At 71.8% G+C, this 112,472-nt stretch carries 100 protein-coding genes, 1 tRNA gene and 1 pseudogene (1 of these 102 cut by a window edge); 33 read left to right on the top strand and 69 right to left on the bottom strand.

Going from position 1 to position 112,472, the window contains the following annotated elements; all coding sequences use genetic code 11:
• Positions 1–556: 556 nt before the first annotated feature.
• From proC to ACFYY2_RS28060, 6 genes are all read right to left on the bottom strand, one after another.
• A complete protein-coding gene (gene proC, locus ACFYY2_RS28085) occupies positions 557–1,366 on the bottom strand; it encodes a pyrroline-5-carboxylate reductase (RefSeq protein WP_388748047.1) in 810 nt (269 codons plus the stop codon).
• Positions 1,367–1,437: 71 nt separating this feature from the next.
• Positions 1,438–2,196, bottom strand: a complete 759-nt coding sequence (locus ACFYY2_RS28080) for an ABC transporter permease (protein ID WP_388748044.1) — start codon at positions 2,194–2,196, stop codon at positions 1,438–1,440.
• Positions 2,193–2,975 (bottom strand): ABC transporter ATP-binding protein, encoded by a 783-nt coding sequence (locus tag ACFYY2_RS28075; RefSeq protein WP_388748042.1) that lies wholly within the window; start codon positions 2,973–2,975, stop codon positions 2,193–2,195. Before ACFYY2_RS28075 ends, ACFYY2_RS28080 begins: the two co-directional genes overlap by 4 nt.
• 51 nt (positions 2,976–3,026) lie before the next feature.
• Positions 3,027–3,785: a class I SAM-dependent methyltransferase gene (locus tag ACFYY2_RS28070; RefSeq protein WP_388748040.1), complete on the bottom strand. Its 759-nt coding sequence runs from the start codon at positions 3,783–3,785 to the stop codon at positions 3,027–3,029.
• Between the two features lie 90 nt (positions 3,786–3,875).
• Entirely contained in the window at positions 3,876–4,415 is a 540-nt protein-coding gene (locus ACFYY2_RS28065) for a hypothetical protein (protein WP_388748038.1), read from the bottom strand.
• A gap of 34 nt (positions 4,416–4,449) precedes the next feature.
• The gene (locus ACFYY2_RS28060; protein WP_388748036.1) at positions 4,450–4,764 is read right to left on the bottom strand and encodes an SH3 domain-containing protein; all 315 of its coding nucleotides are present in this window, start codon (positions 4,762–4,764) and stop codon (positions 4,450–4,452) included.
• Positions 4,765–4,889: 125 nt separating this feature from the next.
• Between ACFYY2_RS28060 and ACFYY2_RS28055 the strand changes: the two genes are divergently transcribed.
• A complete protein-coding gene (locus ACFYY2_RS28055; protein WP_388748034.1) occupies positions 4,890–7,043 on the top strand; it encodes a PQQ-binding-like beta-propeller repeat protein in 2,154 nt (717 codons plus the stop codon).
• Positions 7,044–7,077: 34 nt separating this feature from the next.
• Here the strand turns inward: ACFYY2_RS28055 and ilvD are convergent, their stop codons facing one another.
• From ilvD to ACFYY2_RS28035, 4 genes are all read right to left on the bottom strand, one after another.
• Positions 7,078–8,928: a dihydroxy-acid dehydratase gene (gene ilvD / locus ACFYY2_RS28050; RefSeq protein ID WP_388748032.1), complete on the bottom strand. Its 1,851-nt coding sequence runs from the start codon at positions 8,926–8,928 to the stop codon at positions 7,078–7,080.
• Positions 8,929–9,069: 141 nt separating this feature from the next.
• Positions 9,070–9,693 (bottom strand): TetR family transcriptional regulator, encoded by a 624-nt coding sequence (locus tag ACFYY2_RS28045; RefSeq protein ID WP_388748030.1) that lies wholly within the window; start codon positions 9,691–9,693, stop codon positions 9,070–9,072.
• Positions 9,690–10,514: a sugar phosphate isomerase/epimerase family protein gene (locus ACFYY2_RS28040; RefSeq protein ID WP_388748028.1), complete on the bottom strand. Its 825-nt coding sequence runs from the start codon at positions 10,512–10,514 to the stop codon at positions 9,690–9,692. Before ACFYY2_RS28040 ends, ACFYY2_RS28045 begins: the two co-directional genes overlap by 4 nt.
• A gap of 82 nt (positions 10,515–10,596) precedes the next feature.
• The gene (locus ACFYY2_RS28035) at positions 10,597–11,544 is read right to left on the bottom strand and encodes a Ppx/GppA family phosphatase (RefSeq protein ID WP_388748025.1); all 948 of its coding nucleotides are present in this window, start codon (positions 11,542–11,544) and stop codon (positions 10,597–10,599) included.
• Between the two features lie 32 nt (positions 11,545–11,576).
• Between ACFYY2_RS28035 and ACFYY2_RS28030 the strand changes: the two genes are divergently transcribed.
• Positions 11,577–12,419: a hypothetical protein gene (locus tag ACFYY2_RS28030; RefSeq protein WP_388748023.1), complete on the top strand. Its 843-nt coding sequence runs from the start codon at positions 11,577–11,579 to the stop codon at positions 12,417–12,419.
• Positions 12,420–12,581: 162 nt separating this feature from the next.
• On the opposite strand, the gene ACFYY2_RS28025 is transcribed toward ACFYY2_RS28030, so the two are convergent.
• Positions 12,582–14,375, bottom strand: a complete 1,794-nt coding sequence (locus ACFYY2_RS28025) for a hypothetical protein (RefSeq protein ID WP_388748021.1) — start codon at positions 14,373–14,375, stop codon at positions 12,582–12,584.
• Between the two features lie 135 nt (positions 14,376–14,510).
• Here ACFYY2_RS28025 and radA point away from each other — a divergent pair, with 135 nt between their 5' ends.
• Complete coding sequence (gene radA / locus ACFYY2_RS28020; protein ID WP_329038480.1) at positions 14,511–15,923, top strand: DNA repair protein RadA; 1,413 nt, start codon at positions 14,511–14,513, stop codon at positions 15,921–15,923.
• Positions 15,924–16,003: 80 nt separating this feature from the next.
• Entirely contained in the window at positions 16,004–17,128 is a 1,125-nt protein-coding gene (gene disA, locus ACFYY2_RS28015; protein WP_327117380.1) for a DNA integrity scanning diadenylate cyclase DisA, read from the top strand.
• Between the two features lie 165 nt (positions 17,129–17,293).
• Here disA and ACFYY2_RS28010 read toward each other — a convergent pair whose 3' ends face one another.
• The gene (locus ACFYY2_RS28010) at positions 17,294–18,118 is read right to left on the bottom strand and encodes a hypothetical protein (protein ID WP_388748071.1); all 825 of its coding nucleotides are present in this window, start codon (positions 18,116–18,118) and stop codon (positions 17,294–17,296) included.
• 261 nt (positions 18,119–18,379) lie between these two features.
• Here ACFYY2_RS28010 and ACFYY2_RS28005 point away from each other — a divergent pair, with 261 nt between their 5' ends.
• The 5 genes from ACFYY2_RS28005 (at position 18,380) to cseC (ending at position 22,783) form a co-directional block, all read left to right on the top strand.
• Positions 18,380–19,282, top strand: a complete 903-nt coding sequence (locus ACFYY2_RS28005) for an A/G-specific adenine glycosylase (protein WP_327117378.1) — start codon at positions 18,380–18,382, stop codon at positions 19,280–19,282.
• A 180-nt stretch (positions 19,283–19,462) separates the two neighbouring features.
• The gene (locus ACFYY2_RS28000) at positions 19,463–20,047 is read left to right on the top strand and encodes a SigE family RNA polymerase sigma factor (RefSeq protein ID WP_388748018.1); all 585 of its coding nucleotides are present in this window, start codon (positions 19,463–19,465) and stop codon (positions 20,045–20,047) included.
• Positions 20,035–20,739: a hypothetical protein gene (locus ACFYY2_RS27995; RefSeq protein WP_388748016.1), complete on the top strand. Its 705-nt coding sequence runs from the start codon at positions 20,035–20,037 to the stop codon at positions 20,737–20,739. Before ACFYY2_RS28000 ends, ACFYY2_RS27995 begins: the two co-directional genes overlap by 13 nt.
• 11 nt (positions 20,740–20,750) lie before the next feature.
• Positions 20,751–21,458: a two-component system response regulator CseB gene (gene cseB / locus ACFYY2_RS27990; RefSeq protein WP_388748014.1), complete on the top strand. Its 708-nt coding sequence runs from the start codon at positions 20,751–20,753 to the stop codon at positions 21,456–21,458.
• A complete protein-coding gene (gene cseC, locus ACFYY2_RS27985; protein ID WP_388748013.1) occupies positions 21,455–22,783 on the top strand; it encodes a two-component system sensor histidine kinase CseC in 1,329 nt (442 codons plus the stop codon). The genes cseB and cseC overlap by 4 nt, the downstream gene beginning before the upstream one ends.
• A gap of 113 nt (positions 22,784–22,896) precedes the next feature.
• On the opposite strand, the gene ACFYY2_RS27980 is transcribed toward cseC, so the two are convergent.
• A complete protein-coding gene (locus ACFYY2_RS27980) occupies positions 22,897–24,477 on the bottom strand; it encodes an MDR family MFS transporter (protein WP_388748011.1) in 1,581 nt (526 codons plus the stop codon).
• 132 nt (positions 24,478–24,609) lie between these two features.
• Between ACFYY2_RS27980 and ACFYY2_RS27975 the strand changes: the two genes are divergently transcribed.
• Positions 24,610–25,194 carry a TetR/AcrR family transcriptional regulator gene (locus tag ACFYY2_RS27975; protein WP_388748009.1) on the top strand — a complete coding sequence of 195 codons (585 nt, stop codon included), beginning with the start codon at positions 24,610–24,612 and terminating at the stop codon, positions 25,192–25,194.
• Between the two features lie 24 nt (positions 25,195–25,218).
• On the opposite strand, the gene ACFYY2_RS27970 is transcribed toward ACFYY2_RS27975, so the two are convergent.
• The 3 genes from ACFYY2_RS27970 to ACFYY2_RS27960 all read right to left on the bottom strand — a co-directional run bounded on the left by ACFYY2_RS27970 (position 25,219) and on the right by ACFYY2_RS27960 (position 30,658).
• Positions 25,219–25,941 (bottom strand): M23 family metallopeptidase, encoded by a 723-nt coding sequence (locus tag ACFYY2_RS27970; RefSeq protein WP_388748007.1) that lies wholly within the window; start codon positions 25,939–25,941, stop codon positions 25,219–25,221.
• A gap of 571 nt (positions 25,942–26,512) precedes the next feature.
• A complete protein-coding gene (locus tag ACFYY2_RS27965) occupies positions 26,513–27,781 on the bottom strand; it encodes an LAETG motif-containing sortase-dependent surface protein (protein WP_388748005.1) in 1,269 nt (422 codons plus the stop codon).
• 348 nt (positions 27,782–28,129) lie between these two features.
• Entirely contained in the window at positions 28,130–30,658 is a 2,529-nt protein-coding gene (locus ACFYY2_RS27960; protein ID WP_388748003.1) for an ATP-dependent Clp protease ATP-binding subunit, read from the bottom strand.
• A gap of 440 nt (positions 30,659–31,098) precedes the next feature.
• On the opposite strand from ACFYY2_RS27960, the gene ACFYY2_RS27955 reads away from it, so the two are divergent.
• Positions 31,099–31,686 (top strand): SCO3374 family protein, encoded by a 588-nt coding sequence (locus tag ACFYY2_RS27955; RefSeq protein WP_388748001.1) that lies wholly within the window; start codon positions 31,099–31,101, stop codon positions 31,684–31,686.
• Here ACFYY2_RS27955 and ACFYY2_RS27950 read toward each other — a convergent pair.
• The 10 genes from ACFYY2_RS27950 to ACFYY2_RS27905 form a co-directional block, all read right to left on the bottom strand.
• A complete protein-coding gene (locus tag ACFYY2_RS27950) occupies positions 31,665–32,000 on the bottom strand; it encodes an Lsr2 family protein (RefSeq protein WP_307126441.1) in 336 nt (111 codons plus the stop codon). The genes ACFYY2_RS27955 and ACFYY2_RS27950 overlap by 22 nt on opposite strands.
• A gap of 144 nt (positions 32,001–32,144) precedes the next feature.
• Positions 32,145–32,762: an amino-acid N-acetyltransferase gene (locus ACFYY2_RS27945; protein WP_388747999.1), complete on the bottom strand. Its 618-nt coding sequence runs from the start codon at positions 32,760–32,762 to the stop codon at positions 32,145–32,147.
• 9 nt (positions 32,763–32,771) lie between these two features.
• Positions 32,772–33,242, bottom strand: a complete 471-nt coding sequence (locus ACFYY2_RS27940) for a BlaI/MecI/CopY family transcriptional regulator (RefSeq protein ID WP_388747997.1) — start codon at positions 33,240–33,242, stop codon at positions 32,772–32,774.
• Between the two features lie 101 nt (positions 33,243–33,343).
• Positions 33,344–33,523: a hypothetical protein gene (locus tag ACFYY2_RS27935; RefSeq protein WP_388747995.1), complete on the bottom strand. Its 180-nt coding sequence runs from the start codon at positions 33,521–33,523 to the stop codon at positions 33,344–33,346.
• A gap of 68 nt (positions 33,524–33,591) precedes the next feature.
• Positions 33,592–34,179 (bottom strand): hypothetical protein, encoded by a 588-nt coding sequence (locus tag ACFYY2_RS27930; protein WP_388748069.1) that lies wholly within the window; start codon positions 34,177–34,179, stop codon positions 33,592–33,594.
• A 140-nt stretch (positions 34,180–34,319) separates the two neighbouring features.
• Positions 34,320–35,117, bottom strand: coding sequence for a type III pantothenate kinase (locus ACFYY2_RS27925; RefSeq protein ID WP_031091045.1), 798 nt, complete (start codon positions 35,115–35,117; stop codon positions 34,320–34,322).
• Positions 35,117–36,163, bottom strand: coding sequence for a carboxylating nicotinate-nucleotide diphosphorylase (gene nadC, locus ACFYY2_RS27920; RefSeq protein ID WP_388747992.1), 1,047 nt, complete (start codon positions 36,161–36,163; stop codon positions 35,117–35,119). Before nadC ends, ACFYY2_RS27925 begins: the two co-directional genes overlap by 1 nt.
• Before the next feature lie 2 nt (positions 36,164–36,165).
• Positions 36,166–37,944 carry an L-aspartate oxidase gene (locus ACFYY2_RS27915; protein WP_388747990.1) on the bottom strand — a complete coding sequence of 593 codons (1,779 nt, stop codon included), beginning with the start codon at positions 37,942–37,944 and terminating at the stop codon, positions 36,166–36,168.
• Positions 37,941–38,957, bottom strand: a complete 1,017-nt coding sequence (gene panC, locus ACFYY2_RS27910; RefSeq protein WP_388747988.1) for a pantoate--beta-alanine ligase — start codon at positions 38,955–38,957, stop codon at positions 37,941–37,943. The genes ACFYY2_RS27915 and panC overlap by 4 nt, the downstream gene beginning before the upstream one ends.
• Positions 38,954–39,931: a Rossmann-like and DUF2520 domain-containing protein gene (locus ACFYY2_RS27905; RefSeq protein ID WP_388747986.1), complete on the bottom strand. Its 978-nt coding sequence runs from the start codon at positions 39,929–39,931 to the stop codon at positions 38,954–38,956. Before ACFYY2_RS27905 ends, panC begins: the two co-directional genes overlap by 4 nt.
• Positions 39,932–40,099: 168 nt before the next feature.
• Here ACFYY2_RS27905 and ACFYY2_RS27900 point away from each other — a divergent pair, with 168 nt between their 5' ends.
• Positions 40,100–41,305, top strand: a complete 1,206-nt coding sequence (locus tag ACFYY2_RS27900) for a threonine aldolase family protein (RefSeq protein WP_388747984.1) — start codon at positions 40,100–40,102, stop codon at positions 41,303–41,305.
• On the opposite strand, the gene ACFYY2_RS27895 is transcribed toward ACFYY2_RS27900, so the two are convergent.
• The gene (locus ACFYY2_RS27895) at positions 41,296–41,454 is read right to left on the bottom strand and encodes a hypothetical protein (protein WP_388747982.1); all 159 of its coding nucleotides are present in this window, start codon (positions 41,452–41,454) and stop codon (positions 41,296–41,298) included. The two genes, ACFYY2_RS27900 and ACFYY2_RS27895, sit on opposite strands and share 10 nt — an antisense overlap.
• Positions 41,455–41,558: 104 nt before the next feature.
• On the opposite strand from ACFYY2_RS27895, the gene ACFYY2_RS27890 reads away from it, so the two are divergent.
• On the top strand, positions 41,559–42,671 hold the full coding sequence (locus tag ACFYY2_RS27890; protein WP_388748067.1) for a DUF5937 family protein: 1,113 nt from the start codon (positions 41,559–41,561) through the stop codon (positions 42,669–42,671).
• A 9-nt stretch (positions 42,672–42,680) separates the two neighbouring features.
• Here ACFYY2_RS27890 and ACFYY2_RS27885 read toward each other — a convergent pair whose 3' ends face one another.
• Entirely contained in the window at positions 42,681–43,352 is a 672-nt protein-coding gene (locus ACFYY2_RS27885; RefSeq protein WP_327117335.1) for a response regulator transcription factor, read from the bottom strand.
• A 17-nt stretch (positions 43,353–43,369) separates the two neighbouring features.
• On the bottom strand, positions 43,370–44,578 hold the full coding sequence (locus ACFYY2_RS27880) for a sensor histidine kinase (RefSeq protein ID WP_388747980.1): 1,209 nt from the start codon (positions 44,576–44,578) through the stop codon (positions 43,370–43,372).
• A 96-nt stretch (positions 44,579–44,674) separates the two neighbouring features.
• On the opposite strand from ACFYY2_RS27880, the gene ACFYY2_RS27875 reads away from it, so the two are divergent.
• A complete protein-coding gene (locus tag ACFYY2_RS27875; RefSeq protein WP_388747977.1) occupies positions 44,675–45,670 on the top strand; it encodes an SAM-dependent methyltransferase in 996 nt (331 codons plus the stop codon).
• Positions 45,667–46,809 (top strand): NADH-quinone oxidoreductase subunit D, encoded by a 1,143-nt coding sequence (locus tag ACFYY2_RS27870; RefSeq protein ID WP_388747975.1) that lies wholly within the window; start codon positions 45,667–45,669, stop codon positions 46,807–46,809. The genes ACFYY2_RS27875 and ACFYY2_RS27870 overlap by 4 nt, the downstream gene beginning before the upstream one ends.
• A gap of 29 nt (positions 46,810–46,838) precedes the next feature.
• On the opposite strand, the gene ACFYY2_RS27865 is transcribed toward ACFYY2_RS27870, so the two are convergent.
• From ACFYY2_RS27865 to ACFYY2_RS27850, 4 genes are all read right to left on the bottom strand, one after another.
• Positions 46,839–47,867 carry a hypothetical protein gene (locus tag ACFYY2_RS27865; RefSeq protein ID WP_388747973.1) on the bottom strand — a complete coding sequence of 343 codons (1,029 nt, stop codon included), beginning with the start codon at positions 47,865–47,867 and terminating at the stop codon, positions 46,839–46,841.
• 104 nt (positions 47,868–47,971) lie between these two features.
• Positions 47,972–48,952, bottom strand: coding sequence for a glycine betaine ABC transporter substrate-binding protein (locus ACFYY2_RS27860; RefSeq protein ID WP_388747971.1), 981 nt, complete (start codon positions 48,950–48,952; stop codon positions 47,972–47,974).
• Between the two features lie 53 nt (positions 48,953–49,005).
• Positions 49,006–49,680, bottom strand: coding sequence for an ABC transporter permease (locus ACFYY2_RS27855; RefSeq protein WP_388747969.1), 675 nt, complete (start codon positions 49,678–49,680; stop codon positions 49,006–49,008).
• Between the two features lie 3 nt (positions 49,681–49,683).
• Positions 49,684–50,403: an ABC transporter permease gene (locus tag ACFYY2_RS27850; protein ID WP_388747967.1), complete on the bottom strand. Its 720-nt coding sequence runs from the start codon at positions 50,401–50,403 to the stop codon at positions 49,684–49,686.
• A gap of 141 nt (positions 50,404–50,544) precedes the next feature.
• Between ACFYY2_RS27850 and ACFYY2_RS27845 the strand changes: the two genes are divergently transcribed.
• From ACFYY2_RS27845 to ACFYY2_RS27820, 6 genes are all read left to right on the top strand, one after another.
• On the top strand, positions 50,545–51,720 hold the full coding sequence (locus tag ACFYY2_RS27845) for an ABC transporter ATP-binding protein (protein ID WP_388747965.1): 1,176 nt from the start codon (positions 50,545–50,547) through the stop codon (positions 51,718–51,720).
• Between the two features lie 221 nt (positions 51,721–51,941).
• Positions 51,942–52,802 carry a dihydropteroate synthase gene (folP, locus tag ACFYY2_RS27840; protein ID WP_388747963.1) on the top strand — a complete coding sequence of 287 codons (861 nt, stop codon included), beginning with the start codon at positions 51,942–51,944 and terminating at the stop codon, positions 52,800–52,802.
• Positions 52,799–53,281 (top strand): nuclear transport factor 2 family protein, encoded by a 483-nt coding sequence (locus tag ACFYY2_RS27835; RefSeq protein ID WP_388747961.1) that lies wholly within the window; start codon positions 52,799–52,801, stop codon positions 53,279–53,281. Before folP ends, ACFYY2_RS27835 begins: the two co-directional genes overlap by 4 nt.
• 193 nt (positions 53,282–53,474) lie before the next feature.
• A complete protein-coding gene (folB, locus tag ACFYY2_RS27830; RefSeq protein ID WP_327117314.1) occupies positions 53,475–53,834 on the top strand; it encodes a dihydroneopterin aldolase in 360 nt (119 codons plus the stop codon).
• The gene (folK, locus tag ACFYY2_RS27825; protein WP_388747958.1) at positions 53,831–54,442 is read left to right on the top strand and encodes a 2-amino-4-hydroxy-6-hydroxymethyldihydropteridine diphosphokinase; all 612 of its coding nucleotides are present in this window, start codon (positions 53,831–53,833) and stop codon (positions 54,440–54,442) included. The genes folB and folK overlap by 4 nt, the downstream gene beginning before the upstream one ends.
• An 85-nt stretch (positions 54,443–54,527) precedes the next feature.
• Positions 54,528–55,013 carry a DUF3180 domain-containing protein gene (locus ACFYY2_RS27820; RefSeq protein WP_388747956.1) on the top strand — a complete coding sequence of 162 codons (486 nt, stop codon included), beginning with the start codon at positions 54,528–54,530 and terminating at the stop codon, positions 55,011–55,013.
• 24 nt (positions 55,014–55,037) lie between these two features.
• Here ACFYY2_RS27820 and ACFYY2_RS27815 read toward each other — a convergent pair whose 3' ends face one another.
• The 7 genes from ACFYY2_RS27815 to dacB form a co-directional block, all read right to left on the bottom strand.
• Positions 55,038–55,388, bottom strand: coding sequence for a VOC family protein (locus ACFYY2_RS27815; protein WP_388747954.1), 351 nt, complete (start codon positions 55,386–55,388; stop codon positions 55,038–55,040).
• 104 nt (positions 55,389–55,492) lie between these two features.
• On the bottom strand, positions 55,493–56,098 hold the full coding sequence (gene folE, locus ACFYY2_RS27810; protein ID WP_327117307.1) for a GTP cyclohydrolase I FolE: 606 nt from the start codon (positions 56,096–56,098) through the stop codon (positions 55,493–55,495).
• Between the two features lie 183 nt (positions 56,099–56,281).
• Complete coding sequence (gene ftsH, locus ACFYY2_RS27805) at positions 56,282–58,330, bottom strand: ATP-dependent zinc metalloprotease FtsH (protein ID WP_388747952.1); 2,049 nt, start codon at positions 58,328–58,330, stop codon at positions 56,282–56,284.
• 210 nt (positions 58,331–58,540) lie between these two features.
• On the bottom strand, positions 58,541–59,080 hold the full coding sequence (gene hpt / locus ACFYY2_RS27800; RefSeq protein WP_388748065.1) for a hypoxanthine phosphoribosyltransferase: 540 nt from the start codon (positions 59,078–59,080) through the stop codon (positions 58,541–58,543).
• A gap of 97 nt (positions 59,081–59,177) precedes the next feature.
• A complete protein-coding gene (gene tilS, locus ACFYY2_RS27795; RefSeq protein ID WP_388747950.1) occupies positions 59,178–60,251 on the bottom strand; it encodes a tRNA lysidine(34) synthetase TilS in 1,074 nt (357 codons plus the stop codon).
• A gap of 190 nt (positions 60,252–60,441) precedes the next feature.
• On the bottom strand, positions 60,442–61,587 hold the full coding sequence (locus ACFYY2_RS27790) for a zinc-dependent metalloprotease (protein ID WP_388747948.1): 1,146 nt from the start codon (positions 61,585–61,587) through the stop codon (positions 60,442–60,444).
• A 48-nt stretch (positions 61,588–61,635) separates the two neighbouring features.
• Complete coding sequence (gene dacB, locus ACFYY2_RS27785) at positions 61,636–63,120, bottom strand: D-alanyl-D-alanine carboxypeptidase/D-alanyl-D-alanine-endopeptidase (RefSeq protein ID WP_388747946.1); 1,485 nt, start codon at positions 63,118–63,120, stop codon at positions 61,636–61,638.
• An 86-nt stretch (positions 63,121–63,206) separates the two neighbouring features.
• On the opposite strand from dacB, the gene ACFYY2_RS27780 reads away from it, so the two are divergent.
• Positions 63,207–63,701: an inorganic diphosphatase gene (locus ACFYY2_RS27780; RefSeq protein ID WP_003968257.1), complete on the top strand. Its 495-nt coding sequence runs from the start codon at positions 63,207–63,209 to the stop codon at positions 63,699–63,701.
• Between the two features lie 196 nt (positions 63,702–63,897).
• On the top strand, positions 63,898–65,610 hold the full coding sequence (locus ACFYY2_RS27775; RefSeq protein ID WP_388747944.1) for a threonine/serine exporter ThrE family protein: 1,713 nt from the start codon (positions 63,898–63,900) through the stop codon (positions 65,608–65,610).
• Positions 65,611–65,672: 62 nt separating this feature from the next.
• On the opposite strand, the gene ACFYY2_RS27770 is transcribed toward ACFYY2_RS27775, so the two are convergent.
• Positions 65,673–67,052: a VTT domain-containing protein gene (locus ACFYY2_RS27770; protein ID WP_388747942.1), complete on the bottom strand. Its 1,380-nt coding sequence runs from the start codon at positions 67,050–67,052 to the stop codon at positions 65,673–65,675.
• Positions 67,053–67,200: 148 nt separating this feature from the next.
• Between ACFYY2_RS27770 and ACFYY2_RS27765 the strand changes: the two genes are divergently transcribed.
• From ACFYY2_RS27765 to ACFYY2_RS27755, 3 genes and pseudogenes are all read left to right on the top strand, one after another.
• On the top strand, positions 67,201–67,566 hold the full coding sequence (locus tag ACFYY2_RS27765; RefSeq protein ID WP_388747940.1) for a YbjQ family protein: 366 nt from the start codon (positions 67,201–67,203) through the stop codon (positions 67,564–67,566).
• 107 nt (positions 67,567–67,673) lie between these two features.
• Positions 67,674–67,832 (top strand): annotated as a pseudogene (locus tag ACFYY2_RS27760) (NAD(P)H dehydrogenase); the annotation flags it as partial.
• Positions 67,833–67,848: 16 nt separating this feature from the next.
• Positions 67,849–69,270 carry a glutamate decarboxylase gene (locus tag ACFYY2_RS27755; protein WP_388747938.1) on the top strand — a complete coding sequence of 474 codons (1,422 nt, stop codon included), beginning with the start codon at positions 67,849–67,851 and terminating at the stop codon, positions 69,268–69,270.
• 29 nt (positions 69,271–69,299) lie between these two features.
• Here ACFYY2_RS27755 and ACFYY2_RS27750 read toward each other — a convergent pair whose 3' ends face one another.
• The 4 genes from ACFYY2_RS27750 to ACFYY2_RS27735 form a co-directional block, all read right to left on the bottom strand.
• Positions 69,300–69,941 (bottom strand): PadR family transcriptional regulator, encoded by a 642-nt coding sequence (locus ACFYY2_RS27750; protein WP_388747936.1) that lies wholly within the window; start codon positions 69,939–69,941, stop codon positions 69,300–69,302.
• A gap of 17 nt (positions 69,942–69,958) precedes the next feature.
• Positions 69,959–70,513 carry a DinB family protein gene (locus ACFYY2_RS27745; RefSeq protein WP_388747934.1) on the bottom strand — a complete coding sequence of 185 codons (555 nt, stop codon included), beginning with the start codon at positions 70,511–70,513 and terminating at the stop codon, positions 69,959–69,961.
• Positions 70,514–70,597: 84 nt separating this feature from the next.
• Positions 70,598–72,055 (bottom strand): aldehyde dehydrogenase family protein, encoded by a 1,458-nt coding sequence (locus tag ACFYY2_RS27740; protein ID WP_388747932.1) that lies wholly within the window; start codon positions 72,053–72,055, stop codon positions 70,598–70,600.
• A 54-nt stretch (positions 72,056–72,109) separates the two neighbouring features.
• A complete protein-coding gene (locus ACFYY2_RS27735; protein WP_388747930.1) occupies positions 72,110–72,973 on the bottom strand; it encodes a helix-turn-helix domain-containing protein in 864 nt (287 codons plus the stop codon).
• Between the two features lie 359 nt (positions 72,974–73,332).
• On the opposite strand from ACFYY2_RS27735, the gene ACFYY2_RS27730 reads away from it, so the two are divergent.
• Entirely contained in the window at positions 73,333–73,875 is a 543-nt protein-coding gene (locus tag ACFYY2_RS27730) for an ATP-binding protein (RefSeq protein WP_388747928.1), read from the top strand.
• 126 nt (positions 73,876–74,001) lie between these two features.
• On the opposite strand, the gene ACFYY2_RS27725 is transcribed toward ACFYY2_RS27730, so the two are convergent.
• The 4 genes from ACFYY2_RS27725 to ACFYY2_RS27710 all read right to left on the bottom strand — a co-directional run bounded on the left by ACFYY2_RS27725 (position 74,002) and on the right by ACFYY2_RS27710 (position 78,839).
• Positions 74,002–74,244 (bottom strand): DUF397 domain-containing protein, encoded by a 243-nt coding sequence (locus tag ACFYY2_RS27725; protein WP_388747926.1) that lies wholly within the window; start codon positions 74,242–74,244, stop codon positions 74,002–74,004.
• A 333-nt stretch (positions 74,245–74,577) separates the two neighbouring features.
• Positions 74,578–76,653, bottom strand: a complete 2,076-nt coding sequence (locus tag ACFYY2_RS27720) for an FUSC family protein (protein ID WP_388747924.1) — start codon at positions 76,651–76,653, stop codon at positions 74,578–74,580.
• 55 nt (positions 76,654–76,708) lie between these two features.
• The gene (locus tag ACFYY2_RS27715; protein WP_388747922.1) at positions 76,709–77,881 is read right to left on the bottom strand and encodes a DUF2786 domain-containing protein; all 1,173 of its coding nucleotides are present in this window, start codon (positions 77,879–77,881) and stop codon (positions 76,709–76,711) included.
• A gap of 28 nt (positions 77,882–77,909) precedes the next feature.
• Complete coding sequence (locus tag ACFYY2_RS27710) at positions 77,910–78,839, bottom strand: NADP-dependent oxidoreductase (protein WP_388747920.1); 930 nt, start codon at positions 78,837–78,839, stop codon at positions 77,910–77,912.
• Between the two features lie 197 nt (positions 78,840–79,036).
• Here ACFYY2_RS27710 and ACFYY2_RS27705 point away from each other — a divergent pair, with 197 nt between their 5' ends.
• From ACFYY2_RS27705 to ACFYY2_RS27695, 3 genes are all read left to right on the top strand, one after another.
• Positions 79,037–80,743 (top strand): bifunctional 3'-5' exonuclease/DNA polymerase, encoded by a 1,707-nt coding sequence (locus tag ACFYY2_RS27705; protein ID WP_388747918.1) that lies wholly within the window; start codon positions 79,037–79,039, stop codon positions 80,741–80,743.
• A 249-nt stretch (positions 80,744–80,992) separates the two neighbouring features.
• Complete coding sequence (locus ACFYY2_RS27700; protein WP_388747916.1) at positions 80,993–82,048, top strand: DUF2804 domain-containing protein; 1,056 nt, start codon at positions 80,993–80,995, stop codon at positions 82,046–82,048.
• Positions 82,049–82,084: 36 nt separating this feature from the next.
• Entirely contained in the window at positions 82,085–82,765 is a 681-nt protein-coding gene (locus ACFYY2_RS27695; RefSeq protein WP_388747914.1) for a phosphotransferase, read from the top strand.
• A gap of 23 nt (positions 82,766–82,788) precedes the next feature.
• Here ACFYY2_RS27695 and ACFYY2_RS27690 read toward each other — a convergent pair whose 3' ends face one another.
• Together ACFYY2_RS27690 and ACFYY2_RS27685 are read right to left on the bottom strand one after the other, a co-directional pair.
• Positions 82,789–83,433, bottom strand: coding sequence for a LuxR C-terminal-related transcriptional regulator (locus tag ACFYY2_RS27690; RefSeq protein ID WP_388747912.1), 645 nt, complete (start codon positions 83,431–83,433; stop codon positions 82,789–82,791).
• Between the two features lie 7 nt (positions 83,434–83,440).
• Complete coding sequence (locus ACFYY2_RS27685) at positions 83,441–84,730, bottom strand: sensor histidine kinase (RefSeq protein ID WP_388747910.1); 1,290 nt, start codon at positions 84,728–84,730, stop codon at positions 83,441–83,443.
• Between the two features lie 134 nt (positions 84,731–84,864).
• Between ACFYY2_RS27685 and ACFYY2_RS27680 the strand changes: the two genes are divergently transcribed.
• Both ACFYY2_RS27680 and ACFYY2_RS27675 read left to right on the top strand, forming a co-directional pair.
• On the top strand, positions 84,865–85,617 hold the full coding sequence (locus ACFYY2_RS27680; protein ID WP_388747908.1) for an ABC transporter ATP-binding protein: 753 nt from the start codon (positions 84,865–84,867) through the stop codon (positions 85,615–85,617).
• Positions 85,611–88,073 carry an FtsX-like permease family protein gene (locus tag ACFYY2_RS27675; RefSeq protein WP_388747906.1) on the top strand — a complete coding sequence of 821 codons (2,463 nt, stop codon included), beginning with the start codon at positions 85,611–85,613 and terminating at the stop codon, positions 88,071–88,073. The genes ACFYY2_RS27680 and ACFYY2_RS27675 overlap by 7 nt, the downstream gene beginning before the upstream one ends.
• A 131-nt stretch (positions 88,074–88,204) precedes the next feature.
• Here ACFYY2_RS27675 and ACFYY2_RS27670 read toward each other — a convergent pair whose 3' ends face one another.
• From ACFYY2_RS27670 to ACFYY2_RS27615, 12 genes are all read right to left on the bottom strand, one after another.
• Positions 88,205–89,104, bottom strand: a complete 900-nt coding sequence (locus tag ACFYY2_RS27670; RefSeq protein WP_388748062.1) for a sulfurtransferase — start codon at positions 89,102–89,104, stop codon at positions 88,205–88,207.
• 174 nt (positions 89,105–89,278) lie between these two features.
• Positions 89,279–89,352 (bottom strand) — tRNA-Thr (locus ACFYY2_RS27665).
• A 98-nt stretch (positions 89,353–89,450) separates the two neighbouring features.
• Entirely contained in the window at positions 89,451–90,980 is a 1,530-nt protein-coding gene (locus ACFYY2_RS27660; RefSeq protein WP_388747904.1) for an alpha/beta hydrolase, read from the bottom strand.
• A gap of 178 nt (positions 90,981–91,158) precedes the next feature.
• Complete coding sequence (locus ACFYY2_RS27655) at positions 91,159–92,364, bottom strand: DNA polymerase III subunit delta' (RefSeq protein WP_388747902.1); 1,206 nt, start codon at positions 92,362–92,364, stop codon at positions 91,159–91,161.
• A 217-nt stretch (positions 92,365–92,581) separates the two neighbouring features.
• Positions 92,582–95,683, bottom strand: coding sequence for a dTMP kinase (gene tmk / locus ACFYY2_RS27650; protein ID WP_388747900.1), 3,102 nt, complete (start codon positions 95,681–95,683; stop codon positions 92,582–92,584).
• Positions 95,684–95,830: 147 nt separating this feature from the next.
• A complete protein-coding gene (topA, locus tag ACFYY2_RS27645) occupies positions 95,831–98,698 on the bottom strand; it encodes a type I DNA topoisomerase (protein ID WP_388747898.1) in 2,868 nt (955 codons plus the stop codon).
• Between the two features lie 279 nt (positions 98,699–98,977).
• On the bottom strand, positions 98,978–99,175 hold the full coding sequence (locus ACFYY2_RS27640; protein ID WP_388747896.1) for a hypothetical protein: 198 nt from the start codon (positions 99,173–99,175) through the stop codon (positions 98,978–98,980).
• A 452-nt stretch (positions 99,176–99,627) separates the two neighbouring features.
• Entirely contained in the window at positions 99,628–101,151 is a 1,524-nt protein-coding gene (locus ACFYY2_RS27635) for a methyltransferase (RefSeq protein ID WP_388747894.1), read from the bottom strand.
• 298 nt (positions 101,152–101,449) lie between these two features.
• Positions 101,450–102,082, bottom strand: a complete 633-nt coding sequence (locus tag ACFYY2_RS27630) for a small secreted protein (protein WP_388747892.1) — start codon at positions 102,080–102,082, stop codon at positions 101,450–101,452.
• Between the two features lie 281 nt (positions 102,083–102,363).
• Entirely contained in the window at positions 102,364–104,811 is a 2,448-nt protein-coding gene (locus ACFYY2_RS27625; RefSeq protein ID WP_388747890.1) for a sodium-translocating pyrophosphatase, read from the bottom strand.
• 739 nt (positions 104,812–105,550) lie between these two features.
• Complete coding sequence (locus ACFYY2_RS27620) at positions 105,551–106,000, bottom strand: ATP-binding protein (RefSeq protein ID WP_388747888.1); 450 nt, start codon at positions 105,998–106,000, stop codon at positions 105,551–105,553.
• A gap of 205 nt (positions 106,001–106,205) precedes the next feature.
• A complete protein-coding gene (locus tag ACFYY2_RS27615) occupies positions 106,206–106,559 on the bottom strand; it encodes an STAS domain-containing protein (protein WP_003967428.1) in 354 nt (117 codons plus the stop codon).
• Between the two features lie 79 nt (positions 106,560–106,638).
• On the opposite strand from ACFYY2_RS27615, the gene ACFYY2_RS27610 reads away from it, so the two are divergent.
• Positions 106,639–109,155 (top strand): DEAD/DEAH box helicase, encoded by a 2,517-nt coding sequence (locus tag ACFYY2_RS27610; RefSeq protein WP_388747886.1) that lies wholly within the window; start codon positions 106,639–106,641, stop codon positions 109,153–109,155.
• On the opposite strand, the gene ACFYY2_RS27605 is transcribed toward ACFYY2_RS27610, so the two are convergent.
• The 6 genes from ACFYY2_RS27605 to ACFYY2_RS27580 all read right to left on the bottom strand — a co-directional run.
• Complete coding sequence (locus ACFYY2_RS27605) at positions 109,070–109,696, bottom strand: Rv3654c family TadE-like protein (RefSeq protein WP_388747884.1); 627 nt, start codon at positions 109,694–109,696, stop codon at positions 109,070–109,072. The two genes, ACFYY2_RS27610 and ACFYY2_RS27605, sit on opposite strands and share 86 nt — an antisense overlap.
• Positions 109,693–110,130 (bottom strand): TadE family type IV pilus minor pilin, encoded by a 438-nt coding sequence (locus ACFYY2_RS27600; protein ID WP_388747882.1) that lies wholly within the window; start codon positions 110,128–110,130, stop codon positions 109,693–109,695. Before ACFYY2_RS27600 ends, ACFYY2_RS27605 begins: the two co-directional genes overlap by 4 nt.
• Positions 110,117–110,353 (bottom strand): DUF4244 domain-containing protein, encoded by a 237-nt coding sequence (locus tag ACFYY2_RS27595; protein WP_388747880.1) that lies wholly within the window; start codon positions 110,351–110,353, stop codon positions 110,117–110,119. The genes ACFYY2_RS27600 and ACFYY2_RS27595 overlap by 14 nt, the downstream gene beginning before the upstream one ends.
• A gap of 96 nt (positions 110,354–110,449) precedes the next feature.
• On the bottom strand, positions 110,450–111,262 hold the full coding sequence (locus ACFYY2_RS27590) for a type II secretion system F family protein (RefSeq protein ID WP_388747878.1): 813 nt from the start codon (positions 111,260–111,262) through the stop codon (positions 110,450–110,452).
• A complete protein-coding gene (locus ACFYY2_RS27585) occupies positions 111,259–112,104 on the bottom strand; it encodes a type II secretion system F family protein (RefSeq protein ID WP_388747876.1) in 846 nt (281 codons plus the stop codon). Before ACFYY2_RS27585 ends, ACFYY2_RS27590 begins: the two co-directional genes overlap by 4 nt.
• A 23-nt stretch (positions 112,105–112,127) precedes the next feature.
• A protein-coding gene (locus ACFYY2_RS27580) for a TadA family conjugal transfer-associated ATPase (protein WP_388747874.1) crosses the window boundary here: on the bottom strand, positions 112,128–112,472 show its 3' portion. It continues 804 nt past the right edge of the window; only the last 345 of its 1,149 coding nucleotides appear in the window; the start codon falls outside the window, past its right edge — the gene reads right to left on this strand; it ends in the stop codon at positions 112,128–112,130.

Raw genomic sequence — 112,472 nt, 5'->3', positions numbered from 1 at the left:
CCGACTCTATCAGACTCTTTCGTGTCCGATTCCCGGTCGAAGCGGGCTACTGCTTGTTTCGCTTTCCAGTTCTTCGCTTTCGCGTTTCCCTTTCCGGCGAGTCCGACTCTATCAGATCCTTTCGGGCCTGATTCCCAGTCAGCGGGGCTTGTCCTCCGAGCCGTTGGGCCCTTCCGACGAGTGAGACATTAGCGGAATCCCCGGCCCCGACGCTAATCGGGGTTCCTTCGAACGTTGATTCCTCATTTCGCACGCGTGCACGCAAAAACGCCACGACAGATGCCGTTGGTTCTCGGTGGTTACTGCGGAATGGCTGTCCGGGGACCGACCGGAGTCGGCGCTCACGTCGGACAACTCGGAGCACACTACGGATCCGGGACGGGCGTGTCAACCCCGGACTTCACCGTCCCGCGCGCGGACGGCGGGCAGGTAGGACGTCGCCCCGGTGGTCGCCCGGAAGTGGCGGGCGAAAGTCCGCGCGGACGTGTCGGCGGGCCGCCGGTGCCGCCGCGGTGTGCGGTTGTGCCGAATGGGTCAGTGCGGGGGCCCGCACCTCTCAGCCGTTGCCCGTGGCCAGCTCACGACTGCGGTCGCGCGCGGCTTCGAGCGCGGCGATGAGTGCCGCCCGTACCCCGTGGTTCTCCAGTTCCCGGATGGCGCTGATGGTGGTTCCGGCCGGGCTGGTGACCGCCTCGCGCAGCTTCACGGGGTGTTCGCCGCTGTCCCGGAGCATCACCGCGGCGCCGATGGCGGCCTGGACGATCAGGTCGTGGGCCTGGGCGCGGGGCAGCCCGAGGAGGATGCCGGCGTCGGTCATCGCCTCCACGAGGAAGTAGAAGTAGGCGGGGCCCGAGCCGGAGAGGGCGGTGGCCGCGTCCTGCTGGGACTCGGGGACGCGGAGGGTCTTGCCCACGCCGCCGAAGATCGCCTCGGCGTGGCCCAGGTGCTGGGGGGTGGCGTGCCGCCCGGCCGAGATGACGGACATGCCCTCGTCCACCAGGACGGGGGTGTTCGGCATGACGCGTACGACCGGGGTGCCTTCGGCGAGGCTGTCCTCGATGAACGCCGTCGTGATGCCCGCGGCCGCGCTGATGACCAGGCGGTCGGCGGTGAGGTGGGGGGCAAGTTCGCCGAGGAGTGTCCCCATGTCCTGGGGCTTGACCGCGAGGATGAGGATGTCGGCCTTCCCGGCCGCTTCGGCGTTGGTGACGGCCTCGACGCCGTAGCGGGTGCGGAGCTTCTCCGCGCGCTCGGGGCGGCGTGTGGTCACCAGCAGGTCGGCGGCCCGCCAGCCGGCCCGGATCATGCCGCTGAGCAGGGCTTCGCCGATCTTTCCGGTACCGAGGACTGCGACTGTCTGGGCCATGTGATTCATCCTCCGGGAGGCGGTGCGCGGCACGCGGTACGTGTGGTGGCCGCCATCCTCGCACCGGCCCGTCACGCGGTGCGGCGGCGGAGGGTCGCGGCGCCCAGGCAGAGGACGAGCAGGGCGCAGCCCGCCACGATCAGGACGTCGCGGGAGAAGTCGGCCGTGACGTCGGTGTGGCCGAGTACCTGGTTCATCCCGTCGACGGCGTAGGACATCGGCAGTACGCCGGAGAGGGCTTCGAGGGCCGGGTGCATCTGGTCGCGCGGGGTGAACAGCCCGCACAGCAGCAGCTGCGGGAAGATCACGGCCGGCATGAACTGCACGGCCTGGAACTCGGAGGCGGCGAAGGCCGAGACGAACAGGCCGAGCGCGGTTCCCAGGAGCGCGTCGAGCAGGGCGACCAGGAGCAGCAGCCAGGGTGAGCCCACCACGTCGAGGCCGAGGACCCAGACGGACATGGCTGTGGCCAGGAGGGACTGGGCGACGGCGATCGCGCCGAACGCCAGGGCGTATCCGGCGATCAGGTCGGCTTTGCCGAGGGGCAGGGCGAGGAGCCGTTCGAGCGTTCCCGAGGTGCGTTCGCGGAGGGTGGCGATCGAGGTCACCAGGAACATCGTGATCAGCGGGAAGATCCCGAGCAGGGAGGCTCCGATGGAGTCGAAGGTCCGGGGGTTGGCGTCGAAGACGTAGCGCAGCAGGGTGATCATCGCGACGGGGACGATCAGCAGCAGCGCGATGGTGCGGGGGTCGTGGCGGAGCTGTCGCAGGACGCGGGCGGCGGTCGCCAGGGTCCTGGCCGGGGTGAGTACGGGGGCGTCGGTGCTCATCGGGCGGTCTCCTGGCGGGTGGCGGCGGCTTCGTCCACGAGATGGAGGAAGGCCTCTTCGACGGTGGCGGAGCCCGTCGCGGTGCGAAGGGCGTCGGGGGTCTCGTCGGCGAGGATCAGGCCCTCGCGCATCAGCAGCAGCCGGTGGCAGCGCTCGGCCTCGTCCATGACGTGCGAGGAGACGAGGATGGTGGTGCCCCGTTCGGCGGCGAGCGTGTGGAAGAGGTTCCACAGGTCGCGGCGGAGCACGGGGTCGAGCCCGACGGTCGGCTCGTCGAGGACCAGCAGCTCTGGGGTGCCGAGCAGGGCGACGGCGAGGGACACGCGGCTGAGCTGGCCGCCGGAGAGGTTGCCGGCCAGTGCGTCGGCGTGGCCGGTGAGGTCGACGTCGGCGATGGCGCGGGTGACGGCGTCCTCGCGGTCCCCCCGGTGTCTGCGGCCGGGCCGGAGTACGGCCGCGAAGTAGTCGAGGTTCTGCCGGACGGTGAGGTCCGTGTAGACGGACGGGGCCTGGGTGACGTAGCCGACGCGGGGACGCAGGGCCGGGTGTCCGGCGGGCCGGCCGAGGACGTTCAGCGTGCCCGTGGTGTGGGCCTGGGTGCCGACGACGGATCGCATGAGCGTGGACTTGCCGCAGCCGGACGGGCCGAGCAGGCCGGTGATCCTGCCCGGCTCGACGGTGAAGTCGAGGCCGCGCAGGACGGTGCGGTCTCCTCGCACGACGGTGAGGGCACGGGCCTCGACGGCCCCCGCGTTCGCGGCTCCCGAGTAATTCATCATGTGATGAATATGGGGCTCGCCGACGGCCCGCGTCAAGGGCGGGGGTGGCGGTCAGCCGGTCAGCACGGCGAGTTCCACCACATAGCGCTCCTCGACCGTGCCGTCGGAGAAGACGGCGGCGAGGTGCCCACGCTCCTCGTCGAGGAACCGGCGGGTGGACTCGCCGTCGCGCACGAGGAAGGCGGAGTGGGTGGCGAGGTTGGCGAGATGCGTGTCGACCGGCACCGTCCGGGACCAGGGGAGCAGCCGCCGCGCGAAGTCGCCGGACAGGGTCTCGACGTTGCGCGAACCGGAACCTCCCGGCGTGCCGTGGGCGCCGTCGTCGATGCCGAGGTGACGCCCCAGCCGGATGCCCTGCTCGGCGATCCAGCCCACGGACGCGTCGGAGACGTTCCACCAGAGCGCGAGCGATCCCCCGGGGCGCAGGACGCGGAGTGCTTCGGGGAGGGAGTGCGAGGGGTCGGTCCAGTGCCAGGACTGGGCGTAGGTGATCAGATCGGCCGAGGCGGTGGCCAGGGGGAGGCGGTTGCCGTCGCCCCGGACGACCGGGACGGACGGCAGCGACCGGTGCAGTTCCGCCGCCATGCCCGGCCCCGGCTCGACGGCCGTGACGCGGGCGCCGCGTGCGAGCAGCAGCCGGGTGGCGATGCCCGTCCCCGCACCGACGTCGACGGTGCGGGCGCCGGGCAGTGGCCGGCCGGCCAGTTCCTCGACGGCATCCAGGAGCGCGGGCGGGTAGCCGGGACGGTTCGCGGCGTACTGGGCCGCTGCGCTGTCGAACGACAGGGCGCGGGGCGGGGTGGCGGACATGCGTTCATGCTGCGCCCGGACCGGCCGGTGCGGGCGGGGATCGCGAAAGCTTCACCGGCGCCCGGAACGGCCGCCCGGTCCGGGAGGGTGCTACCGGCGCCCGGAGCGCTTGCCCTTGGCGGTCTTGCGGGCAGCGGGGTTGCCGGCGCGGTTCGAGCGGCGCTTCTCGTACTGGGCGAGTGCCGTCTCGTACTCCGTGCGCCGCAGCTTCTCGCCCGGTGCCTCGGTGAACGAGCGGAAGAAGTAGGCGAGGAGCGAGCCGATGAAGCCGATCGACTTGAGCCCGCGCAGCCTGTCGTCCTGGGACGGGTCGGCGGACCGGCTGCCGAATCCCTCCCAGGTCTTGCGGAAGGCGATGGCGCTGCAGACGGCGAACATCAGCACCACCAGCAGGCCGACGAAGCCGCCGACCTCGGCGATCTCCAGCCCCTGGTAGGCGAAGCGGAGGACGAAGCACGAGGCGACGGCCGCCGCGAGCGAGCCGACGGTCACCCCCGCGCGCCGCAGCCCGTAACCGCCGTCGTGGCCGACCCAGGTCGTACCGAAGAAACGGAGGGATTCGGGCTGCGGCCCGGGGGCGCTCCCGTCCCGTGCCGGGGCGCCTGAAGGTGCTTCGTTTTTCTCGCTCACGGGATCGATTGTCCCAGGGCGGACGCGTGTTCCGTCAGTCGCAGCGCGGCGCGATGTAGCCGTCACTGCCCGTGTGGACATAGGCGTCCGACACGAACTCGCCCGAGGCGATGTTGTCCCAGAGGTTCGACGTGCCGTACGGCCCGGACACCCGCTCGCCCGGCTTCTGGCAGTAGACCGGGACGCTCATCCCGTACGGAAGGGTCCGCACGATGCCGTACTGGGTGCCCGGTCCCCTGCGGACGTTGACGCGGTAGCCGGGTGCGATCGGGTAGCGGACGACGTCCGCCGCGAGCGCCGCGGCCTCCGTGCCGCCCCCTGTGGTCTCGGTGTTCTCTCCAACGCCCATGAGGGCCTCCCCCGTCGAGAAACGAACATGACGACGCGCAGGCTAACAAGCCCCCCGCTGCTCGCACGCACCATCGACTAGGCTCCGTGCGTCGCGCATGCGCACGAATTTCACGGGGGTGGGCGATGCCGCCGCTGCGAGGGACCGGATCGGATCCGGAAGCGGAGCATCCTGAGTACGCCGGGCAGTACCGCCTGGAGGCGTGTCTCGGATCAGGCGGCATGGGTGTGGTGCACCTGGCGCGCTCGGCGTCCGGGCTGCAGCTCGCGGTCAAGGTCGTACACCGTCAGCACGCCGCGGATCCCGAGTTCAGGGCTCGTTTCCGGCAGGAGGTCGAGGCGGCGCGGCGGGTCAGCGGCGCGTTCACCGCCCCGGTCGTGGACGCCGATCCGACGGCCGCGCTGCCCTGGATGGCCACCCTGTACGTGCCCGGCCCGACGCTCTCCGCGCAGGTGAAGCGGAACGGCCCGATGAGCCCCGCGGAACTGCGCAGGCTCACTGCCGGGCTCGCCGAGGCGCTCCGCGACATCCACCGGGCCGGTGTCATCCACCGGGACCTCAAGCCGAGCAACGTGCTGCTCCCCGACTCCGGCCCCAAGGTCATCGACTTCGGGATCTCCCGGCCGTACGACAGTGATCTGCGCACCGAGACGGGCAAGCTGATCGGCTCGCCGCCCTACATGGCGCCCGAACAGTTCCAGCGGCCGCGGGAGGTCGGTCCCGCCGCCGACGTGTTCGCGCTCGGCGCGGTGCTCGTCCACGCGGCGACGGGCCGGGGGCCCTTCGACTCGGACAGCCCGTACATCGTGGCGTACCAGGTGGTGCACGACGAAGCGGATCTCGCGGGGGTGCCCGCGGACCTCGCTCCGCTGGTCGGGCGGTGCCTGGCGAAGGACCCGGCGGACCGGCCCACACCGGACGAGATCATGGCGGCGCTGCACCCGCCGTCGTACGAGGCGGCCGCGTTCATCCCGGCCCAGCGACGGCCCGTCGCCCTGGAAACGGCGGCCGCGGACGGGGACGGTCCGGGCGAGGACCCCACGCACGTGCGGTCCGCCGACGGGCTCCCGCCCTCGGCGGGCACGGGGAAGGGCCGACGCACCGGCCTCCTGTCGGCCGCGGCCGCCGTGGCACTCACGCTGGTGGCGGCGGGACTGTGGGCCGCGACGGCGGGGGACGGTTCCACCGCACCCGGGCGGGGCGGTGCCGGGGGCGAGCCCAGCGCCGCCTTCGTGCCGTGGCGTGCGGAGCTCCGCACGGAGACCGGGTCGACCCCGTCGTGTTCACCCGCGGGTTCCGCGCTGTACTGCGTCGCCGCGGGATACGGGACCGCGCGGCTGGACCCCGCGGACGGACGGGTGGTCTGGGAGCACCGGGAGGACTCCGCCGAAGCGCCGGAGCTAGGCGCGGCACCGGGCGGTCCGGTGTACACAGCGTCGCCGGGCGGGCCGCTCAGGGCGTACGCCGCCGAGGACGGGGCCCCGCTCTGGCGGGCGCGGCTGTCCGGATACCAGGACGTCCCCTTCCCGGCGGGCGCCACCCTGCTGATGGTCCGGCGGGACGGCACGGCGGAGGGCCTCGACGCGGCGACCGGCACGTTCCGCTGGCACCACGCGCTGCCCGGACTCGGGCGTCCGTCCTACGCGTTCCACGACACGGCGACAGGACTGGCGTACGCCTTCGAGCAGACGGCGGACGGCACCGCGACGCTCGTCACCGCGATCGGGGCGGACACCGGCCGCACCGTGTGGCGGCACCGGCTGGACGGCATGCTCACCCCGGCCGGTACGTCCGGCGGGGAACTCGTGCTGACCGCGGTGAACAGCGACGCCCAGGTCACCGGGCTGGTGCGCTACGACCCGGAGCGCCGCAGCGCGGCGCGGGTCGCCCTGCCGTTCCGCATGAGCGGGCCCGAGGTCGTGGTGGACGGGGACACCGCCTATCTGCTGGAGCGGGGCGGGACCCTGCTGGCCGTCGGCATCCGGCCCGGCGGCGGCATGGCGGAGCGGTGGCGGCTGGAGACGGCCGTCGGCCTGACCTCCGCCCCGGTGCTCGGCCCCGGTGACCGGCTGTACTTCTCGGCGGCCGACGGGCGGCTCCTGGCCGTGGACACCGTGCGCGGGACGCTGATCGGGCAGACGCGGCCCCGGCTGAGGGAGGGCAGGCTCGGCCTCGCCTCGTCCCTGCCCGCCCCCGTCGTGCTCGGGCGGAGCGTCGTGGCGACCGCCCCGGACGGCTCCGTCTTCGCGGTGGACGCGGACGGCCCCGCCCGCTGGTGAGACCAGGGACGGGGCCGGACGGGAAGCGCGCGGTTCAGCCGAGCCTGGAGACGTCGCGGACGGCGCCACGGTCCGCGCTGGTCGCCATCGCCGCGTAGGCGCGCAGGGCCGCCGACACCTTGCGCTCACGGTTCTTCGGCGCGTACACGCCGTTGAGCGCCTCGCGCCGGGCGGCGAGCTCCGCGTCGGGGACGAGGAGGTCGATCGAACGGTTCGGGATGTCGATCCGGATCCGGTCGCCGTCCTCGACGAGCGCGATGGTGCCGCCGGACGCGGCCTCGGGCGACGCGTGCCCGATGGACAGGCCCGAGGTGCCGCCGGAGAAGCGGCCGTCGGTGACCAGGGCGCAGCTCTTGCCGAGGCCGCGGCCCTTCAGGAAGGACGTCGGGTAGAGCATCTCCTGCATGCCGGGGCCGCCGCGCGGGCCCTCGTAGCGGATGACGACGACATCGCCCTCCTTGATCTCCTTGCGGAGGATCTTGTCGACGGCGTCCTCCTGCGACTCGCAGACGACGGCCGGGCCCTCGAAGGTCCAGATCGACTCGTCGACGCCCGCCGTCTTCACGACACAGCCGTCCACGGCGAGGTTGCCCTTGAGGACCGCGAGACCGCCGTCCTTGGAGTAGGCGTGCTCCAGGTCGCGGATACAGCCGCCGGCCGCGTCGAGGTCGAGGGTGTCCCAGCGCTCGGACTGGGAGAAGGCAGTCGCGCTGCGCACGCAGCCGGGGGCGGCGTGCCAGAGCTCGACCGCCTCGGGGGACGGGGAGCCGCCGCGGACGTCCCATTCCTTGAGCCACTCGGCGAGGGTGTCGGAGTGCACCGCGTGCACGTCCTCGTTGAGCAGCCCGCCGCGGTGGAGTTCGCCCAGGAGTGCGGGGATGCCGCCGGCCCGGTGGACGTCCTCCATGTAGTACGTCCCGCCGGGGGCCACGTTGGGGGCGACCTTCGAGAGGCAGGGGACGCGGCGCGAGACCTCGTTGATGTCGTCGAGGGTGTAGCGGAGCTCGGCCTCCTCCGCCGCGGCGAGCAGGTGCAGGATCGTGTTGGTCGAGCCGCCCATCGCGATGTCGAGGGCCATGGCGTTGTCGAACGCGGCGCGGGTGCCGATGGAGCGCGGCAGGACCGTCTCGTCGTCCTGCTCGTAGTAGCGCTTGGTGATCTCGACGACCGTGCGGCCCGCGTTCTCGTACAGCGCCTTGCGGGCGGTGTGTGTGGCGAGGACGGAGCCGTTGCCGGGGAGGGAGAGGCCGAGGACCTCGGTCAGGCAGTTCATCGAGTTGGCGGTGAACATGCCGGAACAGCTGCCGCAGGTGGGGCAGGCGTTCTCCTCGATGCGCAGGATGTCCTCGTCGGAGACGCTCTCGTCGACGGCGTCGCTGATCGCGTTGACGAGGTCGAGCTTGCGGACCGTGCCGTCGACGAGGGTGGCCTTGCCGGCCTCCATCGGACCGCCGGAGACGAACACCGTCGGGATGTTGAGGCGCATCGCGGCCATCAGCATGCCGGGGGTGATCTTGTCGCAGTTGGAGATGCAGATCAGGGCGTCGGCGCAGTGCGCCTCGACCATGTACTCGACGCTGTCCGCGATGAGGTCGCGGGACGGGAGGCTGTAGAGCATTCCGCCGTGTCCCATGGCGATGCCGTCGTCCACCGCGATCGTGTTGAACTCGCGGGGCACCGCGCCGGCCGCCTTGATCGCCTCGGAGACGATCCGGCCGACGGGCGCGAGGTGGGTGTGCCCGGGCACGAACTCCGTGAAGGAGTTGGCCACCGCGATGATCGGCTTGCCAATGTCCTCACTGGCTACGCCGGACGCCCGCATAAGGGCGCGGGCGCCCGCCATGTTGCGGCCGTGGGTGACAGTGCGGGACCTCAGCTGGGGCATCGTCTCTCGCTCCTTCGACAGAAAAGACTCCTTTGGAGCGTACGCCTACCGTGCCAAGATCTGGACAGACCGTCCGATATGCGGGACGGACGGCTCGGTGCGCGGACGGGAGCGGGCGCCGGACGGCCCGGCGCCACGGGCTCAGTCCTCGGCCAGGTACCGCTGGAGCGTCGGAGCCACCATCGCGATGATCTTCTCCGGATCGGCCGACGCCAGCGGCTCCGCCTGGATGACGTAGCGCAGGATCGCGATGCCGATCATGTGGGAGGCTGCCAGCTCCGCCCGGAAGGTGGGGTCGGGCACGTCGAGGTCGGCCGCGATCCGCTCCAGCAGCCGGCGCAGCACGAAACCGCGCAGCACCTTGGCCGCGGCCTCGTGCGTGAGCGCGGAGCGCAGGATCGCCAGCAGCGGCGCGCGGGACGCCGGGTTCTCCCACACGCCGATGAAGTACCGGGCCAGGCGCTCCCCGACGTCCTCCGAGGGGCCGCCCAGGATGGAGGGGATGACGAGCGCCGGCTCGAAGGAGACCTCGACGGCGGCGGCGAAGACCTCGTCCTTCGTGCCGAAGTAGTGGTGCACCAGGGCCGAGTCCACGCCCGCCGCCTTCGCGATGCCACGGATCGACGTCTTGTCGTAGCCGCGTTCGGCGAAATCCGCGCGGGCCGCCTCCAGGATGCGGGTCCTCGCGTCCGGGCCCTCCGCGTGCGCGGTGCGTGAGGGGCGGCCCCTGCGCCGCGGGGCCGGTCCGCCGTCGCCGGACGTCACGAGCGCGGCGCCTGCGCCGACGAGGCCAGGTGGAGCCGGGTGAAGGCCAGCGCCTCCGCGAGGTCCGCCTCGCGTTCCGCGGACGACATGGCCCTGCGGGTGTTGACCTCGATGACCACATGGCCGTCGAACCCGGTACGGGCCAGCCGCTCCAGCAGTTCCGCGCACGGCTGGTCGCCCCGGCCGGGCACCAGGTGCTCGTCCTTGCCGGAGCCCTTGCCGTCGGCGAGGTGGACGTGCGCGAGCCGGTCGCCCATCCGGTCCACCATCGCGAGGCTGTCGGTGCGCGCGGTGGAGGTGTGCGAGAGGTCGACGGTGAAGTGCCGGTAGTCGTCGTTGCTGACGTCCCAGGCGGGCGCGTACGCCAGCATCTCGCGGTCCCGGTAGCGCCACGGGTACATGTTCTCGACGGCGAAGCGGACGTCGGTCTCGTCCGCCATCCGCCAGATTCCGGTGATGAAGTCACGGGCGTAGTTGCGCTGCCACCGGAACGGCGGGTGCACCACCACCGCCGAGGCCCCGAGCTTCTCCGCGGCGTCCCTGGCCCGCTGGAGCTTCACCCACGGGTCGGTGGACCAGACCCGCTGGGTGATCAGCAGACATGGCGCGTGGATCGCGAGGACCGGCACCTGGTGGTAGTCCGACAGACGCTTCAGCGCTTCTATGTCCTGGCTGACGGGGTCGGTCCAGACCATGACCTCGACGCCGTCGTAACCGAGGCGCGCGGCGATCTCGAAGGCCGTCGCCGTCGACTCCGGATAGACGGAGGCCGTAGACAGGGCGACCTTCGCATCCGGGATGCGCACCACTGGTTCTGCCACCAGGACAGCGTAAGCGCAGCGGCGCGCGTCCCTCAGGGACCCCGGCGGAAAGTGAGAAGGGCCATGACCGCCGCCGGCGGGATCAGACCGGAACCGCCTGGGCCGTCGGCAGGTGGTCCAGACGCCGCAGGATGACGCCCTCGCGCAGCGCCCAGGGGCAGATCTCCAGCTCCTCGACCCCGAAGAGGTCCATCGCCCCCTCCGCGACGAGCGCCCCGGCCAGCAGCTGCGCGGCACGCCCCTCGGTGACCCCGGGCAGGTGTCCGCGCTGCTCGACGGTCATCGTCGTCAGCTTCGGGACCCACTCCTCCAGCGCCTTGCGGCTGAGGACGCGCTGCACGTACAGCCCCTCGGCGGAACGGGCGGCACCCGTGATCCTGGCGAGCTGCCGGAAGGTCTTGGACGTGCCGACGACGTGGTCGGGCGGTCCGAACCGGGTGAACTCGCCGACGGAACGGGCGATGCCGGCGCGGACGTGACGGCGCAGTGCGCGTACGTCGGTCGGGTCCGGCGGATCGCCCGGCAGCCAGCCGGCGGTGAGGCGCCCCGCGCCGAACGGCAGCGAGACGGCCGCGTCGGGCTCCTCGTCCATGCCGAAACCGACCTCGAGGGAACCGCCGCCGATGTCGAGGACGAGCAGCTTCCCGGCGGACCAGCCGAACCACCGCCGGGCCGCGAGGAAGGTCAGCCGGGCCTCCTCCTCGCCGCTGAGGACCGTCAGGGACACCCCGGTCTCGTCCCGCACGCGGGCCAGGACCTGGTCGGCGTTGCCCGCCTCGCGCACGGCGGAGGTGGCGAACGCCAGCACGTCCTCGCAGCCCTTGTCCTCGGCGGCCTGGAGGGCGCCGGCGATCGTCGACACGAGGCGGTCGACGCCCTTGGGGCCGATCGCGCCGCTCTTGTCGAGGAGTTCGGCGAGCCGCAGCTCCGCCTTGTGCGAGTGCGCGGGCTGCGGTCGCGCACCGGGGTGGGCGTCGACCACCAGCAGATGCACCGTGTTCGAACCCACGTCGAGGACTCCGAGTCTCATACCGGAACGCTACTGCGGCTTACTCTGGGCGCGTGCCAAAGACGAAAAAGGCGAAGCCGGACAAAGCCACGAAGAAGCAGTCGGGATCGAAGCGGGAGACGCCGCAGCCGGAAGCGACGGGGCCCGGCGGGCCCGACGAGAAGGAGCTCGACTTCGCTCGGGCGTGGGTCGAATTCCCCGACCCGACGGACGACGAGCAGATCTACCGCTGCGACCTGACCTGGCTCACGTCCAGGTGGAACTGCATCTTCGGCAGCGGCTGCCAGGGAATCCAGGCGGGCCGCGCCGACGACGGCTGCTGCACGCTCGGCGCGCACTTCTCCGACGAGGACGACGAGAAGCGGGTGGCCGGCCACGTCGCACGGCTCACACCGGAGATCTGGCAGTTCCACGACGTGGGCGCGAAGACCGGCTGGGTCGGCGTCGACGAGGACGGCGAGCGCCAGACCCGGCGCTGGGAGGGCTCGTGCATCTTCCAGAACAGGCCCGGATTCGCGGGCGGCGCGGGCTGCTCGCTGCACATCCTGGCGCTGCGGGAGGGCAAGGAACCGCTGGAGACGAAGCCCGACGTGTGCTGGCAGCTGCCGGTCCGGCGGACGTACGACTGGATCGAGCGGCCCGACGACACCCGAGTGCTCCAGATCTCCATCGGGGAGTACGACCGCCGCGGCTGGGGTCCCGGCGGTCACGATCTGCACTGGTGGTGCACGTCGGCGACCTCCGCGCACGGCGCCGGCGACCCGGTCTACGTGTCCTACCGGCCTGAGCTCACCGAGATGATGGGCAAGGAGGCGTACGGCCTGCTGGCCGAGCTGTGCGAGCAGCGGCTGGCGTCGCTGCTGCCGATGGCCCCGCATCCGGCCGACCCGGCCTGAGGCGGTCCGGCACCCGCCCGCGCCATCCGACGGCGGCCCGGTGTGCGCTGCGCGAGGCCTTCGCGCCGCGCAGGCCGGGCCGCCGTCGCGTGCGTGTACGGCGCGGACCTGCCGGCGGCGCACCCGCTCGCCGCCGGGGACGGGCCGCCGTCGCGCGCGGGGTCAGCCGGCCGGTTCCGAGGGCTCGTCCGGAGGCGTCGTGCCGGGCGAGGGCTCGGGCGGCGACGGCTCGCCGGTGGGTGACGGCGTCGGGTCGGGCGGATCCGGCGTGGGCGTCGGCGTGGGCGTCGGGTCCGGTGACTGCGTGGGGTCCGGGGTCGGATCGGGCGACGGGGGCGGCGGCGACTGCGTGGGGGCCGGCGGTTCGGAGGACGGACCGGGGGACGGGGTCGCCGGATGCGTGGCGCCCGCGCCGTAACCGGTGACGGCGACGGCGGAGCCCGAGGGTGCGAGGACGACACGGGCGGTCCAGGGGCCGCGCGGTTCGGCCGCGCGGTCGACGAACACGTGGAGGGTCACGCTCCGGCCGGGCGCGACCGTGCCGGACGAGCGGCTGAGCCGGAGCCACGGGGCCTGCGCCCGAGCCGACCAGGAGACCGCGCGGGTGCCGGTCGCCGTCAGGGTGACCGTCGTACGGCCGCCGGTCGAGCGGGCCGAGACGACCAGCGTGCCCGCCGCGTCCGGGGATCCCCCGACACTCACGACCTCCGCGGAGACGTCGGGCCTCCGGGCACCGTCCGTGAAGCTGTCGTCCGCGTCGGGCCGGGCGTTGCCCGCGTTCTCGTAGTGGTCGTACGCCTCGTCGCCGGGACCCGGTTCCACGTCCACGTCCGTCGCGGTGACCGACGGGTCGCGTCCCTCCCCGGTGAGCGGGGCGCCCCGGTAGGCGGCCCACAGCGCGATCACCGGTGCGGCGACCACCGTCGCCACGACCGTCGTCGTCACGACCCGGGCGCGGAGCCGGTCCCGGCGGGCGGCGTGGTCCTTGGGGTCGAGCGGGAATCCCGTCCGGCCGAAGCGCGGGGCGCCGGACCTGGAGCGCCGGGCGTGGGCCAGGGCGACGCGGACGGAGGGGCGGGGTGCCTCGACGACCGGGAGCGAGGCGACGCGGCCCACGGCCGTCCCGGGCCACGGCCCGGCGGCACCCGCCCGTTCGGCGGCCCGGCGGCAGCGCGGGCAGTCGTCGACGTGCCGGACGAGTTCCCTGCGCAGGACCGCCGAGAGCAGCACCTGGTGCGTGCCGGTGAGCCTGGCCACAGCGGGGCAGTCGCCCGTCTCGACGACGGCGAGGGCGGCGCGGGTGCGCTCCACCTCGCAGGCGGCCCCGGCCAGGAGCTCCCGGGCGCTGCCGACGTCCATGCCGAGGACCGCCGCCACGGCGCGCGAGGTCAGCCCGTGGCGCACCGCGAGCTCCAGCGCCTCGCGCTGCTCGGGTGTGGTGCCCGCCGCCTCCGGCCAGGCCAGCTGCGCGAGTTCCCGCCGGCGCGCCTCGGACGCCGGGGACTCCGCGGGGCGGCCCGGGCCTGCGGCCTCCTCCGGGGAGGCGTGCGCGACGGCGGGAGGCGGGGCGGGTACGGACTGGCGGCGGTGGGCCTGCCTGCCCCGGCGCTGCTCGGTGAGCGCTCGCAGGCACGTCCACCTGGCCAGGGCGTACAGCCAGGATTTACGTTCCTCCTCGCCCTCGGGGCAGCGGCCGTGCTGCCGCTCGGCGATCGCCAGGACGAGTCCCAGGGCGTCGGTCGCCGCCTCGTGGTCGCAGAGGACGGAGAGGCAGTAGGTGAACAGTCCGTCGAGGTGGGGCTCGTAACGTGCGGACGGGCGCTGCGCCGTCGGGTGCGCCGCGCTTCGGTGCGCCCGGTGTGCGCCGGTGGTGCGTACGGAGGTGTCCAGCCTGCTGCTCGTCACCTTGCGACCGTAGGCAGATGAGGGTGAACCTTTGGCGACACTTTCCGACATTTAATCCTTACGGGTGACACTCTCCTTCCAAAGCGGACAGGAATTCCGTATTCCACCAGAACCGACGCATCGGTCACATGTTCGCCCATCGCTCCCACGGGCGGTGCTGTCGGACCCCACCTATACGGTGACGCCATGGCTGCCCGTACGAAATCCGCGAAGGACCGGCCGTCCTACCGCTGCACCGAGTGCGGCTGGACGACCGCCAAATGGCTCGGCCGCTGCCCGGAGTGCCAGGCCTGGGGGACGGTCGAGGAGTTCGGCGGCGCCCCCGCCGTCCGCACGACCGCGGCCGGCCGGGTCTCCACCGCCGCCCTGCCGATCGGCCAGGTCGACAGCCGCCAGGCCACGGCACGCTCGACCGGGGTCGGCGAGCTGGACCGGGTGCTCGGCGGAGGGCTCGTGCCCGGTGCCGTCGTGCTGCTCGCGGGCGAGCCGGGCGTCGGCAAGTCGACGCTGCTGCTGGACGTCGCGGCGAAGGCGGCGAGCGACGACCACCGCACGCTCTACGTCACCGCCGAGGAGTCGGCGAGCCAGGTGCGCATGCGGGCGGACCGCATCCGGGCGATCAACGACCACCTGTACCTGGCCGCCGAGACCGACCTCTCCGCCGTCCTGGGACATCTGGACGCGGTCAAACCCTCCCTGCTCGTCCTCGACTCCGTGCAGACGGTCGCCTCGCCGGAGATCGACGGCGCGCCCGGCGGGATGGCCCAGGTCCGGGAGGTCGCGGGCGCGCTCATCAGGGCGTCCAAGGAACGCGGCATGTCGACGCTCCTGGTCGGCCACGTCACCAAGGACGGCGCCATCGCGGGACCGAGGCTGCTGGAACACCTCGTCGACGTCGTGCTGTCCTTCGAGGGCGACCGGCACGCGCGCCTCAGGCTCGTGCGCGGTGTCAAGAACAGGTACGGCGCCACGGACGAGGTCGGCTGCTTCGAGCTGCACGACGAGGGCATCACCGGTCTCGCCGATCCGTCGGGGCTCTTCCTGACCCGCCGCGACGAGCCCGTGCCCGGCACCTGCCTGACGGTCACCCTGGAGGGCAAGCGCCCCCTGGTCGCCGAGGTGCAGGCGCTGACGGTCGACTCGCAGATCCCCTCGCCCCGGCGCACCACCTCGGGCCTGGAGACGTCCCGGGTCTCGATGATGCTGGCGGTCCTCGAACAGCGGGGCCGTATCAGCGCGCTCGGCAAGCGGGACATCTACAGCGCCACCGTGGGCGGCGTGAAGCTCACCGAGCCGGCCGCGGACCTCGCGATCGCCCTGGCGCTGGCCAGCGCGGCGAGCGACACACCGCTGCCGAAGAACCTGGTCGCGATCGGTGAGGTGGGGCTCGCCGGGGAGGTCAGGAGGGTGACGGGCGTGCAGCGCAGACTGGCCGAGGCATATCGTCTGGGGTTCAAGCACGCCCTCGTTCCGAGGGACCCGGGACAGGTTCCCGCGGGCATGAAGGTCACGGAGGTCGCCGACATGGGAGACGCCCTGAGAGTCCTTCCGCGCCGGTCTCGCCCGGACGGACCACAGGACGACGGCGCACGCCGGTAGACTTTGCCCTGGTCTCGCCCGTCCGTACGAGCGGTACGAGGGACGCAAGGGCACCGCAAACCTGTGACCGGAGGAGTGCAGTGGCAGCCAACGACCGGGCAGCAACGCCCGGAAAGTCCGGCCAAGGCACGGGGAACGAGGCGCTGATGCGCGCCTCCTTGAGCGCGGTCGCGCCCGGAATGGCCCTTCGTGACGGCCTGGAACGCATCCTGCGCGGCAACACCGGCGGGCTGATCGTTCTCGGCATGGACAAAACCGTCGAATCCATGTGCACCGGTGGATTCGTGCTCGACGTGGAGTTCACCGCGACGCGCCTGCGCGAGCTGTGCAAGCTGGACGGCGCGCTGATCCTCGACAAGGACATGACCAAGATCCTGCGGGCCGGCGTCCAGCTGGTCCCGGACGCCTCGATCCCGACCGAGGAGACGGGCACCCGCCACCGCACGGCGGACCGCGTCTCCAAGGCCTGCGGGTTCCCCGTGGTGTCGGTCTCCCAGTCGATGCGCCTGATCGCGCTGTACGTCGACGGGGAGCGCCGGGTGCTGGAGGAGTCCTCCGCGATCCTGTCCCGCGCCAACCAGGCCCTCGCCACGCTGGAGCGCTACAAGCTCCGGCTGGACGAGGTCGCGGGCACGCTCTCCGCGCTGGAGATCGAGGACCTGGTGACCGTCCGGGACGTCACGGCGGTCTCGCAGCGGCTCGAGATGGTGCGCCGGATCGCCACCGAGATCGCCGAGTACGTCGTGGAGCTGGGCACCGACGGACGCCTCCTGTCGCTCCAGCTGGACGAGTTGATCGCGGGCGTGGAGCCGGAGCGGGAGCTGGTCGTGCGCGACTACGTGCCCGAACCGACGGCGAAGCGCTCCCGCACGGTCGCCGAGGCGGTGGCCGAGCTGGACACCCTGACCCACACCGAGCTGCTCGAACTCCCCGTGGTGGCGCGGGCGCTGGGCTACAGCGGCTCGCCCGAGACCCTCGACTCGGCGGTCTCACCGCGCGGGTACCGGCTGCTCGCGAAGGTGCCGCGGCTTCCCGGCACCATCATCGAGCGGCTGGTGGAGCACTTCGGTGGCCTCCAGAAGCTGCTCGCCGCCAGCGTGGACGACCTCCAGGCCGTGGACGGCGTCGGCGAGGCCAGGGCCCGGAGCGTGCGCGAGGGCCTCTCCCGGCTGGCGGAGTCCTCGATCCTGGAGCGGTACGTCTGAGGGATGAGCGGGAGCGTTCCGGGTCAGTCCGGAACGCCTGCCGCCGCCAGGGGGGCGGTGGCCGCCATCCCCGGAGCCGCCTCTCCCGCGGCTGCCGCGCCCGGGCCGACCCCCCGGCCGATCGGTGCGGGGCCGGTCACCCGGGCGCCGGTCCCCGGCCGGGAATCAGTCCTTGGCCAGGACGAACGACGCCCGCTGCACGCTCTCGCCGGGGATCCTGGCCTCCAGCAGGTACGTCCCCGGCGCCGCGGCGCCGGGAGGCGGTGTCGCGCACTTGGGCGCGCTGCGCTTACGGTCCCAGTCCACGGTGTGGACGACCGTCGCTCCCGCGGGGATCCTCAGGAACAGGGCCCCGGTGCGGGGGCAGTCCTTGGACGACCACAGCTGATCGTCGTCCTCTCCCGCCTGCGTGATCGTGAGCACGGCGTTCTTCGGGCCGAAGTCGGCCTTGCAGTCAGCGGCCGAGGTGTTCCTGGCGGTGAGCCGGAAGCGCGGCTTGTCGTCGGGCCCGAAGCTGTTGTCGGTCCTCAGGCTCAACTGCAGCGCGGCCGGCGTGCAGTTGGGGAGCGAGGAACCCGCGGGCACCTGCTGGCCCGCGCTTGTGCCGGCCGGGCCGGCACTCGAACCCGTCGGGCCTTGCGCACCCGCGGAACCCACCGCGCCCGCGGAGCCGCCCGCACCGGTGTCCGATCCCGCCCCGCCCCCGGTACCGGCACTCCCACCGGAGCCACCGTCCGTGCCGGAGCCGCCCGACTCGTCGCGCCCGCCGGGAGGTTGACCGACGACCGGACCCGAACCCGAGGGCCCGGGCGTGATGGACGGTGCGGGGTTCTTGCCACCCGGCTTGCCGTCGTCCGTGCCCGGTCCGCCCCCGCCGCCCCGCGTGACGGCCCATGCGGCCAGGGCCGCGAGCAGCGCGATCACGAGCACCGCTACTGCTCTCCGACGCCAATAGATGCTGGAGGGAAGCGGCCCGACCGGATTGCGCATAGAACCCACGCACCGAACTGTACGAGAGTTCCCGCCCAACTCCGGCCCCCAACCCCCGCTCTGATCGACAAGTTTTCCGGATCATCATCACGGAGCCACCGTTCCCGGCCGCTTCCAGCCACTTTGCACCGGCTCGGACTTCGTCCGCACCGTACGAAGGGACAGAACGGGTGGCGTTATCACCCCGAGAGCCGTCGGCCGGGCCGACACCCCCGTAGCGTGCGCGCCACTCCCGCCTTCCGTGCCAGGATCGTAGGTGCGATGACTGCCACGACTTCGACACAGACGCCCCCCGCCTCCCTCCACGCGCCCGTCATCGGGTGGTTCGAGCAGCACGCCCGCGATCTGCCCTGGCGCCGCCCCGAAGCGGGTGCCTGGGGCGTGATGGTGAGCGAATTCATGCTGCAGCAGACCCCGGTGAACCGCGTCCTCCCCGTCTACGAGCAGTGGATGGCCCGCTGGCCGCGCCCCGCCGACCTGGCCGCCGACGCGCCGGGCGAAGCCGTCCGCGCCTGGGGCCGGCTCGGCTACCCCCGGCGCGCGCTGCGCCTGCACGGGGCCGCCCAGGCGATAACGGAACGCCACGGCGGGGACGTGCCGAGCGAGCACGGCCAGTTGCTCGCACTGCCCGGTATCGGCGAGTACACGGCCGCGGCCGTGGCCTCGTTCGCGTACGGGCAGCGTCACGCGGTGCTGGACACGAACGTCCGCAGGGTGTTCGCCCGGGCCGCCACCGGCATCCAGTACCCGCCGAACGCCACCACCGCGGCCGAGCGCAAGCTCGCCCGCGCCCTGCTCCCCGAGGAGGACGAGCGCGCCGCACGCTGGGCCGCGGCCACGATGGAGCTCGGCGCCCTCGTGTGCACCGCGAAGAACGAGGACTGCACCCGGTGTCCCATCGCGGAGCAGTGCGCCTGGCGACTGGCCGGGAAACCCGCCCACCAGGGGCCGCCCCGCCGCGGCCAGACCTACGCCGGTACGGACCGGCAGGTGCGGGGGCGGCTGCTCGCGGTGCTGCGTGACGCGGTGACCCCGGTGCCGCAGTCCGCCCTGGACTCGGTGTGGGAGGAGCCCGTCCAGCGGGCACGGGCCCTGGACGGGCTCGTCGCCGACGGCCTGGTCGAGCCCCTGGCCAACGGCCGGTACCGACTGCCCCTCACCTGACCCGCGCACCCGGCGGACCCGCTGCCCATCGGCTGTTACACAACCGATGGGCAGCCGTGCGTCCGCGTACGGCTGCTCCGCACAACCCCGTGACAACGCCTCCGTAACGTCACCGGACGTCGGCGGAACACCTGGCCGGCGGCGGTACCACGGGGTTTCACGGGGACGGAGGCGGTTGTTATGGCGCAGGGCGAGGTGCTCGGCTTCGAGGAGTACGTACGGACCAGGCAGGACGCGCTGCTGCGCAGTGCCCGCCGGCTCGTGCCGGATCCCGTGGACGCACAGGACCTGCTGCAGACCGCCCTGGCCCGCACCTACCGCCGCTGGGACGGCATCGCCGACAAGTCCCTGGCCGACGCCTACCTGCGCCGCGTCATGATCAACACGCGGACCGAGTGGTGGCGGGCCCGCAAGCTCGACGAGGTCCCCACCGAGCAGCTCCCCGACGCGAGCGTCGACGACGGTACGGAGCAGCGCGCCGACCGTGCCCTGCTCATGGACGTCCTCGGCGTCCTGGCTCCGAAGCAGCGCAGTGTCGTCGTGCTGCGACACTGGGAGCAGATGAGCACGGAAGAGACGGCCGCGGCCCTCGGCATGTCGGCCGGCACGGTGAAGAGCACGCTGCACCGCGCTTTGGCGCGCCTGCGCCAGGAGCTGGAGGACCGCGCGGCCCGCAGCCGCGAGGCCGAGGGCGTCCTGGCGCGGATACCCGCCCAGCGGAGCCGGCGGCACGACGAGCGGGAGCGGGAGCGGTGCGCGGCCTGAACGGCAGAAGCACGGGCGGCGGAAGGACGGCGGGACCGGGCGGCAGGCTCGGTGCCGGCCTCGCGGCGGGGAGCACGGCGGTCGCCGGGCTCGCCGCCTTCGCGCTGTTGTGCGCCGGCTGCACATCCGGCGGCACCGGCACCCGTGACGAGGGCCCCGCGGACTCCCGGCCGGTCACCCGGGCCTCGGCGCCGAACGCCGTCCCCGCCGGGACGGCCAAGCCGGCGCCGCGCATCGACGCGGTGAAGCTGGTGGAGGCGGACCCGAAGGTCAGCAGGCAGTTCAAGGACGACCTCAAGCCCTGCACCGGCGACGAGTACCCGATCGACACCTCCTACGGCACGCTCACCGACGGTCCGGCGGCCGACGTCGTGGTCAACGTGATGACCTGCGGTGACTCGGTGGGGGTGGGCACCTACGTCTACCGGCAGCGGGCGGACGGTTCCTACGGCAACGTCTTCGCCGCCGAGACGCCCGCGGTCTACGGCACCATCGACCGGGGGGACCTGGTGGTGACGACCCAGGTGTACGGGTCCAAGGACGCGGTCGCCTACCCCTCCGGCGAGGACATCGTCACGTACCGCTGGACCGCCGGCCGGTTCGCCGAGACCGACCGGGTGCACAACGACTTCAACCGGGCCGTCGGCAACGGGGAGGGCACCCTTCCCGTACCGCCGACGACGAAGAACTGAGAGCCGCCCGCATGGCCGAGACCCACGTCCTCTTCGTCGAGGACGACGACGTCATCCGTGAAGCCACCCAGCTCGCCCTGGAGCGGGTCGGCTTCGCGGTCACCGCTGTGCCCGACGGCCTGCTGGGCCTGGAGGCGTTCCGGGCGGACCGTCCGGACATCGCGCTGCTGGACGTGATGGTGCCGGGGCTGGACGGAGTCAGCCTGTGCCGGCGCATCCGCGACGAGTCGACCGTGCCGGTGATCATGCTGTCGGCGCGGGCCGACGCGATCGACGTCGTGCTGGGCCTGGAGGCCGGGGCCGACGACTACGTCACGAAACCGTTCGACGGGGCGGTGCTCGTCGCGCGCATCCGCGCGGTGCTCCGGCGCTTCGGCCACGCGGCCGGTCCCCACGGTGCCGTACCCGGCGACGGACCTCCGGGCGAGGCGGACGGCGTGCTGGTCTTCGGCGACGTGGAGATCGACACCGAGGGCATGGAGGTACGCCGTGGGGGCGACCAGGTGGGCCTGACCCCGACCGAGATGCGGCTGCTGCTGGAGTTCTCCTCGGCGCCGGGCACGGTCCTCTCGCGGGACAGGCTGCTGGAGCGGGTGTGGGACTACGGCTGGGGCGGGGACACCCGCGTCGTCGACGTCCACGTCCAGCGGCTCAGGACCAAGATCGGGCAGGACCGGATCGAGACCGTCCGCGGCTTCGGCTACAAACTCCGCGCATGAGGCGGCTGGCGCTGCGGACCGGTGTCCGCTGGAAGATCAGCATCGCGATCGCGGCCGTGGGCGCGCTCATCGCGCTGGCCCTGAGCCTCGTCGTCCACAACGCCGCCCGCGCCTCGATGCTGGAGAACGCGCGCGAGGTGCAGCTGGAGCGGCTGCTGTTCGCCCAGCGGCTCTACGAGGCGACGAACACCCAGAAGCCGTCGCCGAAGTTCGGCGCCAAGATCAACGATCCCGCGCTGCCGAAGAGCCTGCGCGAGAGGACCCGGGAGAACCGGCGCGCCACCCACGTCGACGAGTACGCGAACGGAGTGCCCGACGTCTGGGCGGCCGTGCCACTGGCCAACGGCGACGTCCTGTCCCTGCACACCCGCTTCGCCGACCGCAACGCCACGGTGATGGGCGACCTCGACCGGGCCCTGGTCATCGGCTCGGTCTCGGTCGTCTTCGGCGGCTGCGCCCTGGGCGTCCTCATCGGAGGCCAGCTCTCGCGGCGGCTCCGCAAAGCGGCGGCAGCGGCCGGCAAGGTCGCCCAGGGCAACACGGAGGTACGCGTCCGGGAGGCCGTCGGCGGTGTCGTACGGGACGAGACGGACGAGCTGGCCCGTGCCGTGGACGCGCTCACCGACGCGCTGAACGGGCGGATCGAGGCCGAGCGCCGGGTCACCGCCGACATCGCCCACGAGCTGCGCACCCCCGTGACCGGGCTCCTCACGGCCGCCGAGCTGCTGCCCCCGGGCCGCCCGACGGAGCTCGTACGGGACCGGGCCCAGGCGATGCGGACTCTGGTCGAGGACGTCCTGGAGGTGGCGAGGCTCGACAGCGCCTCGGAGCGCGCCGAACTGCAGGAACTACGGCTCGGTGAGTTCGTGGCACGCCGGGTCGGGCTGCTGGATCCGGAGATCACGGTGCGGGTCGTGCACGAGTCCCAGGTCTCCACGGACCCGCGGCGGCTGGAACGCATCCTGGGCAATCTGCTGGGCAACGCGGCCAAGCACGGCGCGGGCCCGGTCGAGGTCACGGTCGAGGGCCGGGTGGTGCGGGTCCGCGATCACGGACCGGGCTTCCCCGAAGCGCTGCTGAGGGAGGGGCCGAGCAGGTTCCGCACCGGAAGCGCCGACCGGGCCGGACGGGGCCACGGGCTCGGCCTGACCATCGCGGCCGGACAGGCACGGGTCCTCGGTGCCCGGCTGACGTTCCGCAACGCGGGGCCGGCCGGGAGCAGCGGCGGGGCCGTCGCGGTGCTGTGGCTGCCGGAACACGCTCCGACGAACACCGGCAGCTTCCCCATGCTGCGCCAGGACGGCACGGACCTGGGCGGGGACTGAGCCACGGGCCGCGGCGGCCTCCGCCGTCCCCCGTCGGGGGCGGGCGGGGAGCCGGGACCGACGCGACGGGCCCCGGCGGCGTGACGCCTCCGGGGCCCGTCGTGTGCGGCCGCTCAGACGGCCTGCGGCGCGGTGGCCGCCACGGGCGGCACAGTGCCCTCGGCCTCCGGTCCCTGCGGCTTGGCGGTGCCCCGCAGCGGGACCTCCTTGACGAAGAGCGACGCCACCAGGGCGATCACCGCGACCGAGCCGCCCACGAGGAAGGCGATGTGCGTCCCCGAGGCCACGGCGTACTCGTACGCCTCGCGGACCGGGACGGGAAGCTTCGCCAGGCTCGCCGCGTCCAGCTGCGCCGGCATCCCGGCCGCCGCGGCGCCGCCCCGCTCCGCCATCTCGTCCTGCACACGCCCGGTGAACAGGGCGCCCATGATCGCCACTCCGAAGGAGCTGCCGAGCGTACGGAAGAGGGTCGTGGCGGACGAGGCGACGCCCATGTCCTTGAGCTCGACGCTGTTCTGCGCGACGAGCATCGTGATCTGCATCAGGAAGCCCATGCCCGCGCCGAGCACCGCCATGTAGACGCCGGAGGTGAGGCGCGTGGTGCCGGTGTCCATGGAGGCCAGCAGGAACAGGCCGACGACCATCAGGGTGCTGCCGAGGATCGGGAAGATCTTGTACTTCCCGGTGCCGGTGGTGACCCGGCCCGCGATCAGCGAGACGGCCATCATCGAGAGCAGCATCGGCAGGAGCAGGAGTCCGGAGTTGGTCGCGGACGCGCCCTGCACCGACTGCTGGAACAGCGGCAGGAAGAGCACCGCTCCGAACATCACGAAACCGGCCATGAACCCGACGACCGACATGAGGGTGAAGTTGAGGCTGCGGAAGATGTGGAGCGGGATCACCGGCTCGGCGGCCTTCGTCTCGACGAAGACGAAGCCGACGAGGGCGGCCACGCCGAGCGCGACCAGCTCCATGATCACGGAGGATCCCCAGGCGTACTCCGTACCGCCCCAGGTGGTGACCAGCACGATCGCGGTGATACCCACGGTGAGGAGGGCGGCACCCAGGTAGTCGACCTTGGTCTTCCCGCGCTCCTTGCGGGGCAGGTGCAGCACGACGGTGACCATCGCCAGCGCGAGGGCGCCGAGCGGGATGTTGATGTAGAAGCTCCAGCGCCAGCCCAGGTGGTCGGTGATGGTGCCGCCGACCAGCGGCCCGCCGATCATGGCGATGGCCATCACGCCGGCCATCATGCCCTGGTACTTGCCCCGCTCGCGCGGGGGCACCAGGTCGCCGAGGATCGCCATGACGCCGACCATCAGGCCTCCCGCGCCGAGGCCCTGGACCGCGCGGAACCCGATCAGCTGCCCCATGTCCTGGGCCATGCCGCTCAGCACCGAGCCGATCAGGAAGATCACGATGGACGTCAGGAAGATGCCCTTGCGCCCGTACATGTCGCCGAGCTTGCCCCAGATGGGGGTGGATGCCGCGGTGGCCAGGGTGTAGGCCGTCACCACCCAGGACAGATGTTCCAGTCCGCCCAGGTCGCCGACGATGGTCGGCATCGCGGTGCCGACGATCAGGTTGTCGAGCATGGCCAGCAGCATCGTGATCATCAGGGCGAGTACCACCACCCTGATACTGCGCGCCTGCGGTTCGGCCGGGCCGGCCGCCGCCTTCTTCAGTTCTGCCATGTCGTCTTTCCCCTGATCCCCTGGTGCCCGGTCCGCGGGCCCGACACTTACTTGTCGCCCGGCTAGTTGGCTACACTGAGGAAAGTAGACCCGTAACTAGCCGGGCGTCAAGTAAGTTCTTGGGAGAGTCGCATGGGCAGCACGCCGCAGCCACGCCGGGGCAACACCCGACAGCGCATTCAGGACGTCGCCCTGGAGCTCTTCGCCGAACAGGGCTACGAGAAGACGTCGCTCCGCGAGATCGCCGAGCACCTGCAGGTCACGAAGGCGGCGCTCTACTACCACTTCAAGACCAAGGAAGACATCCTCAACAGCATCTTCGAGGACCTGAACCGGCCCGTCGAGGAGCTGCTGGAATGGGGCCAGGAGCAGCCCCGCACACTGGAGACGAAGAAGCAGATCCTGATCCGCTACAGCGAGGCGCTCAAGGCCGCCGCGCCGCTGTTCGTCTTCATGCAGGAGAACCAGGCGACGGTACGGGACCTCAGCATCGGGCACACGATCAAGCGTCGTGTCATCGCGCTGGTCGACCTGATCAAGGAACCGGACGCCTCTCTCACCGACCAGGTCCGCTGCTTCACCGCGCTGATGGCCATGCACGCGGGGATCTTCGCCCTCAGAGACGCCGAAGGCGACCCCGAGGAGAAGCGCGAAGCTTCTCTCGAGGTCGCCATCGAACTGGTGACCAGGGCCCATGACCCGGGGTCCGCAGCCTAGGGGCGGACCCACGCGTCAGACGTCTCACACGTGGACGTGCTCGGCGTGCAGGAAGTTGACCGGGTTGATCGCGGAACCGTAGTTCGGGGTGTTGCGGATCTCGAAGTGCAGGTGAGGACCGCTGGAGTTGCCGGTGTTGCCGGACCTGGCTATCTCCTCACCCGTCTTGACGCGCTCGCCGACCTTGACCTCGATCTTCGACAGGTGCGCGTACTGCGAGTACTTGCCGTCGGCGTGCTTGATGACGATGGCGTTGCCGTACGCGGGACCGTCACCGGCACCGTTCGGGCCCGCCTTCACGACGCGGCCGGTGTGCGCGGCCTCGACCTTGGTGCCGATCGGCACCGCGAAGTCCTGGCCGGAGTGCTTGTGGGCCCAGCGGTCGCCGCCGATGCCGAACGTGGCGCTCAGCTCGTAGTGGCGGACCGGGACCTCCCACGACGAGGCCTTCTTCTTCGCGGCGGCCTTCTTCTCGGCAGCCGCCTTCTTCTTCGCCGCGGCCTTCTCGGCCTTTTCGGTCTTCGCCTTGTCGGCGGCCTTGGTCTGGGCGGTCGCCTGCTGGGCGATCGAGCTTGCGGTGGCCGCGCCGGCCAGGGCCGCGGTGTCCGCGGTGCCCGTAGTGCCGGACGCGAACGCCGCGCCCGCACCGAACACGATCGACGCACCCAGGCCGGCGGCCACGACGGCCCCACGGACGCGGGACGTGGACAGGCGGCGGGAGTGCTTGGACGTTTCGCGCTTCGACATGCGGTGAGTACCTCCGGGATGACTGGACCCGGTGCTCGACCGGGCTTGCTCCACCTTGGTAACCCGCACCCCCAGCAACACTCAAACCCCCCATCTACGATCAAAAGCCGTAGTTGAAGGGCGGGGAATTAACCGTGGTTGCCGACCGGAACCGCCGCGGACGGCCCTCCGGACAAATATCGCGGATCGGGTTTAACCCCAGTTCCAAAGCCATCCTTCCTGCGCACAGCACATCAAAGGGGGCAAATCGCCACATACGCCGAAAGGCTCGGCCCGCCTGGGCCGAAGGTCCCTGCGCCGCCCCCCGCACGTCCTCCTAACGGCCGTAGTAGGCCCAAAACGGCTGTGCGCCTTGTCACCGCCGGTGGGCCCGAAGCCTGTCCGTTTCGGGACCTTCGGCCCCACCCTCTTTACGCCGGCGGATGCGTGCCCCGGGTCCGCGAAGATCCCGGCCGGTCCCGGAATCCGGGCCTGTCAGCAGGACGGGCCCGACACCGGTGGGTGTCGGGCCCGTCTGGCGACGCGCTCAGCTCACGGGGCGGGGCGCCCGCCGGGCGCCCCGCCTCACGCGTCAGACGTGCGCACCGGCCTTGCGGCGGCGTGCGGCGAACACCGCGCCCGCGCCGATCGCCAGGGCGGCGCCGCTCGCGAGGGCGAGCTGGGACGTCGCCGAGGACGAGCCCGTGGCGGCCAGGCTGCCGTCCACGGGAGTGGACGACCCGCCGCTCTGGGGCTTGATGCCCGAGTCGGCCGGCTTGGTGGTGCTGGGCTTGGCGTCACCGGTGGCCGGCTTGCTGCCCTTGGCCGCGATCAGGAACTCGTAGCCCTCCAGGTCCGGGCTGCCGCCGCACGTGCCGTTGTCGTTCCAGTAGTCACCCGCGACGAAGGTGACACCGTTGCCCGCGGGGGCCTTGGCGTCGATCGCGAGACGCATCTTGATGTCCGCGTGGGCGCCGGCCTTCAGCGGGCTGATGGCGTCCATGTAGTGCTCGTTGTCGACGTTCTTCCACGAGCCGGATGAGCCGGGCGACCACTGCAGGTGCACCAGGTCTCCGAGGTCCTTGAGACCGCTCTTGTCGGTCGCGTGGACGTAGGCGAACGGGTAGACCTCGTCCATCGCCCTGTCGGTCCCGTTGGTCACCCGGAGACGGAAGTCGACCTTCGTGCCGGCGACGACCGTGGACGGCAGCCCCGTGACGACCGTCTTGAGCTTGGGCTCGGGGACGCATTCCTCGTCGTCCTCGCCCTCCTCGATCGCCTTGGCCAGCGCCTCGTCGGCGGCGTCCTTCAGGGCGAGCGCCTCGTCGGTGGCCTTCTGCGCCTGGCCGATCGCCCGGGCCGCGGCCACCCGCGCGTCCTCGAGCGTGTCCTGGGCCTCCAGGACCTTGGCGTCGGCGTCCTCCTTGGCCACGGCGGCTGCGGAGGCGGCGGTCTCGGCCTCGGTGACGGCTGCCGTCGCGGCGGCCTTCTGATCCTCGGTGGCGTCGGCCGGGAGATCGGCCAGCAGCGCCTTCGCGTCGGCGAGCGCCTGGTCGGCGGCATCCTTCTCGGTGCCGGCGGTGACCGCCGCGGCCTTGGCCGCGTTGACCGCCACGACGAGCGGGGCGCTGTCGGAGGCGAGAGCCTTCAGAGCCGCCTCAGCGGCGTCCTCGGCCTCCACCGCGCTGTCGTACACCGCCTTGGCCGCGGCGGCGGCCTTCTCCAGCTCCGCGATGGACGGCTTCTCCTGCGTCTGCGCCGGCGGCTTGCCGTCGGCGAACGCGGGGGTGACGGACAGCAGGAGCACGGGGGTGGTCACCGCGGCGGCGACGGCTGTGGCGAGAATCCGGCGAATCTTCACAAGAGCCCTTCGGGGTCCGGACAGAAAGATGAAGGGGTCGCAGCGGAATGGGACACGCAGACGCGACTCGGAGTGATCGTATGGCCGGGGCAGCGTTCGGTCGCCACCGTTTCTTCACCTGTTCCGGTCGGCAGCCGAGCACAGGGGGAGACAGAAAAGACGAATGGGTGCAGTTGCGTTCACTGTGTGCACTTTCGCTGTGAGGAACGCCACATGAGCCCGGAACGGCGGATCCTCGTATCCACGCCCGTCCGAGGTGCTCCGCCCCGCCACGGCGGCAAAAAGGGGCTGCCCCGGACCGGTGACCGGTCCGGGGCAGCCCCTTCGACGCTCAGGCGCTGGGCGCCGTCACGCTTCCTTCGTCAGATTCGGGCCGGCGCCACCTGCCGCCTGCTCGATCGGCGGGACGTCGGGCAGTGCCGACTTCTCCTCGCCGCGGAAGGAGAACTTCTTCTCCTCGCCCTCGCCCTCGGTGTCCACGACCACGATGTGACCGGGCCGCAGCTCGCCGAAGAGGATCTTCTCGGAGAGGACGTCCTCGATCTCGCGCTGGATCGTCCGGCGCAGCGGCCGGGCGCCCATCACGGGGTCGTAACCCTTCTTCGCCAGGAGCGACTTGGCCTCCGAGCTGAGCTCGATACCCATGTCGCGGTCCTTGAGACGCTCATCCACCTTGGCGACCATCAGGTCGACGATCTGGATGATGTCTTCCTCGGTGAGCTGGTGGAAGACGACCGTGTCGTCGACACGGTTGAGGAACTCGGGCCGGAAGTGCTGCTTGAGCTCTTCGTTGACCTTGACCTTCATCCGCTCGTAGTTCGTCTTCACGTCGCCCTGGGCGGCGAAGCCCAGGTTGAAGCCCTTCGAGATGTCCCGCGTCCCGAGGTTGGTCGTCATGATGATGACCGTGTTCTTGAAGTCCACGACCCGGCCCTGGGAGTCGGTCAGGCGACCGTCCTCCAGAATCTGGAGCAGGGAATTGAAGATATCGGGGTGGGCCTTCTCGACCTCGTCGAAGAGGACGACGGAGAACGGCTTGCGGCGCACCTTCTCGGTGAGCTGGCCGCCCTCCTCGTAGCCCACGTAACCGGGGGGCGAACCGAAGAGGCGGGAAACCGTGTGCTTCTCGCTGAACTCCGACATGTCGAGGGAGATCAGCGCGTCCTCGTCGCCGAAGAGGAATTCGGCGAGCGTCTTGGAGAGCTCCGTCTTACCGACACCGGACGGGCCGGCGAAGATGAACGAGCCACCGGGACGCTTCGGGTCCTTCAGGCCGGCCCGCGTACGGCGGATCGCCTGCGAGAGGGCCTTGATCGCGTCCTTCTGACCAATGACGCGCTTGTGGAGCTCGTCCTCCATGCGCAGCAGACGCGAGGACTCCTCCTCCGTCAGCTTGAACACCGGGATGCCGGTCGCGGTGGCGAGGACCTCGGCGATGAGCTCGCCGTCGACCTCGGCCACGACGTCCATGTCGCCGGCCTTCCACTCCTTCTCGCGCTTGGCCTTCGCCGCCAGCAGCTGCTTCTCCTTGTCGCGGAGCGAGGCTGCCTTCTCGAAGTCCTGGGAGTCGATGGCCGACTCCTTGTCGCGGCGGACGCCCGCGATCTTCTCGTCGAACTCGCGGAGGTCCGGCGGCGCGGTCATCCGGCGGATGCGCATCCGGGAACCGGCCTCGTCGATCAGGTCGATCGCCTTGTCCGGCAGGAAGCGGTCCGAGATGTAGCGGTCGGCCAGGGTGGCGGCCTGGACCAGCGCCTCGTCCGTGATGGAGACCCTGTGGTGGGCCTCGTAACGGTCGCGCAGGCCCTTGAGGATCTCGATGGTGTGCGGCAGCGACGGCTCCGCGACCTGGATCGGCTGGAAGCGGCGCTCGAGCGCGGCGTCCTTCTCCAGGTGCTTGCGGTACTCGTCGAGCGTCGTGGCGCCGATGGTCTGGAGCTCGCCTCGCGCCAGCATGGGCTTGAGGATGCTCGCGGCGTCGATCGCGCCCTCGGCGGCACCCGCACCCACGAGGGTGTGGAGCTCGTCGATGAACAGGATGATGTCGCCGCGGGTGCGGATCTCCTTGAGGACCTTCTTCAGGCGCTCCTCGAAGTCACCGCGGTAGCGGGAGCCGGCCACCAGCGCGCCGAGGTCCAGGGTGTAGAGGTGCTTGTCCTTGAGGGTCTCGGGCACCTCGCCCTTGACGATGGCCTGGGCCAGGCCCTCGACGACCGCCGTCTTGCCGACGCCGGGCTCACCGATGAGCACCGGGTTGTTCTTCGTGCGGCGGGACAGCACCTGCATGACCCGCTCGATCTCCTTCTCGCGCCCGATGACCGGGTCGAGCTTGGACTCACGAGCGGCCTGGGTGAGGTTCCGGCCGAACTGGTCGAGCACCAGGGACGTGGAGGGCGTGCCCTCCGCGGGGCCGCCCGCGGTGGCCGCCTCCTTGCCTCCCGAGTACCCGGAGAGCAGCTGGATGACCTGCTGCCGCACCCGGTTCAGGTCGGCGCCCAGCTTCACGAGGACCTGGGCCGCGACGCCCTCGCCCTCGCGAATCAGGCCGAGCAGGATGTGCTCCGTGCCGATGTAGTTGTGGCCGAGCTGAAGGGCCTCGCGGAGCGACAGCTCCAGGACCTTCTTGGCCCGGGGCGTGAAGGGGATGTGGCCGGACGGGGCCTGCTGGCCCTGGCCGATGATCTCCTCCACCTGCTGGCGGACCGCCTCGAGCGAAATCCCGAGGCTCTCCAGGGCCTTAGCGGCGACACCCTCACCCTCGTGGATCAGGCCCAGGAGGATGTGCTCGGTGCCGATGTAGTTGTGGTTGAGCATCCGGGCTTCTTCCTGAGCCAGGACGACAACCCGCCGCGCGCGGTCGGTGAACCTCTCGAACATCGTTAATCGCTCCTCAGAGCGGTCAGGCAGTAAGGGGTCGGTCCCCTCCCTGTCCTTCCGCAGCTTAGTCCCGCAAGCGGGGACCGCTCATTTCAACTGCCGACACCCGGCCTGCTTCCCGGGGGGATCTCCTGCCCCGAACGCCGACAACTGCTCCAACCCGATGGTGCGAGACGATGTTCCCGCAGGCCAGGCAGATAGCCCTTTCGCCAGTACGCCGATGGCGAACGTGAGACGCTTTTGCCCGCGTGTCGCCCCTTCCCACTAGGGATGTCTTACCCGCACTCACTGACAGTCCATGCGGCGCACCCCCGTTTCCTCCGCTACGGGCGAACAACTTCGTGCTGCCGGACGCTCCCGCACGCCCCCGTCGCCCGCACGCAGAGCACTCGATCACGAACGGTGCGTAACTTCGGGGTGTGCTCGGCAGTTCATCGGACATGGCTTCCCTCGTCCCGCCGCCCCGCTCGTCGTCCGCTTCCGAGGGCTGGGCCCGGTGGTACACCCAGGAGCTCGGCTGGGCCACGACGGGCGCCTCGCCGCTACGGCTCCTGACGGGGCTGCGCTTCGACGTACTGGAACTGCCGGCGGCGGCAGGCCACGCGGCGCTGGGCCGGGTGGGGCGCACGGGCCCCGTGGCGCTGACGGGGCAGCGGATGCTGCTGCTGGTGGCCGCGGGCGGCGCCGACGAGCTGCCGGGGCTGCTCGACTGGCTGGAGTGGGGCGGCATCGCCCTCGACCTGACCGCTGCCGGTCAGGGCGGGCACATGATCGCCCCGGCGCCACCCGGGGTGGCCCCTGCGGGCTCACCGGGGGCCGCGGTCTGGCTGCGGCCACCCGGAACCGGCCAGGGGGCGGAGCCGGTGCTCCCGGCCCTGGGCGGCTTCGGGAGCAGGGGTGGGGATGCTCCCGATCTCGTACGACTCGTGGACGCGGCGGCGACGGAGTGCCACCGGGCCAGGCTCACGCACGCCCGGACGAACCTGCGGACCCATCGGCCGACAGGTCAGCCGTTGGCCTTCTCGTAAGCCTCGCGGATCTCGGCCGGGACGCGGCCGCGGTCGTTCACGTTGTGGCCGTTCTCGCGGGCCCACTTACGGATCTCGGCGGTGTCCTTGTTGCCGCCCGAGACCGCGCGGCCCTTGCCGCGGCCGGTCGCCGCGCGGCCACCGGTGCGACGGCCACTCTTGGTGTACGGCTCGAGAAGACCACGGAGCTTGTCCGCGTTGGTCGTGGTGAGGTCGATCTCGTAGGTCTTGCCATCCAGAGCAAACGTCACCGTCTCGTCCGCCTCGACACCGTCGAGGTCATCAACAAGAAGGACCTGAACCTTCTGTGCCACCGGATTTCCTTTCATCGAAAATGTAGTACGCGGAAAGGAAACCGCTTTTCCCCGGAAAACACAAACCCCTGGGAGAGGTTCGGGAGCGCAGGAACGCGGGAAACATGCGCGATTCGGACATAGGGCTCCGCCGACTTCCGCCGGTCACAGGTGCAGAAGCATCCGGCTGTTGCCCAAGGTGTTCGGCTTCACTCGTTCGAGACCCAGGAACTCCGCGACACCCTCGTCATAGGAACGAAGCAGCTCGCTGTAGACATCTCCGTCGACCGGCGTCTCTCCGATCTCCGTGAAGCCGTGCTTCGCGAAGAACTCGACTTCGAAGGTGAGGCAGAAAACCCGGCGCACACCGAGCCAGCGCGCGGTCTGCAACAGCTTGCCCAGCACCTGGTGTCCGACTCCGGCGCCCTTGATGCCGTGGTCGACGGCGAGAGTACGCACTTCCGCGAGGTCTTCCCACATCACGTGGAGTGCGCCGCAGCCGATGACGCGGGCGTCCTCGTCGCGTTCGGCGACCCAGAACTCCTGGATGTCCTCGTAAAGCGTCACCGTCGCTTTGTCGAGCAGGATCCCTTCGGTGACGTAGCCGTCAAGGAGAGCGCGGACCGACGCGACATCACTTGTCCTGGCGCGCCGGACGGTGATGGCCGGTCTATTTACCGACGGGTCGGTATGGACTTCTGCCGCGGATCCCGTTTCCCGCCGGGTACGGGATCCGGTTCGCGTCTCGTTCCGGTGCTCGGTTCGCGGTTGCTCGGAGGACATCCCCCGACGCTATCGCCCGCTCCCCGGCGGTGCTTCATCGGCCGCCCCGCCGTCTTCGGACGGGGGTGCTTCATCGGCCGTCCCGCCGTCTTCGGACGGGCTGTCGGAAGGTTCGGGCAGGGTGGGCGCGACGACGCGCATGGCGTCCCCGAGCGCTTCCCGCTGCTCCGCCGACATCATCCCGAAGAAGGCGACCAGAGCCGCTGCGGGGTTGTCGCTCCGGGACCAGGCTTCGTTCATCAGTGCGGCCGAGTACGCGGCGCGGGTGGAGACGGCCGTATATCGATATGCCCGGCCGTCGACATCCCGGCGCACCCAGCCCTTCTGATGGAGATTGTCCATTACCGTCATCACGGTCGTGTAGGCGATGGAACGTTCCTGTTGCAGGTCCTCGAGAACTTCCCGCACGGTGACCGGGCGGTTCCATTGCCAGACCCGTGTCATCACGGCGTCTTCCAGCTCTCCCATTTGGCGAGGCACAACGCCACCTTAGTGCTAGATGTCTGGAATGGGATAATTCCGGAACGACAAAAGGGCGCACGGCTCCGAGGAGCCGTGCGCCCTTTCATGTCAGGTACGAGTCAGACGCCCTCGGGCCGCGGGGCCTGCTGCACCGATTCGGCCCGGGCGATCGCCGCGTCCACGGCGGCGTCCTCCTTGGCCTTGTTCGGACCGCCCTGACTCTTGATGATCGTCACGACGAGGCCGATGAAGAAGCCGGCCATCACCACGGGGGGCACGAGCGCGGAGAAGTATTCCATGGCCCCAGAGTAGCGAGCCCGGCATTCCGGCCACTCCCGGGCACCCCGAGGGTCGCGGCGCACGTCCGTCAGGACACCGCGCGCTCCTCCGGCGGGGGCGCCGGCGTGGGGCGGCGGCGCGGCGGGAAGACCTCGGAGGGCTTCGGCATGGGCCGCTCCCCCGGACCGGCCGGCTGCTTGGGCCGGGGCGGTACGGGCGGCCGCTCGGGCTCCTTGGCCGCCGCCATCCCGCCGGGCAGCGCCAGCAGGCGGCGGCGCGGCGCGGGAGCCGTGACCGCTGCCGTGCGCCCGGCGAGCCGAGCCCGCACGGAACGCTCCGCGAGCACCTGGCAGCGCTCCAGGAGCGCCGCGGCGACCGGTCCGGCGCGCAGGGCGCGCAGGGCGGCGAGGTCGTCGGGGCGGGGGTCGTAGCCGGCCGCGAGGGCGTCCTGGAGAAGCTCCAGATAACCGCTGAGCGAGCCGGGGAGGGCGTCGCGGTAGCGGGCGAGATCGGCGAGGAGGAAGGCGCGCAACCGTCCCGCCTCGCTCACCGCCTCGTCCACCGCGCCCGCGAGTCGCAGGCAGTCCTGGACGTCTTCTTCCGGCAGGGGCGTGGGGTGGAGGGCGTTGGCGAGAGCGCGTCGGAGCACCCTGAGCTCGTCCGCGCTGAACGCCATGCCGCCGCGTGATCCGTAGGGCGTGGGCATGGCGCGACAATACGTGCTAAATGGACAAAATCCGCTTAACTGGCCGCCCGGCGGCGCGGCGTCCCACGCCGCGCCGCCGGGCTGTTCCCGCAGGTGACCGCGGGCGGGACCTACATACGGGCGATGTTGCGCTCGTAGACCAGACGCAGCCCGATGAGCGTCAGCCAGGGCTCGTGCTCGTCGATGACGGAGGACTCCCCCAACACCATCGGAGCAAGGCCACCCGTCGCGATGACGGTGACCTCGTCCGGGTCCGCGGCGAGCTCCTTCTTCATGCGCTCGACCACGCCGTCGATCTGGCCCGCGAAGCCGTACACGATGCCGGACTGCATGGCCTCCACCGTGTTCTTGCCGATCACACTGCGGGGGCGGGCGAGCTCGATCTTGCGCAGCTGCGCCCCCTTCACCCCGAGGGCCTCGACCGAGATCTCGATACCCGGCGCGATCACACCGCCCGTGTACTCACCGCGCGCCGAGACCGCGTCGAAGGTGGTGGCCGTGCCGAGGTCGACGACGATGGCCGGACCGCCGTAGAGCTCGACCGCGGCCACCGCGTTGATGATGCGGTCCGCGCCGACCTCCTTCGGGTTGTCCGTCAGGACGGGCACACCGGTCTTGACGCCGGGCTCCACGAGGACCGCGGGCACGTCGCCGTAGTAGCGCCGGGTGACCTCGCGGAGCTCGTGCAGGACGGCGGGCACCGTCGAGCAGATCGCGATGCCCTCGATGCCGTCACCGAGTTCGACACCGAGCAGCGGGTGCATGCCCATCAGGCCCTGGAGCAGGACGGCGAGCTCGTCGGCGGTACGCCGGGCGTCCGTGGAGATGCGCCAGTGCTCGACGATCTCCTCGCCGTCGAACAGGCCGAGGACGGTGTGCGAGTTTCCGACGTCGATGGTCAGCAGCATCAGGCGCCGGTCCCGTCGGCCGGCGCCGCCTCACGGAAGTCCAGGCCGATGTCGAGGATCGGCGAGGAGTGCGTGAGCGCGCCGACGGCCAGGTAGTCGACGCCCGCCTCGGCGTAGGCGCGGGCGGAGTCGAGGGACAGCCGGCCGGAGGATTCCAGCACGGCGCGGCCGCCGACGAGGGCGACCGCCTCGGCGGTGGCGGACGGGGTGAAGTTGTCCAGCAGGATCAGGTCGGCGCCGGCGTCGAGCACCTCGCGGACCTGCTCCAGGGTGTCGACCTCGACCTCGATCGCGAGCTCCGGGAACGCCTTCCTGACCCGCGTGAACGCCTCGGCGACGCCGCCGGCGGCGATCACGTGGTTGTCCTTGACCAGGGCCGCGTCCACCAGGGACATGCGGTGGTTGACGCCACCGCCGCAGCGCACGGCGTACTTCTCCAGGGCGCGCAGCCCGGGCGTCGTCTTGCGGGTGTCGCGGACCCTGGCCTTCGTGCCCTCCAGCACGTCCGCCCAGGCGCGGGTGGCGGTCGCGATGCCCGAGAGCCTGCACAGCAGGTTGAGCGCGCTGCGCTCGCCCGTGAGCAGGTCACGGGTACGGGTGGTGACCGTCAGCAGCTTCTGTCCGGGCACGACGCGGTCGCCGTCCTCGACGTGCCGCTCGACCTCGAACTCGTCGGTGCAGACGATCGAGAGGACGGCCTCCGCGACGCGCAGCCCCGCGACGACACCCGCCTCGCGGGCGGTGAAGTCACCGGTGGCGACGGCGTCCTCGGGAACGGTCGCGACGGTGGTGACGTCCTCGCCCCCGTCGAGGTCCTCCTCGATCGCGACGTGGGCGATGTCCTCGACCTGGACGGGGTCCAGCCCGGCCTCGGCCAGGAGCTGGGCCAGGGCGGGGTCGAGACCGCACTCCAGGCCGTCGGGGTCGTAGCCGTCACCACAGCCGCAGCCGTCGCCGCAGCCACCGCCGGACGCGGCGGGGGCGCCGATGTGGATCAGCGGTACGTCCACAGGCGTGGGGCGCGGATTCTCTTCGGGCGTGCTCACGGTTACGGCTCCTCGGGGGCGTCGGCGGGGTGGTTCGGGAGGCCTGCAGGCAGTGCGGAGTCTGCCGGGTCTCCGGGGCGTACGGGCGGGAACGCGGAACTGTCCGTCGTGCGGACGACGGGCAGCAGGTCCTGGTCGACGCGCACGACCAGGTGACGGCGCCAGGTGTCGTCGTCCCGGTCGGGACGGTCCTCGCGCCAGTGGCAGCCACGGGTCTCCTCGCGCTCCCGGGCGGCGGCCACCAGGACCTGCGAGACGAGGAGGAGGTTCGTGGCCTCCCACGCCTCCACCCCGGGCACCGCGTCCTTGCGGCCGCCGTTGTCGTCCGCGGTGGTGGCGGCGGTCCGGCCCAGCGCCTCCAGTTCCCCGGCCGCGGTGGCGAGGCTCGCGGCGGAGCGGATGACTCCGGCGCCCCGGGTCATGATCCGCTGGATCGCGGTCCTGGACTCCGCGGTGAGCAGCGGCACGGCGCGCGATCCGGCGGGGTGCGCCTCGGGTGCCCCGGGTGCGTGCCCGGCGGTGTCCCGGGGGCCGTCCGCCGAGCCGGTGATGTCGGCCGCGATGCGTTCGGCGAAGACCAGTCCCTCCAGGAGGGAGTTGGACGCCAGCCGGTTGGCCCCGTGGACGCCGGTGCAGGCGACCTCGCCGCAGGCGTAGAGCCCGGGCACGGTCGTACGTCCCCGCAGGTCGGTGCGCACGCCGCCGGAGGCGTAGTGCGCGGCCGGGGCGACGGGGATCGGCTGGGTCACGGGGTCGATGCCGTGGCTGCGGCACGCGGCCAGGATGGTCGGGAAGCGCTGCTCCCACATGGCGGCGCCGAAGTGCCGGGCGTCGAGGTACATGTGCTCGGCGCCCTGGAGGTGCATCTGGGTGGTGATGGCCTTCGCGACGATGTCGCGGGGCGCCAGCTCGGCCAGCTCGTGCTGCCCCAGCATGAAGCGGGTGCCCGCGGCGTCGACGAGATGGGCGCCCTCGCCCCGCACCGCCTCGGACACCAGCGGCTGCTGGCCCTCGGCTCCGGCACCGAGAAACAGGACGGTCGGATGGAACTGGACGAATTCGAGGTCCGACACCTCGGCGCCCGCTCGCAGTGCGAGCGCCACTCCGTCGCCCGTGGAGACCGGCGGATTGGTCGTGGCGGAGAAGACCTGGCCCATGCCGCCGGTGGCGAGCACCACCGCGGGGGCGCGGACGGCGCCGACGCCGTCGTGCTGGCCCTCGCCCATGACGTGCAGGGTGACGCCCCGGGCGCGGCCGTCGGCGTCCGTGAGCAGGTCCAGGACCAGGGCGTTCTCGATGGTCCGCAGGGCCGCCGAGCGGACCGCTCCGACCAGGGCGCGGGAGATCTCCGCCCCCGTCGCGTCCCCACCGGCGTGCGCGATACGGCGGCGGTGATGGCCGCCCTCGCGGGTCAGGGCGATCGCACCGGTGTCGGTGGTGTCGAAGTGCGCGCCGGTGCCGATGAGCCGGCGGACGGAGCCGGGGCCCTCGGTGACCAGGGTGCGCACCGCGCTCTCGTCGCACAGTCCGGCACCGGCGACCAGGGTGTCGTCCAGGTGCTGTTCGGGGGTGTCGCCCTCGCCGAGGGCCGCCGCGATGCCGCCCTGGGCCCAGCGGGTGGAGCCGTCGTCCAGGCGGGCCTTGGTCACGACGACGGTGGCGAGGCCCGCGGCGGCGCAGCGCAGGGCGGTGGTGAGACCGGCCACGCCGGAACCGACCACGACCACGTCCGCGTCGATGGCCCAGCCGGGGGCGGGGGCGGTCAGCCGTATTCCGGTCACGTGAGGGCTCCGAGGGTCAGCGGGATGTTGTCGATCAGGCGGGTGGCTCCCACCCGCGCCGCGACGGCGAGGACCGCCTCGCCGCTGTCACGGTCGTCCGGGATCTCGGTAAAGTCGGCCGGGTCCACGAGCGCCACGTAGTCCAGATCGAGCGGTACCGCCTCCCCGGCCGCCTCCTCCAGGACGGCCCGCGCGGCGGCCCGCACGTCGGCGGGCGCGACGGTCGGCCGTGCCAGCGCGACCGCCTGGGAGTCGGCCGCGGCACGTGCCTCGCCGAGCCGGGTGAGCGCAGCGGCCCGGCCGTCGTGCTCCGGGAGCGCCAGGGCACGGACGTGGAGTGCCTTCTGTGCGGCCAGCCGGTCGCGGGCGGCGAACAGGGCCCGGGGCAGCGCCAGCGCGGTGCGGCGCTCCTCGGCGGAGAGGAAGCGGTTACGGCTGGACAGCGCGAGGCCGTCGGGGTCCCGGACGGTCGGCACGGCGACGATGTCGATGCCGAAGTTCAGGTCGCGCACCATGCGGCGCACCAGCGCCAGCTGCTGGGCGTCCTTCTGCCCGAAGTACGCCGCGTCCGGCCTGGTGAGGTGCAGGAACTTCGCGACGACGGTGAGCATCCCGTCGAAGTGCCCGGGACGGGAGGCGCCTTCGAGCCGCTCTCCCATGGGACCGGCGGTGATCCTGACCTGGGGGTCCCCACCGGCGTAGACCTCGTCCACGGCCGGGGCGAGGACGGCGTCGGCGCCCGCCTCCGAGGCGAGCGCGAGGTCGGCGTCCAGCGTGCGGGGATAGCGGTCGAGGTCCGCGGCCTCGCCGAACTGGAGCGGGTTGACGAAGACGGTGACGACGACCTGGCCGTCCGGCCCCGCGGCGGCACGGGCCGCCCGGATCAGGGTGGCGTGGCCCTCGTGCAGCGCGCCCATCGTCATGACGACGGCGCGGTGGTGACCACCGGCGGGCCGCCCGAGCGCCTCCAGCTCGGCCGCGGTGCGCAGCAGGGTGGCGGGTGCGGTGGTCATCGCTTCTCCCCCGGCCCGGACGCGTCCGGGCCTTGTGTGCCGTTCTTTCCGTACGTCCCGTTCGCGCGGTCCGACAGGACGACGAGGAGGTCCTCCGCGGACTCGGGCTTGAGGAGACCGTGGTCCAGCGCGCGGTCCGCCGTGGCGCGGGCCATGGCGAGGTAGCCGGCCACCGCCTGCGGGGCGTGCGTCCGCAGCTCGCTGACGTGTGCGGACACGGTCCCGGCGTCGCCGCGGGCCACGGGCCCCGTCAGCGCCGCGTCGCCGGAGCGCAGGGCGTTGTCGAGCGCGGCGCCGAGCAGCGGGCCGAGCATCCGGTCGGGTGCGCCCACCCCCGCCTTGTGGAGCAGTTCCATGGACTGCGCGACGAGCGTGACCAGGTGGTTCGCTCCGAGAGCGAGGGCCGCGTGATAGAGCGCCCTGGACTCCTCCGCGATCCACTCGGGCTCCCCTCCCATCTCGATGACGAGCGCCTCGGCGGCGAGCCTGAGCTCCTCGGGGGCGGTGACTCCGAAGGAGCAGCCCGCCAGGCGCTGGACGTCGACGGGGGTGCCGGTGAAGGTCATCGCGGGGTGCAGCGCGAGCGGGAGGGCGCCGGCGCGCAGGGCGGGGTCGAGGACCCGGGTCCCGTAACGCCCGGAGGTGTGGACGATGAGCTGGCCCGGCCGCACGGCGCCTGTCTCGGCGAGGCCTTCGACCAGGCCGGGCAGCGCGTCGTCCGGGACGGTGAGCAGGACGAGCTCGGCCCGCGCGAGGACCTCGGCGGGCGTCACCAGGGGCACGTCCGGGAGCAGCGCGCGGGCCCGCCGCACCGAGGCGTCGGACACGCCCGACACGGCGACCGGACGGTGCCCGGCGAGCCGCAGCGAGGCGGCGAGGGCGGGCCCGACCCGGCCCGCGCCGACGACCCCGACGGTGAGGCGGGCGGGGCGGTCCCTCGCGTCGAGGGGTTCCTTGGAATCTGATGCGTTCACGCGGCTAAGGCCTTCCGTTCCAGTCCGCGGGGGGTACCGGACGATTCCTCTGCATGCTACGCCAGCGTTCCGGTTCACCCCACGGTCGTCCACAACCTGTGGATAACTTCTGGCGGGGTACGGGGCCCCGGGGTGGGCGGGGTCCGCGGTCCGGGTGATGATCGTCCCATGGGAGCCACCGATGAGCAGAAGCAGCGGCACCGCAGGCTGACCGCCTGGCGGGCGTCCGGAAGGGTCCTCGCGCGGGCCTCCGCCGACCACACCCTCGCCGAGCGGCTGACCGCGCTGGCCGCCGACGCCGGCACGGCCCACGACCTCGGCGAGTGGACGGACGTGTACGGCGACGGGGTGGTCGCCGAGGTCGAGCGGCGCACCGCCGACCTGCTCGGCATGGAGGCGGCCGCGTTCTTCCCGACCGGGACGATGGCCCAGCAGGTCGCGCTCCGCTGCTGGGCGGCGCGCACCGGCAGTCCGGTCGTGGCACTGCATCCGCTGTCCCACCCCGAGGTGCACGAGCGGGGCGCTCTCGGCTCGGTGAGCGGGCTGCGCACGGTGCACCCGGCGACCGGCCCCCGCCAGATCACCGCGGACGACGTGCGCGGCTTCCCCGAGCCCTTCGGCACCCTGATGCTGGAGCTCCCGCTGCGCGACGCCGGCTTCGTCCTGCCCTCCTGGGAGGAACTGGAGGCCGTCGTGGCCGCGGCGCGCGAACGCGACGCGGTCGTGCACCTGGACGGCGCCCGGCTGTGGGAGTGCACCGAGCACTTCGGACGGGGACTGCAGGAGGTGGCCGCGCTCGCCGACAGCGTCTACCTGTCGTTCTACAAGTCCCTGGACGGGCTGTCCGGCGCGGTGCTCGCCGGATCGGAGTCCCTGGTCGACGAGGCACGGACCTGGCGCCACCGCTACGGCGGGCAGCTCTTCCAGCAGTACCCGGCGGCCCTCTCCGCGCTGCTCGGCCTCGACCGGGAACTGCCCAGGCTGCCGTCGTACGTGGCGCACGCGAAGGTGGTCGCCGAAGCGCTCGCGGACGGCTTCGCCGAGTCGTCGGTGCCGTGGTCCCGGGTGCATCCCCGGCCGCCCCACACGCACCAGTTCCAGGTGTGGCTGCCCTACGCCTCCGACGTACTGGACGAGGTGTCGGTGCGGCAGGCCGAGGAGACGGGCACGACCCTCTTCCGCCGCTGGTTCCCGGCCCCGGCGGGTCCGCCCGGGCTCTCGTTCACCGAGGTCACGGTGGCGGCACCGGGGCTGGAGTGGACGGCGGGCGACGTGCGCGACGCGGTGGCGGACTTCGCCGTCCGCCTGCGGGAGGCGGCGGCCGCCCCGGCGCCCGGCGGACCCGCCCCGGAGGACCTCGGGTCTCAGGCGTAGGGCGGCCGGTGGGCCGCGGCCCAGAGGCGGATGCGTCTGCCGATCGCGCGCAGGACCTCCCCGTCGTACCGCCCGGGCGGCGGGGGAGGCCTCCGCCCGTGCGTCGCCGCGCGGTAGCTGTCGAGCATGTGCTGCTGAACGCTGTCCATACGTCCAGCCTGACCCCGGCCGGACGGGTCCGCCCGTGGATTGACGGCCGCCGTCAAGTGACGCCTGATCCCCTCCGCGCACCCCGCACTATGGAGGGGTGAGCGTGCACATCGACATCGCGGGCCTGCCGCCCGAGCGCATAACCTTCGAGATCTCCCCCCTCGCCGAGCTGGGGCTCGCCCTGCACGCCCTGTCGGAGCCGGGGCATCACCCGGGCCTCCACGGCTGGACGACGGCGACGGCGGCGGCCCTGGAGCCGGACCTCGCGGACCGGCTGCACGAGGCGGAGTTCCTGTGGCGGAACACCTTCTCCGACATCTTCATGCCCTTCGCCGGCGTCCGGGGCGGGGACGGCAGGACCGGCTCGACGCTCGCCGAGGACCTGGACATCCTGGACAGGCTCGACGACGAGCGGTTCGTCTCGGCCGCCCTGGAGTTCACCTGTTCGAGCCTCTACGACACGGGGGCGCCCTCACCCCTCACCGACGCCGGCACGCGGTCCCGCGCACTCGAGATGGCGACGGCAAGGGGCCCGGAGCAGCTGGGCTTCACCCGGCAGCTGCTGGCCGACCCCGCCCCCGTGCGCACCTGGGTCCGGCGCCTCTTCGAGGACTGCGACGAGGCCTTCTTCGCCGACACCTGGCGGCGCGCCCAGGTCCAGCTGGCCGCCGACGCCCGGCACAAGACCGAGGTGCTGCGGCGCAAGGGCCTCGGCGCGGCCCTGGGTGCGGTCTCGGCGGCCCTGTCGCTCGACGAGGCGGCCGGCAGGATCAGCGCGGACAAGCTGTCCACCGGCCGGACCGACGCCACGGGGTCCGCCGCGGGAACCGGCCTCACCCTCATCCCGACCAGCTTCGGCTGGCCCCATCTGATGGTGCTGCACGCCCCCGGCTGGCGCCCGGTGATCCACTACCCGGTCCACCGCCCCGAACTGCCCTCCCCCGCCTCCGTCGAGCTGCTCCAGCTCCGGCTGGAGGCGCTGGCCCACCCGCTGCGGATGCGGATCTGCCGCAACCTGGCCCGCTCCTCCTACACCACGGGTGAACTCGCCGACTCGCTCGGCATCACACCCCCCGAGGTCTCCCGCCACCTCGGTGCGCTCAAGAAGGCGGGACTGGCCACCACCCGGCGGCGCGGCCGGTACGTCCTGCACTCGCTGGACCTCACCGTCGTGGCCCGGCTGGGCAGCGACTTCCTGGAGGGCGTGCTGAGGTGACGGCCCGCGTCAGCCCGTGCCGCCGGCCCTGACCAGACCCGTCTCGTAGGCGAGGACGACCACCTGGACGCGGTCGCGCAGGGCCAGCTTGGTGAGGATCCGCCCGACGTGCGTCTTGACCGTCGCCTCGGAGAGCACCAGGCGGCCGGCGATCTCACCGTTCGACAGGCCCTGGGCGACCAGCAGCATCACTTCCCGCTCGCGCCCGGTCAGCTTCTCGACGGCCTTGTGCTGGGGCTCCTTCGTGCTGCTCGGCAGCATCGGCGAGAAGCGGTCCAGGAGCCGGCGCGTCGTCGACGGGGCGACCACGGCGTCGCCGCTGTGCACCGAGCGGATCGCGGAGAGCAGCTCGGCGGGCGGCACGTCCTTCAGCATGAAGCCGCCCGCCCCGGCCTTCAGACCGGAGAAGGCGTACTCGTCCAGGTCGAACGTCGTCAGGATCAGCACCTTGGGCGGGTCCTCGGCCGCGCAGATGCGCCGGGTCGCCTCGACGCCGTCGAGCCTCGGCATGCGGACGTCCATCAGCACCACGTCGACGGCGGTGGACCGCAGGACCTCGATCGCCTCGGCGCCGTCCCCGGCCTCGGCGACGACCTCCATGTCCGGCTGCGCGGCGAGCACCATGCGGAAGCCGGTGCGCAGCAGTACCTGGTCGTCGACGAGCATCACGCGGATCGTCATGGGGTCCTGTCCTTCTGTCACTGGTTCGCCGGCTTGAGCGGGAGCAGGGCGCTGATCCTGAAGCCGCCGCCCTGGCGCGGACCCGCGTCCAGCGTGCCCCCGACCATGCCGACCCGCTCCCGCATGCCGATCATTCCCTGGCCCGCGCCGTCGGCCCCGCCGTCCTCGTACAACTCGTGCGGTGCGCCCCGCCCGTCGTCCTCGACGAGCAGGCCCAGACCGTCGTCGAAGTACACCAGGCGCACACTCGCCCCGACGTCCGGGCCGCCGTGCTTACGGGTGTTGGTGAGGGCTTCCTGGACGATGCGGTACGCGGTCAGTTCGACCCCGCTCGGCAGCGGACGCGGGGTGCCCTCGATCTTGAAGTCCACCGCCAGGCCGGTCTCCCTGACCTTCGTGACGAGCTCCTCGATCTGCTCGACGTCGGGCTGCGGGACGTATTCACCGCTCTCCTGGGCGTCACCGGTCCGCAGCACACCGAGCAGCCTGCGCATCTCGGCGAGCGCCTGGCGGCCGGTTCCGGAGATCGTCTCCAGCGCCTGCCGCGCCTGGTCGGGGGACGTGTCCATGACGTAGGCCGCGCCGTCGGCCTGGACCACCATCACCGACACGTTGTGCGCGACGACGTCGTGCAGCTCACGGGCGATACGGGCCCGCTCGGCGGCGACGGCCACCTTCGACTGGGCCTCGCGCTCCCGCTCCAGCCGTGCGGCCCGCTCCTCCAGCTGGCTGAAGTAGGCCCGGCGGGTGCGTATCGAGTCGCCGAGCACCCAGGCCAGGACGAAGGGCACGGTCATGACGACGACGTAGAAGAAGCTCTGCGCCCAGCCGCCGTAGGGGGCGTCGCCGGGCCAGCGCAGCCGCGAGACCGCCGCCGCGCCCAGGCTGCAGCCCAGGGCGAGCCGGGAGGCCCAGCGCTCCCCCACCGTGGCCACCGTGTACGTGATCACCAGCAGGGCGAAGTCCGCCACGTCGGGGCGCACCCCCAGCAGCAGCTGGACCAGACCCATCAGGATCGCGAGGAGCAGCATCTTCTCCGGTGCGCGGCGGCGCAGCGCCACCACCACGCACAGGCCGACGGCGATCGGCACCGCGGCGACGCGCTCCCGGCCCCCGCCGGCCTGGCCGGCCACGATGGACACGCCGGAGAGCCCGAGGAGGAAGACAGCCCAGAGGGTGTCGACGCCCGTCGGGTGTCTGCGGATGAAATCGTAGAAGCGCTGCACGTTACCCAGCGTAGGGACAGCTGATCGGTGCCCGGGTCAGCCGGAGGGCCGATCCGGGTCCTCGGACCGTACTCCCCAAGGTGGAGACTTGCCCACGTGACGGATGACTGGTGCCTGTGGCTGGAAGCGGCTGATACCGCTTTGTACGGGGAAGAGGGCTTCTACCGGCGGCCGGAGGGCCCCGCCGGGCACTTCCGCACCTCGGTGCACGCCTCCCCGCTGTTCGCCACCGCCGTCGCGCGGCTGCTCGCCTCGACGGCCCGGGAGCTGGGCACGGAGACCGTCGACCTGGTGGACGTCGGGGCCGGCCGCGGTGAGCTCCTGACCGGCGTGCTGGCGGCGCTTCGGGACGGCGTCGCCCCCGGACTCACCGTGCGGGCGTACGCCGTGGAGATCGCCCCGCGCCCGCCCGGCCTCGGTCCCGGGATCGAGTGGAGCACCGAACTCCCGCCCCGCGCCCGGGGGCTGCTGTTCGCCAACGAGTGGCTGGACAACGTCCCGACGCAGATCGCCGAAGCCGACGAGGACGGGGCGGCGCGCTACGTCCTCGTGCGGAAGGACGGCACGGAGCGGCTGGGGGACCCGGTGACGGGGGCGGACGCCCGGTGGCTGGACCGCTGGTGGCCGCTGTCCCGGCCGGGCGACCGAGCGGAGATCGGCCTGCCGCGCGACGAGGCCTGGGCGCGCGCCGTCTCCTCACTGGCCGGCGGGACGGCGGTGGCGGTGGACTACGCGCACGTACGGGGATCGAGGCCGCCGTTCGGGACGCTCACCGGATTCCGCGAAGGGCGCGAGGTGCGGCCCGTGCCCGACGGGCGGTGCGACCTGACCTCGCACGTGGCCCTCGACGCGTGCGCGGCCGCCGCAGGCGGCACGGCGGAACTCCTGGACCAGCGGACGGCCCTGCGGGAGCTGGGGATCAGCGGTGAGAGGCCCCCGCTGGCACAGGCGTCCGCGGACCCTGCGGGCTATGTGCGGGCGCTCGCGTCGGCGGGGGAGGCGGCGGAGCTCACGGCCCGCGGCGGGCTCGGCGACTTCGGCTGGCTGCGGCAACGGGTCCCCGTGGGCGAAGGGGGATACTGTCCCGCATGACGGAGACGATGATCGGTATCGGCGGCGCGGCGGAGAGCACCGACATGGTGCTGAACATCGGTCCGCAGCACCCCTCCACCCACGGTGTGCTCCGGCTGCGGCTCGTCCTGGACGGCGAGCGGATCGAGCAGGCCGAGCCGGTGATCGGCTACATGCACCGGGGTGCCGAGAAGCTCTTCGAGGCCCGCGACTACCGGCAGATCATCATGCTCGCGAACCGCCACGACTGGCTGTCGGCGTTCTCCAACGAGCTCGGGGTCGTCATGGCCGTCGAGCGCATGCTCGGGATGGAGGTCCCCGAGCGCGCGGTCTGGACGAGGACGCTGCTCGCGGAGCTGAACCGGGTCCTGAACCACCTGATGTTCCTGGGCTCCTACCCTCTCGAACTGGGCGGGATCACCCCGGTGTTCCACGCGTTCCGGGAACGCGAGGAGCTCCAGGCCGTGATGGAGGAGGTCTCCGGCGGCCGGATGCACTACATGTTCAACCGGGTCGGCGGCCTCAAGGAGGACCTGCCGGCCGGCTGGCTCGGCCGCGCCAGGGACGCCGTGGCGTCCGTGCGTTCGCGGATGGACGTGTACGACCGGCTCGTGCTCGGCAACGAGATCTTCCGCGGCCGCACCCGCGGCGTGGGGATCCTGTCCCCCGAAACGGTGCATGCCTACGGGGTGTCCGGGCCGATCGCCCGCGCATCCGGTGTCGACTTCGACCTCCGGCGCGACGAGCCGTACCTCGCCTACGGGGAACTCCAGGACACCCTCGAAGTCGTCACCCGGACCGAGGGCGACTGCCTGGCGCGCTTCGAGTGCCTGCTGGAGCAGACGCACAACGCCCTGGCCCTCGCGGACGCCTGCCTCGACCGGATGGCGGACCTGGCACCCGGCCCCATCAACCAGCGGCTGCCCAAGGTGCTGAAGGCGCCGGAGGGCCACACCTACGCGTGGACCGAGAACCCGCTCGGCATCAACGGCTACTACCTCGTCTCCACGGGCGAGAAGACGCCGTACCGGCTGAAGCTGCGCTCCGCGTCGTACAACAACATCCAGGCGCTGACCGAGCTCCTGCCGGGCACACTCGTCGCCGACATGGTGGCGATCCTGGGCTCGCTCTTCTTCGTCGTCGGGGACATCGACAAGTAACGCCCCCGGTGTGCGGAGCCGCCCCCGGCCTACGAGGAGACGGCGCTGCGCAGTTCGACGACGTCCAGCTGCTCGGTCTCGTCGTGGGCGGTCAGGTCGATGACCTTGCCGACCGCCCTGTTCTCGGCCGCGCCCGTGCGGTGCGCCGCCAATGCCTCCTCGCCCACTACGTCCGCGAGGTCCTCGTTCTGCACGGACTCGATCGCGGCGTCGGCCTTGTGCGTGCCGAAGAAGTCGAAACTCCCCTGCGGGACGAGGTGGCGGCGTGACGCCGCGTACGGGACGACGGCCGAGGCGACAGGGACCGCACGGGGCGGACGGGGCGGCGGCAGTTGCTTCCGCTCCGCCGGGGCGGGAGCGGTGGGACGGCGGTGCTGGAGCTCGCCCGCTCCGGCGACCGCCGCGTGCTTCCCCTTGGGCCCGTCGCCCTCCACGTCGCGATCGGCCGACCGCTCGGCGAGGTCACGCTGCCGGGCCAGCTCGGCCGTACCGCGGGCCTCCTGGAGAGCCGCGTTGCGCGTCAGGTCCCGCAGGGCCCGGGCCGCACGCGCGTAGGCGTCCGGTGTCGGCGTCGAGCGGGCGGGGAGGAGTTCACGCGGCGCCGACGCCTCGATGGCGAGCTGCCTGCGGCCCTCCAGCGCGCTGGCCCGCTCCGTCTCCGCGTTCGCGTACCGGCGCAGCAGCGCGGCGTGTTCGCCCCGCAGGCCGGCGAGCTCCACCCGCTTGCGGCGGAGCCTGGCCTCCATCCGGGCGCGCAGCTCCCTTGATTCCTCGAGGTCCGCCTCGAGTTCGGCTATGCGCTCCTCGGTCTTCCACTCGTCGCTGAGCCGCGCCCGGTTCAGCTCCGCGACACGCAGCCCGGCGGACCGGTCCCAGCTGCGCATCAGGTAGGCACCGGTGAGAGCGGCGGCCGCCGTGGCGGCCACCAGGGCGCGCAGGGCCAGGGGTTCCGCGAGGAGCCAGGCTCCGGCGGCACACACGACCGGCACTCCGGCCACCAGGGCGGGCGGCAGGATTCTGTGGAGGGGCGGCGAATGGCGGTGGCGTCCTCGTGGCATGGCTCGAAATTTACCGTGCGTACGAGTCACTTGGGAGGCCACCCGGCAATCTGTTCCCCGCCGGTTACCTTGCGGCCTCCCAAGTGCCCCTTCCCGGGGTACTCCTACTTCTTGATCAAGCCCTTCGACTCCAGATATTCCCTGGCCGCGTCGGCGGGCTTGGCGCGCTCGGCGTCGACCTTGCGGTTCAGTTCCGCGAGGTCCTCGGTGGTGAGCACCTTCGTGAGCTTCCCGAGGGCCTCGGCGATCTCCGGCGCACCGGCGTCCTCGGCATTGACCACGGGAAGGACGTTGTCCGCGTTCTGCAGCTTCTTGTCGTCCTCCAGGAACACCAGCCCGTACGAATCGAGCACCGCGTCCGTGGTGGTGGTGAGGACCAGCTGGTCCTTGCCGTCCTTGACCGCCTGCTTGGACTGCGGGGTGCCGACACCCTTCGGGTCGATGCCCGTCACATCGATGCCGTACGTCTTCTTGAGTCCCGGGGCGCAGAACGGGCGCACCTCGCACTCGTCGCCCGCCGCGATCTTCACCTTGATCTTCGACCGGCCGAGATCGGAAAGCGACTTCAGGTCGTTCTTGTCGGCGAATTCCTTCGAGACCGCGAAGGCGTTCTGGTCGACGGCCGGGCCCGCGGGAAGGACCTTCAGTCCGAGCGGGGTGGCGAGCTTCTCCAGGGCGGTCACGGTGGCGGTCACGTCACCCGAGGCGACCGGGGTCTTGCCGGCCTCCTCCGCGCCGTTGGTCTTGGCGTTGAGGAATTCCGCGAGGGTCGCCGCGTATTCGGGGACGACGTCGATCTCGCCCTTCTCCAGGGAGGGTTCGTACAGCTCGCGGTTCTTCACCGTGGTGACGGAGGTGTCGTATCCGGCCCCTCCCAGCACCTGGGCGTAGAGCTCGGCGAGCACCTTGGACTCGGTGAACGCGGCGGCACCCACGACGAGCGAGCCCTTCTTGGAGCCGCCCGCGGAGCCCGTGTCCGAGCCGCTCTTCCCCTCCTCCAGGCTGTCGCCGCCGCAAGCCGCGAGTGATCCTGCCAGCACGACCGCTCCGACGACCGCACCCGCTATGCGCGAGGTCCTGCTCATGTTCTTCTCCGTCCGCGAAAAAATGATGTGCACAGTCCGAAAAGCCCGCGCGCTCACACGGTGCGGCGGCGGCGCAGAGGCGACAGCAGCCGGTCCAGCGCCACGAGGACGCCCTCCACCACCAGGGCCAGGAGGGCGACGAGCACGGCACCGGCGAAGACCTGTGCCGTGTCGTAGGTGTTGAATCCGGCGGTGATGATCCGCCCCAGGCCACCGAGGCCGACCATGGCCGCGATCGACGCGGTGGCGACCACCTGGACGGCGGCGGACCGCAGGCCGGTCATGATCATCGGATAGGCCAGGGGGAGCTCGACCCGCAGGAAGAGCTGCGCGCCCGACATCCCCATGCCGCGCGCGGCCTCCACCACCGACCGGTCCACCTCGGTCATCCCGACGTAGGCGTTGGTCAGCAGGGGCGGGACGGCGAACAGCACCAGGGCGATGACGGTGGGCAGATAGCCGGAGTTGCGCAGGGGCGTCAGCATGAAGAGCGCCAGCACCGCGAACACCGGTACCGCGCGGCCCACGTTGGACACGTTGACCGCGAGCGCGCCGCCCCTGCCCGAGTGCCCCAGATACAGCGCGACCGGCAGGGCGATGGCGCAGGCCACCGCGAGGGCCAGCCCGCTCACGTACAGGTGCTCACCGAGGCGCTGCGCCGCGCCACCCTCCCCCGACCAGTTGGCACCGGTGGTGAGCCAGGTCCATGCCTCTCCGACGACTCCCATGGATCAGCCGCCCTCCGTACCGACGACGCCCGGCCCGCCGGGCGCCCTCGCGGGCCCGCCTGTCCGGGTCCAGGGCGTGAGCAGGCGCTGGAGGCCCAGCAGCAGCAGATCCGCGGCCACCGCGAGGAGCACGCAGAGCACGGACGCGGTGAGCACCTGGGCCTTGAAGAAGCTCGGCAGCGCGTCCTCGATGAGGTTCCCGAGTCCGCCCTTGCCGACCAGCGAGCCGACCGTGGTCAGCGCGACCGTCGACACGGTGGCGATCCGCAGACCGGCCATCAGCGCGGGCAGCGCGAGGGGGAGCTCCACCTCCCAGAGGAGCCGGGCCGGTCCGTAACCCATGCCCTTCGCGGCCTCCCGGGCCTCCTCCGGGACGGCTTCGAGGCCGGCGAGGATGTTGCGCACGAGGATCGTCAGCGAGTAGAGCACCAGGCCCGTGACGACGAGCGCCGCCGAGAGTCCGAAGACCGGCAGCAGCAGCGAGAACATGGCCAGCGACGGCACGGTGTAGAGCACCGTCGTCAGGCCCAGCACGGGTCCGGCGAAATGCCGGCCCCTGCGCGCGAGCAGCGCGAGCGGAAATGCCACCACGAGTCCTATCAGCACGGAAGCCGCCGTGATCCAGATGTGCTGGAGCGTGGCATCCGTCAACTCCTGGCCGCGGGAACGCAGATACTCACCGCAGATCCAGTCGTTCGCCACCAGGCAGTTCTGCTCGGCCATCCGTCCCCACCTCCTGTTCACCCACGCGATGCCGTCACGGCTCCGGTCCCCGGTGACCCTATCCTCGACCACCGACAATCGCCGAGGCTGTCGTATTCCGGCAACATGGCCTTCACAGAACCCGCGTCACAATGGGGAATCATGATCCGTTTCGAGCACGTCACCAAGCGGTACGCGGACGGCACCACCGCCGTCGACGACCTTTCCTTCGAGGTCGCCGAGGGTGAACTGGTCACGCTCGTCGGACCTTCCGGCTGCGGCAAGACGACCACCATGAAGATGGTGAACCGCCTCATCGAACCGACCGAGGGCCGGATATTCCTCGACGGGGACGACATATCGGCCATCGACCCCGTCCAACTCCGCCGCCGTATCGGTTATGTCATCCAGCAGGTGGGGCTCTTCCCGCACAAGACGGTCCTGGAGAACACCGCGACCGTTCCCCATCTCCTCGGCTGGAAACGGGGAAAGGCGCGTGAACGCGCCGCCGAACTGCTCGACCTCGTCGGACTCGATCCGTCCGTTTACGGCGGCCGCTATCCCGAGCAGCTCTCCGGCGGCCAGCGCCAACGCGTGGGCGTGGCACGGGCCCTCGCCGCTGATCCGCCGGTTCTCCTCATGGACGAACCTTTCGGGGCGGTCGACCCGGTCGTGCGGGAAAGACTGCAGAACGAATTCCTGAAACTGCAGGCGCGCGTGCGCAAGACCGTGCTCTTCGTCACCCACGACATCGAGGAAGCCGTCCGGCTCGGCGACCGCATCGCCGTCTACGGCCAGGGCCGCATCGAGCAGTTCGACTCCCCCGCCACGGTGCTCGGAGCGCCGGCCACTCCCTACGTCGCCGACTTCGTCGGAGCCGACCGGGGCCTGAAGCGGCTCTCGGTCACGCCCATCGAGGAGAGCGACCTGGAACAGCCGCCGGTCGTCCACCTCGACGACTCCCTGGCGGAGGCGACCGGGCGTCTGCGGGCGGACGGTGCCCGCTGGGCCGTCGTGCTGGACGGCAAGGACGGGCTGCACGGCTGGATCCCCGCGGGCGACGCGCTGCCGGCCAAGGGCACGGTCCGCGAGCACGCTCGGCGCATGGAGGCCTGGCTGCCGCTCGGCGCGCCCCTCAAGCAGGCCTTCTCGACGATGCTCCAGCACGACGCGGGCTGGATTGCCGTCATCGACGAGGAGAGCGCGGGCCGCTTCCTCGGCGTGCTCACCCCGGCACGCCTGCACGAGGCGCTGCGCCGCTCCATCGACGCGGACGCACAGGACGTGCCGCGCGCCGAGGTCGCCGTGGAGACGGTCGCCGGCGTCGGCGCCCTCTGAGGGCCCGCCCGCCATCGGACCCGCCCGCCCGCGGCCGGACTCCGCGCCCCGCGTCCATCCGGCTGAATCCCGCGCGGGGAATCCGGCCCGCCGCGGCAACGGCGGCGGCGCCCCGGCCGGACCGGCACCGGTCCGGGAGCCCGGGCCGGTGCCGGTCCGGCCGGGAGAGCCCTGTGTCCGGTACGGCCCGGCCGGGCGCTTCCCGGGCCTAGGCTGGTCGTATGAGTACGTTGCGAGGACGGGGCACAGTGCGGGGCCTGCCGGAGTGGGACCGCTGCGCGGTCATGGGAGTCGTCAATGTGACACCCGACTCCTTCTCCGACGGCGGCCACTGGTTCGACACCACGGCGGCGATCAAGCACGGCCTCGAACTGGTGGCCGAAGGAGCGGATCTGGTCGACGTCGGCGGTGAGTCGACCCGGCCGGGCGCGAGCAGGGTGGACGAGGCGGAGGAGCTGCGGCGGGTGATTCCCGTCGTTCGGGGGCTGGCGTCCGAAGGGGTCACGGTCTCCGTCGACACCATGCGGGCCGGCGTCGCCGAGCAGTCCGTCGCCGCCGGCGCCGCCCTGGTCAACGACGTGAGCGGTGGCCTCGCGGACCCGGGCATGATCCCGGTCGTCGCCGACGCCGGAGTGCCCTTCGTCGTCATGCACTGGCGCGGCTTCAGCGAGTCGATGAACAGCCGCGCCGTCTACGGGGACGTCGTGGGCGAGGTCGTCACCGAGCTGCGCGCCCGCATGGAAGCCGTGATCGACGGCGGCGTGGATCCCGAGAGGCTCGTGATCGATCCCGGGCTCGGCTTCGCCAAGAACGCCGCCCAGGACCTGACACTGGTCGCCCACCTCGACCGGCTCCACGACCTGGGCAGGCCGCTGCTCGTCGCCGCCTCCCGCAAGCGGTTCCTCGGTCACGTCCTCGCGGGCGAGGGAGGGACCCCGCCACCGGCCAGGGAACGCGACGCCGCGACGGCCGCCGTCTCGGCCCTCTCGGCCGGAGCGGGCGCCTGGGCCGTCCGAGTGCACGCCGTACGGCCCTCCGCCGACGCGGTGCGGGTGGCACGCGCGGTCGAGGGAGCGGCGTGAGCGCCCCGCGGGACGAGCACGAGGCCGCCGCCGCCGACATCGCGGCGGTCGAGCAGGCCAACACCGCCTTCTACGAGGCGATGGAGCGCGGCGACCTCGACGAGCTCTCGGCCCTCTGGCTGCCCGGCGAGGACCTCACCGTCTCCTGCGTCCACCCCGGCTGGCCGGTGCTCACGGGCCGCGGCGAGGTGCTGCGGAGCTACGCGCTCATCATGGCGGACACCGAGTACATCCAGTTCTTCCTGACCGATGTCGGGGTCTCGATGACCGGTGACACCGCCCTGGTGACCTGCACCGAGAACATCCTGAGCGGCGGGCCCGCGGAGGAGGGCAACGACCTGGGCCCGCTCGTCGGGCAGCTCGTCGTCGCCACCAACGTGTTCCGCCGCACACCCGAGGGCTGGAAGCTCTGGTCGCACCACGGCTCACCCGTACTGGCGGAGACGGGCGAGGAGGAGGACGAGGACCCGGCCTCCTGACCTGCCGGGACGCCCTGTCGATGATTGGGCTTCCCGATCACCGGGTATACGCGGCTACCAACCCCCTGCCGGGCCACCCGCACGCCCCGCGGGCGGGAGCTGTCGGTGCCCGCGGGTAGATTCAAAAGACGGCACTCCACCGCCCGCACGCGGCCGGGTGCCTCCAGAGACGACAACAGCAGGAGTGATTCGCGTGGATCGTGTCGCGCTGCGCGGCCTCAAGGCCCGTGGGCACCACGGTGTCTTCCCGAAGGAACGCGAAGAGGGCCAGACCTTCATCGTGGACCTGGTGCTCGGCCTCGACACCCGCCCCGCGGCAGCCGCGGACGACCTCACCAAGACCGTCCACTACGGCGTGGTGGCGGAAGAGGTCGTCGACGTCGTCAAGGGTGAGCCCGTCGACCTGATCGAGACCCTGGCGGAACGCATCGCGCAGCAGTGCCTCAAGCACGAGGGCGTCCAGGAGGTCGAGGTCGTCGTCCACAAGCCGGACGCGCCGATCACGGTCCCCTTCGACGACGTGACCATCACCATCACCCGGAGCCGAGCATGACCGCATTCTCCACCGAGGGGCAGAGCGACCCCACCGTCCAGCCGGTTCCCACGTCCGTGGTCGAGCAGGTCGACGCGGCGGACGTCACCCTCTCCAACCCGAAACGGGCCGTGCTCTCCCTCGGCTCCAACCTCGGCAACCGTCTAGAGACGCTCCAGGGCGCCATCGACGCCCTGGAGGACACCCCCGGCCTGAGGGTCAAGGCGGTCTCCCCGGTCTACGAGACCGAGCCCTGGGGCGTCGATCCCGGCTCCCAGCCCTCGTACTTCAACGCGGTGATCGTGGTGAAGACGACCCTGCCCCCGTCCTCGCTGCTGGAGCGCGGCCAGGCCATCGAGGAGGCCTTCGACCGGGTTCGCGAGGAGCGCTGGGGACCGCGCACCATCGACGTCGACATCGTGTCGTACGCCGATGTGGTCTCCGACGACCCGCTGCTCACCCTCCCCCACCCGCGTGCCCACGAGCGCGCGTTCGTCCTCGCCCCGTGGCACGACGTGGATCCGGAGGCACAGCTGCCGGGCGCGGGCCCGGTCGCCGATCTGCTGAACGGCGTCGGACGCGAAGGGGTGCTTCCCCGGCCCGACCTGGAACTCCGTCTCCCCGAGTAGTCGTTAGGCTCAAGGACGGACACGGGCAACGGACGGCACCGGCCACGGACGACACGGGCCACGGCGGCGAAGGGCGGCACTCTCGGTGAAGCAACTACGGCTCAGGCTGCTGGCCGGACTCTTCGTCGGAGCCGGCGTGCTGTCCTGGGGGGCGGCCCGCCTCTGGGATTCCCTGGGCACCCTGCCGAGCGTGCCCCTCGCCGCGCCCATCGTGCTGGCCGCGATCGCCGCGGTGCTGCTCGCCGCGGCCCTGTCCATCCGGGCCCGGCTCCGCGCACAGCGCGAGCGGCGGCCCGGCGCGAAGGGCGTGGAACCGCTGATGGCGGCGCGCGCCCTGGTCTTCGGGCAGGCGAGCGCACTCGTCGCCGCGCTGGTCGCCGGACTCTACGGCGGCACGGGCGTCTTCCTGCTCGGCTCCCTCGACGTACCGCCGCGTCGCGACCAGGCCATCTACGCGGGCTTCGCGGTCCTCGCCGGGGCCGCGGTCGTCGCCGCCGCCGTGTTCCTGGAGCGCGTCTGCAAGCTGCCGGACGACAAGGACGACGACCGGCACGGCGCCCAGTCCGCCTGAACCCTGGCCTTCCTGGGACGGCCCTCAGCCGGCCACCGGGTTCTCGATCAGGGTGACCCGGTTGCCGTCGGGATCGTGCAGGGCTGCGAAGCGCACGCGGCCCGAACCCGGCTGGGTCGCGCCCGCGGTGATCCCCCGGCCCGCGAGGTCCGCGAGCGCCCGGTCCAGATCGTCGACCGCCAGGTTCACCAGGGCGCCGCCCGCGTGCTCGGGCGAGCGGAAGACCTGGAGCCAGGCGTCCGGGGAGATGTGCCAGTCGGCCAGCCCGTCCATGGGCCTGGTGTCCGCCGGACGCCCGAAAAGCCGCTCGTACCACTCCAGCGCGGGCTCGAAGGCGGTGACGGGCGCCACCGCGAGTACCTGTGTGAAGGACATGGGAGGTCCTTTCCGTGTGGGTGTGGCCTCTCGGCCACCGTCACTACGGTCGACTCCCTCCGCCGCCCGAACTCATCGGAACGCCACGCGCGCGCAGCCCCGGGTCAGCGCGCCATGATGAGGCTCATCGCCTCGGCGCGCGTGGCGGAGTCCCGCAGCTGGCCGCGCACCGCGGACGTGATGGTCTTCGCCCCGGGCTTCCGAATGCCCCGCATGGACATGCACATGTGCTCGCACTCGACGACCACGATGACCCCGCGCGGCTCCAGGATCGCCATCAGCGACTCGGCGATCTGGGTGGTGAGCCGCTCCTGCACCTGCGGTCGCCGGGCGTAGACGTCGACCAGCCTGGCCAGCTTGGAGAGCCCCGTGATCTTGCCGCTGGTCGCCGGGATGTACCCGACGTGTGCGACACCCCGGAAGGGCACCAGGTGGTGCTCGCAGGTGCTGAACACCTCGATGTCCTTGACCAGCACCATCTCGTCGTGGCCGAGGTCGAACGTCGTGGTCAGCACGTCCTCGGGCTCCTGGTGGAGGCCCGCGAATATCTCCTTGTACGCACGTGCCACACGGCCCGGAGTCTCGCGCAGTCCTTCGCGGTCCGGGTCCTCTCCGACCGCGATGAGGAGCTCCCGCACAGCGGACTCGGCCCTCTTCTCGTCGAATACGCCGATCGAACCCTGCCCGTCCAGCGTCACCGGGTCGGTCATCTGTGCCTCGTTCCTGTGTGCAGTCACATGCGCGGGCCCGCCCGGACTCACGGAACGCGGCCGGCACTCTGCGGGCCGTACGAAAAAGCCGCGCCCCCACAGGCTAGAACCTGGGGGGCGCGGCATCCATTCCGGGCCCGGTGCGGCCCCCGTGACGGGGGCCACAGCCGGATCGGTCAGGGACTAGCTCTCGGGGCGGTCCTCGGGGAGGGCCTCCGTCGACGTGCCGTTGTTCTTCGACATGTCGGTCGGGGCGATCTCCGGGGTGGCCGAACCGTTGGCGCTGCCGTTGGTGAGGGCCAGCTCCTTGGGCGAGAGCACCGGCGGACGCGTCGACGGGGTACGCCGGGCCGATCCGGTCCACGCCGGACGGGCCGGACGCTTCACGATCGGGGCGAAGATCTCGGCGATCTGCTCCTTGCCGAGCGTCTCCTTCTCGAGAAGCTCGAGGACCAGGGCGTCGAGGATGTCGCGATTCTCGACGAGAATCTCCCACGCGTCGTTGTGCGCGGTCTCGATGAGCTTCTTGACCTCTTCGTCGACCAGCGCCGCGACCTCTTCCGAGTAGTCGCGCTGGTGGCCCATCTCGCGTCCCACGAAGGGCTCGGTGTTGTCACCACCGAACTTGATCGCGCCCAGACGCTCGGTCATGCCGTACTGCGTGACCATCGCGCGGGCCGTGGCGGTGGCCTTCTCGATGTCGTTCGCAGCGCCGGTCGTCGGGTCGTGGAAGACCAGCTCCTCGGCCGCACGCCCGCCCAGCATGTACGCCAGCTGGTCGAGCATCTCGTTGCGGGTCGTGGAGTACTTGTCCTCCTCCGGGAGCACCATCGTGTAACCGAGGGCGCGGCCGCGGGAGAGGATCGTGATCTTGTGGACCGGGTCCGACTGGGGTGAAGCCGCCGCGACCAGGGCGTGTCCGCCCTCGTGGTACGCGGTGATCTTCTTCTCCTTCTCGGACATGATCCGGGTCCGCTTCTGCGGACCCGCCACGACGCGGTCGATGGCCTCGTCGAGCATGGAGTTGTCGATCAGCTTCTTGTTGCTGCGCGCCGTGAGGAGCGCCGCTTCGTTCAGCACGTTCGACAGGTCGGCACCGGTGAAGCCGGGCGTGCGTCGCGCGACCGCGTTGAGGTCGACGTCCTCCGCGACCGGCTTGCCCTTCTTGTGCACCTTGAGGATCTCGAGACGGCCCTGCATGTCCGGACGGTCGACCGCGATCTGGCGGTCGAAGCGTCCGGGACGCAGCAGCGCCGGGTCGAGGATGTCCGGCCGGTTCGTGGCGGCGATCAGGATGACGCCGCCCTTCACGTCGAAGCCGTCCATCTCCACGAGCAGCTGGTTGAGCGTCTGCTCGCGCTCGTCGTGACCGCCGCCCATTCCGGCACCGCGGTGCCGGCCGACCGCGTCGATCTCGTCGACGAAGACGATCGCCGGGGCGTTCGCCTTGGCCTGCTCGAAGAGGTCACGGACACGGGAGGCACCGACACCGACGAACATCTCGACGAAGTCGGAACCGGAGATCGAGTAGAACGGCACGCCCGCCTCACCCGCGACGGCGCGGGCGAGCAGTGTCTTGCCCGTACCGGGCGGCCCGTACAGCAGGACACCCTTGGGGATCTTGGCGCCGACGGCCTGGAACTTCGCCGGCTCCTGGAGGAATTCCTTGATCTCGTACAGTTCCTCGACGGCCTCGTCCGACCCCGCCACATCGGCGAACGTCGTCTTCGGCGTGTCCTTGGTGATCAGCTTCGCCTTGGACTTGCCGAACTGCATGACCTTGGAACCGCCGCCCTGCATCTGATTCATCAGAAACAGGAAGACGACCACGATCAGTACGAAGGGCAGCAGGGAGAGGAGGATCGAGACGAACGGGGACTGCTTCGACGGCGAGACGGTGTAACCCTTCTCGATGTCACCGCTCTCGAACTTCTTCTGCAGCGTGTCGGCGAGCTGGACGCCCTGGTTGCCGATGTAGCTCGCCTGGAACTTGCTGCCGGACTCGCCCTTGAGCTTCTGCTTGTCCTTCAGCTCGATCTTCAGGATTTGTTCGTCACCGGTGGTCAGCTTGGCCTGCTCCACCTGGTTCTTGCTGATCGCCTGGATCACCTTGCCGGTGTCCACCGTCTTGTAGCCGCCGGACGAGCCGACGACCTGCATCAGCACGACCACGGCGAGGACGGCCAGCACGATCCACATGACCGGCCCACGGAAGTATCGCTTCACGTCCATCCATACGGAGCGAAGTCGCCCCGTCCCTCCTGCCCGTAGGTAAATGCTGCTGTGAGAAAAGAGTGTTCTTCGGACGGTACCCCAGCATTGTCACCCGCGACCGCAGGGGACGTCCGGCAAACCCGTCTTCGAAGGCTCCAACGGACCGAACGCCGCGAGTGTTCCCGGGAGTCCGGCCGGGTTCGGCCGGGCCCCCGGGCGCCCGGTGTCTCAGCCTCCGTAGACGTGCGGGGCCAGCGTGCCGACGAAGGGGAGGTTGCGGTACTTCTCGGCGTAGTCCAGGCCGTAGCCGACGACGAACTCGTTGGGAATGTCGAAGCCGACCCACTTCACGTCGATCGCGACCTTCGCGGCGTCCGGCTTGCGGAGCAGGGTGCAGACCTCCAGGCTCGCGGGCTCGCGCGAGCCGAGGTTGGCCAGGAGCCAGGACAGCGTCAGACCGGAGTCGATGATGTCCTCGACGATCAGGACGTGCTTGCCCTTGATGTCGGTGTCGAGGTCCTTGAGGATCCGGACGACGCCCGAGGACTGGGTGCCCGCGCCGTAGGACGAGACGGCCATCCAGTCCATGGTGACGGGGGTGGACAGCGCGCGGGCCAGATCCGCCATGACCATCACCGCGCCCTTGAGCACGCCGACGATGAGGAGGTCCCTGCCCGCGTACTCCGCGTCGATCTTCGCTGCCAGCTCCACGAGCTTCGCGTCGATCTCTTCCTTGGTGAGGAGCACCGACTGGAGGTCGGTGCCCATGTCCTTCTCGTTCACCCGCGTCTCTTTCTCTGCCTGCCGCTCCGGACTGTTCCCCGGGCCGGTCCGGCGTCTCGCCTGCACGTCAGCCGCTTGCGCATCAGCTCTGCCGGATGACCAGTCTGCCACCCTGGCGCCGGACCTCGACGCGGCCGGGCAGGTTGATGCCGCCCTGGCCCCGCCAGCCGGTGATCAGCCGGTCGACTTCCTCGATGTGCCGGGCGAAGAGCGAACCCGCCGGGGACCCCGCGTCGATGACCGCCCGGCGCAGCACCCGGCGGCGCACCGCGGGCGGCAGGACCGAGAGCTTGGCGCACTCCAGCCGTCCGGCGTCGTCCAGGACCGAGCGGGCGGCCTCGGCGGCCCAGGTGTCGAGGGCGTCGGCGTCGTCGCGGGAGAGCTGGGCCGTACGGGCGAGTGCCTCCACCACGCCCTTGCCCAGCGCCTTCTCCAGGGCGGGCAGGCCTTCGTGGCGGAGCCGGGAGCGGGTGTAGGCGGGGTCGACGTTGTGGGGGTCGTCCCAGACGGGGATCGACTGGACCAGGCAGGCCTTGCGGGCGGTCTGCCGGTCGAGCTGGAGGAAGGGCCGGCGGTAGCGGCCGGCGGGGCCGGAGGCGGCGGCCATCCCGGAGAGCGAGCGGATGCCCGAGCCGCGGGCCAGGCCCAGCAGCACGGTCTCGGCCTGGTCGTCACGGGTGTGTCCGAGGAGGACGGCCGTGGCGCCGTGGCGCTCGGCGGCGGCGTCCAGGGCGGCGTAGCGGGCGTCACGGGCGGCGGCCTCCGGTCCGCCCTCACGGCCGACCTCCACGGCGACGGCCTCGACGGGGTCCAGGTGCATCTCGGCGAGCCGGGCGACGACCTCGTCGGCCCGCAGGTCCGAGCCGGGCTGGAGGTTGTGGTCGACGGTGATGCCGCCGGCACGGACCGGGAGCTTGCGCGACTCGAAGGCGAGGGCGGAGGCGAGGGCCATGGAGTCCGCGCCGCCGGAGCAGGCGACGAGCACCAGCGGGGTGTCGGGGCGCTCGGGGAGCGCGGAGCGCCTCCCGCCCGTACCGGCCTCGGCGAACTCGGCGCGGCCGGTCTGCCCGGCAAGACGGTTGTGTTCGGTGACGACGTCGTGGAGTACGCGGCGGACCGCCAGGCGTATCGCCGCGACCGCAGGATGGGGACCCATGTCCGGTGCCCTTCGGGTGAGGTTTTGGGGGGCGCCTCGGAGCGTGGCCGGGACGGGGTCCCGTCACTCAGAGTGCGTCGATGGTGACAGAGCCGAGCTGTCCATCGAGCATTGCACGCCTTCCCATGCCCCCATGGTCCCTCGGATGGGTGATAAGAGGGTCAATCTCATGCAACCCGAGGGGCCATGATCACGAATCCGTCCTACGGTGCACCCGCGCCACCCAGTCCGCCGGAGCGGCGATCTCGGCCTTCGTGGGAAGGGTGTTGGGCGACGTCCACACCCGGTTGAACCCGTCCATGCCGACCTCCCCGACGACGGCCCGCACGAACTTCTCGCCGTCGCGGTACTGCCGCAGCTTCGCGTCCAGGCCCAGGAGCTTGCGGAGCGCCATGTCGAGCCGGCTCGCCCCGCGCGCCCTGCGCTGCTGGAACTTCTCCCTGATCTCGGCGACGGACGAGACCACGTCGGGGCCCACACCGTCCATGACGAAGTCGGCGTGCCCTTCGAGCAGGGACATCACCGCGGTGAGACGGCCCAGGATCTCCCGCTGGGAGGGCGTCTGGACGAGTTCGACGAGACTGCGCCCGCCGTCGTCGCCCTCCTCCCCCCGCTCCCCCTCGGGACGGCTGCCGCCGGAGAAGGTCTGCACGGCCTCCCGGAGGCGTTCGAGCACGGTCATCGGGTCGACGTCGGTCTCGTCGAGGAAGGACTGGATCTCGCCCCGCAGGTGGTCCCGGAGCCAGGGGACCCCGGTGAACTGGGTGCGGTGCGTCTCCTCGTGGAGGGCGACCCAGAGCCTGAAGTCGTGCGGATCGACCCCGAGTTCGCGCTCGACGTGGACGATGTTCGGGGCCACGAGCAGCAGCCGGCCGCCGCCCTTGGACGATGCGGGCAACTCCCGGGTGGCCGGGGCGAACGTCTCGTACTGTCCGAGGACCCGGGAGGCGAGGAACGACAGCAGCATGCCCAGTTCGACGCCGGTGACCTTGCCGCCGACCGCGCCGATCACGGCTCCGCCGGGGCCCCCGCCGCGGCGGTCCTGCATCTTCGCCAGCAGCGGGCGCAGCAGTTCGCGGAACCCCGCGACGTTGGCCCTGATCCATCCGGCCCGGTCGACGACCAGGACCGGCGTGTCCTCGGGCTCGTGGCCCTCCGGGATCATCCGCGTGAACGAACGGACGTGTTCTTCCGAGGCCTTGGCGTGCCGGCGCAGCTCGGCGACGACGGCGCGGGCCTCCTCACGGCTGATCTCCGGACCCGGCCTCACGAACCTGGTCGCGGTCGCGACCGCCAGATTCCAGTCGACCATCTCGGCACCACCGATGCTCGTCATGCGTCAACCGTACGTGAGGTGGTCGCCCCGTGGTGGTGTGTCAGCCGCTCACCGGGTGCCTTTGACGAGTGCGGTGGCCAGTGCGTCCAGAGAGTCCTGTGCGCCGTCCGGGGACGTGGTGCCCGAGGCGAGGAAGGCGAAGGCGAGGAGCCTGCCCTTCGCGTCGACGACCGTCCCGGCGAGGCTGTTGACTCCGGTCAGGGTGCCCGTCTTGGCCCGGATCAGGCCGGTGCCCCCGGACGTGGCCGTGTAACGGGCGCCGAGGGTACCGCTGAATCCGGCGACGGGCAGGCCCGTGAGGACCGTGCGCAGCTCCGGGTGGTCCGGATCGGCCGCACGGGCGAGCAGCCCGGCCAGGAGGCCCGCCGTCACCTTGTCGGCCCGGTCGAGACCGCTGCCGTCCGCGAGTGCGGCGCCGCCCATCGGCAGCCCGAGCGCCTTCAGCCGCGCGGTGACGGCCCGGCGGCTCCCGGCGAAGGAGGCGGGTTCCCCGGCCTTGAGCGCGGTCTGGCGGGCCAGGGCCTCGGCGATGTCGTTGTCGCTGTTCGTCAGGGCGCGCTCGACGAGCGCGGAGAGCGGCTTCGACAGGTGGGTCGCCACCGTCCGCGAGCCCGCCGCCACCCGTCCGGCCGACGGTGCGGAGCGGGTGGCGACGCCCGCCTTCTCCAGCGCGGCGGCGAAGGTGTCCGCGGTGTCGCGGGCCGGATCGCCGGTGCGGGGCGCGGGTCCCCGGTCGCTGCCGTCGAGCCGGCCCTCGTCGGTCATGAGCGCGCTGACGGGGGCGATGTTCTCGTTGGGGCCGATGGGGTGCAGCGCGGGCCCGGAGTAGCGCGAGGTGTCATACGTCAGCCGGACGGGTCCGGCTCCCGCGTCCCGCAACGCCCGCGCCGCGTCGGCCGCCAGCGAGCGCAGGGCCGTCCGGTCGAGCGTGGGGTCGCCGCCGCCCACGAGGGTGAGGGTGCGGCCGTCAGGGGACACCCGGACCGTCGTGGCGATGCGGTGACCGGGCCCCAGGGCCGAGAGGGCGGCGGCCGTCGTGGCGATCTTCACCGTGGACGCGGGGGTCATGGGGGTCGTGGCGCCCCGGGCGTACAGCTGCTTGCCGGTCGCCGCGTCGATGACCACCCCGCTGCGTACGGTGCCGAGGTCCGGTACGTCCAACAGGGGGGTGAGCACGGCCTCCAGGCCCTTCGCCCCTGCCGGGGTGGTGAGGCCCGCCGTGTCGCCGAGGGCGTTCAGGACGGCCGGGGCACTGGGCGCGGGCGCCGGCCCGCCCGGCAGGTCCCCCTGGTGATGTACGCCACCTGAGTGCCGCTGGACGGCTGCGCGGTCCCGCTCGGCCTTACGCTGACCGGAGTCCCAGGGGCCCGCGGCCAGCACGGCACCGGCCGCGACCACCAGGCCGAGCACCGCGGAGCCTGCGACGAGCAGGCCGTCCCCGGAGGCGCTCCCGTGCTTCAGGAAGTGCGGGACTTTCCACCCGCCCCACCTGTTCGGCGGTTCCTCCGTCGGTTTACGCACCGGCTCGGCCACCGTTGACCAGCCCCTTTCGCGAGCACTCGTCTGCGTGAGGGACACTTAACCACCAGTCGTATGTGTTGATCATGGAGGAGCCACCCGTGGAGTTCGACGTCACCATCGAGATCCCGAAGGGTTCGCGGAACAAGTACGAGGTGGACCACGAGACCGGTCGGATCCGCCTGGACCGTCGACTCTTCACCTCGACCAGCTACCCGGCCGACTACGGCTTCGTCGAGAACACCCTCGGCGAGGACGGCGACCCGCTGGACGCGCTGGTCATCCTGGACGAGCCGACTTTCCCCGGATGCCTCATCAAGTGCCGCGCCATCGGCATGTTCCGGATGACCGACGAGGCGGGCGGCGACGACAAGCTGCTGTGCGTCCCCGCGTCCGACCCCCGGGTGGAGCACCTCCGCGACATCCACCACGTGTCGGAGTTCGACCGCCTGGAGATCCAGCACTTCTTCGAGGTCTACAAGGACCTGGAGCCGGGCAAGTCCGTCGAGGGCGCCGACTGGGTCGGCCGCGCCGAGGCCGAGGCCGAGATCGAGGCCTCCTACAAGCGCCTCGAGGCGCAGGGCGGCGCGCACTGACGTGATCCTTCCGGTTCCGCTTGGCGGCGGGACCGCGTGGATCGCGGAGTTCGGCGCCGATCAGGCCCACTGATCGCGGTACCGACGGGCGGCACACCTCACCGGTGTGCCGCCCGTCGCGCGTGACGGCCCATGTCCGTGCACATACTGGGCAGAAGCGCTCCCAGGACGGGCGGTCGAGAGGGAACGAGGTCGAGTGGTGGCGGAACAGGGCGGTCCCGAGGACCAGAAGCCCCAGTCCGACGAGGCACGCAGCGCCTTCGTCCCGCCGGCCGGTGTGGAGCAGCCGGCGGCCCCGCAGGAGGACGACCACCCGACGTCGGAATTCTCCCTTCCGGCGGGTCTGCACACCGATCCGTCGGCGTCCTCGGGATCAGGACAAGGTTCCGCTTCCGGGGCGGGGGGAGGCTCGGCGTCCGACGCGCTGTCGTCCGCCTTCGTTCCGCCGAGCGGGTACAACGCGCAGCAGCCTCCCGCCTTCACTCCCGCGCACGGCGTTCCGATGGTCCGGCTGACCAAGGAGGCACCCTGGCAGGACCGGATGCGCACGATGCTGCGCATGCCGGTCTTCGACCGTCCGGCACCCGAGATGGTGCAGAAGACCGACGACTCCGGTCCCGCCGTACCGCGCGTGCTCGACCTGACGCTCCGTATCGGGGAGCTGCTGCTCGCCGGTGGCGAGGGGGCCGAGGACGTCGAGGCCGCCATGTTCGCGGTGTCGCGCTCCTACGGGCTCGACCGCTGCGAGCCGACGGTCACCTTCACCCTGCTGTCCATCTCGCACCAGCCCTCGCTGGTCGACGACCCGGTGACCGCGAGCCGGACGGTACGCCGCCGGGGCACCGACTACACCCGGCTGGCCGCGGTGTTCCAGCTGGTCGACGACATCACCACGGCGGAACACGTCGAGGTCTCGCTGGAGGAGGCCTACCGCCGCCTCGCCGAGATCCGGCGCAACCGCCACCCCTACCCGGGCTGGGTCCTGACCGCCGCCGCCGGTGTCCTCGCCGGTTCGGCATCGGTCCTGGTCGGCGGTGGGGTCCTGGTCTTCGTCGTGGCGGCGGCCGGCGCGATGCTCGGCGACCGGCTGGCCTGGCTCTGCGCCGGGCGCGGACTGCCGGAGTTCTACCAGTTCACGGCTGCGGCCATGCCCCCGGCGGCGATGGGCATCCTGCTGACCCTCACCCATTCGACGGACATCCGGCCGTCGGCGGTGATCACCGGTGGCCTCTTCGCGCTGCTGCCGGGGCGGGCCCTGGTCGCCGGCGTGCAGGACGGTCTGACCGGCTACTACCTGACCGCGGGGGCTCGCCTCCTGGAGGTCATGTACTTCTTCATCGGCATCGTGGCGGGTGTGCTGCTGATGCTCTATCTGGGCGTCCAGCTCGGCGCCCAGCTGAACCCGGAAGCACGCTTCGTGCCCAACGACCGGCCCGTGGTCCAGATCCTCGCCTCGATGACCCTGACCCTGGCCTTCGCGATCCTGCTCCAGCAGGAGCGCTCCACGGTCCTCGCCGTGACCCTCAACGGAGGTGTCGCCTGGATCATCTACGGGGCGATGGCCCGCACCGGCGGTATCTCACCGGTGGCGGCGACGGCGGTCGCCGCCGGTCTGGTGGGCCTGTTCGGCCAGCTGCTCTCCCGCTACCGGTACACCTCGTCGCTGCCCTACATCACCGCCGCGATCGGCCCGCTGCTGCCCGGTTCGGCGACGTACTTCGGTCTGCTCGGCGTGGCGCAGAACGAGGTGGACGCGGGGCTCGCCTCGCTGTCCACCGCCGTCGCCACGGCGCTCGCCATCGCCATCGGGGTCAATCTGGGGAGTGAGATCTCCCGGCTGTTCATGCGGGTGCCGGGCGCGGTCGAAGGCCCCTCCCGCCGCGCGGCCAAGCGGACCCGGGGCTTCTGACGACGAACGGCGCCCCGCTCCTGCGAGGGAGCGGGGCGCCGTTCGTCCGTGCGTGTCCGGGGTCAGCGGCCTTCCTGCCAGCCGTACCGGGCGGCGGCGTCGTCGTCCTGGCCGTCGCCGGGGCGCTCGCCGCGTCGACCGGTGTCCTGGCCGCCGTAGGGATCGGCCTGGCCTCCGCCGTACGGGCCGGCCTGGTCCGCGCCGCCGTACTGCTGCGAGCCCGCGTACGGGGCTCCCTGACCACCGCCGTAAGGCGATGCCTGGCCGCTGCCGTACTGCTCCTGCTGGGGGGCACCGTACTGCCCCTGGTGAGCGCCGTACTGGCCGCCCTGTCCGGCGGCGTAAGGGTCCTGCTGCGGAGCGCCGTACTGGCCCTGCTGGGGGGCGCCGTACTGGCCCTGCTGAGCGGCGCCGTACTGGCCCGCCTGGCCGGAGCCGTACGGGCCCTGGTGCCCGCCGTCGTACGCACCGCCCTGACCCGTGCCGTACTGGCCCGGGCCGTACTGGTCCTGCTGTCCGCCGCCGTACTGGCCGTACTGGTCCTGCCCGCCGCCGTACTGTCCGCCGCCGTTGCCGTACGGGCCCGCCTGGCCGGCGTCGTACGGGCCGTTGCCGTAGGGGGCTGCCTGGGCTCCGCCGTACGGGGCCGTCTGCCCGGCGTCGTACCGGCCGCCGTACGCGCCTGCCTGCGGGCCGCCGTCGTACGGGCCGTTGCTCCGGCCGTCGTCGAACGGACCACCGTGCGGGCCGTCGCCGCCGTCGGCGTGCGGGCCGTCGTCCTGGGAGCCGCCGCCGTCCCGCTGCCCCGCCGCGGCCTCCTTCTTCGACCGGCTGCGCGCCCGGAGGAACTCGATGATGATCGGCACCACGGAGATCAGAACGATCAGGATCAGGATGAGTTCGATGTGGGTGTGGACGAACTCGATCTTGCCGAGGGCCGCACCGAGCAGCGTCACACCGACGCCCCAGAGGACGCCTCCGATGATGTTGAACGTGATGAACGAGCGGTAGTTCATCCGGCTCACACCGGCGATGATCGGCGTGAACGTCCGGACGATGGGCACGAAGCGGGCCAGCACCAGAGACTTCGGTCCGTACTTCTCGAAGAACTCGTGCGCCTTCTCGACGTTCTCCTGCTTGAAGAGACGGGAGTCCGGGCGCTTGAAGAGCGACGGTCCCACCTTCCGGCCGAAGAGGTAGCCGACCTGGTCGCCGATGATCGCCGCCAGCGCGACCAGCACGCAGACCAGCCACAGCGGGTACTTCAGATCGCCCGTGGTCACCAGGAGACCCGTGGTGAACAGCAGGGAGTCACCGGGCAGGAAGAACCCGATCAGCAGTCCGGACTCGGCGAAGACGATGAGCAGGAGGCCCGGTAGCCCGAAGGTGTTGAGCAGGTAGTCCGGGTCCAGCCAGCTCGGGCCGAGCGCAATCTCATTCAAGGGTCCGGGCTCCAGTTGGTCGGTGTGGCGCGGCTGCGTGGCCGCCCCAAGTTATCAACGCCGCGACGGACGCCTGGGTTCCACTGGCGTAAGCGAGGATGCGCACGGCCCGCACGGGGGTGAGGCTTTCCGCAGGAGGTGCCACATCATGGGCATTGAGGACTACGGCGGCGGACAGACGCCGCGGGCGGACGTCCTGGTCGTCACGACGAACGACGTACCCGGCCATCAGGTGACCGAGGTCATCGGTGAGGTGTTCGGACTCACGGTCCGCTCGCGCCATCTCGGCAGCCAGATCGGTGCGGGGCTGAAGTCGATGGTCGGCGGCGAACTCAAGGGGCTCACGAAGACCCTCGTCGAGACCCGCAACCAGGCGATGGAACGGCTCGTCGAGCAGGCCAGGACACGCGGCGCGAACGCGGTGCTGATGATGCGGTTCGACGTCAGCGAGGCGGCGGACGTGGGCACCGAGGTCTGCGCCTACGGGACGGCGGCCGTGATCAGCAGGACCTGACACCCCCGTCGTTCCCGCGGCACGGCCGCGCTCCCCTGACCGGAGGTTCCCGCATGCCCACGTCCGCCAACGTCGCCGTCGTCCACCACTCCTCCACCGGCACGATCTCGACCGTCGCCGACGGCAACCCGTACGGCACGTCCCACGGGTCCGGTCAGGGCGACATCCCGGTCGGCGGCCAGACCCCGACCGCCGCGCGCGTCCAGGCCGAACGCGTCGTGAGGTTCACCCGGGCCATCAAGGCCGGACTCGCGGCAGAGAACTGAAGGGAGCGACCCACCGATGCCACTGCACCAGGGTTCGCACGGCAAGGCGGCTCCCTCCGAGGAGCACCGCAGACTGGCCCTCAACCCGTTCTTCGGAGAGGCCGATCCGACCGCGCAGATGGTCGCGGCACCGGCGACCCACCAGCTCCCGGACGGGCCGCTGCCTCCGCTGACGGCCTACCGGCTCGTCCATGACGAGCTGATGCTCGACGGGAACTCCCGGCTCAATCTCGCCACGTTCGTCACCACCTGGATGGAACCCCAGGCCGGTGTGCTGATGGGTGAGTGCCGCGACAAGAACATGATCGACAAGGACGAGTACCCGCGTACCGCCGAGCTGGAACGGCGCTGCGTGGCGATGCTCGCCGACCTGTGGAACGCGCCCGATCCCATGAGCACCGTGGGGTGCTCGACCACGGGCTCCAGCGAGGCCTGCATGCTGGCCGGGCTGGCGCTCAAGCGGCGCTGGTCCAACAGGAACGCCGACCGCTACCCGGCGTCGGCCCGGCCCAACCTGGTCATGGGCGTCAACGTGCAGGTCTGCTGGGAGAAGTTCTGCACCTTCTGGGAGGTCGAGGCCCGGCAGGTCCCGATGGACGGCGAGCGGTTCCACCTGGATCCGCAGGCCGCGGCCGAGCTGTGCGACGAGAACACCATCGGCGTGGTCGGGATCCTCGGCTCGACGTTCGACGGCTCCTACGAGCCGATCGCCGACCTCTGTGCGGCGCTGGACGACCTCCAGGAGCGTACGGGGCTCGACATCCCCGTGCATGTGGACGGCGCGTCCGGGGCGATGGTGGCCCCGTTCGTGGACAGGGACCTGGTGTGGGACTTCCGGCTCCCCCGGGTGTCGTCGATCAACACCTCCGGGCACAAGTACGGACTGGTCTACCCGGGCGTCGGCTGGGCGCTCTGGCGTTCACCGGACGAACTGCCGGAGGAGCTGGTCTTCCGGGTGAACTACCTGGGCGGTGACATGCCGACCTTCGCGCTCAACTTCTCCCGGCCCGGCGCGCAGGTGGTGGCGCAGTACTACACGTTCCTCAGGCTGGGCCGGGAAGGCTACCGGGCCGTCCAGCAGACGTCCCGCGACATCGCGATGCGACTGGCCGAGGGGTTCGAGGCGCTCGGGGACTTCCGGCTCCTCACCCGTGGCGACGAGCTTCCGGTGTTCGCCGCGACGACCAAGCCCGAGGTCACGGCGTACGACGTCTTCGACGTCTCGCGGCGGCTGCGGGAGCGCGGCTGGCTGGTGCCCGCGTACACCTTCCCGGCCAACCGCCAGGACCTGTCCGTGCTCCGGGTCGTCTGCCGCAACGGCTTCTCGTCGGACCTCGCGGAGCTGCTGCTGGACGACCTGCGGAGCCTCCTGCCGGAACTGCGCGCCCAGGCCCACCCGTCGCGGGACAAGGCGTCCCAGACCGCCTTCCACCACTGACCCGGCCCGCCTTCTGCCCCCGGCGGCGGTCAGCCGACGTCGCCGGGGTCGGGTGTGCCCGTCGCATACGGATTCTCCTGCCCCTCGGCGAGCACCCCGACGAAGGGCTCCCCCTCCCCGGCGAAGGTGTACGCACCCGCCTCGACCCGCGCGATGAGGCCGCGGGTCCATTCGGCGCCGGAATCGGCGGAGTGGACCCACAGGTTCATGATCTCGCCGATGTGCCCGAGCGATTCGGGGCCGTCGGAGGGCGTGTAGTGCTCGGTGACCGACGCGCGCCAGCCGTCGATGGCGGTGAGGCGCCGGCGCAGGAGCACCACCGCTTCCTGCCGCTCCAGTTCGACGATGAAGCCGATGCCCGCCGACAGCACGTCCACCCCGGGGTCGTAGGAGGTCAGGGCGGACCTCAGCAGTGCGAAGAACTCCCGGTCGCCCTGGTCGGTGACCTCGTACTCGGTGCGGGGCGGGCCGCCGGCCGTGGACGGGGCGGTCTCATGGGCGAGGAGCAGTCCCTGCTTCGCCATCTGCTTGAGCGCGTGGTAGATCGATCCCGGCTTGGCGTTGGACCATTCGTGGGCGCCCCAGTACTCCAGGTCGTTGCGCACCTGGTAGCCGTGCGCGCGGCCGTGCTGACGCACGGCGCCCAGGACCAGGAGACGGATCGCCGACATGCGCCCACCCTACGTAGTCAGCTCCGGCCGGAGGAACCCGCCTCCTCGGCGACCAGATCGAGTGCCTTCCTGCCGTCCAGCGACTCGCGGAGGATGTCGGCGTGGCCCGCGTGGCGGCCGATCTCCTCGACCAGGTGGACCAGGAGCCAGCGCATGGAGCAGCGCTCGTTCTCCGGGTACCAGGGTGCGGGCGGCAGCGGGAAGGTGTCGTTCATGTCGCCGACCTCGTGGTGGATGAAGGTCTCGGTCTCCGAGGCGACCTTCTTCCAGAACTCGAGCATCCCGGGGACGGTCTCGTCGCCGACGAGACGGAAGCCGTCGGCCCAGGTGGTCTCGTCCCGCTGCCGGTCGTTGGGGCGCCGCTGTGCCAAGCGCAGCCAGTTCAGCTCCGTCTCGGCGGCGTGCTTGAGCAGCCCGGACAGGGAGAAGTCGCTGACCGTGGGACGGCTCGCCGCCTGTTCCTCCGTGAGTCCGAGCACGGAGCGGCGGATCGCGCCCCGCTGCGCCTCGACGAAGGCGAGGAGCATGCCCCGCTCATCTCCGGGGTCCCCTGCGGGAACGTGCGTGACCATGGTGCCTGCCTTCGGTCGTACGTGACGGTGTGCTCTGTCAACGTACGGAACCCGCGGGCCCGGATCACGCCTCGGCCGCGGGTGTCAGAAGGGAAAGACCGTTCGCCCGTGCTGCACCGAGATCCACTGCTGGGTGGTGAAGGCCTCCACGGCGGCCTCGCCGTTGAGCCGTCCCGTTCCCGACCTCTTCTCGCCCCCGAACGCGACGAGCGGATCGTCCTGCACCGTGGGCCCGTTGACGTGGAACATCCCGCAGGTGATACGCCGGGCGAACCGCACCCCGCGTTCGGCGTCCGCCGTGTGCACGGCGCCGCTCAGGCCGTACGGGCTGTCGTTGACGATCCGTACGGCCTCGTCCTCGCCGTCGAACGGCAGCAGCAGGACGACGGGGCCGAAGATCTCCTGCTCCAGCAGCGGTGAGCCCTCGGGCAGTCCGGTCAGTACGGTCGGTTCGACGAGCGTGCCGCGGGTACGGCCCCGCACGAGGGCCGTGGCCCCGTCGGCGAGCGCGCCGTCGACCAGCGCCGTGAGCGCGTCCGCCTGGAACTCGCTGATGACCGGCCCGATCCGGGTGCCGGGATCGCGGGGATCTCCCACCTCCAGGGCGGACACCTCGGCCGCGAGGCGGGCGGAGAACTCCGCCTCCACGGACCGGTCGACCAGGATGCGGTTCGCGGCCATGCTGACCTGTCCCTGGAACAGGAAGCGGCTGAAGACGGCCGCCCGGACCGCGTGGTCGAGGTCGGCGTCCTCCAGGACGACCAGTGCGCTGTTGCCGCTGAGTTCGAGCACCGTCCGCTTGAAGAGCCCGGCCGCGGTGGCGGCGACGTGCCGGCCGACCCGGTCCGAACCGGTGAAGGAGATCACCTTGGGCACGGGGTGCTCGATGAACGCGTCGCCGATCTCGGCGCTGTCGGTGATGAGGACGTTGAGGAGGCCGGCGGGCAGCCCGGCGTCCTCGAAGATCCGGGCGACGAGCCCTCCCCCGGCTATCGGGGCGTTCTGGTGGGGCTTCACGACGACCGCGTTCCCCAGGGCCAGTGCAGGGGCGACCGTCTTCACCGTCACCAGGAAGGGGAAGTTGAAGGCACTGATCACACCCACGACGCCGACGGGCAGCCGGTGGACACGGTTCTCCTTGCCGTCCGCCAGGGACGGCAGCAGCCGGCCGGAGGGGCGGAGCGCCTGCCCGGCCGCGTCGCGCAGGAACTCCTGCGCGAGGCGCACCTCGTACTCGGCCCGGTGACGGGTGCCGCCGAGCTCGTCGATGATCAGCTCGGTGATTTCGCCGGCGCGTTCCCCGACGAGCCGGGCGGCCTTCTCGAGAACATCCCGCCGGGCATAGGGATTGGTCGTCGCCCATTCGATCTGGGCGCGTTCCGCCGCGCGGTAGGCACGATCGACTTCCGCCGCTGTCGCCACGGTGACGGAACAGAGTTTTTCGCCGTTGAAGGGATTGAAATCAATGATGTCCCACGCACCGCCACCGGACAGCCACTCGCCGTCGATGTACTGGTGGGCCAGTTCACTGAAGTAGGACATGCAATCCCTTACTGCAGGCGCCGACTCCTGTCAGTTCGTCATCGTACTGGCGATTCACGTGAGTTGAAGGAGTCCCCGGAGAAGATCCCGGCTCTCCTCCGGTCCCGGACTGTCCTCGTGGAGTCGCGTCATGGCCTTTTCGTACTGGGCGACTTCTTCGGCCTTGTCCAGATAGAGGGCACTTGTCAGCTGCTCCAGATAGACGATGTCCGACAGATCGGATTCCGGGAAGCGCAGCATGGTGAACGCCCCGCTCTCGCCCGCATGGCCACCGAAACTGAACGGCATCACCTGGAGGGTGATGTTCGGCTGCTCCGACATGTCGATCAGATGGCGCAACTGCGCACGCATGACGTCGCGGCCGCCGTACGGGCGGCGCAGGGCCGCCTCGTCGAGCACGGCGTGGAAGCGGGGGGCGCGCTCCGAGACGAGCGCCTTCTGGCGCGCCAGCCGGAGCGCGACCCTGCGGTCGATCTCGGCCGGCGGGGCACCGGGCATGCCCCGGGCGACGACGGCGTGGGCGTAGGCCTCGGTCTGCAGCAGTCCGTGGACGAACTGCACTTCGTAGATCCGGATGAGCGAGGCCGCCCCTTCCAGACCGATGTATGTCTGGAACCAGCCGGGCAGCACGTCGCCGTAACTGTGCCACCAGCCCGCCACGTTGGCCTCGCGGGCGAGACCGAGCAGGGAGTCCCGCTCCGCGTCGTCCGTGACTCCGTACAGCGTGAGCAGGTCCTCGACGTCCCTGGCCTTGAAGCTCACCCGTCCCAACTCCATGCGGCTGATCTTCGATTCGGAGGCGCGGATCGAGTAGCCGGCCGCCTCACGGGTGATGCCGCGCGACTCGCGCAGGCGCCTGAGCTGTGAGCCCAGCAGGATGCGCCGCACCACAGAACCACTCGACTCGCCTGCCGACACTGGCTTCCGACCCTCCCCATCGCTTCCCGTACACCGGAGCTCCCCCGAACCCCGGAGCCGGATTCTGCCACCAAAACGCTTCAGCCCGTACTCATTCGATTACAGAGATGGCAAGGCTTTCCGAAAAACCCAAAACTGTGAAGCGGAAGAAATGAGTCAGAACCGGCACGGTACCGGGCACGTCCGGCGCGTGCACGTGCATCTGCCCTTGCATCTGCCGTGCGCATTGGGAACCATGGTCCTCGCGCACCTGCGTGCTCGTTCGTGTTGTGCCGCTGTACCCGCAGTGCCCGCTACAAGCAGTGTCGCTACAGCCGCGAATCCTGGGAGTGCCTCGCATGGGGACGAATGGATCGACGATGCTCGAGCCGTTACGGCAGGGGCTTCCACCCATCGACCCCTCGGCGGTCGCGGGATCGGCCTCCTGCTCGCTGCCGGCCCGGTACGAAGCTGTGGGCGGCGCACGGAAGTTCACCCGGACGACACTGACCTCGTGGGACCTGGCCGACCGCTTCGACGACGTCGCCCTGGTCGTGTCCGAGCTGGTCACCAACGCCCTCCGGCACGGGCTGCCGGACGAAGCGGCACCGAGGCGCCAGGACTCCTCCGTACGGCTGCACCTCATGCGCTGGACCTCGCGGCTGGTGTGCGCGGTGCGCGATCCCAGCGAGGAGAGCCCGGTCGCGGGCGAGGCGCCCGATTCCGCCGAGTCCGGCCGGGGCCTGTTCCTCGTGGAGTCCTTCAGCGACTGCTGGGGCTGGCACCCCTCACCACTCCTCGGCGGGGACGCCACCGCCACCGCGGGCCCCCGGGGCAAAGTGGTGTGGGCGCTGTTCCGGCTGACGGACCACGCCGTACCCGCGTACCCCGTCCCGGTGGACGCCTTTCCCGACAGCCTGTAGTCCCGGGGCCGGCCGCCGCACGGACGGCCCGCGCGCCGGCGCGCCCCGCCGGCTCCGCGGTCCACATGCAGCCCCCTCCCGCGCGCACTCCTGCCGGGCAGGCCGCGCCGCGGCGCCGGTGTGCCGTCAGGCACCCGACGCGAGGTGGTCGAACTCCCCGTCCTTGACGCCCAGCAGCAGCGCCTCTATCTCGGCCGGCGTATAGACGAGCGCGGGCCCGTCCGGGTGGCGCGAGTTCCGCATCGCCACATTTCCGCCGGGCAGTTTCGCGAACTCCACGCAGGACCCCTGGGAGTTGCTGTGTCTGCTCTTCTGCCAGACGACTCCGCGGAGCTCTGTGGCCGCCATGCCGTTGTACACGTCGTGCACAGGACGCTCCCCGAGTTGCAAGGTGCAAGTGTCAACTAGCTCGGATCATAGCTGTGTTCATATGCCAATGCATGAGCAGATGCACGTGCACGGGGGGTGTGCACATGATTACAGTCTTTCTCTCTGATCCACTCCCTGGGACCCCTCTTCATCCGCCCCTATGGGAGAGAGACGAACGGCACGCCAATTTGGCTCCCGGTTACCGGAGTTGTTCCACTCTCTCCCGTCCTCCCGGCACCGGCTTTCACCCGGTGAATCAGCGAGAGGGAAGTCCCGCCGCCAGGATTCCGCAGGCCGGTGCTCTGAGCACCGCCGCCGGAACTCCGGCGGAACCTACGGCCTCCGGCTGCCCTCCAGCGCCTGGGACAAGTCCTCCAGGGCCTCCAGCAGCAGCGACGCCCCGTCCCGCACGAAGGGGTCCGGCACCGGCCCCTCGGCGTCCCGGCGCCCCAGCTCGGCGCGGACCGGTTCCCAGTCGGGGACGCGGCGTTCCCGCACCGCCCTGGCCGCCTGCTCCGTCGCCCGCCGCAGCGCCACGGCCAGCCCGGCGGCCTCGGGGACCGGGTTCGCGGAGACAGCCGGCAGATGGGCCTCCATGAGCATCGCGACGCGGCCGAACTGGGCGAGGGCGTCCTCGGCGTCCGACGCGGCGGTACGGGAGATGCCCCGGTGGCGCACGGGCTCGTGGCGGGCCGTCTCCAGGGCCTCCTGCCACGCCACGCGGGCCTCCCGGGTGGTGAGCAGGGCCGTGCGCACGTCGTCCAGGCTGCGGGAGGCGGGATCGGCGTACCGGTCGAGGACCGTGGCGGCGTACCGCCCGTCCGTGACCAGCCAGCCGGCCAGCCGGTCCCGCAGCCTCGGGGTCTCCCACGCCGGGTAGAGGGCGTACGCCACCATCGCGAGCAGCCCGCCGATGAACGTCAGCAGGACGCGCTCCGGGACGGTCTGAGCCCAGTCGTCGCCCGCCATGCCGAGCAGGAAGACGACGTACGCGGAGACGCATACCTGGCTCACGGCGTAACCGGTGCGCATGAGCAGGTACATCAGGCCGGCGCTGATCACGGCGAGCGCCGCGGACGGCCACGCGGTCGGGTGCGCCAGCTGCACGATTCCGGTCGCGCACCCGACCCCGACCACGGTGCCGCCGAAGCGCGCCACGGAGCGGGAGTACGTCTGCGTGAACTCCGGGCGCATCACCATGACGGCGGTCATCGGCGCCCAGTACCCGTGACCGAACGGCAGCACCAGGCCGATGAGATAGCCGGCCGCCGCCACCGCGGAGACCCGGACCGCGTGCCTCAGGATCGTCGACCCGAGGCGCATCTCGCGGCGCATCGCCCGGTACATGACGGGGACCAGCCGCAGCAGGGTGGGGCGGCGCCGGTGCGGGACCAGGGGCTCTCCCGGCGTCCTGTCGTCCGTGCCGGTGCCCTCGGCGATCTCGACGACGTCGGCGAGCAGCGAGACGAGCCGTTCGGCCGCCCGGCGCGGCGGGCCCACGAGGATCACCTCGGTGTCGGGGGACTTCAGTACGGAGAGCGCCTCCTCGTCGAGGCGCACCGGATCGCCGTGGCGCACCGCGTCGGCCGCGGAGTCGAGCAGGGATCCGGCGGCACCCAGGATCTCCCGCGCCCAGTAGCGTTCCGGCCCCTCGGCGGGAACGCCCAGCGCCGGATCGGCGAGCGAGGCGAGGACGGGCCGCAGGCGTTCGGCGACCCCGCGCGCGCCGTGCAGGTCGGCGGGGCGGCGGCGCGCCTGGCGCGGGGTGACGGCGGCCGCGCTGCGGGCCGTCATCAGCGGCACGGGGTCGAAGGGTGCCACCGGGTCGTCCCGCAGCCTGCGGGCGTAGTCGGCCTCGGCCGCCAGGGCGTCGGCGAGCGCGTCGCGCTGGGCGCCCCATCTGCGTACGGGGAACAGCACGATGAGCGCCGCCTGGACCAGCCCGCCGAGCGCCATCATCCCGGCGTGCTCGGCCGCGTCGAGGACGGAGGTGGGCAGGGTGATGGTGACCAGCATGATCGCGACGTTGGAGCCCGCGATGATGCCGGCGGTGGAACCCACCGCCCAGGTCAGGCCGGCCACGAAGGTCCAGGCCACCAGCAGCGCGAGGAACAGCATCGTGCGGTTGACGGTGAGATAGCCGACGAACGTCGACACGGCCAGGCTGAGCCCGGAGACGAGGGCCAGCACGGGCCGCGGCCGCCAGCTGCGCTGGAAGGTCGCGATGGCCGCCTGGAACGCCCCGAACGCCGATCCGGCGGCGATCACCGGGCCGAAGAACGCCAGGCTCAGCCCCACGACGAGGGCCAGGCCCGCGGCGCCGCGCAGAGCGATGAGCGGTTCGAGACCCTGCCGCTCGATCGTCAGTCCGGAGCGGGCGGTCTCCCTCAGCGCCCGGAGCCAGCTCATGGGGCGAGCGTAGCCGGATTCCCGCACCAGGCCGACTTAAGCCGCAAGACGGTTTCTAGCGTCGGATTTCGGGCTCTTTCCCGCCCATCCTGGCGCGGTCGGCGGCGGCGGTCCCGTGGTCCCATCCCTCGGCGTCCGTCGCCCCGCGCAGCCGGGTCGTGGTGGTCCGCGGGAACATCCGCTCGGCGGTCTCGGTGACGGCGACGTCCCTGGCCGCGAGGACCGGCAGGAGTGCGCTGCGTCCGCCGTCACCCCCGGAACCGGGCTCGGAGCCGGCCGCGGCCGTGACACGGGCGGTGTCGGCCGCCAGGCGGCTGCCCAGGCGCTGGGCGTACGCCAACAGGAAGGACTGCCGGAACGTCTTGGTCCGCTTGCGTCCCGCCGCCCGCTGCCCGGCCTCCGCCTTCGTCATCGCGGCGGTGCCCTGGACGAGCAGCGAGGTGAAGAGCAGTTCCACGGCGTCGAGGTCCGGCTCGAAGCCCACGACCGTGGTGAACCCGAGGTCGCTGTTCCACACGGCACGGCAGCGGTTCGCCGACGCGACGGCGTCGAGCAGGACCGCCTTGGCACTCTCGTACGGGGCGTCGACCCCGATCCGCCGGGCGCCCGGCGCCCCGGCGTCGTGGGTGCGGGCGGCGAGGAGCGCCTCGTCGATGCTGTGGCGGGCCATCAGCTCCTGCGCCTTGGTGGTGAGTGCCTCGGCCTCCTCCGGGAAGCCGGTCGCCTCCGCCTTGGCGAGCAGCGCCCGGATCCTGGTCAGCATGCGGGGCTCACCGTGGGCGGGCGGCCGGTGCGAGGCGTCGGCCGCCGTCCCGGGCGGCGGGCCGGCCGGCTCGATGACGGGCAGCCGCAGCAGCAGCCGGTAGAGCTCCAGGACCGCCGAGGCGTAGGTGAAGCGGTCGGGCCTGTTGCGGGGCGCGGGGGCGGGCAGTGCGGCGACCTGCTCGGCCCAGCGCGGGGGCAGCTGCCCGTAGGCAGCCGTCTCCGCCGTGATCAGCCCGGCGGCCAGCGCCGCCCCGTCCTCGTCCAGCTCGCGCCGGACGGTCCGCACGACGTCCGCGGGCTGCCAGCCCCGCGCCCAGGCGCGACGGACGAACTCCTCGCCACGGCGGTGCAGCTCGTCGTCGGCGGACGGGTCGGCGGCGAGGAGGGAGGCACCGGTGTCCAGCCCCGCGTCGCCCTCCGAGTACAGGGCCGCGGCACACGCCCGGTCGATCACCGATTCCATACGGCAAGCGTAGGCGGCGGCGCGCCGCTCAGTGCTCCCCGGGGAGGAGGACCAGCTTGCCGCGTACGTGCCCGGCCTCGCTCAGCTCCTGCGCCCTCGCCGCGTCGCGGAGCGCGAAGGTCCGCTCGACGGGGATCCGCAGGCCCCCGACCGCAGCCGCCTGCGCGTACTCGCCGAGCCGCCTGCTCTCCCCCGGGACTTCCCCGCCGCCCGCGGAGAACGCGACCCCGTGGTGCGCCGCGTCCGCGTCCGCGATGGTCACGATCCTGTCGGCGGTCCCGCCGCGCAGTTCCACCGAGTCGGCGAGCACGCCCTTGCCGGCGACGTCGAACACCGCGTCCACGCCCTGGGGAGCGACCTCCCGCACCCGCTCCACCAGCCCCTCCCCGTACGCCACCGGAACCGCGCCGAGCACCCGCAGGTAGTCGTGATTGGCCGGCGACGCGGTCCCGACGACCGTGGCGCCCCGCGCGACCGCCAGCTGGACGGCGGCGGAACCGACCGCTCCGGACGCCCCGTGCAGCAGCAGGGTCTCGCCCTCGGACACCGCGAGTTCGTCCAGCACCCGGACGGCGGTCCCCGTCGCGACCGGCAGCGCGGCGGCCTCGGCCCAGCCCAGTATCTCGGGCTTGCGGGCCACGGCGCCCACGTCGGCCAGCACGTACTCGGCGTACGCGCCGGTCGCGCTCCGGCCGAGGACGGCGTCGCCGACCGCGAACTCCGTCACGCCCTCACCGGCCTCGTCGACGACTCCGGAGAACTCGCTGCCCGGTACGGCGGGCAGCGGGGTAGGGAACGCCGCCTCCATCCAGCCGTTGCGGATCTTGTAGTCGACCGGATTGACCCCGGCGGCCCTGACCGCCACCCGGATCTGGCCGGGGCCGGCGTGGACATCGTCGATGCGGGCCCGGCGCAGCACCTCGGGGCCGCCGAACTCCTCGTACACGATCGCTTCCATACCGGCTCCTCCGCGTCCTCGCCGCTCCGGTACGCGCGGCGCGCACCTCCCTCCGATCCTCGCCGCAGTCCGGCGCGCCCGCCCGCCGAGCCGGGGGCGCCGCCTGGCGTGGGGGACGCCAGGGCGTGGCGGTTCCGGTCACCGGGCGGCCCGGCGAGCCCGGGGGCGCTGTCAGTGGCGAGTGCAAGACTCGGCCCATGACCGAACGTTGGGCTCTGGCCGTCGTGGAGGGGGGCGGCGCACTCGTCGTGCCGCTGACGCGCGACGGCCTGCCCGCGGGGCCCGTCCTGGCCGAGCCCGACCTCGCGGAGTCGGTCCGCTCCCGCCCCGGGGTGACCCGCTGGGTCTGGCGCTCGACCGCGGCGGTCTACCCCCGGCTGCTCGCCGCGGGTGTCCGGGTGGACCGGTGCTACGACATCGAGGCCGCCGAACTGCTGCTGCTCGGCCACGAGGGGAGACTCGGCGAGCCCCGCTCAGCCCCGGCGGCCTGGGCCCGGCTGCGCAACGCCCCGGTGCCGCCCGATCCGCCGCCCCGCTCGGCCGAGCCGGGTTCGCAGTCCTCCCTCTTCGAGCCCCGCTCCGGCGCCGACCTGCCCTTCGAGGCACTGCTGGAGGTCTACGCCGAGCAGCTGCGCCGCCACGAGGCGGCCGAACACCCGGACAGGATGCGGCTGCTCACGGCGGCCGAGTCGGCGGGCATGCTGGTCGCCGCCGAGATGAACCGGTCCGGCCTCCCCTGGCGGGCCGACGTGCACCGCGAGGTGCTGAACGACCTGCTCGGCGAGCGTTACGCGGGCGGGGGCGAGCCCCGCAGGCTGGCGGAGGCCGCGGACGAGGTCTCCGCGGCGTTCGGCAGACGGGTGCGCCCCGACCTCCCGGCGGACGTGGTGAAGGCCTTCGCCGGAGCGGGGATCAAGGTGCGGTCGACCCGGCGCTGGGAGCTGGAAGGGCTCGACCATCCCGCGGTGGAACCGCTGATCCGCTACAAGAAGCTGTACCGCGTCTGGACGGCCCACGGCTGGAGCTGGCTCCAGGACTGGGTGCGCGAGGGGCGCTTCCGGCCCGAGTACCAGCCCGGGGGCACGGTCAGCGGCCGCTGGACCACCAACGGCGGCGGCGCCCTGCAGATCCCCAAGGTGATACGCCAGGCCGTCGTCGCGGACGAGGGCTGGCGGCTGGTCGTGGCGGACGCCGACCAGATGGAGCCGCGCGTGCTGGCGGCGATCTCCCGCGACCGGGGGCTCATGGAGGTGGCGGGCCACGACGCCGACCTCTACAAGACCCTGTCCGACCGGGCGTTCCACGGCGACCGCGACCACGCCAAGATCGCCCTGCTCGGCGCCGTGTACGGACAGACCTCCGGCGACGGCCTGAAGAACCTGGCGGCGCTGCGGCGACGGTTCCCGCACGCAGTGGCGTACGTCGACGACGCGGCGAAGGCCGGCGAGGAGGGACGGCTCGTCCGCACCTGGCTGGGCCGCACGAGCCCGCCCGCCGCCGGAGCGGGCGAGGACGGGGAAGCCGGCATCCCGCAGGAGAGCGAGGAGCCACCCGCCGGAGAGAGCTCCGACGGATACGGCGTCACCCCGGGCTACGCCTCGCCGAACGCCCGCGCCCGGGGCCGCTTCACCCGCAACTTCGTGGTCCAGGGAAGCGCGGCGGACTGGGCGCTCCTGCTGCTGGCCGCCTTGCGGCGGACGCTGGCCGGGCAGGGGATGCGGGCCGAGCTGGTGTTCTTCCAGCACGACGAGGTGATCGTGCACTGCCCGGAGGAGGAGGCCCCCGCGGTGGTGGAGGCGATCCGCGGGGCGGGGGAGCTGGCGGGGCGGGTGGCGTTCGGTGAGACGCCGGTCAGATTCCCGTTCACCACGGCGGTCGTCGGACGCTACTCGGACGCCAAGTAGTCCTGGCCTCGGTGCCGGTCAGGTCGCGCCCGCAGCCGCGGGCGCGCGCACCGGCGGGGACCTCCGCCGGACGCTGCCGCGCCCCCGACGCGGCGGGAGGCCCAGGCCGGACGGTCCGCGGGCGTCGGCAGCACCCTCCCGGCCGGTTCCCCGTGCCCTGTTCCCCGCATCGCGCGGGGCCCCGCGGACCGCGCTCGGCACGCCCCGTCCGTACGGGAACGGGCCCGGGCACCGCTATAGGCTCCGGCCATGGCGACGCACGAGCACGAGATCACCGAGCCCGTCGACCTGTGCCTGCCCGACGGCAGCCTGAACCCGGCGGCGGTGGGCTGGTCCAGGAAGCCCCTGCACCGCGCCAATCTGCGGGGCTGGGGCCGGACGAAGCGGTGGGAGCACTGGTGCGTGACGACGCCCACGCACCTGGTCGCGCTGACCGTCAGCGATCTCGACTTCCTGGCGCTGAACAGCGTCTACGTCCTGGAGTTCGGACCCGGGGGGCGGGAGTTCGAGTGCTCCGCGATCGTCCCCGCCGCACGGGGCGTCAGCCTGCCCGACACCATCGCCGGATCCCCCGGCTCCCGGGACGTGGTGGTCGGGCCCGCCCGGCCGACGGGCGGCAAGGTGCGGGTCGAGATCCGCGACGAGAACGCCGGAACCCGCCTGCGGGCCCGCTGCCTGACGCCGGAACGCCTGCCGCTGGAGGTCGACATCCTGGTCGCGCGGCCGGAGGGGCACGAGTCGCTCTCGGTCGTCGTCCCGTGGAGCGGGCAGCGCTTCCAGTACACCTCCAAGCACACGGCGCTCCCCGCCGCCGGGAGGGTCCGCGTCGGCAGGGACCTCCTCGTCTTCGGCGGGGCCCACGACGACACCTGGGCCGTCCTGGACCACGGCCGCGGGCGCTGGCCGCGCACGGTCGACTGGAACTGGGCCGCCGCGTCAGGCCTGGCTGACGGGCACACGGTCGGCCTCCAGTTCGGCGGCCGTTGGACGAAGGGCACCGGCTCCACCGAGAACGCCCTCTGCGTCGACGGCCGGCTCACCAAGATCGGCGAGGAACTGGACTGGCGGTGGTCGATCTCCGACCCGCTGGCTCCCTGGACGATCCGTACGCCCTCGTCCGGCCAGGTGGACCTGACGTTCGTCCCGTTCCACAACCGGTCCGTGCACACGGACGCCGGCCTGATCGCCAACCGCACCGACCAGCGCTTCGGCCACTACACCGGGAGGATCCGGACCGACGACGGCGAGGACATCGCCGTGCGGGAGCTCCTGGGCTGGGCCGAGGATGTCCACATGCGCTGGTGACTCCCCCGCGCGGGGCGGCGCGGGTAGGTTTCCCGCATGCACATAGGCCCACTCCTGGGCTCGGGACGCACCGCCGACGTGTACGCACTCGACGGCTCCTGGGTCCTGCGCCGCTACCGCGACGGCATCGACGCCGCGGGCGAGCTGGCCGTGATGTCCTACCTCTCGGCGTCGGGCTTCCCGGTCCCGCGCCTCGGCCCGCCGCGCGAGGGTTCCCTTCCGACGGACCTGGTGCTCCAGCGGCTGACCGGGCCGACCCTGGCCGAGTCCATGCTGGCGGGGGCGACGACCCCGGCGGAGGGGGCCGGACTGCTGGCACGGCTCCTGCGCGAACTGCACGCGATCCCGCCCCGGCTGTCCCTCGACCCCGGGGACAGGATCCTGCACCTGGACCTGCACCCCGAGAACGTGATCCTGGCCCCGGACGGTCCCCGGGTGATCGACTGGCTGACGACGGCCGAAGGGCCTCCCGCCCTGGACCGTGCCATGTCCTGTCTGATCCTGGCCCAGGTGGCGCTGGACCCGTCGTTCGCCGCCGGCGCACCCGTCCGCGACCTCCTCGAAGCGCTGGTGCGGCGGCTCGACGGCGACGGCGGCGTACCGGACCGGGCGCTCGCGCGGGCGACGGCCCTGCGCGGACGGGACCCCCGGCTCACCGCGCATGAGCGGACGGTGCTGGGCGAAGCGGCGGCGCTGGTCGCCACGCTCGCCGGCTGACCCGCCGTGCCGGACCGCGCGGGTCATTCCCGCAGGTAGGCGAGGACCGCCAGGACACGGCGGTTCGTCGCGTCGGTGAGGGAGAGGTCGAGCTTGGCGAGGATCGACCCGAAGTGCTTGCTGACCGTGCCCTCGCTGACCGTCAGCGCCTCGGCGACCGAAGCGTTCGACCGCCCCTCCGCCATCAGGGCGAGCACCTCCCGCTCACGTGCGGTGAGGCGCTCCAGCGGGTCGCGGCGGCGTCTGAGGAGCTGGCGGACCACCTCGGGGTCGACGACCGTTCCGCCCTCGGACACCCGCTGGAGCGCGTCGACGAACTCCTCGACCCTGCCCACGCGTTCCTTGAGGAGATAGCCCACGCCCACACCGTCGCAGGAGTCGAGGAGCTCTTCGGCGTAGGCCCGCTGGACGTACTGGCTGAGCACCAGAACCGGCAGCCGGGGCCGGGCCTCACGCAGGGCGACGGCCGCCCTGAGCCCCTCGTCGGAGAAGCCGGGCGGCATCCGTACGTCGGTGACCACGACGTCCGGGACGTGTTCGGCGACGGCGGCGGTGAGTTCCCCGGCACTGCCCACGCCCGCGACCACCTGATGGCCGAACCTCTCCAGCAGCCCCACGAGCCCCTCCCGCAGGAGCACGCTGTCCTCGGCCAGCACGATGCGCAGCATGGAATCCTCATTCGGCCGGGTCGGCGGGGACCCGGGGCACGTCGAGCCGCAGCACGGTCGGCCCCCCGGGCGGGCTGGACAGTAGCAGGCGCCCGCCGAGCACGGAGAGGCGGTCGGCGACCCCCTGGAGCCCGGTGCCACCGCCGGTCGCGGCTCCGCCGTTCCCGTCGTCCCGCACCTCGACGGTCAGCCGTCCGCCGTCCGCCCGGCCGGTCACCCGGGCCCGGGTCGCCCCGCTGTGCCTGGCCACGTTGGCCAGGGCCTCGCAGACCGCGAAGTACACGGCCGTCTCCACCGGTTGCGGCAGTCGCCGCGGCAGGTGGAGGTCCACGTCGACGGGCACGGCCGAGCGGTCGGCGACGTCCTCGACCGCGGCGGCCAGACCCCGGTCGGTGAGGACCCGGGGGTGGATGCCACGGATGAGTTCCCTGATCTCCACCAGCGCCGCCCCCGCCTCGTCGTGGGCCTTGGCGAGCAGACCGCCGAGCGGTTCGGCCGGGCTCTCCAGCCTGGCGAGGCCGAGCGTCATCGAGAGGGCGACCAGCCGCTGCTGCGCCCCGTCGTGCAGATCGCGTTCGATCCGGCGCCGCTCGGCCTCGAAGGCGTCGACCAGCCGCATCCGGGACCGCCCCAACTCCTCGATACGGGCGTCGAGTCCGCCGGGCTCCGACCCCAGCAGCGCCCGGGTGAGCGCCGCACGCGCGACGGCCGCCCAGCCGAGCGGATACGCGAGCAACGGCAGCAGTGCCACCCCGAGCAGGGCGACGGCGAACGCCTGCGGATAGGAGTCGGCCACGTACAGCTTCAGCACGCGCACCTCCTCGCCCCCGGTGACGGCGGCCATGACGAGCGGCGTCGCCGACAGCCCGCCGCAGACGGCCAGCACGCCACCGATGAGCAACGCCTCCAGGGGCCACAGGACTCCGGCGAACAGCAGGGCGTACCCGAACTCCCGCCAGGTGGCGGGCTCCCGCAGCCGGGTGAGCAGCCAGGCGGCGAGCCCGGCGCGTTCCGGGGCCCTGTGCGGGTCGCCGAGGCGCACGGGATCGACCAGCCGCAGCCTGCGCCGCTCCACGGCGGCGACCGGTACACCGATGAGGGCCAGCATCAGCAGGAGCGGCAGGCCCACGAGCACGGGCGTCAGGGCGGCGCCCGTCGCGGCCAGCAGCACGACGGACACAAGGAGCACCAGTCCGGCCGGAACGCTGCTCAGCAGGTACAGCGCCGCGCGCCACGGCCAGCCGCCGAGCAGGTAGCGACGCCGGACAAGGGCACGCCGGAGGGTGAGGGAGCTCATGGACCGCACGGTAGACAGTGCGGGACACCCGCCACCACCCTGCCGGCGGGGGCCCCATGGTGGAGCCTGCTCCACCATGACGACTCCCCCTCGCTGCGATGTGCCCGCCGCCCGGGGCCGGTTGGCTCTCCACCATGAATCAGCGACATGCCGCAGCTCCGCCGGCCGTCCGGCTCGACACCGTCACCCGGTCCTTCGGGAGGGCCGGGGACGCGGTGACGGCCTTGGACGGGGTCAGCCTCACCGTCCCCCGGGGCTCCTTCACCGCGATCATGGGCCCGTCCGGTTCGGGGAAGTCGACCCTGCTCCAGTGCACCGCGGGCCTCGACCGGCCCACGTCGGGCCGGGTGTTCCTCGGGGACACGGACCTGACGGAACTGAGCGAGCGGAGGCTGACGCTGCTGCGCCGCGAGCGGATCGGCTTCGTCTTCCAGGCCTTCAACCTGCTGCCCGCGCTCACCGCCGAGCAGAACGTGGCCCTCCCCCTGCGGCTGGCGGGCCGCGGGCCCCGGCGCTCGGAGGTGCGCGAGGTGCTGGAGCGGGTCGGCCTCGGCTCCCGGGCCCGGCACCGGCCGGCCGAGCTGTCCGGCGGACAGCAGCAACGCGTCGCCCTGGCCCGCGCCCTGGTGACCCGGCCCGAGGTCCTGTTCGGCGACGAGCCGACCGGCGCGCTCGACTCCCGTACGGGCCGGGGCGTCCTGGAACTGCTGCGGTCGATGGCCGACGACGGCCAGACGGTGATCATGGTGACGCACGACCCGGTGGCCGCCTCCTGCGCGGACCGGGTGGTCTTCCTGGCCGACGGAGCGGTACGCGACGAGCTCCACGCCCCGGGGGCGGAACGGATCGCCGCGCGCATGACCTCCCTGGCGGTGGTCCCGTGCTGAGCGCCGCACTGCGTTCGATGCGGACCCGCTGGGTCACCTTCATCGGCTCCTTCGTCGCGCTCACGCTGGGCGTCGGGCTGATCGCCATGACCGGGCAGACCCTGGCAGCGACGTTCGGCGCGCCCGAGCGTGCTCCGGAACGCTTCGCCGGGACACCGGTGGTCGTGGCGCCCTCGGACACCCTGAGGGTCGCCACTCCCGCCGGGGAGCGAACGGCCCGCCTCACGGACCCCCGCCCGGTGCCGGAGAGTCTGGCCGCCGGCCTCGCCCGGCTGGGCCGCACGGCCCGGGACCGTACGTTCCCCGTGGAACTGGCCGGGAGACGGGCCGTCGGCCATCCCTGGTCCATCGCGTCCGCCACCCCCTACCGCGTCACCTCCGGCCGCGCTCCCGCCGGGCCCGGTGAAGTCGTCGTCACAGGGGGCGCGGGCGCCCGGACCGGCGACAGCGTCCGCGTCGGCACACCCGGCGGTGACGGGATCCGGACCGTCGTCGGCACCGTCGCGGACGCGGGCTTCGAGTCGGCCGTGTTCTTCACCGACGCGGAGGCCACCCGCATCCACCCGGCGGTCGACGCGGTGGCCGTGCATGCCGCCCCGGCCGCCGTACGGGCGCTGACCCGCGCGGTCCCGGGGATGAGCGTCCTCACCGGGGACGAGCGGCGCCGGGCCGATCCCGACCCGGACCGGGACGACGAGGCGCTGACGGCGGTCAACGCACTCCTCGGGACCGCGGCCGGCATCACCGGTTTCGTGTCCGTCTTCGTCGTCGCCTCCACCTTCTCCTTCGCGGTCGCCCAGCGCCGGAGGGAGTTCGGGTTGCTCCGCACGGCCGGCGCCACACCGGGCCAGGTCCGGCGCGCGGTCGTGGGCGAGGCGCTCGTGGTCGGCGTCCTGGCCTCGGCGGCCGGTTGTGTGCTGGGCGAGGCGGCCGCCCCACGGTTGGCGGCCCGGCTGGTCGGCGAGGGGCTCGCACCGGCCTGGTTCGCGATCGGTGACACGGCCTGGCCTCTGCACACCGCCTTCTGGACCGGTCTGGTCGTCGCACTCGCCGGGGTCGCCGTCTCCTCGCACCGGGCAGGACGGATCCGGCCCGCCGAGGCGTTGCGGGAGGCCTCCGTGGACGAGGGCAGCATGCCCCTGAGCCGTCTGCTGGCGGGCTCCGCCGTCCTGCTGACCGGGCTCGGACTGCTGGGCTGGTCCCTGCTCACCGACCCCGGCGACCTGCTGAAGCGGAAGACGTACATCCTGCAGCCCCTGTGGATCATCGTCGGTGTCGCGCTGCTCGCGCCGTTGGCGTCCCGCCCGCTCACACGCCTGATCACCTGGCTGCCCGCCCGGCTGCCCGGGGCGACCGGGCTGCTGGCCCGGCAGAACGCGTCCACCGGCGTCCGCCGCACCGCCGCGGTCGCCGCACCGGTCCTGATCACCGTCGCGCTGGCCGCCTCGCTGCTGGGCACCGTGGCCACCATCAACGAGGGCAAGGCGTCCGAGGCCTCGGCGGCCCTGTCGGGCGCGGACTTCACGGCGGGCGGGGACGGCCCTCTGGACCCCCGCTTCGTGGAGCGCGTACGGCACCTGCCCGGCGCCGTGACGAGCGCGACCCGCTCGACGGGGGTCACCGTCCTGGAGGAGGGCACCGCGCTCATCTCCTCCGAGGCCAGGGCGGCTGAGCCGGCCGCCCTGGCGGCGACGGTCCGGCTCCCCCTCGTGTCGGGCCGGCTCGCCGACCTCGACGACGGCTCCATCGTCGTCAACGAGGAGTGGGAGGCACGGACCGTGGGGCGACGCGTCGGCGTCTGGCTCGGCGACGGTCGCAAGGTGTCGCTCCGGATCGCGGCAGTGATGCGTGTCGGCACCGGGAGCAACGGCGTGTACGTGACACCCGCCAACGCCTCGGGTGCCGCCGTCGACCGAGTCGACGTCAGGCTCCGTGCGGGCGCCGACCGTTCGGCCGTACGCACCCTGCTGGAGGAGGCGGGACGGGACACGGGCACCCCGGTACTGACGGGCGAGGCATGGGTGGCGGCGCACCACCCCTCCGCCGGGGGAAACACCCGGGCGGGCCTGCTGCTCATCCTGGGAATCGCCCTGCTGTACAGCGGGATCGCGCTGGCGAACACGATGGTCATGGCCACGTCCGACCGGGTCCGTGACTTCGCGGTGCTGCGCCTCACCGGAGCCACGAAGCCCCAGGTGCTCCGGCTGGTGGCCGTCGAGGCGCTGCTGGTGGTGGCGGTGGGGGCAGTGCTGGGCGCGGCCGTGGCGGGGATCGACCTGCTGGGCGTACGGACGGCCCTGGCACTCCTCGCCGTGGACTCCCCGGTGGTGGTGCCGTGGATTCCGGTCGGCGTGGTAGTGGCGGCCTGCGCCGCACTGGCCGTCGTCTCCGCCGTACTGCCGGCCCTCGCGGCGATGCGCACACGGCCGGTGGAGTCCGCGGGCACCCGCGAGTGAGCCGGGCGGGGGCGACCACGGGGCGGACAGCCGGGGTTGCGGGCCACCGTGGGCACGTACGGACCGGGCGGCCTCCGTAAGGGGCCCGGAGGCGCGGGCGGCCGGAGCGACGCCGATCCGCTCGGCCGGGGTCAGGCTCCGTCGTCGCCGGCGGGAACCCGGCCCGTCACGACCGGGCGGTCCGACGGCAGACCCCACTCGCCCCACGAGCCGTCGTACACGGACACCTCGCGGTAGCCCGCCAGTTCGGCCCCGAGCGCCAGGACACACGCGGTGACGCCCGATCCGCAGCTGACGACGAGCCGCCCCCGGCTCCCCGCCGACGCCGCGAACGCCGCGCGGAGTTCGTCGGCGGGCAGCATCAGGCCGTCACGCTGGATCTCGCCGAACGGCAGGTTCACCGACCCTGGCATATGGCCGCCGCGCAGGCCGGGCCTGGGTTCCGGGGCCGAACCCGCGTACCGCTCACGGGACCTCGCGTCGAGCACCGCCGAGCGGGCGTCGCCCAGGGCCTCGGCGACATCCTCGGCGCCGGCGAACATCCCGAGGCGGGGGCGGGCGGTGAAGTCACCGGCCCGCTCCGCGGTCCCGAGCTTCGCGGTCCCGGGCTCCCGGTCCTCCACCGGGAGCCCGGCGGCCTCCCAGGCGGGCAGGCCGCCGTCGAGCACCGCGACCCGGTCGAAGCCCATCGCCCTGAGCATCCACCAGGCGCGTGCGGCCGAGTAGATCCCCGCGGTGTCGTAGACGACCACGGTGTCCCCGCCGTCGACGCCGAGGGCCCGCATCCCGGCGGTGAACTGCTCCGCTCCGGGCATCGTGTGCGGCAACGGCACGGCATGGTCGGACATCGCGCCGTCGATGTCGAAGCGCAGGGCCCCCGGGACGCACCGCCCGGTGGCACGGTGCGCACCCACGGACGCGTCGAGGACCACCATCCAGGGGAGAGCCAGACGCTCGACGAGCCACTCCACCCCGACGAGCGGGCCGGGCAGCGCGCCCGCCTCGGGTGCCGTCCCCGCGTGCCCGGCCATGTTCTCCCTCTCGTCGGCGCCTGCGCGGCGGTGGGTGCGGACGTGCCTCTCGCTGCGAAACGGGTCCGCGTCGAGAGGCACGTCCGCGCCCGCGCCTGGCCGGCATCCCGATCCACTGCTCCGGGAAAAGCAGAAGCCCCAGGTCACGGCGAGTGAGTCCTGGGGCTTCGGCAGGGCCGCCTTCGGGATTCGAACCCGAGACCTACGCATTACGAGTGCGTTGCTCTGGCCAACTGAGCTAAGGCGGCACGCCCTGTCGCACCATGGTGCGATCAGCAGCGACGCCAAGTCTACACAGTTTCCGGGGGTGCTCCGTACCGCCCGCCCCCGAGGACATAAGTGCAGGTCAGGAGCACTTCTTTCCGTTCTTGGGGGGAGTGCCGTCCAGCAGGTACCTGTTGACCGCCGTGTCGATGCAGTCGCTGCCACGGCCGTACGCGGTGTGCCCGTCGCCCTCGTAGGTGAGAAGGACGCCGGAGGACAGCTGGGCCGCGAGGGCCTTCGCCCACTTGTACGGGGTGGCGGGGTCCCGGGTGGTGCCGACCACCACGATCGGGGCCGCCCCCTCGGCCACGGTGCGGTGCGGGGTTCCGGTGGGGTCGACTGGCCAGGCGTCGCAGTTCAGCGCGGCCCAGGCGAAGCCCCTGCCGAAGACGGGGGACGCCTTCTCGAAGGCCGGGACCGCTTTCTCCACCTCTTCGGGGCCCGAGAAGGCGGGCGCCAGGTCGAGGCAGTTGACGGCGGCGTTGGCGAACATCAGGTTGGCGTACTCACCGCTCGGCTCCCGCTCGTAGTAGCTGTCGGCGAGGGCGAGCAGGCCGGACCCGTCACCGCGCTTCGCACCGGCGACGGCCTCCCGCAGCTGGGGCCAGGCGGCCTCGTCGTACATCGCGGCGATCACCCCGGTCGTCGCCAGCGACTCGCTCAGCTTCCGGGTCTCACCGGTCGGCACCGGCTCGGCGTCCAGATCGGCGAAGAGCTTCTTCAGCGCGGTCGCCGCGTCCGCCGTGGACGTGGTGCCGAGCGGACAGTCCGACTGCTTCACACAGTCCGCTGCGAACGACTGGAAGGCCGTCTCGAAGCCCGCTGTCTGGTCCCGGTTGATCTCCACCGCGGGAAGCGACGGGTCCATCGCCCCGTCCAGGACCAGCCGGCCCACCCGGGCGGGGAACAGATCGGCGTAGGTCGCACCGAGGAAGGTGCCGTACGAGGCGCCGACGTAGTGCAGCTTCTCGTCACCGAGCAGCGCGCGCAGGATGTCCATGTCGCGGGCCGTCTCGACCGTCGAGACGTGCGGGAGGATCGTGCCGGAGCGCTTCTCGCAGCCCTCGGCGAACTTCTTGAACGCCTGGTTCAGCCGGTTGACCTCCCCCTGGTCGTCGGGGGTCTGGTCCACCTGCGTATAGGCGTCCATCTCCTTGCCGGTGAGGCATTCGACGGGCTCGCTGCGGGCCACTCCGCGCGGGTCGACGGCCACCATGTCGTACCGCGCGCGGACGGGGGCGGGATAGCCGATGGCCGCGTACCCCTGGAGGTATCCGACGGCGGAGCCGCCCGGGCCGCCCGGGTTCACCAGGAGCGATCCGATCCGCTTGCCCGGTCCGGTGGCCTTCTTGCGGGACACGGCGAGCCTGACGTCCCCGTCGTCCGGCTTCCCGTAGTCCAGCGGGGCCTTCATCGTGGCGCACTGGAAGCCCTCCACGCCGCAGTCCCGCCAGCGCAGCTTCTGCGCGTAGTACGGCTTGAGCTCCTTGGTCGCGGCCGAACCCGCCGCCGAGGCACTCGGCGCCGAACCGCCGCTGCTGCAACCGGAGACGAGCACGCCGGCAGTGCCGAGCGCGGTGGCGAACGTACGGAGCAGGCGCCTGGTGTCCATTCCAGGAGCGTAGCGGCAGGGTGACGACTCGATCGATTTCCAGCTCATACGGGTGAATTCGCTCATCCCGAAGCTGTCTTGACGAGCAGTCAGGCCACCTCGCGGACACCTCGCGCCCATACCGCGCCCGTCCTGCGCGGGCACCGGGCCGGCCTGCGGGACCGCCGGGTCAGCCGGGTCAGCCCGCCCGCAGCGCCACGGCCATCGCCTCGACGGCGAGAAGCGGGGCGACGTTACGGTCGAGGGCCCGGCGGCAGGCGATCACGGCCTCGATCCGCCGCAGGGTGCGCTCGGGCGTGGACGACTCGGCGATCCGGTCGAGCGCCTCCCGCACGTCCGTGTTCGCCAGGGCCGTTCGGGAACCCAGCTGAAGCGCCAGCACATCGCGGTAGAAGCCGGTGATGTCGCTGAGCGCGAGGTCCAGGCTGTCGCGCTGCGTACGCGTCCTGCGGCGCTTCTGCTTGTCCTCCAGCTCCTTCATCGCCCCCGCGGTGCCGCGAGGCATACGCCCTCCGGCGACACCGCCGAGCGCCGCCCTGAGGTCCTCGGTCTCCTTGACGTCGACCTCCTCCGCGACCTGCTTGGCGTCCTCCGTGGCCGTGTCGATCAGCTCCTGGGCCGCCTTGAGGCAGCCGCCGACGTCATGGACGCGCAGCGGGAGCTTCAGCACGGCCGCACGGCGGGCCCGCGCCCGCTCGTCCGTGGCCAGGCGCCGGGCCCGGCCGATGTGCCCCTGCGTGACGCGGGCGGCGGAAGCGGCCCGTTCGGGGTCGATGCCGTCCCGCCTGATCAGCACGTCCGCGACGGCGTCCACCGGCGGCGTACGCAGTGTCAGATGACGGCAGCGGGAGCGGATCGTGGGCAGCACGTCCTCGAGGGACGGCGCGCAGAGCAGCCACACGGTGCGGGGGGCGGGTTCCTCCACCGCCTTCAGCAGGACGTTCCCCGCGCCCTCCGTCAGGCGGTCGGCGTCCTCCATGACGATGACCTGCCAGCGGCCCACGGCCGGCGACAGCTGGGCACGGCGGACCAGCTCACGGGTCTCCTTCACGCCGATGGAGAGCAGATCCGTGCGGATCACCTCCACGTCCGCGTGCGTCCCGATCAGCGCGGTGTGGCAGCCGTCGCAGAATCCGCAGCCCGGCGCTCCCCCCAGTGCCCGGTCGGGGCTGGTGCACTGGAGCGCGGCGGCGAAGGCCCGGGCCGCCGTGGACCGGCCGGATCCGGGCGGGCCGGTGAACAGCCAGGCATGGGTCATCTTCGAGCCGGACGGCACCGCCCCGCCCCCGGACTGCGCGGTGACCAGTGCATCGGCGTCCCGGGCGGCGGCACCGAGCTGCTCCTGCACCCGGTCCTGTCCGACCAGGTCGTCCCATACGGTCATGGTCACCGCCCTTCCGATGGCATGTGGCGGGGAAAGCCGTCTTTCCCGTCGGCCTCCCATTGTGCGGGAAGGGTCCGACAGTCCCGGCGCTTCCGCCGCCCGGACCCCTCACGCACCAGAAAAAGGGCCGCCCGAGAGCCGCCCGAGCCCCCCGGAAAGCCGCCGGGCCCGCCGCAGCGCCGGTGACCGGCGGTACGACGGGCCCGGTTCCGGACCGTCAGCGACGTGGCGGACGGCCGCCGGAGCCGCGCTCGTCGTCGTCGTGCCCGCCGAGCAGTTCGTCGGCCAGCGACGGCAGATCGTCGAGCGGCGTCTCCTCGGCCCAGTCGGGCTTCGGCCGCTTCCGCTGGGCGGAACCGCCCTGCGCCGCCCGGCCCTCCCGCGCGTCGTCGGGGACCTGGGGAAGCTCGCGGGTGCGCTCGTTCTCGCTCTCGGCCGGCCGGGCGCGGGGCTCGTCACGGAAGACGCCCGGAGGCACCCGGTCCGACGGCCTCTCGCCCCGCACAGGCGGCAGGACAGCGGTCTCCTCCGCATCCCGCACGGACGGCAGGACCGTGGTCTCGTCCGCGTCGCGCGACGGACCGTCGGGCCGTGCCACCGGCACCGGCTGGGTGATCTCGTTCGGGTTCACGACCGGGGTCGGCACCGTGAGCTCGTTGTCCGGTACGGAGGAACCCGGTCCGGACCGCCCCTCCTCGCGGGAACGCTTCGCGGCGGCGGCAGCGGCCTCCTCCGCCCGTGCGGCGGCCTCGTCCTCGGCACGGCGACGCGCCTCCTCGGAGCGGATGAGCGCTTCCTCGGCCCTGCGCTGCTTCTCCAGGCGAAGCTCCTCGGCCTCCTTGCGGAGCCGCGCCTCCTCCTGGGCCTGCAGGCGCAGCCGCTCCTGCTCGGCGTCGCGCACCCTCTCCTCCGCCTCGATCCGGGCCCGCTCCTCCTCCGCACGGCGACGGGCCTCCTCGGCGCGCTGCCGGGCCTCCTCCGCCTGGCGTTCGGCCTCGCGCTGCCGGGCCTCTTCCTCCTCGCGGCGCCTGCGCTCCTCCTCCTCGGCGCGGAGCCTGGCGAGCTGGGCCTCCCGCTCGCGCTCCAGCCGCTCCTCCTCGGCCTTGCGGGCCGCCTCTTCCTCGGCCTTGCGCCGGGCCTCCTCCTCGGCCGCCCTGCGCGCCTCCTCCTGCGCCCTGATCTCGGCCTCGGAGAGCGGCAGGAGCCGGTCGAGCCGGTGGCGCACGACCGTGGTGATCGCCTCCGGCTCCTGCCCGGCGTCCACCACCAGGTAGCGGGCCGGGTCGGCGGCGGCGAGGGTCAGGAATCCGGACCGCACCCGCTCGTGGAACTCGGCCGGCTCGGACTCCAGCCGGTCGGGGGCCTCGGTGAACCGTTCCCTCGCGGTCTGCGGGTCGACGTCCAGGAGCACCGTGAGATGCGGTACGAGTCCGCTCGTCGCCCAGCGCGAGATACGGGCGATCTCGGTCGGGGCGAGGTCCCGTCCGGCGCCCTGGTAGGCGACCGACGAGTCGATGTAGCGGTCGGAGATGACGATCGCGCCGCGCTCCAGCGCCGGGCGGACGACGGAGTCGACGTGCTCCGCGCGGTCGGCGGCGTACAGCAGGGCCTCGGCCCGGTTCGACAGTCCGGCCGACGACACGTCGAGCAGGATCGAGCGCAGGCGCTTGCCGATCGGGGTGGCTCCCGGCTCGCGCGTCACGACGACCTCGTGACCCTTGGCCCGGATCCAGTCGGCGAGCGCCTCCACCTGGGTGGACTTGCCGGCCCCGTCGCCCCCCTCGAGGACGAGGAAGAAGCCGTGGGCGGCGGGCGAGACGGCCGGGTCACCGCCGCGCAGCGCCTCGCGCAGGTCGCGGCGGAGCGGCACCCCGGCCCGGTCGTCGGTCTTGGCGAGGACGATCACCGCGACGGGCAGCAGCAGCGCGCCGATGAGCATGAGCGCGAACGCCGCTCCGCCGTGCGCGAAGACGAAGTCGCCCGATCCCAGACGGTGGCGCCCGATGGCGGCGGCCAGCAGCGGGCCTCCCACCGCGCCGAGCGCGACCAGCACCCGGACGACGGCCTGGAGGTGTTCGGTGTTCCTGGCCTGGCGGAAGGCCTCCGTCTCCTGGTCGATGACCGCGTGCCCGACGTGGGCGGCGACACCGGCGGCGTAACCGGCGGCGAGCGCGATCAGGATCCCGGTCGCCGTGTCCGGCACCAGGCCGAGGGCGAGGAGGGCCACGCCCGTGACCGCGGTGGCCAGCGCCAGCAGCCTGCGTCGCGACAGGGCGGGCAGCACCTTCCGCGCGCTGCGGATACCGAGCGCGGTACCACCGGTCAGGACCAGGATCAGCAGCGCGAAGGTGACGGGTCCGCCGTCGAGGTCCGCGGCGTGCAGGACGGACACGGACGCGGCGGCCGAGATGGCCCCGGCGACCGCGGCGGACGCGGCGACGACCAGCGGGATGCTGCCGGTGCGTCCCTTGTCCGAACCCGATTCGGCGGCAGGACGGCGCAGACCCTCCAGCGGGGACCGGGGCCGGGGCGTCTGCGTGCCCGGGAAGTGCAGGAAGTACAGGGTCGAGATCGAGGCGGAGAACAGCCCCGCCGCGACGTACGAACCGAGGGCCGCCTGGTGGAAGGAGAACCAGTCCAGGCCGGTCCCCAGCAGTTCACCGATCAGCGAGGCGACGACGAGGACCGCCGCGGCCGCCGGGACGGCGAGGAAATTCGTGCGCAGGGACAGCCTGCGCAGCGCGTCGAGGTGGTCGGGCAGCGGCCGCACGGCGGCGCCCTCCGGCGGCGGGGCCGGAAGCAGCGCGGGGGCCGCGCTCTCCTTGGCCACCGCCCACAGCCGCTCACCCGCACCGGTCAGGAACACGGTGATGAGGATCATCAGGAGTGCCTTGTCCGGCATCCAGTCGATCCAGAGGGGCGCAACGACCAGGAGGGCGAGCCGGAACGCGTCCGCCCCGATCATCAGCCAGCGGCGGTCGACGGGACCGCCGGGCGAGGTCAGTGCCGTCAGCGGCCCCAGGAGTACGGCTCCGAAGAGCACGGTGGAAACAATCCGGGCGCCGAACACAGCGGCGACGGCGAAGGCCGCCCCGCGGTATCCGGCCCCGAAGGAGCCCTCGACCACCGCCGCCTGCAGCGACAGCACAACGAGCACGAGAAGGGCGAGTGAATCGCCGATACTGCCGACGGCCTGGGCGCTCCACAACCGCCTGAGCGGGGGAACGCGCAACAGGGCTCGTACGGCGCGCTCGCGTGAGTCTGCGGCAAGTGTGTCGGAGGTGGGGCTCACGACCGGTGGCTGCTCGGCTCGCGTCATCCGCCCAGCCTATCGGCAGCGGTGCGGTCGCCGGGGGCCCGGTCCGAACATATGCCCGCGAGTGTGCCGGTCACCGCACACACGAATGCCGGAGGGGCCGGTCGTCCCAGCCCCTCCGGCATTCGTGCACGGCCCGTGGCCGAAAGGTCAGCTCTCGTCCTGCGAGGCCGGAGCCGCCTTCTGCGCCGAGGCGGTCGCCCGCTTCGCGGGCGCCTTCTTGGCCGCGGTCGTCTTCTTCGCCGCCGTCGTCTTCGTGGCGGTCGTCTTCGTGGCGGTCGTCTTCTTGGCCGTGGTGGCCTTCTTGGCGGTCGCCTTCTTCGCCGGGGCCTTCTTCGCCGTCTTCTTCTTCGCGGGCCCCTTGGCCCGCTTCTCGGCCAGCAGCTCGTAGCCGCGCTCCGGCGTGATGTCCTCGACGCTGTCGTCGGTCCGCAGCGTCGCGTTCGTCTCGCCGTCCGTGACGTACGCGCCGAAGCGGCCGTCCTTCACGACGACCGGAGCACCGCTCACCGGGTCCGTGCCCAGCTCCTTCAGCGGCGGCTTGGCGGCGGCCCGCCCGCGCTGCTTCGGCTGGGCGTAGATCGCGAGGGCCTCGTCGAGGGTGATGTCGAAGAGCTGGTCCTCGGACGTCAGCGAGCGCGAGTCCGTGCCCTTCTTCAGGTACGGGCCGTAGCGGCCGTTCTGCGCGGTGATCTCGACGCCCTCGGCGTCCTCACCGACGACGCGGGGCAGCGACATCAGCTTGAGCGCGTCGGCCAGCGTCACCGTATCGAGCGACATCGTCTTGAAGAGCGAGGCGGTCCGCGGCTTCACCGCGTTCTTCCCGGTCTTCGGGGTGCCCTCGGGCAGCACCTCGGTGACGTACGGCCCGTAACGGCCGTCCTTCGCGATGATCTGGTTGCCGCTGACCGGGTCCGCGCCGAGCTCGAAGTCGCCGCTCGGCTTGGCCAGCAGCTCCTCCGCGAGCTCCACGGACAGCTCGTCGGGTGCCAGGTCCTCGGGCACGTCGGCGCGCTGGTGGCCCTCGGAGTCCTTCTCGCCGCGCTCGATGTACGGCCCGTAGCGGCCGACACGGAGCTTGATGTCGTTGCCGACGGGGAACGAGGAGATCTCGCGGGCGTCGATCGCGCCGAGATCCGTGACGAGTTCCTTCAGACCCCCGAGGTGGTCCCCGTCGCCGTTGCCCGCGTCGGACGCCGCCCCGGCACCGGCCGTGTCGTCACCGGCTCCGAAGTAGAAGCGCCGCAGCCACGGCACGGACTGGGCCTCGCCCCGCGCGATGCGGTCGAGGTCGTCCTCCATGCGCGCGGTGAAGTCGTAGTCCACGAGCCGGCCGAAGTGCTTCTCCAGCAGGTTGACCACGGCGAACGAGAGGAACGACGGCACCAGAGCCGTGCCCTTCTTGAAGACGTAGCCGCGGTCCAGGATGGTCCCGATGATCGAGGCGTAGGTCGACGGGCGGCCGATCTCGCGCTCTTCGAGCTCCTTGACCAGCGAGGCTTCGGTGTACCGGGCCGGCGGCTTGGTGGCGTGCCCGTCGACCGAGACCTCGTCCGCCGTCAGGGCGTCGCCCTCGGCGACCTGCGGCAGACGGCGCTCACGGTCGTCCAGCTCGGCGTTCGGGTCGTCCGCGCCTTCGACGTACGCCTTCATGAAGCCGTGGAAGGTGATCGTCTTGCCGGACGCGGAGAACTCGGCCTCACGGCCGTCGCTCGCCCGGCCCGCGATCTTGACGGTGACGGAGTTGCCGACCGCGTCCTTCATCTGGGAGGCGACGGTCCGCTTCCAGATCAGCTCGTAGAGCCGGAACTGGTCTCCGGTGAGACCCGTCTCGGCCGGCGTGCGGAAGCGGTCGCCCGAGGGACGGATCGCCTCGTGCGCCTCCTGCGCGTTCTTGACCTTGCCCGCGTAGGTGCGCGGCTTGTCCGGGAGGTAGTTCGCCCCGTACAGCTGCGTGACCTGCGCCCGGGCCGCGGAGATCGCGGTGTCCGAGAGGGTCGTGGAGTCCGTACGCATGTAGGTGATGAAGCCGTTCTCGTACAGCTTCTGCGCCACCTGCATCGTGGCCTTGGCCCCGAAGCCCAGCTTCCGGCTCGCCTCCTGCTGGAGGGTCGTGGTGCGGAAGGGCGCGTACGGCGAGCGGCGGTACGGCTTCGACTCGACCGAGCGGACCGCGAACGAGCTGTCGGCGAGCGCCGCGGCCAGGGCGCGGGCGTTCGCCTCGTCCAGGTGCAGCGTCTGGGCGGAGCCCTGCTTGAGCTGCCCGTCGGCGCCGAAGTCGCGGCCCTGGGCGATACGGCGCCCGTCGACCGCGCTGAGGCGGGCGACGAGTGTCGAGGGGTCGGACGCGTCACCGGTGCGGCCGGTGGCGAAGGTGCCTGTCAGGTCCCAGTACTCGGCGGAGCGGAAGGCGATGCGCTCGCGCTCCCGCTCGACGACGAGACGGGTGGCGACGGACTGGACGCGGCCCGCCGACAGCTTCGGCATGACCTTCTTCCACAGGACCGGCGAGACCTCGTAGCCGTAGAGGCGGTCGAGGATTCGGCGGGTCTCCTGGGCGTCGACCATCCGCTGGTTGAGCTCGCGGGGATTGGCGACGGCCGCCCGGATCGCGTCCTTGGTGATCTCGTGGAAGACCATCCGGTGGACCGGGACCTTGGGCCTGAGGACTTCCTGCAGGTGCCACGCGATGGCTTCGCCCTCGCGGTCCTCATCGGTGGCGAGGAAAAGTTCGTCGGACTCGGCGAGGAGCTGCTTGAGCTTCCTGACCTGGGCCTTCTTGTCGGCATTGACGACGTAGATCGGCTGGAAGTCGTTTTCGACGTCCACGCCGAGGCGGCGGACCTCACCGGTGTACTCGTCCGGCACCTCTGCGGCGCCGTTCGGCAGGTCGCGGATGTGCCCGACGCTCGCCTCGACGACGTATCCGGGGCCGAGATAGCCCTTGATCGTCTTCGCCTTGGCAGGCGACTCGACAATGACGAGTCGGCGGCCTGCGGTCTCGCTGGTCGGGGACAACTTCGCTCTTCTCTCCGGTCGGCACTCGTGGGCATCCGGGCAGCGCTCTGCGCTGCCGGCGGTGCTGTCGCTGCGGAGTGTGACGGTACAACCCGCCCCCGTGTCAAACGGCAAAAGCCCGCAACGGCCACTCGAACGGTAACCCGACTTCCGCCATTCCTGCCGCCCGGACCGCCCGGTCCGCTCATCGCGGTGCCGTCGCCCGGGGCTTTCGGGCCACGGCCGGGAAGAGCGCCCGGCGGATGTCCGGCGGTGGGCCGGACCGGTCGGCGAAGTGGATCAGATGCGGGTGAAGCACCACACGCCGAGGACGAGGAAGAGTACGCCGAAGAGCGTGGCGAGTGCGGTGGAGGCGACGGGGCTCACACCGAGCGCCACCGGCGCGCGCTGGATGGTGCGCGCCCCCGTCCAGACGAGGAGGGCGGTGCCGAACAGGGCGAAGGCCGTACCGGCGAAGAACGCTGCGGTGCTCTCCATGTCCGTACCCCTCACGTTCGTCCCTCGGCTGCCGGCGCACGGACGAGTCTCACGGGCGCCCCGGCAGAGGGGACGCTGCCACCCCGGGGCGTCACCGGCACGAACCACGCATGAACGGCGTGCAGCGCACCGGGGAACCGTCTGAACGGGATCCCGGAGCGCCGAGCGTGCCGGCCGCACGGGCGGACCTGCGGGGCGGTGCGGGCCGGCAGGCCTACCGACCCGCCGACCGGGCGTGCGGCATGCCGCGCGTACGTACGGGCGTCGAGATGTACGGGCATCCGGCCTACCGGCATGCGGGGCGGGCGTGCGGGGCGGGGCGGGGCGGGGCGGGGCAGGGCGTGCGGAAGCGGAACCCGGCGGATACCCCCGGCAAGCAGGAGCGACGGCATCCGGATCAGCGCAGCGGAACCCGGCGGTCACCCCCGGCAAACAGGGTGCCGGCGTCCGGGTCAGCGCAGCGGAGCGCCGTCATGGACAGGTTCGAGGAAGCCCTCCTCGACCAGGAGCCGGATCGCCTGCGGCGTGCGGTCACGCAGCAGGACCGGGTCCTCGGCCATCAACTGGGCGATGGCGTCGAGGATCCGGCCGGCGGGCAGAGAGCCGTCGCAGACCCCGGCGAATCCGGCACCCACCGCATCGACCTTGGTCGCCCGCCGCATCCCGCGGTTCTGACGCAGCACCACATGCTCCGGGTCCTCGGCTCCCGGCATCCCGACCTGCTCCTGGACGACTTCCTCGGACAGCGTGAAGTGCGCGGCGAGCAGCGCCGCGTCGTCGTGCTCACGGAGATAGTCCTGCCGCGCGAAATGCGCCTCGACGGCCGGCCCGAGGGGCTGCTCCACCGCGTGCGGCCACTCCTCGACCACGACGGAAGGATGTCCGGCGGCCGCCGACGCGGATTTGCGGAGCGTGATCCAGCCGAAGCCCACGGCCTTGGTGCCACGCGCCTCGAACTCGTCCAGCCAGGACTCGTAACGCTGGGCGTACACGGCGGGGTCGGTGCGGTGATCGCCGCTGTCGCGCAGCCACAGTTCGGCGTACTGCGTGACGTCCTGGACATCACGCTGCACGATCCAGGCATCGCAGCCCGCCGGTACCCAGGAACGGACCCGGTCCTGCCACTCCTCGCCGTCCACGTGCTGCCAGTTGGCGAGGAACTGCGCGTAACCGTCCTCGTTCAGCCGGTCCCCGGCCTGCCGCACGAGCGTGCTGCACAGGTCGTCACCGCCCATGCCCCCGTCGCGGTACGTCAGCCGGGCTCCGGGCGAGATGACGAACGGAGGATTGGACACGATCAGGTCGTACGTCTGCGTGCCCACCGGCTCGAAGAGGGAGCCCTCCAGCAACTCGGCCGGGGCCGCACCGGACAGGGCGAGCGTGAGACGGGTGAAGTCCAGCGCGCGCGGGTTGACGTCCGTGGCGGTGACCCGGATGGCGTGCTGGGCGGCGTGCAGCGCCTGGATGCCGGAGCCCGTGCCGAGGTCGAGGGCGGAGGCCACGGGCCTGCGGACGGTGATGCCGGCGAGCGTGGTGGACGCACCACCGACGCCCAGGACGACGCCTTCCTCACGCGAGCCGATGCCCCCGGCCCCACCGACCGCGCAGCCCAGGTCGGAGACGATGAACCAGTCCTGGGCCTCGGGGCCGCCGTAGGGGCGTACGTCGACCGTCGCCCTGACCTGGTCGCCCTCGCGGACCACCCAGCCGTCCTCGACGCACTCCTCCAGGGGCAGGGCGGCGGCTGCCGCGGCGGCCGGGACGGAATGCTGCAGGAGGAACAGCCGCACCAGCGTGTCGAGCGGCGAGTCGTCACGGGTCGCCCGGAGCGCGGGGACGGTCTCACTGCGCGCCAGCGCGGCGTACGCGGGCGCACCGAGCTGTTCGAGGAGGCCGTCGGCGGTGAACGAGGCGGCGATCAGGGCTTCGCGGAGCCGGGGAGCGCGGTCGGATGCGGGGAGGCTGGTCTTACTCACCCGCCCATTGTGTCCGCTCCCGCCGACAACGGCAGCGGCCCGGTGGCCATGAATGGCCACCGGGACGTCGCGCGGGCTTCCTCCGAGTCAGGCGGGGAGCGGGTCAGGCGCGGGGCGGGGCGGCCGTTTCTGCCGTCGAATGCCACGGCGGACCGGAACCGCCGCAGGTCACAGCGGCCCGCAACTGGTCGCAGCAGGTCGCCGGTGCCGACCGCCGACCGCCGACCGCCGACCGCCGACCGCCGACGAGACGGTCTACTGCCCTCGTGGTCAGCCCTCCGCGGTCAGCCCCTCGCGATCAGGCCTTCTTGGTGGCCGAGGCCGAGGCCGAAGGCGACGCGGGCTTCGTCGCGGGAGCGGACGGCGCCGAGGCGGGCGGGGCGGAGGCCGTCGGCTTCTGGCAGCCCTTCTGCTTCGCCATCGCGGAACCGACCTCGCCGGACTGCAGCTTCCTCAACGCCTGGTCACCGTTGGTGCTGATCTTGTTCAGCTCGTCGGCGATGCCCTTGAGACCGTCGGCGAACTTCGCCTGGTCCTTCGTGTCGAGCGCGTCGACCTTCGTCTTCAGGTTCGCGTAGGCCACGGAGGAGGCGTTGAGCTCCTTCACGGCCTCCTTCTGCGTGGTCTCGCCACCGTCCACGGGCGGTGCGCCCGCCGACTCAACCGCTGAACCGAGCGCCTTGTACGCCTGCGAGATCTGCTGGAAGGCGGCCGAGTCCGTCTTCTGGACGTCGACGGGCTTGCTGTTGTCGGCCGTCTGCTGCTGGATCGCCGCATTGGCGTTGGCGATCTTCTGGAGCTGCGGCTGAACCTGGTCGCAGACCTTCTTCGCCCAGTCATTCACCTTGTTGTCGCTGTCGTCGCTGCAACCCGACAGTGCCAGCACGAGTACCGCACTGCCGGACAGTGCGACTGCAAGCTTCTTGTTCACCGGTATGGATCCCTTCCAAGGCTCTCGGCCCCGGAACTTACACGCCAAGTGGGCAACATTCAGGCGCCGGGCATCCGATATGTATTCTTTTGAAGCCATTTGCACCAAGGGAAATGAGGGAGATACAACTCACCCACCGAGTCGGACATGCGCCTGTATCCACTCCGGGCCGACAACACACGTCGCATACGGCGACGGCGGACGACACGTCAGTTCGCATCGCCCGCCGCACCACTGAACTGGCGTCACTCAGGAATGCCTCCCGCCGCGACGCCCGATTCTCATGAAACGGCAGCGGGATCGGTGGATTTGGCCGGTCCCTCCCCACCGCCACCCCCGCCGTCTCCACCGGGTGCGTCGTCGTCTCCCACAGTGATGCCCCGCCGCTTGGAGACGTAGACCGCGCCGACGATCACGGCGAGCGCGATGACGGCCACGAGCGCCCGGATCCACGGGCTCGCGTCGTCGCCGTAACTGAACTGCACCACCGCCGGGGCGATGAGCAGTGCGACGAGGTTCATCACCTTGAGAAGCGGGTTGATGGCCGGGCCCGCCGTGTCCTTGAAAGGGTCGCCGACCGTGTCCCCGATGACCGTCGCCGCGTGGGCCTCGCTGCCCTTGCCGCCGTGGTGGCCGTCCTCCACGAGCTTCTTCGCGTTGTCCCAGGCGCCACCGGAGTTGGCGAGGAAGACCGCCATGAGCGTGCCCGTGGCGATCGCCCCCGCGAGGTACGACCCGAGAGCGCCCACGCCCAGGGTGAACCCCACCGCGATGGGGGCCAGGACGGCGAGGAGACCGGGCGTGGCCAGTTCACGGAGCGCGTCCTTGGTGCAGATGTCGACCACCCGGCCGTACTCCGGCTTCTCCGTGAAGTTCATGATTCCCGGGTGTTCACGGAACTGCCGCCGCACCTCGTAGACCACCGCTCCCGCCGAACGGGAGACCGCGTTGATCGCCAACCCGGAGAAGAGGAAGACGACCGCCGCCCCGAGGATCAGGCCCACCAGGTTGTTCGGCTGCGAGATGTCCAGACTCAGCCCCAGCTCACCGGCCCCTGCGCCCGCGTCGTCGACCGCTGTCGCGATGGCGTCCCGGTAGGAACCGAAGAGCGCCGCCGCTGCCAGGACGGCCGTGGCGATGGCGATGCCCTTGGTGATCGCCTTGGTCGTGTTGCCCACCGCGTCGAGGTCGGTCAGGACCTGGGCACCCGCGCCCGTGACGTCTCCCGACATCTCGACGATGCCCTGGGCGTTGTCCGAGACCGGGCCGAAGGTGTCCATCGCGACGATGACGCCCACGGTGGTGAGCAGACCCGTGCCGGCCAGGGCCACCGCGAAGAGCGCCAGCATGATCGACGTGCCTCCGAGCAGGAACGCCCCGTACACCCCGAGTCCGATCAGGAGCGCCGTGTAGACGGCGGACTCCAGGCCGATGGAGATGCCGGCCAGGACGACGGTCGCCGGGCCGGTCAGCGAGGATTTCCCGATGTCCCGGACAGGGCGCCGGCTGGTCTCGGTGAAGTAGCCGGTCAGCTGCTGGATCAGGGCGGCGAGCACGATCCCGATGGCCACCGCGACGAGGGCGAAGACACGCGGGTCACCGCCGTGCGAGGTGATGTCGGTGTCGGTCACCCCGTCGAGGCCCGCGTACGAGGACGGCAGGTAGACGAAGACCGCCACGGCCACCAGGGCCAGGGAGATCACGGCGGAGACGAAGAACCCGCGGTTGATGGCGCTCATCCCACTGCGGTCCGCCCGCCTGGGGGCCACGGCGAAGATCCCGACCATCGCGGTGATCACACCGATCGCCGGAACGATCAGCGGAAAGGCGAGCCCCGCGTCCCCAAAGGCCGCCTTGCCCAGGATGAGCGCGGCGACGAGCGTGACCGCGTACGACTCGAACAGATCGGCCGCCATACCCGCGCAGTCCCCGACGTTGTCGCCCACGTTGTCGGCGATGGTGGCGGCGTTGCGCGGATCGTCCTCGGGGATGCCCTGCTCCACCTTGCCCACGAGGTCGGCGCCGACGTCGGCGGCCTTGGTGAAGATCCCGCCCCCGACCCTCATGAACATCGCGATCAGCGCGGCACCGAGACCGAAGCCCTCCAGCACCTTGGGCGCGTCTGCGGCGTACACGAGGACCACGCATGACGCGCCGAGCAGGCCGAGACCCACCGTGATCATTCCGACCACACCGCCCGTACGGAAAGCGATCTTCATCGCCTTGTGCGAGACGGCGTTCAGATCTTTGTCCGGTTCGCCTTCGGCGGGAGTCGCCTCACGCGCGGCGGCTGCCACGCGCACATTGCTGCGGACGGCGAGCCGCATGCCGATGTAACCGGTGGCCGCCGAAAAGAGCGCACCCACCAGGAAGAACAGTGAGCGCCCCACACGCTGTGACCAGTTGTCGGCCGGAAGCAGCATGAGCAGGAAGAACACGACGATGGCGAAGACACCGACGGTTCGCAGTTGCCGGGCGAGATAGGCGTTGGCGCCCTCCTGGACGGCCGCCGCGATCTCTTTCATGCGCTCGGTGCCCTCACCGGCCGCCAGGACCTGGCGTACGAGCAGCTGGGCGACGACCAGCGCGGCGAGGGCCACCACCGCGATGACCACGACGATCAGCCGGTTGTCCTGGGTCAGCACCGCTGCTGCGAGTGAGGTGGGCCGGCCGGAAGGTACGGAAACGTGCGTCAGTTCTGCCATTGGGGTGTTGAAGAACTCCGCCATACGTCCTCCTTGACGCTCAGCGCTCAAGACGTGGACGGATTGTAGGGAGCTGAGGCTGATCAAAACAGTGGGTGGTCAATGAAATCGACTTTCGTCCACCCAATGACAAATGATCTCCTCCGGAAAAGAACCCGAATGCAGTAATGGGACTGGGGCGTGACGCCCCGGAATTTCCGGAGATCACCGATCAAGAAAGCAGAGAATTCCCCTGCTCAGAGGGGTTGGTTCAAGCGCAAGCATGACGTCCGAAAGCCGGGAGGTGTGGCGTCGCACGATCCGAGGTCACGTCACACGGTCCTCGACCACCATGCAGGGGCGGGCCGGACTCACGGAGCGGACGGACCAGGCAACCAGGCGCCTGCACAGGCGAGAGCGGCAGCACGATCCCGGTGGCCGCCAGCGCTACAGGCCTCGGGGGGGCGGGGCGCGGTGGCGCGGTGGGGCGGGGGCCTTCGCAAGGTGTGGCTGGGAGGCGGCCGAGGTCGGCCAGGCTTCGATCAGGAGGGGCGGGTGCAGGGGAATGCCGCCTCGGCTGCGCTTCCGGCGCGGGCGAAGAACGCACGCGCGAGGAAAGAGAGCGGGCAGACAACACCACCAGGTCAAGCCCCCTCGGCCGGTTCGAGACCGTTCAGCTGAAGAGGCCGTTCAGCTCAAGAGACCATTCGACTGGAGGGGCCGCTCGGCTGAAGGGGCCGCTCGGCTGAGAAGGCAGGGAAACTCGACTGAGAGAACAGTGGGCTCAGGGAAGAACCGGGGCGGGAGTGGTCGGCCAGGTCATGCGGATCACGCCGCCCTCCTCGCCCGAGAGCACTTCCATGTCGTCGACCAGCCCGCTGATGACGGCAAGGCCCATCTCGTCCTCGCTGTCGGCGTCAGCCTCCGCATCATCGGGGCCCCCACCCCTGGAGGCACCTGGGACCGTGGCCGCACCACCCGAGCTGGACAGTCCGTCGCCGACCTCGATGGAGAACGCTTTCTCCTCCTCGGTCAGGATGACCGTCACCGGGGCGGTGATGTCATGACTCCGATGGAGGCCGACAGCGCGGCTGCACGCCTCCCCGACGGCAAGTCTGACCTCGTCGAGCACCGCCTCGTCGACACCGGCCCTACGTGCCACGGCAGCCGCCACAAGGCGGGCCGTCCTGACGTGTTCGGGCTGAGCGCTGAAGCGGAGTTCAACGGTTGGCATGCCATCCCCCTCGAACGTACGGGCGTGCTTCTCAGGGGCCCGGGCCTGACGCCCGGTACCCCTGCTCTCATTCTCTCCGGGAACCGACGAAGCCGGCAGCCGACCACATGGTCGACCACCTGCTCATGGCGGCCCGAACGCTGCCGCCTGCCGGTCTGTCACCGCATGCCGACCGACCCGGTGGGGCCGGCCGACGCCGACCGTTCTAGTCGGTCGCCGCGACAGCCTCGTCGACCGTGGTGTGAATGGGAAACACCTTGGTCAGGCCTGTGATCCGGAAGATCTTGAGAATGCGCTCCTGGTTGCACACCAGACGCAGCGAGCCCTCATGGGCCCGGACACGCTTCAAGCCGCCCACGAGCACGCCGAGTCCGGTGGAGTCGAGAAAGTCGACGCCTTCCATGTCGACAACCAGGTGGTAGCTGCCGTCATTCACCAACTCGACCAACTGCTCGCGCAGCTTGGGCGCGGTATACACATCAATCTCGCCACCGACCTCGACGACCGTACGGTCGCCACCAGGGCCGGACACATTGCGAGTCGACAGGGACAGGTCCACGGATCCTCCAGCACCTTGCTATCGAGCGGTCGCCCCTCGGTCTCCCCGACGGAGGTCAGGGGACGGATCGCCAGCCGCGATGGCATTCAATCACTTACCAGCAGCCATGCACGACGCCTTGGGACCATTGTCCGTCATGCCAGTGACACACTCGATGCCGATGGCCAAGAATCACCGCCCCAGTCGACCACCCGAGAACGCGGGCTCGCGCCCCGCTCCGTCGGTGGTTCTCGACCGGCTCGCCGCAGGGGCGAGCCGGGCAACGCGCATCACTCATACGGAGCACTTGCCCCCACGTGCCGGAACCCATGCCATCTGGCCGGATCGCATCCGGCCGGAAGTGATCTCGGCGATCGGCCGGGCCGGAATCGACCATCCGTGGACGCATCAGGCCACCGCGGCCGAGCATGCCCTGGACGGCGAGTCCGTCGTGATCGCCACCGGGACCGCGTCCGGCAAGTCGCTCGCCTACCTCGCGCCGGTGCTGAGCGCCCTCGTAGACGGCTCCGAAGCCCCCAACGGCCGAGGCACGACCGCCCTGTACCTCGCCCCCACGAAAGCTCTCGCGGCCGATCAGCGCCGCGCCGTCAAGGCGCTCGCGGCTCCCCTCGGCGCGGCGGTCCGTCCTGCGGTCTACGACGGGGACACCCCGGTCGAGGAACGCGAGTGGGTTCGCCAGTACGCCAACTACGTCCTGACGAACCCCGACATGCTGCATCGGGGCATACTCCCGTCACACCCTCGCTGGGCCTCCTTCCTGCGCGCCCTCCGCTTCGTCGTCATCGACGAGTGCCACACCTACCGGGGCGTATTCGGGTCCCACGTCGCCCAGGTGCTGCGCCGCCTCCGCCGGCTCTGCGCCCGCTACGGCTCCGATCCGGTCTTCCTCCTCGCCTCCGCCACCGCGGCACAGCCCGCGGTGGCCGCGGGTCGCCTGACGGGCCTGCCCGTCAAGGAGGTCGCGGACGACGCCTCCCCCCGGGGGGAGATGGTCTTCGCCCTCTGGGAACCCCCGCTGACCGACCTGCACGGTGAGAAGGGCGCCCCCGTGCGCCGTACCGCCACAGCCGAGACCGCCGACCTCCTGACCGACCTGACCATCCAGGGCGTCCGCTCCGTCGCCTTCGTACGCTCACGGCGTGGCGCCGAGCTCATCTCCGTCATCGCCAAGGAGCGTCTGGCCGAGGTGGATCGTTCCCTGCCCGGGCGCGTCGCCGCCTACCGGGGCGGTTACCTGCCCGAGGAGCGTCGCGCTCTGGAGCGCGCTCTGCACTCGGGCGAGCTGCTCGGACTCGCCGCCACGACCGCCCTCGAACTCGGCATCGACGTCTCGGGCCTGGACGCGGTCGTGATCGCGGGCTACCCCGGTACGCGCGCCTCCCTCTGGCAGCAGGCCGGCCGAGCCGGAAGGTCCGGGCACGGGGCCCTCGCCGTCCTCGTCGCCCGGGACGACCCGCTGGACACGTTCCTCGTCCACCACCCTGAGGCACTGTTCCAGCAGCCCGTGGAATCGACGGTCCTCGACCCCGACAACCCGTACGTACTCGCGCCGCACCTGTGTGCCGCCGCCGCCGAGCTGCCGCTCACGGAAGCCGACATCGCGCTCTTCGGCCCCGCCGTGCCCGATCTGCTGCCCCAGCTGGAGGCCGCGAAGCTCCTGCGCAGGCGGACGACAGGCTGGCACTGGACCCGCCGCGAACGCGCCGCGGACCTCACCGACATCCGCGGCGGGGGCGGCCGTCCGGTCCAGATCGTCGAGGAAGGCACCGGGCGACTTCTGGGAACGGTGGACGAGTCAGCCGCGCACACAGCCGTTCACGAGGGAGCCGTCCACCTCCATCAGGGCCGGACGTACCTGGTCCGGAAGCTCGACCTGGAGGACGCGGTCGCTCTGGTGGAGGAGGCCGCCCCGCCGTACTCGACCAACGCGCGGGACACCACCGCCATCGCCGTCCTGGAGACCGATACCGAGGTCCCGTGGGGTGACGGCCGGCTGTGCTTCGGCTCGGTGGAGGTCACCAACCAGGTCGTCTCCTTCCTGCGTCGGCGGCTGATGACCGGCGAAGTCATGGGCGAGACCAAACTCGATCTGCCGCCCCGGACCCTGCGCACCCGCGCCGTGTGGTGGACGGTCACCGAGGACCAGCTCGATGCCGCCCGGATCAGCCCCGAAATCCTCGGAGGCGCCCTGCACGCGGCTGAGCACGCCTCCATCGGGATGTTGCCGCTCTTCGCCACCTGCGACCGCTGGGACATCGGCGGCGTCTCCGTCCCCCTGCACCCGGACACTCTCCTCCCCACGGTTTTCGTCTACGACGGCCATCCGGGTGGTGCGGGCTTCGCCGAGCGCGCGTTCCACACGGCCCGCACCTGGCTGACGGCGACGTTGCAGGCCATCGCGTCCTGCGAGTGCGAGGCGGGTTGCCCCTCCTGCATTCAGTCGCCCAAATGCGGCAACGGTAACGAGCCGCTGCACAAGCGCGGGGCCGTACGTCTCCTGAAAGAACTGCTCAGGACCGCACCGCCGGACCCCGAAGCGGCAGACCCCGGAGCAGCGGACCCGCAAGCGACACCGGGGGCGGACCCCGCGGCCTGATTGGGGAATCCATGGCGGGCCGACCGGGCGGAAGACGCGTACGTCGGCTGACGGGAGCAGAAGACCCGGAGCGAGGATTGCGGTGGGGTGAACCGGAACCGGCCCGGACCGGAATGTCGGCTGACACCGATGCCGACGAGCGTTCCGTAGGTGCCGCAGCCTCGGGAGGCCCTGCTCGCGACCTGGCTTCCGGCCTGTACGGGCCGAAACCCGCGCGGGCGGTCACGTCGGCGATCTCGCCCAGCACCGAGCATCGCACCAGCTCCGCTTCCTGAGCCACGGCGACCTCACGCGCCGCATCGCACGCCTCATCCGGACCGTGCAGCGCACGGTCGGCCGCCGCCAACGCGGCCAGATCCGCCGCGCCGCCGGCTCTGTGCCGGGCGGACACGGCCTGACCGAGAGCCAGTAGCACCGCGAACACCACACAGAGGCTCGTCGTCGTCATGGCCACCCAGACGGTCGCCAGCCCCTCATCGCCGGCTCTGAAGCCGCCGCATTTCCTCCCGGCACCTGTCCCATGGACCGTCGTCGGCCTCACATCTCCGTCCCTCCCGCGCCACTTCGCTCCACCCCTACCGTGTCCTCGGCCAGCGCGACCGCCTCCGCACTCAGCGTCAGGGCCAGCTGCCCAGGACCCGGTGTTGGCGCCTCCACCCGGACGCGCCACAGCTCCCCGGTCCGCCGCACATCCACCCGAGCCCTGTCCGGTGCCGACTCCTTCGCCACCGACCGGACAGCCGCCTCCGGTTCGGATCTCGCCGCAGCCCTTGCACCCGCCCGAGCGGCATCCACACACCGGATCTGGTCCGACGCGGCAACCAGCGCCCAGACAAGCGCCATGACGAACGCCACCAACACGGGTAGCACCATCGCGGCCTCCGCTGTCACCGCCCCCCGGTCACCGAGCCGTTGCTTCGCTCTCGCCGCCGACCTGAACGTCCTGGAGACCTTCCATGCGTCAGAACTTCGCATCGAGCGCGTCCTTGATCAGTGACTGCAGCGCCGACAGCACTGCTCCGCTGGTCACCACCTTGTAGAGCACGGCCGCGAACGCGCAGGCCGCGATGGTCCCCACCGCGTACTCGGACGTCGTCATCCCTCGGTCGGACTCATCGGACCGGGCACGCCTGCCTACCGTGATCTCCCATGCGCGACGGCCCGCACTCAGCGCCCACGCGAAGGTGTTCCTACTCATCTCGTCCCCCATGGTGATGTTGCTTTTCGCTGACGTTGTTGCGCTTCGTTCTTCGTTCTTCGCTCTTCTTGGCCCTGAACAGCTCAACGCGTTGGCTCAGTTGCGGTGCAGCAGGCCCGTAGCGAGCCCGATGATCACGGGCGCAACGCCGACCGCCAGAAAGGCGGGCAGGAAACAGAGGCCAACGGGAGCGGTGATCAGAACACCCGCCCGCTGGGCACGTGCCACGGCCGCACTTGCCCGCTCCGCGCGCATCTCGTCGGCAAGTCGGGCTACTGGCTCCGCAGCGGGTGCCCCTGTCGCGCCGGCCCGCTCCAGACAACGCGCCAAGGGTGCGGCGCCCGGTATCTCGCCCAACCGACCCCACGCCTCGACCGGGTCGCCACCGAGCCTGATCTCGGCCGCCGTTCGGACCAACCGGTCGCCGAAAGGACCCCCCATGGATTCCCCCACCGCTTCCGCCGCGTGTCGGGGCCCGGCTCCAGCGGAGATGCAGGACGCCAGAAGGTCTGCAGCAAGGGGCAGCTGTCGAGCGATCCGAGCCGATTCGACGCGCTCATCCCTGGCGTCGCGGCGCCTCGATGGACGCTGCCATCGCCAGAGGCCGTACGCCGCCACCACGCCGATCACGCAGCCCGTCGCGCCACCGGCCAGAGCCCACCCGGTCGCCCAGGCCGCAAGCGGTGCGACCCAGCGTCGGGCCGGATCCCATCCTGCGCTCCGCAGATTCAGCCGACCTCGCACCTTCCGCGGCGATGCGGACGCGGTCAGGATCGCCCCTCGCCCGCGTATCACCCGGGCGTGCCGGTCCTCAACCAACGTAAGGGCCAGATAGGCAGCCGCCCCGAGCACTGCTCCTGCTTCGCCCGCCGCTCCGAGCGCCCCGCCGGCAGCGGGAAACCCGTTCACGTCGTTTCTCCCGCGGTCACGATCCGCGACGCCCAGAACAGCCCAGCGGTTTCGAGCAGGCCACCCGACACCAAGCAGAGCAAGCCCCCGGGCGTGTGCAAGAGGATGTGCAGCGGATCCGCGCCGAGCGCCGCGCCCAGTCCGAGACCGACCACCGGAAGCAGAGCCAGGACCATCACCGTCGACCATGCGCCCGCCAACTGAGCCCGCAGTTGCTCGCGTCGGCGCCGGTCGGCCCGCAGCGCGCTCTCCAGGCGTGCCAGGCCTGCGGCGAGGCCGGCTCCCCCGTCCACCGCTACTCGCCAGCAGGCTGCGACACCCGCAAGCCCGTCGAGACCGGGACCGGCCGACGCCCTTCGCAGCGCCCCCGGCACATCACCCCCGAACCGCGCAGCCGCCAGTACCGCGGACTCGGCAACGCCCAGCGCACCGGCGTTCCGCCCGGCAGCCAGCAGAGCCTGCCCGGGTTCCCGCCCTGCCCGTAGCTCGCCCACCACCGCTCCGCAGAGAGCCGTCACCGCGTCGGCGGCTCGCTCGCGTTCGCGCCGCCGGGCTCTGCGGCGCATCCAGCGCCGCACCAGAGGAATCGCCACGGCCCCTGCGACCAGGGGCAGCACCGAATCACCCGCGACAGCGAGGACGGCCGCCACAGGGGCGCACAGCCACTCGCGCCGCGGCTCGGTGAACCTGCGCACCACGGCACACGCCGTCTTCGCGTCCTGCCAGGCAACCCGCTTCCTGGAGAACAACGCCCTCGCCCGCTGTACGCCCGGGTCGCGGATCACGGCCAAGCCGCCCGCCACCCCCGCGCACACGGCCATCACCCACGCGAGTCCGCTCATGAGCGGGTCATCCCCCGCGGCGATCACGACTGCTCCCCGGTCAGCGCACCGAGACGCGTCCATCCGCGCTCCCGGATGAATCCGTCCGGGCCCCAACTCAGTGCGGGCACGGTGATCACAAGGCCGGCCCGGTCCCTTTCGAGTACATGGACCTCGGCCAGCCGACGCCTCCCCCTGCCGTCCCTGACGAGATGGAGCACGACGGAGAGCGCCGCCGCCAGTTGGCTGTGCAGGGCGGCCCGGTCAAGGCCAGCGGCCGTCCCGAGGGCCTCCAGACGCGCCGGAACGTGCTCAGCCGCGTTCGCGTGCACCGTGCCGCATCCGCCTTCGTGCCCGGTGTTCAGGGCCGCCAGCAACTCCGTGACCTC

The sequence above is a fragment of the Streptomyces sp. NPDC001822 genome (genome assembly GCF_042892135.1).
Classification (GTDB): Bacteria; Actinomycetota; Actinomycetes; order Streptomycetales; family Streptomycetaceae; genus Streptomyces.
The sequence above is the reverse complement of the archived record's forward strand: the minus strand, read 5'-3'. Positions and strand labels throughout refer to the sequence as shown.

Excerpts from the sequence above, each read along its gene's own strand:
- proC (WP_388748047.1), bottom strand. The coding sequence starts at position 1,366 with ATGGCCCAGACAGTCGCAGTCCTCGGTACCGGAAAGATCGGCGAAGCC.
- ACFYY2_RS28080 (WP_388748044.1), bottom strand. The coding sequence starts at position 2,196 with ATGAGCACCGACGCCCCCGTACTCACCCCGGCCAGGACCCTGGCGACC.
- ACFYY2_RS28075 (WP_388748042.1), bottom strand. The coding sequence starts at position 2,975 with ATGATGAATTACTCGGGAGCCGCGAACGCGGGGGCCGTCGAGGCCCGT.
- ACFYY2_RS28070 (WP_388748040.1), bottom strand. The coding sequence starts at position 3,785 with ATGTCCGCCACCCCGCCCCGCGCCCTGTCGTTCGACAGCGCAGCGGCC.
- ACFYY2_RS28060 (WP_388748036.1), bottom strand. The coding sequence starts at position 4,764 with ATGGGCGTTGGAGAGAACACCGAGACCACAGGGGGCGGCACGGAGGCC.
- ACFYY2_RS28055 (WP_388748034.1), top strand. The coding sequence starts at position 4,890 with ATGCCGCCGCTGCGAGGGACCGGATCGGATCCGGAAGCGGAGCATCCT.
- ilvD (WP_388748032.1), bottom strand. The coding sequence starts at position 8,928 with ATGCCCCAGCTGAGGTCCCGCACTGTCACCCACGGCCGCAACATGGCG.
- ACFYY2_RS28035 (WP_388748025.1), bottom strand. The coding sequence starts at position 11,544 with ATGAGACTCGGAGTCCTCGACGTGGGTTCGAACACGGTGCATCTGCTG.
- ACFYY2_RS28025 (WP_388748021.1), bottom strand. The coding sequence starts at position 14,375 with ATGTCGGAAAGTGTCGCCAAAGGTTCACCCTCATCTGCCTACGGTCGC.
- radA (WP_329038480.1), top strand. The coding sequence starts at position 14,511 with ATGGCTGCCCGTACGAAATCCGCGAAGGACCGGCCGTCCTACCGCTGC.
- ACFYY2_RS28010 (WP_388748071.1), bottom strand. The coding sequence starts at position 18,118 with ATGCGCAATCCGGTCGGGCCGCTTCCCTCCAGCATCTATTGGCGTCGG.
- ACFYY2_RS28005 (WP_327117378.1), top strand. The coding sequence starts at position 18,380 with ATGACTGCCACGACTTCGACACAGACGCCCCCCGCCTCCCTCCACGCG.
- ACFYY2_RS28000 (WP_388748018.1), top strand. The coding sequence starts at position 19,463 with ATGGCGCAGGGCGAGGTGCTCGGCTTCGAGGAGTACGTACGGACCAGG.
- cseB (WP_388748014.1), top strand. The coding sequence starts at position 20,751 with ATGGCCGAGACCCACGTCCTCTTCGTCGAGGACGACGACGTCATCCGT.
- cseC (WP_388748013.1), top strand. The coding sequence starts at position 21,455 with ATGAGGCGGCTGGCGCTGCGGACCGGTGTCCGCTGGAAGATCAGCATC.
- ACFYY2_RS27980 (WP_388748011.1), bottom strand. The coding sequence starts at position 24,477 with ATGGCAGAACTGAAGAAGGCGGCGGCCGGCCCGGCCGAACCGCAGGCG.
- ACFYY2_RS27975 (WP_388748009.1), top strand. The coding sequence starts at position 24,610 with ATGGGCAGCACGCCGCAGCCACGCCGGGGCAACACCCGACAGCGCATT.
- ACFYY2_RS27970 (WP_388748007.1), bottom strand. The coding sequence starts at position 25,941 with ATGTCGAAGCGCGAAACGTCCAAGCACTCCCGCCGCCTGTCCACGTCC.
- ACFYY2_RS27960 (WP_388748003.1), bottom strand. The coding sequence starts at position 30,658 with ATGTTCGAGAGGTTCACCGACCGCGCGCGGCGGGTTGTCGTCCTGGCT.
- ACFYY2_RS27955 (WP_388748001.1), top strand. The coding sequence starts at position 31,099 with ATGGCTTCCCTCGTCCCGCCGCCCCGCTCGTCGTCCGCTTCCGAGGGC.
- ACFYY2_RS27945 (WP_388747999.1), bottom strand. The coding sequence starts at position 32,762 with ATGTCCTCCGAGCAACCGCGAACCGAGCACCGGAACGAGACGCGAACC.
- ACFYY2_RS27935 (WP_388747995.1), bottom strand. The coding sequence starts at position 33,523 with ATGGAATACTTCTCCGCGCTCGTGCCCCCCGTGGTGATGGCCGGCTTC.
- ACFYY2_RS27930 (WP_388748069.1), bottom strand. The coding sequence starts at position 34,179 with ATGGCGTTCAGCGCGGACGAGCTCAGGGTGCTCCGACGCGCTCTCGCC.
- ACFYY2_RS27925 (WP_031091045.1), bottom strand. The coding sequence starts at position 35,117 with ATGCTGCTGACCATCGACGTCGGAAACTCGCACACCGTCCTCGGCCTG.
- panC (WP_388747988.1), bottom strand. The coding sequence starts at position 38,957 with ATGACCACCGCACCCGCCACCCTGCTGCGCACCGCGGCCGAGCTGGAG.
- ACFYY2_RS27900 (WP_388747984.1), top strand. The coding sequence starts at position 40,100 with ATGGGAGCCACCGATGAGCAGAAGCAGCGGCACCGCAGGCTGACCGCC.
- ACFYY2_RS27895 (WP_388747982.1), bottom strand. The coding sequence starts at position 41,454 with ATGGACAGCGTTCAGCAGCACATGCTCGACAGCTACCGCGCGGCGACG.
- ACFYY2_RS27885 (WP_327117335.1), bottom strand. The coding sequence starts at position 43,352 with ATGACGATCCGCGTGATGCTCGTCGACGACCAGGTACTGCTGCGCACC.
- ACFYY2_RS27870 (WP_388747975.1), top strand. The coding sequence starts at position 45,667 with ATGACGGAGACGATGATCGGTATCGGCGGCGCGGCGGAGAGCACCGAC.
- ACFYY2_RS27865 (WP_388747973.1), bottom strand. The coding sequence starts at position 47,867 with ATGCCACGAGGACGCCACCGCCATTCGCCGCCCCTCCACAGAATCCTG.
- ACFYY2_RS27860 (WP_388747971.1), bottom strand. The coding sequence starts at position 48,952 with ATGAGCAGGACCTCGCGCATAGCGGGTGCGGTCGTCGGAGCGGTCGTG.
- ACFYY2_RS27855 (WP_388747969.1), bottom strand. The coding sequence starts at position 49,680 with ATGGGAGTCGTCGGAGAGGCATGGACCTGGCTCACCACCGGTGCCAAC.
- ACFYY2_RS27850 (WP_388747967.1), bottom strand. The coding sequence starts at position 50,403 with ATGGCCGAGCAGAACTGCCTGGTGGCGAACGACTGGATCTGCGGTGAG.
- ACFYY2_RS27845 (WP_388747965.1), top strand. The coding sequence starts at position 50,545 with ATGATCCGTTTCGAGCACGTCACCAAGCGGTACGCGGACGGCACCACC.
- folP (WP_388747963.1), top strand. The coding sequence starts at position 51,942 with ATGAGTACGTTGCGAGGACGGGGCACAGTGCGGGGCCTGCCGGAGTGG.
- folK (WP_388747958.1), top strand. The coding sequence starts at position 53,831 with ATGACCGCATTCTCCACCGAGGGGCAGAGCGACCCCACCGTCCAGCCG.
- ACFYY2_RS27815 (WP_388747954.1), bottom strand. The coding sequence starts at position 55,388 with ATGTCCTTCACACAGGTACTCGCGGTGGCGCCCGTCACCGCCTTCGAG.
- folE (WP_327117307.1), bottom strand. The coding sequence starts at position 56,098 with ATGACCGACCCGGTGACGCTGGACGGGCAGGGTTCGATCGGCGTATTC.
- ftsH (WP_388747952.1), bottom strand. The coding sequence starts at position 58,330 with ATGGACGTGAAGCGATACTTCCGTGGGCCGGTCATGTGGATCGTGCTG.
- hpt (WP_388748065.1), bottom strand. The coding sequence starts at position 59,080 with ATGGGCACCGACCTCCAGTCGGTGCTCCTCACCAAGGAAGAGATCGAC.
- tilS (WP_388747950.1), bottom strand. The coding sequence starts at position 60,251 with ATGGGTCCCCATCCTGCGGTCGCGGCGATACGCCTGGCGGTCCGCCGC.
- ACFYY2_RS27790 (WP_388747948.1), bottom strand. The coding sequence starts at position 61,587 with ATGACGAGCATCGGTGGTGCCGAGATGGTCGACTGGAATCTGGCGGTC.
- ACFYY2_RS27765 (WP_388747940.1), top strand. The coding sequence starts at position 67,201 with ATGGGCATTGAGGACTACGGCGGCGGACAGACGCCGCGGGCGGACGTC.
- ACFYY2_RS27755 (WP_388747938.1), top strand. The coding sequence starts at position 67,849 with ATGCCACTGCACCAGGGTTCGCACGGCAAGGCGGCTCCCTCCGAGGAG.
- ACFYY2_RS27750 (WP_388747936.1), bottom strand. The coding sequence starts at position 69,941 with ATGTCGGCGATCCGTCTCCTGGTCCTGGGCGCCGTGCGTCAGCACGGC.
- ACFYY2_RS27745 (WP_388747934.1), bottom strand. The coding sequence starts at position 70,513 with ATGGTCACGCACGTTCCCGCAGGGGACCCCGGAGATGAGCGGGGCATG.
- ACFYY2_RS27740 (WP_388747932.1), bottom strand. The coding sequence starts at position 72,055 with ATGTCCTACTTCAGTGAACTGGCCCACCAGTACATCGACGGCGAGTGG.
- ACFYY2_RS27730 (WP_388747928.1), top strand. The coding sequence starts at position 73,333 with ATGCTCGAGCCGTTACGGCAGGGGCTTCCACCCATCGACCCCTCGGCG.
- ACFYY2_RS27720 (WP_388747924.1), bottom strand. The coding sequence starts at position 76,653 with ATGAGCTGGCTCCGGGCGCTGAGGGAGACCGCCCGCTCCGGACTGACG.
- ACFYY2_RS27715 (WP_388747922.1), bottom strand. The coding sequence starts at position 77,881 with ATGGAATCGGTGATCGACCGGGCGTGTGCCGCGGCCCTGTACTCGGAG.
- ACFYY2_RS27710 (WP_388747920.1), bottom strand. The coding sequence starts at position 78,839 with ATGGAAGCGATCGTGTACGAGGAGTTCGGCGGCCCCGAGGTGCTGCGC.
- ACFYY2_RS27705 (WP_388747918.1), top strand. The coding sequence starts at position 79,037 with ATGACCGAACGTTGGGCTCTGGCCGTCGTGGAGGGGGGCGGCGCACTC.
- ACFYY2_RS27700 (WP_388747916.1), top strand. The coding sequence starts at position 80,993 with ATGGCGACGCACGAGCACGAGATCACCGAGCCCGTCGACCTGTGCCTG.
- ACFYY2_RS27695 (WP_388747914.1), top strand. The coding sequence starts at position 82,085 with ATGCACATAGGCCCACTCCTGGGCTCGGGACGCACCGCCGACGTGTAC.
- ACFYY2_RS27690 (WP_388747912.1), bottom strand. The coding sequence starts at position 83,433 with ATGCTGCGCATCGTGCTGGCCGAGGACAGCGTGCTCCTGCGGGAGGGG.
- ACFYY2_RS27685 (WP_388747910.1), bottom strand. The coding sequence starts at position 84,730 with ATGAGCTCCCTCACCCTCCGGCGTGCCCTTGTCCGGCGTCGCTACCTG.
- ACFYY2_RS27680 (WP_388747908.1), top strand. The coding sequence starts at position 84,865 with ATGAATCAGCGACATGCCGCAGCTCCGCCGGCCGTCCGGCTCGACACC.
- ACFYY2_RS27670 (WP_388748062.1), bottom strand. The coding sequence starts at position 89,104 with ATGGCCGGGCACGCGGGGACGGCACCCGAGGCGGGCGCGCTGCCCGGC.
- ACFYY2_RS27660 (WP_388747904.1), bottom strand. The coding sequence starts at position 90,980 with ATGGACACCAGGCGCCTGCTCCGTACGTTCGCCACCGCGCTCGGCACT.
- ACFYY2_RS27655 (WP_388747902.1), bottom strand. The coding sequence starts at position 92,364 with ATGACCGTATGGGACGACCTGGTCGGACAGGACCGGGTGCAGGAGCAG.
- tmk (WP_388747900.1), bottom strand. The coding sequence starts at position 95,683 with ATGACGCGAGCCGAGCAGCCACCGGTCGTGAGCCCCACCTCCGACACA.
- ACFYY2_RS27640 (WP_388747896.1), bottom strand. The coding sequence starts at position 99,175 with ATGGAGAGCACCGCAGCGTTCTTCGCCGGTACGGCCTTCGCCCTGTTC.
- ACFYY2_RS27625 (WP_388747890.1), bottom strand. The coding sequence starts at position 104,811 with ATGGCGGAGTTCTTCAACACCCCAATGGCAGAACTGACGCACGTTTCC.
- ACFYY2_RS27620 (WP_388747888.1), bottom strand. The coding sequence starts at position 106,000 with ATGCCAACCGTTGAACTCCGCTTCAGCGCTCAGCCCGAACACGTCAGG.
- ACFYY2_RS27610 (WP_388747886.1), top strand. The coding sequence starts at position 106,639 with ATGGCATTCAATCACTTACCAGCAGCCATGCACGACGCCTTGGGACCA.
- ACFYY2_RS27600 (WP_388747882.1), bottom strand. The coding sequence starts at position 110,130 with ATGCGAAGTTCTGACGCATGGAAGGTCTCCAGGACGTTCAGGTCGGCG.
- ACFYY2_RS27595 (WP_388747880.1), bottom strand. The coding sequence starts at position 110,353 with ATGAGTAGGAACACCTTCGCGTGGGCGCTGAGTGCGGGCCGTCGCGCA.
- ACFYY2_RS27585 (WP_388747876.1), bottom strand. The coding sequence starts at position 112,104 with ATGAGCGGACTCGCGTGGGTGATGGCCGTGTGCGCGGGGGTGGCGGGC.